Origin of the sequence: Salegentibacter echinorum (assembly GCF_900129445.1) — a bacterium.
Lineage (GTDB): Bacteria > Bacteroidota > Bacteroidia > Flavobacteriales > Flavobacteriaceae > Salegentibacter > Salegentibacter echinorum.
The window spans coordinates 173,015-270,798 of the sequence record NZ_FQVT01000005.1; the positions used below are offsets into that span (position 1 = coordinate 173,015).

Consider the following 97,784-nt stretch of genomic DNA (forward strand, 5'->3'; position numbering starts at 1 on the left):
TGGTTTTAAAGTCTGTCACGACCGCTTTGATATTACTACATAACCATCCCTCAGGCACCTTAAAGCCCAGTGAAGCCGATAAACGCCTCACCCAAAAAATAAAGAAAGCCGGGGAACTTTTTGATATTAAAGTTTTAGATCATTTGATTATTTCCCCGGGTGGGCGGTATTACAGTTTTGCCGATGAAGGCATGCTGTAAAGCCTAATTCGTTTAATCCAAAAGACCTTTGAATTTTCAGAGGTCTTTTTTTATGATTGATTTCAAAAAAATTCCTATCTTTAGTTAGCTGAAATTCAGCTTTTAATTTTACACAGGGATCCTATTTTTGACTTTCGCTGATACCCTGCATTTCAATTATTAACATACCGGAAATTCATTTCCCTAAATTGGCAATCCGCTTTGATGAGCGGTATTGTACGAAATTTTTGCCACGAGTACTCGTGGCGAAAAGGAGTAGCAAGAGGGTAACGGGCAGAGCCGCGTTACATACTCCTTTTCGTTTTTAAGAAGCTGATTACCAGCGACTTAAAATCATTGTAGTTTATTGACCTTCAGCCAATTGCGACAAATGCGCTGCCAACGTCTATTTTTAGGGAAGAATTTGCGACAAATCAGCGAATTATGAACTCATTTAGCGGCATTAGGTTTAAAAAAGAAACGGCCAAACGGTTCCAGGAATTCTCCAAAAAACACTTTAATTCCCACACCGAGGCCCTGGCCACCATGCTCGATTTTTTCTTCTACAACGAGATCTCCCCTCGGGAAAGATTGGGGCCAACCGGCAGGACTATTGAAGCCAATTTAAAGAAACGCATTAATGCCGTAATTGCCATTATGCGGGATATGGAAAAGACCCAAACTAAACCCACCGTGGCAATGATTGCTTCCCTTTTTCAACTAGAGGAACGAAAAAACAAACCGCTCATTGTAGAGAAAAAATTTATAAAGCCTAATAAAAAATAGACTTAATATTATGGAAAAAATAAATTACATCAGACATCTTAATGGCATATTTGAACAGTTTTCAAAAGATCAACGAATTACAGTTGTACACCGGAGCCTGTACTTAGCGATTTTTGAAATTTGGAACCGAAAGTTTTTTCAGGAAGTATTTATGATCAACCGACAACAAGTAATGGGGTTAGCCAAAATACGCTCCAGAACTACTTATCATAAACATTTGAATGAATTGCATAATTTCGGGTATCTAATCTATTTCCCTTCTCATGATATCCTTAAAGGTTCTAAAATTAGAATGTATTATTTTGGAAAAGAGCTTGACCAGGAAATGAACTAGAGTGTCCCAAATATGATTAGGTGGTTGACCATTATATGGTCTCTTTTTAAAACTAATAATAAACAATAAAAACATAAACGGCAGGCATGGCTTTTTTTTAAATATTTTTATTCAAAATTTTTTGATGAAAATTAACCGGTAAGCACTATAAACAGTACGATACAAGCTTATGATTTAAAAAGAAAGTTCTATCACACCGTCCCAAAATTGTACAAGTGCTGTACTGGTAGTGTACTATTATTGTACCAGTTGAGATTGTGGCAATATAAATAAGGTTTCTGCGAAATTCACGGTCTTTTTGAGGAGACTATAATTAAATTCTGAGCCACCCCTCTTTACTATGCTCTTCTCTTCATAAATTAGAGTTGTTTATCGCAAAATTTCATTATTCTTTTCATCCTACATTCTGTCACTAAAGCAATGAAACGCATCTTGAGAAACAGCAATAAAATTAACCAACAGAGTGATTTAAAATAAGACTCTCATTATCCCAAAAAAGATAAATGAATATAGGGTATATTTATCCTGATATGTTGTGCGTCAGCTGAAAAAACAACAAGTTTGACCAAATAAGCAAAATTAGGGTTTTAGCCACCACCCGGTCCCTTTTCTCTTAGAGCTCCGGACAATGGCGTGGTCATAGTCCCCCAAGCGAATCAGCTTTCTCACCCTTTTCGCTTAGGATTACACTCTAGGATCCGAAACCAGATGCAGTACCCATATTTTAATTTCGTCCTGGCTCAATTATAAAACTATAAGAATAAGATTTTGGTTTAATAGTATATTCTTCGTGAACCGGCCGGCCCCAGCTGGTATCACCACCTACGCCCATTTGTTTGTAATCAATATTTAGTCTTACAAAATCTTTAATTTCGATATCGGCACCGTGTTTAGAGCTTACCGGCACCAGGCCAGAAGCAGAAGCTCCTCCCTTTTTGCCGGGACTGTATTCCAGTTGGTCGATATCAAAAGGCCAGGTACTACCATTAAGCAAGTTGTCTATACCGGAAATTTTCAGGTTAAGATTATTAGAATTTAAACTCATCCATCTCACATCGGTTCTATTGCCTGTTTCCTGTGGCCTTGGATATCTGTGGAATGCTTCCTCTACCGGCAACGACCAAATACCTGTTTTTCCGCTTAGTTTTCTATCAGCATAAGTTTCGTGGGGTCCCAACCCGAACCATTTGAACGTCTTCAACTCTTGTGGTAAAATCATAAACATCCCGATTCGGGGAAGCAATGGCGCATCATTTTTCACATTTTTTAAATGATAATCTACTTCTAAACTTCCGGCCTTATTTATTAAAAAGTTGATTTCTATTTCGGCAATCTCATTTTTCGGCAGGTATTTGACGGAATAGGAAATTCCGTTTTCAGTTTTTACCGGTTTTTTAATCAATTTTACGGTGCTGGAATCGGTGGCTACTTTCCAGGGTTTTGCCCATTCCTGCATATTATTCCCTAAATCATTATCGGTAGGTGCCCGCCAAAAATTTGGTTTAACGGGATGTTCGGTAATCAAATTTCCCCCGAATTTCCAGGATTGGATTTCCCCGGTAGCCTGATCGATTTTAAGTTCTGATTCCCCCGCTTTTATGAGAAATGCATCTTTTTCAGCAGAAATTTGCATTTCCCCATCGGTTCCGGAAGCAAACTCTGGGGTCGTGGAATAGTTTAAAACAAACTCCTTAAACCCAATTTCGTGATTTGCAGGAACCAATTTATCTTCAGAATTTGTAAACAGTTTAAACCGAAGCACATAATCTTCATTTTTCCCGGCTATTAAATCAGAAGGGATTTTAAAAGTTTCTTTTTCCCGCGGCGCAATGGAAAAATCAGTTATAGTATCTGTTTCTGTAACTTTTCCATTTTCAAGGATTTCGTAAGTGATATAATGTTTTTCGATATTTTTAAAGAAATATTTATTGAAAACTCTTACTTCATTATCGTCTAAAATAAAATCCACCGGTTGATATACTCTTTTTACTTCATTTAAGTGTGGATGTGGGTTACGATAAGGATCAACCAGGCCATTATTTAAAAAATTACCATCTGTGGGCAAATCGGGGTGATAATCGTAACCATAGGCTAAATAAGGTCTTCCGTCGGGATATTTGTATTCCAGGGCCTGATCTACCCAATCCCAAATAAATCCTCCCTGCAGTACTTTATATTCCTCTATAATATCCCAGTAATCCTGTAAATTCCCAACAGAATTCCCCATCGCATGGGCATATTCTATCATAATTACCGGTTTTTGAGGATCGTTTTTGGCATATTCTTCTAAGTGGGAAGGCGAAGGATACATCGGGTTGTAGATATCGGAATAATATTCATTTTTTGCCGGCTCATACTGTACAGGTCTGGAGTCGTGGGCTTTTAACCATTTATACGTTGCTTCAAGAACCTTTCCGTATCCGGCTTCGTTACCCAAAGACCAAATAATTATTGAAGCGTGGTTCCTATCCCTGTAAAACATTCTTTTTGTTCGCTCTATATGAGCGGGAATCCAGCTTTCTTCATTTCCTATTTGGGTTTCTGCATCAATGGCCAGCGGATGACTTTCTATATTGGCTTCATCTACCACATAAAGGCCATATTTGTCGCAAAGCTCGTACCAGTAGGGAGCGTTGGGGTAGTGGCTGGTCCTTACCGCATTAATATTATTTTTTTTCATCAAGCGAATATCCTTCTCCATAGTTTCCTTACTTACCACGTGCCCGGTATATGGGTCGGTCTCGTGACGATCTACTCCTTTAATATAAACAGGCTTTCCATTAACCAGCAATTGATTTTCCTTTATTTCCACGGAACGGAAACCTATCTTTTTTGAAATAAATGAAGGAGGAATAGTTTTGTTTGGTTGCAATCCAATCTCCAGTGTATAGAGGTTTGGCGTTTCAGCCGACCATTTTGCTACATTTTTAAGTGCTTCGGAAAAAGTTTTCGCTACGGAATCATTTTTTTTGATGTTGATTTCATCAGAATCAGAATACACGGTCTTGCCGTTTGGGTCTTTTAATTTTACTGAAAGTCTTGCTTTCTGATTTTTTTCTGAAGTATTTTTAATAAAGAAATTACCTTCAAATTTACCATCCACATAATTGTTGGTTAAGCCGGCTTTAATTCCAAAATCCTGAATCTTGACTTTAGGAACGCTATAGAGGTACACTTCTCGTTCTATACCGCTAACCCTTAACATATCCTGACTTTCCAAATAACTGGCATCTGTCCATCGCACCATTTGTAATGCCAGCAGGTTCTTTCCATTCTTCACCAAATTGGTAATATCAAATTCTGCCGGGGTTTTTGAACCTTCAGAATAACCTACGAATTCCCCGTTCAAATATACTTCCATGGCTTTTGCCGCCGCAAAGTGAAGGATAATCTGATTGTTTTCAATAAAGTCTGAAGAAATTTCGATGTTTTTACGATAACTGCCCACGGGATTATATTCGTAAGGAATATTGGGCCAGGTTTCTGAAAAAGGATAACGTTCATCAAGATAAATGGGATGACCATATCCCTGGGTTTCCCAGTTCCCGGGTACCTTTATTTTTCCCCATCCTTCCGAATCGATTTCAGGGGCAAAATAATCTTTTGGGCGGTCGTTTAAAGATTTTACCCATTTAAAATCCCACACCCCATTTAGGGAAATAAACCTTTTAGAAAGTTCCTTCTCATTTTTTTCGACTAAATCTTCATTTTCAAAAGCAAAGAAATCGGCTCTTGGTTCAAGTTTGTTGATTTGAAAAACAGTATGGTCTTCATAAGGTTTTTTATCCTGCGCATAAGTGTTTGAAAATATTAGCAGGATTGAGAAGACGTAATATAATTGCTTTTTCATTTTTTAAGGGTATTAATTTTTTGATGTATTAATTTCACTCGTTTGCAAGACGATTTTAAGATGATGGATAAAATAATCGATCTGTTGCCGGTTTATAATTATTGGGGGTTTTAGTTTAAGCACATTGTTGTCTGGCCCATCGGTGCTCAATAACACCCCTCTTTCTTTCATTTTGTTTACCAACAATCCGGCTGCCTGGGGTAATGGGTTTTTTTCATTATCGGTAAGTTCAAAGCCCAGAAACAATCCTTTGCCCCTAACATCACCAATGACAGGGAATTGATTTTGAAGGATTTTAAGCTGTTCTTTTAGATAGCCCCCGGTTCTCCATGCATTCTTCTGTAATTTTTCTTTTTCAATGACTTCCAGGACCTTATTACCAATGGCACAGGAAACAGGATTTCCTCCAAAGGTGTTGAAATATTCCATGCCGTTCGCAAAAGAGTTGGCAATTTCCTGGGTGCAAACCACGGCTGCGAGCGGATGGCCGTTGCCCAGGGGTTTCCCTATCGTTACAATATCTGGAATCACATTATGTTCCTGAAAACCCCAAAAATGGCTGCCAATTCTTCCGCAACCTACCTGGACCTCGTCGGCAATACAAACACCACCGGCTTCCCTGGTGTATTTGTAGGCCAATTTTAAATAATCGTTGGGCAATTCTATCTGCCCACCACAACTTATGATGCTTTCACAAATAAAAGCTGCCGGTTTTCGGCTTTTATCGTTAATCGTTTTTACCGCATCTTCAATATGGGCTGCGTATTCTGGGCCACTTTGATCGCCGCGGTATTTTCCCCTAAACCTATCGGGCAAAGGAACTATTTGGGTGTGTTCCGGGGCGCCTTTTCCGCCTTTTCCATCAAATTTGTACGAGCTTATATCTATGCAGGCGTTGGTATTGCCGTGGTAACCGACTTCTACCGCAATAAAATCTTTTTGGCCGGTATGGGATTTTGCCATCCTAATGGCCAGTTCATTGGCTTCACTCCCTGAATTCACAAAATGTACTACCGAAAGTTCCCTGGGGAAAGTTGCCAATAGCCTTTTGGCAAATTGAAGGATATTTTCGTGAAGGTAGCGGGAATTGGTATTGAGCATCTCCATTTGCTTTTTGCCAGCTTTTACGACTTCCGGGTGCTCGTGCCCCACGTGGGCTACATTGTTCACCATATCTAAGTATTTTCGCCCCTTATCGTCTATAAGGAAAACCCCGTCACCCCGAACGATTTTTAAAGGTTCTCTATAACTTAAGCTAAGGCTTTTGCCTAAATGGACCTTACGTTCTGCAATCAAAGTTTCGTGCTGAGCCTTGTTATCCGGTATTTCAAAGCCTTCAAATAATAAAAGGGGATTCGGAAAAAGTTGGTTGAAAACCTCTTTTTCCTCGTACAAACAATTTGAAACAGGAGGTAGTGTTTGTGGGGAAAGAAGGCTTAATTGAAAGAAAAAAGCATTGTTTTCTTTGATTTTATGAGTTCCCAACAAAGTACCTTTACCTATTTCCTGATCAACTTTTAGGGAAGGTTCTATTATAAGATTGCGGTAAATGGAATAAAACTTCTCATTTTCCGCAAAAGAATGTTCCACAATCAGAAATTTTTCGGTCTCATTCAATTCAATAATTTTCCCGGGAATGAAAGCACGTAGCTTAAATTTTTTAAAATGCCAGAATTGTACTCCTGAAAGTGTATTTTTCCAAAAATCACCTTTTAAAGTTGCAACTCTATTCTCATCATTTATCAATTCCGGTCTTACTTCATTATAACCACCAAAAAGGATTGGTCTATTTTCTTCTTCCCATATATTTTTTATCTTTTTTTCGAACTTTTCGCTGCTTTGATAATCTTTAAAATTGCTAATAACATCTGAAGAAACATCTAAATCCAGGTGTTTAAAAGAGGTCGGGTTTTTGGTTTCAATTAATTCTGAAAAAAGGTGTTTTGCTGACTTACAATTTTCCTTAAATTTTAAAAACTTTTCGTTTTTCTTAAACCCACAACTATTTTTAAATAGGATTGTAGCGTAATTTGGATTTATGTTATACCACCTTTTAATTAAATCCCAGGCTCCGGCGGTACTTACCTGGTGGTATTTATTTTCAGGCTCAGCTTTGGCGTTAATTTGAGATTTGGTAAGACTTATCACCAACCGGGCACCCACAAGCCAGTATAAAAGCTCCAATTCTTCAGCTTGCAAAGAAAAAGACGAATTATAACCTTTAACTACCTCCAAAGCCGCTTCAAGAACCTGTTCTTTCTGCATTATGGAGTATGTTATGCAGATTGCGAGGTCATTAATGGTAGCGGTATAAGTAGCATCCCCAAAATCAATTATGCCGTTTACCTTTTCGGTATAGGGTTTTATAATGATATTATTGTCGTTAATGTCATTATGCACTATACTCTTACGGCAGCGAGCTAATTGGGGTTCAATAGATTCGAATCCATTATAAAAGTGTACTATATATTTTTTCTTTTCTGAAGGGAAGAGGTTTTGATGCTTTTTTGTCCAGAAAGTTTTTGAAATATCCCAATCCAGGGTTTGTTTTTTCGGATAGGAATCATCAAAATTATACAATAGCCTGGTAAGCTGACCTGCTTTTGTTCCTAAGTCAAACAATAGCTCAGAGGTATGAAATTCCAATTCGCTCCAAAGCTTTCCGGGAAGCCAGGTCAATAACCTAACATTGTACACCTTACCTTCAATTTCCAGTTCTTCGGTTAGTTTTCCGTGAGTGCTGGTAATTATTTCCGGCAACAAAAGCGTAGTATCGCCCCCGTTTAAATGAATTAGAAGCTTGTTTTGAAAATGCAGGAATTCCAGGTTGCATTTTTCCGCCGAGGTTATTTTCAGAATATAGTCTCCCGTTTCTGTTTTTACCAAAAAATTAAAATCCAATTCTCCAGGAAGCAACTTAACGGTTCCGGTCTTGTTATAAAGCTTTGCTGCTATTTCTCTAAGCCTATTTTGATCTAAGTAATTATCCATAACTATTCCTCTAAAAGCAGCAGTAAATAATGCGCGGCAGACCAGCTAAAATTATGGGCTTCCAGGCCTTCTCCCGTCACGGGATTGTAATTTTCGCGAATAGCGCTACCTTTTTCGGTTACGCCTTCGGCATTATGGATTAATTTTTTGGTGAGTTTGGTGGCTTCTTCATCAAATCCATAGTTTTTTAATCCTTTAATCCCGAAATAAGATTGGTCTATCCAATTGGGACCCCGCCAATAACCTCCATCTGGCTCAAACTTTTTGGAACTGGCATCTAAGGTTTGTAAAGGTACTTTGGTGTTAAAAGCAGTATTGTCCATCATTGTTTTTACAAGGTTTTTGGCTTCATTTTTTGAAGCGATGCCTGCCCAAAGTGGGATCCAGCCTTCGCTGCCTTTTATGTCTATAAAAGATTTGCCATCTAGGGAAGTGTCGTAAAACCACCCATCTTTCTCGCTATAGAATTGCTCCCGAATTTGCTTTTTTAGCTTGTCAGCTTCGTTTTGGAATTGTGTGGCTTCTTCTTTTTTATGCAGGATATTTGCTAATTTCTTTAAATAAATTTTTTCTGCGTAGAGAAATGAATTGAGGTCCACACTTTCCTGATCCATAGAAAAAGCGTTTTCAGAATTAGTCAGCAATTTTGTGTCATCAAAGCGCACTGCGTTATCCATCCCGCTTTCCCATTTGGCTGCGATCAAACTTCCATCCGTCGAGCCGTATTCGCAAATTCCGTCTTTATCATGATCCCTGAATTCATACCACCAATCGTGTTGTTTTTTGATTTTTGGATATATTTTTTTGATGAATTCCATATCGCTATCTTCCTGAAAAATGGTCCAGACAGCCCAGGCCGAAAGTGGGGGTTTGGTGTTTCGGTAATTGTTCTCTTCAATTAAATTATCGCGGTAAACAACATCCGGGATAAACCCTGTTTCGGTTTGATAATCGTACATCGCCAGCACCTGTTGTTTTGCCAAATCTGGGTCATAATGCGCCACGGCCACGGCATGTTTCCAACTATCCCATGCCCAAAAACCATAAAACCATTTATAATTATAACTGGGGAAAAACCCGTCATATTTTAGTCCGCCAGAAGCACATCGCCAATTGTTTTGCAGGGTAAGTAGCGATTTTTGGGCCAACTGATAATAAGTGGAATCCTCCCATTGTTCTTGCATTTTATCGGTTACTGCCGTGATAATGGCCAGTTTCTCCTTCTGGGTTTCTTCATAAAGCCCATTAAAGTTCTTATGATTTGCAGCTAATTTGGCGAGCTCATCATTATCAAATTCCGTAGCAAAAGAAAAAGAATAGGTGAGCTCGTAGGTTTCACCGCCAGCTATTTTAATCGGTTCTAAGTTCGCCGTATAGGTAGTATCATTTATAGCTGCATCTTTTAAATCGGCAGGAAGTTTCAGCAGCCCATAAAATTCATTAATTTCACTTTTTACCTTTATAAATTCATTACTTTTTGATAGCGAAAATTCCCCGGAAAAGATTTCCCCTTCTATCTCGGGTTTTATAGTAATTGACTTGTTTTGAAGGTTTTCAAATTGAAATTTAAACATTGCCGTTTTGGCCGATACAAAGAACATCTTGTGAGATTCTATCCAGTTTTTAGTTTTTTTCTGAAATTCTAACCCCGATAGGCTGCCACGAAAAGATGTTTTAATTTCTGAATTATCGTTAATTACATCGATACCTTCAAGATGGATGTCAACGAGGGATGGTCCTAACCAGGCTCCATTCTCCTGAGATAGGATTAATGGCCCTGAAAATCCATTTTGAGTAGAAGATGTAGGTATGGAATAACTAAACCAGGAACCTTTATCTGAAAATGTAAGAAAAGATTTGTCTTCCGCAGAATTCGGTATTCCCCGGTAGTCCAATACATTGGATGTTTCTTTATTAGCCGGACGAATATTGTTTTTTTGTGCAAACAAAAAAGTGGCGCCAGAAAATAAGAAAAGACTAGTTAAAAGATATTTATTCATTTTTATAAAAGCTGTTAATCTGAAAGATTCAGAATAGATTACTTAAATAGAAATGAATTAGACGGAAATAAAATAGCGTTTTTAAAATATCACGCCGATGGACAGGTCTAAATTACAAAAAAATGATTAGCGTCCAAGAAATAAATTCAAAATTTTGAATTGCCTTAAAAGAAAAGAACTCTTTCTAATAAACCGGATTTAAAAAAATGTTAAATTAATAATTTAAAAAATTGGTTAGCTCGTTAAAAATATCTTGTTTTGTTTAAATATAACTAAGCTGTGGAATTAAATTTTATTCTCGAAAAACTAAAGAAGAAAGATAAGAAGACCTTTCAACAAGTTTTCGAGGCTTTTTATCCTCGCTTGGTAAACTACTCTTATAAATTCACATACAATCAGGCAGCAAGTGAAGATTTGGTACAGGAATCATTTATTTATATTTGGGAGAATATTCACAACCTGAAAATCGAAAAATCCTTTCAAGCCTATTTATTTACCATGGTTAGAAATCGTAGTCTAAATTATCTCAAAAAGATTAAGGTAACTGACTCTAATCAACTTATTGATATTTCCAACCTCCTTACTGAAAATTTTCAGGAAGAAATTTTTAGCGAATTAGAAAAGCGTCGATTACTTGAAAAGTCTGAAGAAATCCTGAAATGTTTACCGGAAAAAATGCAGGAAATCTTTAAGCTGAAGATAATGCATGGGTTAAGTTATAAGGAGATTTCCGAAGAGATCGGAGTATCTGTAAATACTGTAAAAACACAACTAAAACGAGCCAGGTTAAAAATAGAATCGGCTTTATTAATTCTTTCTTATATCCTTTTTTTCTACTAAAAAGAAAAAAATATCTAAAAATTGTCACCCTATTCAGAAAATAACTTGTCTTTAGTATAAAGGGGAATCATACCTAATTACTAATGGAGTATAGTTTATTAATAAAGAGAATTAAAAAAGGCTTAAATCCGAAGGAAGAAAAGCAGTTCCAGGAATGGTATTCTTCTTCATCGGATCACCGCGAGTATTTTGAAAATTTAAAAATGAATTTACAGAATCCCGGTGACCTTAAAGTAAATACCTCCCGGGCCTGGAAAAAAGTTGATGACAAGACTTTAAAAACTAAAAATAGTTATTGGAAATATGTTGTTGCAGCGATTGTAGTAATAGGCTTCTTGAGTTTTCCTATTTACTTTTTTCTAAATGCCCCGTTGGAGCAGGAACATAGGGTTGTAAATGTAAATGAATTAGACCCTCCGTCTAAAGGTATAGTTTTTCAGGATCAAAATGGGAACGCTGTTACCTTCGGAAAAAATGATTCGGTCGTATCCGGTAAATATTATCAGGCGAATAGAAAACAACTCAAAATTGCAGAAGTTCCCGAAGCTGTTGGCACTAATACTATTACAGTGCCTACCGGAAAACAATTCAATATTGAATTAAGCGATGGTACAAAAGTTACCCTAAACGCTAAGTCTAAACTTGAGTTTCCTACCAGTTTTAAGGAAAGTGAGCATAGAAAGGTAGCTTTGATATACGGGGAAGCCTATTTTGAAGTAACTCCGGCAGCAGAAAATAATGACAAAATATTTGTGGTGGAAAATTCCAACCAAAATATAGAGGTATTGGGAACCTCCTTTAATATTGAAAATTATAAAGAAGCGAAAATTGTAACCACCTTGGTAGAGGGGAAAATTAATCTTTTATACGGAGAGGATAAAATTGCAATGACCCCCGGCCAACAATCTACTGTGAAAGACAATAATTTAGAAGACATAAAAAAAGTTAATATCTATGAGCATATAGCCTGGAAAGACGGTATGTTTTTATTTAAAGATAAATCTTTGGGGGATATCTTTAACGTACTTTCAAGATGGTATAATATTGAGGTGGAATTTGAGCAAAAAGAACTTCAAGAAATGAAATTTAATGGCAGGTTTAAACAACAGCAAAAGCTGAAGAAGATCCTGCATATTATTGAAAATACTAAACGAGCACGATTTGAATTAAATGGAAATAAAATCAAAGTGATGCAATATCAGGAATGAAAAAGGAATGGGGTTTATATCTGGACAATCTAAACCCTCATTCCAATTAACATTAAGTAATTAACTAACTACAAATTTATGAAAACTAAATTTAATGCTAAACTATTGCCTTTACCCAAGGGAGTTTTAATTTTTATTATGAGAGTCTTTATCTTATTTTTTTGTATTAGCAGTTTCGGATTTAATTCGGACGAACTATTCTCTCAAAATGCCAAAATAAAAATTGACAAATCAGAAAGTATAAGTGTGGAAGATGCCTTTCAACTTATTAAATTACAAACAGATTATACATTTATCTATCCCAGCAATCTTTTCAATAAAGCTCCAAAAATTGATTTAAAAGCAGGCATTATTCCTGCGAAAGAGCTTCTAAACCGTTGTCTGTCCCTTGTGAATTATACTTACGAATTCACCGATGAGCAGGTAATTTTACTAAAAGAAAAAAATCTTTTTTTTGATTCGGGGACTAAAACGATTTCGGAACAAGAAATGATTAGCGGAGCAGTGAAAGATTCCAAAGGCATGCCTTTGCCTGCGGTTAATGTATATATTGAAGGAACAAATCGTGGCACACAAACCGATTTTGACGGAAACTATGCTATCGAGGCATCAGCGGGTGAGAATTTAACCTTTCAATACTTAGGTTTTCAGAAACAGGTAATATCTGTAGGAAACCAAACTACAATTGATGTTGTATTAAAAGATGATTTAGAGAGCTTAAACGAAGTGGTTGTTGTGGGGTATGGTACTCAGAAACGAAGTGATGTTACCGGCGCGATTAGTTCGGTTAAAAGTGAAGAAATAAACAAGGTTGTTAGTACCAATCCACTTGATGGCATCCAGGGGAAGGTATCTGGGGTGACAGTTACAAATTCTACGGGTAGTCCTGGATCTGCGCCGGATATTTCTATTCGAGGAATTGGAACCTTCGGAAATAACGAACCGCTTTATATTGTAGATGGTGTTCAGGCCGATCCTTACTTTATCAATACCAATAATATTGAAAGTATTGAAATCCTGAAAGATGCAGCTTCTGGGGCGATTTATGGAACAAGGGCAGCCAATGGAGTGGTAATTATCACTACCAAGAAAGGAAAAGAAGGAAAGCCAAGGATTGAAATTGAATCCTCTCTAAGTGTAAACACCCTTCGGGAAGAAATGGAGCTTTTAGATGCCGATGGTTATGTATCGGTGCATCGTGAAATGTATGAAAATGCAGGGGCAGAACTTCCACAATACATTCAAAACCCACCAAATGTTGATACCGATTGGCTGGGAGAGACACAACGCACTGGGTATCTTGCAACTAATAATATAAGAATTAGCGGAGGCGGAAAGCATGTGAATTATAGCGTTGGAGGTAACTATGCCGATGAGATAGGGCTATTAATTGGTTCTAACTTTAAGAAGAAAGGGATTAATTCCCAGATAAATATGGATAAAGGCAAGTTAAAAGTTTCTTCAAACCTAAACTATAGTGAGACCCATAGGGAAGATCATAAATTTTCAATTCGGGAAACTTACTTTATTTCACCTTTAATTCCGGTATTTGATGAAGAAAGGGAATCTGGCTTTGGTTATAGGACCGGGGATTTGCCCGATCACAGAAACCCTGTTGGAGAAGATCAATTTTTGCAGGGATATACCAAACTAAAATATTTTCTGGGAAATATAAATTTAGATTTCGAAGCTTTTGAGAATTTTCATATAAGAGCCGGGTTTAGTTTATCAGACCTTCAAAATAACACGTATGAGTTCCACCAGCCATTTAGGGTTCGGGATGTACAGGATATTGCTCAAAGGGAATTCGCATTTATTTCAGAGTTTAACTCTGAATTTAGGCGCTTGAACGAAGAATATACGATTCGCTATAATTTTGATGTAAACAAGCAAGCCGTTGGCTTATTGGCCGGTTACCAAAGAATTAAAGAACCATTTAAAAGCACCTATACGCAGGCCGAAGGTTATAAATTAGATGATGAAGGCAATAAAGTCCCGGCCACTATTTTAGACCCAAATTTTAATACGCTCGATGCGTTTAGTGATGGTACATATTCAGCTGAAGGCACAAATGCAGAGTACGCCCTGGTTTCACAATTTGGAAGAATAAATTATGCTTTTGATGATAAGTATTTGATCCAGGCAAGTGTGAGAAGGGATGGTAGTTCAAAATTTGGTAGCAACAATAAATATGGAGTTTTTCCTTCGTTTGCCTTAGGATGGAAAATTACAGAGGAAAAGTTTATGGAAAATCAGGATTTATTCAACTTTCTCAAACTACGGTATAGCTGGGGACAGGCAGGAAATGATAGTGCCTTGGGATACTATGATTATGTAGCTCTAATTTCCCAAGGCAAGAGCCAGAATGATGGCGGGTATGTTTTTGGAAATCCACAAAACTCCTACCTGGGAAGTATAGCCCGGGATCTTCAAAATGATGATTTGCAATGGGAAACCAATACTTCGGCCAATTTTGGGCTGGATTTTGGGGCTTTTGATAATAAACTGCAGGGTTCTGTAAACTATTATAAAAGTACAACCGAGGATTTATTAATAACTAAGGAAGTATCTCCTTCTGCAGGTATCAATAACCCCATTGTGAATGTTGGGGAGTTTGAAAATAAAGGCTTCGAGTTTGAAGTTAATTACCGGAATAGAGACCACGATTTTAAATATTCCGCTGCAGCTACCTTTACCACAATTAATAGTGAAGTTACAAAACTAAGTAATGAAGACCAGGTACTGTATGGAGTTGGTCTTTTGTTTGGTTCAGATCACTTTGCCAACCAAACTAAGATAGGTTATGAGCCAGGTGCATTTTTTCTACCAGAAGCAGATGGAATTTTCCAAAGCGAACAGGAAGTTCAAAACCACAGTGTGGATGGAGAGTTAATTCAACCCGATGCACAACCAGGTGATATTAGGTTTAGGGATCAAAATGCTGATGGAATAATTAACGAAGATGATGAAGTGTACTCGGGAACAGCAATTCCAAAATATGAATATAGTTTAAACCTAACCGGAGAATACAAAAATTTCGATGTAACATTATTCTTTCAGGGAGTAGGTGGAAATAAAGTTTATAATGGAAATAATTTTAGGCTTTTAAGCTTAGATACGGGAAGAAATTATAGAACGGCCGCGCTTGATGCCTGGACGCCTTCCAATACTGATACCAATGTGCCGCGGGCCGTTTTAAACGATCCGAACCGTAATAATCGTGCTTCTACCAGATTTTTAGAAGACGGGGATTACTTACGTCTTAAAACGCTACAACTTGGATATACTCTTTCTCCTGATGTTTTTAAAGAAACATTCTTAGAGCGGGTAAGAGTATTCGTTACGGGACAGAACCTTTTTACTTTTACTGATTATTCTGGTCTTGACCCTGAAGTTGGTGGAGATGTGCTTTCAAAAGGAATAGATATCAACCTATATCCAAAATACAAATCCTTAATCACTGGTGTTCAATTAAGTTTCTAAAAAAATAACAATGAAAAAATATATAATTCAATTAGTTGTACTAGTTAGTATTTCGATAAGTATAAGCTGTTCAAACGAAGAGTTTTTAGATAAACAACCGCCAGATCAATTAACCTCTGAGAATTTTTGGCGTGACGCAGAAGATGCAAAATCTGGTTTAACAGCGGCCTATTCTGAGTTGGAAGCCAGAAGCAATTTCTGGGATGGCTGGCAGGAAGGAAGGCCGATAACCGAATATTTTAGATCAGATTATGTCTTACCTGGTCCCGATGCTTCCAATTACTCACACTGGATGTCTATTTATAATTTCAATTATACCAATGGCCATATCTTTTTAGATGTGCTATGGACCACCAATTATAAAGGGATTAATTTCTCGAACCAGGTAATCCAAAATGTTTCTGAAATGACTGAAGATCAAATCTCGACCAGTGAAAAGGAACAAATATTAGGGGAAGCATATTTTTTACGTGGATACTATCATTTTAAACTATTAAGTTTATATGAAAATATCATAATAAGAAAAGAAATGGTGACTCCTTCCACTTTAGACAGGCCATTGGCTACAAGGCCTGAAGCATGGGATTTTATAATTCAGGATTTTAAAACAGCTGCCGATAAGCTAAACTTTGAAATAGCCTCACAGGATTTTGGTCGTGCAAATAAAGGAGCGGCTCTTGGCTATCTGGGCAAAGTTTATATGTATAAAGCTGGGGACCCGTCCACCAGTAATGGTGAAGAATATCAAAAGGCGACAGCTGCTTTTTCTGAATTAATTGAAAGCGGACAATATGAATTAGTCGATGACTTTAAAAGCTTATTTAACGGTGAAAACGAAAATAACAAAGAATCTATTTTCGAATTACAATTTAAAAGTGCCGATGCTAATTCCGATAATGCAACACGTTTGCATTCTTTTATAGCCGATTGGGCCATAGGTGGCTGGGGAGGTATTCTGGCTGATGACCGATTGGTAACTGAAATGAAAGAAGAAGGCCAGGTTGCGGAAAGCGGATTATATGATAAACGTTTATATGCCACTTTATATTTCGACGATCCTTATTTTAACGATACTTCTGCGAAAAGAATGGAAGGCAGTACCTGGGATAGCTTAATTGAAGAAACCTATGGAGATCCAGATGATAAAGATGATGTAGCATTTTTTAGAAAATGGCTGCCGGAACCCGTAGAGGGCAATGGATATATTGGTCTTAATGTGACCTTATTGAGATATGCAGATATATTATTGATGCAGGCTGAAGCTTTGAATGAAACGGGAAATACAGAAAAAGCGGTTGAGTTAATCAATAAAGTACGTACTGTACATGGAAATATGCCTCCTATTAATCTTAACAGTAAAGATGCTGTATTTAAACAGATAGTACATGAAAGGGTAATGGAGCTTACGTTAGAAAGCACAAGATTTTTTGATTTAAGAAGATGGGGAATGCTCGATGAAGCGATGACTGCCGCAGGCAGAACTGGATTTAATGTCCAGGAACACTCTTATTTACCCATTCCTTTGTCAGAACTACAAACAAATACAGAAATTAATTAATCAGGGAATTTAGATTAGCCAAAGAACGAATTCGATCTAAAACAGGTCGAATTCGTCATTTTTAAACGATTTATAATCTTATACCAATTTAACCATATAATGACGCATTCAAACTCGTTCATTTTCCGATCTATTTCCTTGCTCATAATTTCCATAGCTACGGCTATGCAAACCAATCGCAGCGTTATAGAACGAAAAAGCAACTTCGCTTTCTGTGCGACTTACAAAGTTAAATTGGTATTACTCAAAATAATTATGAGATTGATCGCAATGTTATCCGCCATTATTCATGAATCAACGTAAAAACTAGTGTTTTGGCGGTAGACCCCGACTTATCTCGAAGCCTCGGAACCGTTTTTGAGCATCTAAAATGGTGGAACTCAAAAATGGCTACGAATATCGGAGGGGGTTAACCTATATGATTAAAGAAATTCATGGAAAATTATAAATTAGATTTCTTAATCATTTAAAGACAATCATACTATTCCAAAATAAGCACTAAAAACCACAATAGAATGTGATTTTTAGTGTAAATTTAATCACAAACCGTAAATATTCATTAATTTCCACATTAAAGAATGGATTTTAATGTATTTTTGAATTAAAGAATAATTCAGAGGTTAAATTCCACAATAAAGTATGGATTGAAAAGTTAAATAATGAGTTTATGGAAGCAATACAAAAAATTGGTCAGTTGATTCAGCAACGCCGGGATAACATGCGCATTACTCAGCAACAATTAGCCGATATGGCTGATATCGGAATCAATACGCTTTATAAAATCGAGACCGCACAAGCGAACCCTACCCTGGAGTCCTTACAAAAAATCACAGATGTCCTTGGTATGGAAATTACCATACAAGTAAAAAAACTATAATTAATAAATGAGACAGGCAACTATATGCTATAAAGGAGAAGAAGCAGGTGTTCTACAACAGCTGGATGATGGAAGCTTTACATTCCGCTACCTGGAAACCTGGTTGACCGATCCTCAGAATCCATCCATTAGTCTTACCTTACCTCGATCTCAACCAGAATATCACGCTGAATATTTATTTCCTTTTTTTTACAATATGCTTCCAGAAGGAACAAATAGACAGGTTGTTTGCAAAGCCAATAAGCTGGATTCTAATGATTACTTTGGGATTCTCATAACTACCGCCCGTTATGATACGGTGGGTGCGATTACTGTCAAAAAAAAATAAAGAGTTTAAATGAAAATAGAGAATTGCCCGGGAACCTTTGCAAAAGGATTTAACACCTATAGCAGAACCTGTTTGAAACGTGTTTTTGATGCACGTAAGGTTTCGCACGTGTTGCCTTATGACTCACCAAATTCCAATCGACAAACCGATCGCCTCTTTGAAGACAATCAAAAACGTATCTCCATATCTGGAGTACAGGAAAAATTCTCTGTTCTCTTAGAAAAAAATAAATTGCGTCTTATCAAGGAGGGTGAGCAAGGAACCTATATATTGAAACCGATTCCCAATATAGGCAAGAAGAATAATCAAATGCCTGCCAATGAGCATTTAACTATGCAGATCGCACGCCAGGTTTATAATATTGAAACTGCCGAAAATGCGCTTATCTTTTTTGAAAATAATGCTCCCGCATATATTACTAAGCGTTTTGATGTAAAACAAGACGGTTCAAAGAAAGCTAAAGAAGATTTTGCAACTCTTGCCGGCAAAACTCCTCAAACACATGGCGAACATTATAAATATGAAGGTAATTATCTCGAATTATTCCAGTTGATGAAAAAATTCCTACCAGCTTATCGGGTGGAAACACCTAAATTATTTAAAATCCTGGTATTTAATTATTTGTTTTCCAACGGTGATGCCCACCTGAAAAACTTTGCCATTTTAGAAACACCTATGGGGGATCACCGGTTAAGCCCTGCTTATGACCTACTGAATACACATATCCACGTGGATGATAGTGATTTTGCGCTGGATGAAGGCTTGTTGCCCAAAAATATGGCGCAGACAACTATTGCCCAGCAGTTCAAAATCCTGGCGGAACAAATAGCATTAAAGCCAAAGCAGTTTGATGGGATCATGGCAAGTATGATGGGGCATTCGGAAGAGGTTATCGAACTAACCCAAGCGTCTTTTCTGGAAAAAGCTACCCAACGAAATTATATTCAGGATTATCAATACCGATTGAAACAACTTCAGAAAATAAAGTCCTAGCAGGTATTTAATAATTCTGAAACAAGGAGTGTAAACCTCTATTCTCTTTAAGCAAAAATTTAGCTTTATAGCATAAGTAGCTCACGTCCGTTGTATATGAAAAACGCATTTAGTGATTGAAATGTTCCTCACCTTACGGGTGTACAAGCACCCTCGTTATTTATTGGGATAATTTCTAATAGTTCATTATTTCGTATTTGATTTTTTAAGCTCGATAAAATTCTGTTTAGATTAACCCGGAATATACAGGAGAATGACCTCAATACTATACTGCGACTAAGTTTTACCATCCCGAGGATTCGGGATTGATACTCAAAAATGGGTATAACTAAGTCGGGGTTAACCCGCACCAAGGAGCACTTCTCATCAATAACGTGAATTATGCGGGTTAATACTAAGGGATGTCCACGCCGTTGTATATGCTCTGCGCATTTAGTGAGCGAAATGTTCAACTCATTTTACGGGTGTACAAGCACCCTCGGATTCTATTCGGAAAATTTCTAATAATACATTATTTCGCATTTGTTTTTTAAACTCTAATAAATATTTCTTGGATTAGTCCTATTGCTAAGAGATGCCCACGCGTTAAATATGCTAAGCGCATTTAGTGAGTGAAAAGTTCAAATCACCTTACGGGTGTACAAGCACCCTCATATTTGGATTTAACCTATTATAAGTTCAATACCGGCTTTTTCAGCCTTGTATTTTATTTTGGTCATCAAATCGTAATAACTCCAGTTCCGTAGCACAAACGCTTCCTCTTTGGCTAACTCTATTTTTTCTTCCTGGTTTAATAGAATTAGTGTTCCTGTCTGATGTTTAACACAAAAATTGATAAGCTCCCGGCTATAGACGTGCAACCGATTATCTACATAGTTACGTTCCTTATCACGAAACTTAGCCAAAGCTTTTGTTTTTCGTTTGCGACCATTTCCTGACCTGGCATATTTCACACCCTGCCGTGTTCTTTTACAGGCGCTTTGTATGGCCAACCTCCGGTATAGAAATTCCTCCCTTCTGCCGATGCTAAGCTTGGCCTTACCGATCTTCACTATAATGGGATATTCCAGCGACAAACTCGCTTCTGCAACCACTTCTGGTCGTAGCTTGTGCTTTTCTTTCTTAATTTCAAAGATGGCCAGCATAAAGACCTAACATTACTTTCCATAGGCTCAATGTTTGAGACAGGAAGAATTAAAAAGATGTATACCCTTTCTGAATTATATCCGACCAAAATAGCAAAATCTATAGGTATAAATTACGAAAGATATATGGTAAAATTAAGTCATCCTGATAAATTTACTATGGGTGAAATAGTAAGACTTGCAAAGTTGTTGAACGTAGAACCCGAGATAATAACCAAGGTTATTTATTCAGAAATGGATTAAACTGTCAGTATATTTCAAGTTCTCTCTTCACGTTCTCGAGGACTCACCACTACTCTATTTATTTAAATTCTGGATGAAATGACTATTGACATTTTAGTACTTAAGTTAAATCATTAAAGTTTTATTTATATTCGTATCTCTCTGAAGAACCCTACTTTTTCAATTAACCTAATTTTAAACAATTATTCAAAAAATCACATGGAGGTAATAGAGGCTAAACCACTTGATAATACTAATTTTTCTTATGGATTTCCAATAGACGATGAAAAGTACGGTTCACTAATAAAAAGAGAGAATTATATATCTCAAATTGATAATGCATTAAATAAACATTGCGAATTACTTTTTATAGAAGGTGATGAAGACTCTGGAAAGACTATTTTAAATGCCTTATATACTAAAAAACATGCTTTAAACTGTATTTCCGAGGGTGTAATCTCAAGTCTGTCTAGACTTTGAAAATTTCCAGACATTTATTCTTCAACTAGTTTAACATTTTACCATATTATCTTAATATAAGTTAAAATAACGTTAACTCACATTTTCCATACGTTAACTAATTCTTTGTTTTAATTTCGCTTGTGTCTTTAACTTTGACGCGAACTGTAAACAATTTTTATAATCTCTCTACCTAGATCAAAGAAAAGATTTTCAATTACGGAAACCCATAAAATATATTGATCTCTTTTAAGCAATTTTGTGTCAAATTTTCAATTAAAAGCAACCAGTTTGTTTAATGCTTAGATCTACCGCATACCGCTTTAACACCCCTAACCGTTAAGCTTTAAAAGTATGCACAAAATATAATTAAAACAGTGGAGTTCAGATACCACTATAAAAACGAGGAGTATTTCGAAAAGCCCAAGAGTAGAAAAAACCTAACCAAATAATTATGATTAAAAAATTACTTTTTTCATCACTGCCCCTTTTTATGTTTGTCAACATTTCATTGGCCCAAGCTACATTGGAAGCCATAGAGCCTGATTACCGTAGAAGCTCCCTCCATACTATTCTTCTGGAATCGCAAGACTTTCCTAATAAAGAAACAGTTCTCAAAGCATATTATAATGCTAAATTTCCTGACAATTACAATAACCACAATATTGGAGAAAAAACTTTCAAATACTCAGACTATAAATTAACAGAGCAGGAAAGAATAGATGCAGAAGTTAATAAGACGGGTGCTGGTAAAGCTATTGCATCATTAGGTTCAAATCTTACTGCAGGAATAATGGACTCGCTAGCCGCCGATTATCCCATTATTATTGATAAATATTTAAAGGACAAACAAATAGCAAAAAAGATGGTAGCAAAGTGGTTTAATCGTCAAGAAGACGGAACCTTTGATACCAAATTAATTGCAAAAAGAGGGCAATATGATGCATCCGCACTAAAAGTTTCTGAAGCAAATAATTCTGCAAGGGGTACTAACATGTTATCTGATGCAGGAATGGAATTAATAGACAAAACTTTCCTAACTGTTTCCAGAGTAAATTTCGTTAGTAATGAGATTGTAGCAAAAGCCATTTATCTGGCCGCCCTAGAAGCAGCAAAAGAACTCCCAATGGGCCAAGGATTAGCTAATAAAGCTGCCGAAAAGGTATATAACAAAACTAAGGAAGGTTATTCGGTATGGACCACTACATATTTATATAAACTTAAATGGAATGATTCTATTGAGTCGGCATTCTATAAAGATCTATGGATTGACGAAGAAAATTTTGATGCAGCAAAGAAAACAGCCTTCGATAATAGTGAGCTTTTTGAACTTGAATTTATCGGTGATGAAAAATCTACTAGTTTAGTTACTTTTTCTCTCAAAAAGAGAACGGAGAAACAAATCATTTCCTTATCAACAGTGAGAAATGTTGATGCCGTTTTTGCCAAACTTCAGAAAAAATATGATGTATTTAAACCTATGGTCCCTTTACTTACCGGACGTCCTATAACTGCGAAAATAGGAATGAAAGAAGGTTTAGAAGGTGGTGAAAAATTCGAAGTTTTAGAGGTTGTACAGGATCCTGATACAGGTCTTAGTAGTTATGAACGAGTTGGAACTGTAAAAGTTGACAAAAAGTCAATCTGGGATAATAGATATAATCTAGCCGATGGCGAAGAAGCTTTAGACGAAGACTCCGCATTAGACAGAACCACGTTTAAAGGCGGAAAAAAGTATTTGCCCGGAATGTTAATCAGACAAATAAAGTAACAACTTAATAAACCTTTCGCAAAATTGCGGAAGGTTTATTCTTTCCTCATAAAACTAAACTCACATGAAATTAAATTACCTCTTAATTATTATTTTCATTATTACTCTTTCATCTTGCGGATCCAGTAATAGAAAATTAAACAATGACACTGACCAATGGAGATATGAGATTGAACCAGTAAATGTAGGTACTCAGGGAACTTACTTAGTTAAAGCATGGACTTATGCAAAAAAACCAGAAAAAGCTATTAAACAGGCCAAAAAAAATGCCGTTCATTGTATCATCTTTAGAGGATTTTCAAGCAAAAATAGAGTTTCAGGACAGAAACCTTTAGCGGATTCAAATTCGGAGATTGAACATAAAGCATTCTTTAAAGAATTTTTTAAAGAAGGTGGAAGATATTTAAAATTTGCCACCACTTCTAACGACGGAAGCATTGCACCCGGAGATTTCAGGAAAGTAGGAAAAGAGTATAAAGTTGGTGTAATTGTTTCTGTAAGTGTATCACAACTCAGGAAGGATTTGGAAGATGCTAATATTATTAAAAAACTAAGTGCGGGTTTTTAAATGGATACAGTTAGCAAATTATCCTTGGTCTTTCTATTAATTGGAGTAATAGGTCTAAAATCCTGTAGTTCTACTAAAAGCAACTCGGCTTATTATACCTATGAAACTGAGTGTATAGGTTCAAACCTCAACGGCACGCAAACTGTTAAAGCATGGGGTAAAGGATTAGACAAAAAAACGGCGTTAGAGAATGCGAAGAAAAATGCATTAAACGAAATTATATTCAAAGGTTTGTATAAGGGGGGTAGAGACTGTCAAAAGAAGCCAATTATTTCTGAGGTGAATGCCAAAGTAAAATATGATTATTATTTCGATAGATTCTTTTCCAAAATATATTCAGGTTTCGTTTCAATTTCTAAGAAAGGCAAATTAGAAACTTCGAAATACGAACAAGGTTATCTTACAGCAGTGATTTTATCCATCCAAATTGCAGACCTAAAACAGCAGCTATTTGATGATAATATAATTAAACAACCTTAATAAAAAGATAAATGACTAAAATTCAAAAACACCTCCTCTATTTATCACTTACACTATTTACAATATGTGTCCAATCTCAAGCAAAAAAACCAACTATTATGGTTGTGCCTAGTGATGCATGGTGTATTGATAAGGGATATTCTCTTACTTATGATAATCAAGGAAGCACTATTAAATTACCTGATTATAAAGCAGCTCTGCAGGATAACAGGGAGCTTCTTTTAGTAATCAGCAAAATAAATGAGCTTATGAGTGAAAGAGGCTTTCCCCTTCAAAACTTAGAATCTTCACTAAAAACAATTGAAAGAGAATCTGCGGAAGACGCCATGTTAATGAGCAAAAGTGGATCTGGAATTTCAGAAAGTCCGATTGACAAATTAAAAAAGACAGCAAAGGCAGATATATGGATGCAAATCGATTGGTTTATAAATAAAACTGGACCGAAAAAATCGATCACATTTAATCTACAAGGCTTGGACGCATATACTAATAAACAAATCGCTGGAGCTTCTGGTACAGGCGCTCCATCTTTTAGCGCTGAATTACCTGTTTTACTTGAAGAATCCGTAGTAGCCAATTTAGATAATTTTAATGCGCAACTATCTTCACATTTTGACGATTTATTTGAAAATGGAAGAGAGGTTTCATTGAGAATAAAAAAGTGGGATTCATTTGAAGGCGATTTGGAAACAGAATTTGGAGGAACTGAGCTAAGCTTTATCATTGAAGATTGGGTTTATGATAACACTGTTCAAGGCCGGTTCAGTGTCACGAATCAAACTGAAAACATGATGGTCTTTAGCCAAGTAAGGATTCCATTATATGACAAAAATGACCGTGCAATTGATACAAGAAGGTGGGCTTACAATTTATCAAGGATGCTTAGAAAAGAATACGATATAACCTCAAAAATTATGGTTCAAGGTCTAGGAGAAGCTTCAATTGTAATTGGAGAAAAATAATTTATAAAAAAGAATAATATGAAATATATAGCTGCAGTAGCAATTTTTATTTTCACTTCATTTCATGGATTGATTGCTCAAGTTGACGATTCCCAAAGAATATCCTTAGGCACTTACATTCCCAATTCAAATGGTTTTTCAAATAGTGTTCAAAATTATTTTGGAAATAAGTTAGCCTCGATTGCGTCTGCAAATGGGATGGGCGGTACAAGATCAAGTTCCCAGTTTATAATTACTGGAGCCATAGATATTATTTCTAAAGATATTACTCCTACAACACCACCTATGCACGCCTATACGATTGATGTAACTTTCATAATTGGTGATGGGATTAATGGCGTAAAATACTCGAGCGAAACAAGGACTGTAAAAGGAGTAGGTACGAATGAAACAAAAGCTCTTATTTCGGCCATAAAAGGAGTAAATCCAAGAGATCCTGAGTTCAAACAATTCGTGGCAGAAGCTAAAAATAGTATAATTCAGCATTACAATACAAATTGCGATATTCTGATCAAAAAAGCTCAAACGCTTGCTGCAATGAATAAGTATGATGAGGCTATTTACAGTTTATCTAATGTTCCTGAAGTTAGTCAGGAATGCTATAATAAATCTATGGAAGAACTTCTGCCTATATATCAGGAAAAAATAGATCAGGATTGTCAAATTAAATTCAATGAAGCAAATTTAGTTTGGACCTCCAATCAAAATCTTATAGCAGCTGATAAAGCTGGTAGAATTTTAGCGGGAATTGATCCACAAGCAAATTGTTACAGCCAGGCCATTGCATTAAGCAATAAGATTGGTAAAAAGGTTAAGGAATTAAATGATAGGGACTACGAGTTCATGTTAAAACAGGAGCAAGCCAGAATCGACGATCGTAAAGCTACTGTTCAGGCAATTAGAGCTATTGGAGAGGCCTATGGTAATGGGCAACCGCAGAATGTATCCTATAATGTTAGGGGGTGGTGGTAAATAATATATTTCATATACAGGAATAAAAGAGACCGCACACCACAACTATTTTCACTATATCCTAAATCAGTAAAACCACAAGTAAAGCTACAATAATTCATTGCACTATATGAGATCGTGATTCCACCATTATTTCCGAAATGAGTTCTTGTGGAGCAAACATATCTGCTATTAAATATTAATAATAATTCAAAATATGGACTACGAAAAAATAGAAATAGATTTAAAAGAAGAAGAACAAGATCTCCTTGATGAAATAATTGAACTTCAGAAAAAAATGGACGATGCAGATCCATCAGAAATGAATGGCCAAATGATGTCTGCAATTCAAGAAAAATGTATTGAGACGATTACCATGGCTCTTGGTGTTTCTGATATTTGGGAAAATACTGCCTACTCAAATGGGCTTGCCTATAAAAATGAATATAGAGATTATCAAAAGTGGAAAGATACTCCTATATCTAATAGAAGCGCGAAATACAAGCCTAAACATACACCAGGAAATGAGTTTGAAAAGTTGTTGAAAAAGGAGGTTCCTACTTACAATAGAAAAGATTATACGAGTAATGGTGATGGTTTATCCCAAAAAGATACAACACATCGAAAATGGAAAGAGAGCCACGATGAAGGAGGTATTAATTGTGCTTACACTAATCAGTTTATCCAAAATGGTGAGCCAGATAAGAAAAAAGCTTATGAATGGGAGCATGTCAAATCTGCTAAAGAAGTAAACGATGATAAAGTCTTAAATTATGTACTCAATCAAGAAGAAAAAAGAAATTTTCTAAATTCCGATGAGAACCTAGTTGCAATTAAGGGTGAGTTAAATAATGATAAAAGGGCTACTAAAATAAAGGACCTTGATAATTTTTTAAATTCTCCTTCAAAAAAGGATCCAACTAAAACAGTAAAGGAATATCATGAGATAGATGAAAATAGTTTAAAAAAAGCTATTGAGGCTTCTGAAAAAAAGGAAAATGAAATTTTAAAAAACAAAACTACCTATAGACCTGGAATTAAAGACACAACGAAAATAGCAGCTTCCAATGCAGTAAAAAGTGCGGGCAAGGCCGCTATTGGAAAACTTCTTTCAATAACCGTCGTAGAAGTAATTAGCGAGTATAAAAAAAAGGATGAAATTGATCATCCTCAGAGAATAAAAAATATTGCTTCGTGTATCAAAGAAGAATCCAAAGGTATTTTAAAAGAATTTCAGGATCACTCAATAAGTAGTTTTCTATCAACTTTTTTAGATCAAGTGCTTAAAAGCATTTTCAAAATTGCTAATAATATTTTCAAGTTTGTAAAACTGGCTTTTACCTCTATTTTAAAAGCAGTAAAAATTCTTTTCTCTAAAGAACAGCCTTGGGAGGTACGATTGAATGAAGCTATGAAAATTCTAGGTGTTGCTGTAGCTTCATTAATTGGATTAGCTCTTGAGGAAATCATAGAGAAAGCTATGATTACAAGTTTTCCGTTCACAGCTCCATTCGCAGGTTTCGTATCCCCAGTTCTATCAGGTTTGATTGTAGGTGTTGGTTCCGTTCTATTGCTTCAAGGATTTCAAAAGTATCAAAGTAAAATAGTCTACAATAGGCTGAAAGGCGAAGAGAGTTCAAAACTAGATACTTTATCTCAAATTAATTTAGCCCAAGCAGGTATTAGTGATTCAAAAGCTACTAAAGCTGTAGGTGTCTCATTAACCATTTTTCAAGGCACACTACCAATCATAGAATCTTGTAAACAGCATATCGATTTATCTCTAGAGCAAATAAGAATAACAAAAAATGAAATTTCCGATGATATTAGAATAGCTGAACAAATAAATAATGAAAATGAGGATTTATTAAACCTACTGACAAATGGATAAAAAATGGGGCGGTGCTAATTTTACAAAACCAGAAAATTTAACATTACGAAAAAAATTTCAAAAAACGGAGAGTTTTCAAAAGCCAAAAAACTTTCCGAAACCTAAAAATGCTTCAAATTCTCAAAAATTAACGAATGCTGATAATTCTACAAATCTAATTCATGCTAAAGAAATTATAGATAAAATTAAGTTAGTAGATGAGAGATACGAAACCTCCAATGACAGAGCGAAGTATTTATTAGACCATATAAATAAGGCTCAAAATTCTATCAATCAGGTTGTAAACGGTGAAAAAGGACGCAGTTGGGGGAGCTTAGATAAGAATGCATTGCTCAGTTTAATAATAGATGTAAATAGGGCTTCGTCCAAGTCGGTTTCATCGATAAGCGATTTAATTAAAAACAACAATGAAAACTCAAAGTTGTTAGCTGAAATGATTTCCGCATTAACGGTCTTATCAGGTCTTTCCTTTGAACAAATTAGTGAAACTACTGCAGAACTAGAAGAAATTGCTAGTCACTTGCAAAAAAATACAAACGGAAATAAAGTTCAGGGCATTCAAATAAAAAGGATTATAGTTTCCCAGATTGAGAAGTTTAAAGAGGAAAAAGAACGTACAGAAGAAAATAAAAATAATTTTAATGTAATATTTCAAAAATTACGAGAAAACGAACAACATTTGGAATTGCAGAGGGATAGGATGGCCGAAAACTTTCATTTACAGAGAAACGAGTTAACAAAGAAAGTTGAAGAGATAGAAATTGAAACTATAAATACTATTAAAGTTCAAAGAAACAAAATGAATTTTTTGTCAGTAGTTTCTATAACAAACTTGATTATTGTAGTAGCCTTTATAATTTATTTTTTTTCAGATAAATAACAATTTCAAGGGCTACTAAGGATAGCCGTTGAAATTGTTCTAAAAACATCTCACTCACCATTGAATCTACGAAAAACGCTAACAATAATGCGCTGTGAAAAATTATTTTTTCGTCTCCTACATAATTCAAGGGCTAAGCTGGTAAATTGATTTTTAAAACAACATCAGATTCCACAATGCATACTTTAAGCAAGCAAAAGACACTCGTAAAACAAAAATTTATTTTATTTTTTCCTATCGTGGATTATTTCTTTTAACGAACCACAGTCTCTGTTTAAATTTGAATTATTATTAATTTTAAACGTTTTATTATGGGATTATCAAAAGATTATGAGTATTCACAAGCTGATTTAGACAACCGTGCAAATCAACTAAATCCTGAACATGATGAATATCAGGGGAAGGATTAATTAAAAAAATGTTGCAGTATCTCGCAGTAATTATTACTGCGAGATATTTTCTAACTATGAAATTGAAAACATTAAAACCGTCTTATATTAGAAAAAATGGGATGAGTCTTCCATTTGCTCTATGTTTTATTATTCATTCCAATATCATTGATACTAAAAGAAGAGTAATTTACATATTTCACCTATGTAATATCATCAATTTGAGAACCATTCAACCAGCCAATTTTACAACTGAATACATTCTAAAGAAAATTTTCGAGGAAACTGCTGGAATAAAAATCATCTCCAAGGAGGCCCTCAGAGAATATACAGGAATAACAGACAAAAAAACTTTTAATAAATATTTTGACCACCACCTTTCCAAACTAGCCTTAAAGAAAAACAAAACTTACACATTGGAAGAAACCCATAGAATTCTACTTCCCTGAGTGGGAGATGGAAATAGCTGGGAACGATTAGAAGCCTTTACAAAAAGAGAACTTGCTAATAATTTTTTTAAAGGCAAAGAATCGGAGCTGCAATTTAATATGACCAATGAAATTATAGATCCAATCAGATTTAAAGCCCACGATTATATAAGACCAGCAGACGTATTCAGATTAAGAAAAGAAGAATTGGGTGAATCATTTAAAAGTGAGGAGGATTATTGCCTGGAATTTTTTCTTTATTTATTTCTTCTTTCCAGGTGCGTTTAGTCATAATCCCATTTAGCTTTTTATAGTTAAATTTATTTAAGGTACTCAGCAATTAACAGTATTCATTTCCATACACCCCAAATCATATTTAGAACGGCAAAAGTCCTCACCGTTGCAACGGCATAGACAAATAAAACCTCCATTTTTAGAACAAAAACAAAAGTCTCTGCAAAGGCTTACAACGGTGTTGCAACGGCCGCAACGGTTATACAACGGCTAATATTAAAGAAAAGGTGGATTTTGCCAACGGAAAATAAATCACCGTTGTAACGGTGATGCAACGGTAAAGATTATAGCCGTTGCAGAGCTAATTGAACTGCTTATACTAGAGCAAATTTATTTAATAGTATTAAAATTTTAACTAACTTTCCGCTCTAGGATCTTACCTACCTTGATCCAACTTAACAACCAAATTCTACCATTTAGATTACATGGCAAAAGCAGATATCGATTTTGAAAAAGAACTCTGGGACGCGGCCAACGAACTTAGGGGTGCTGTTTCAGAAAACAACTATAAAAACTACATTCTTCCCCTGGTTTTCCTAAAACACCTTAGCGAACGCTACGAGGTGATAAAGGAGGAATTAAAGGGTTTAATGAACGATCCTTCTTCCGATTATCACACTACCGATGCCGAAGAAATAAATTATGTGCTGGAAGACGGGGACGAATACCGTTCCCGCAACACTTTTAAAATCCCGGAAAAAGCTTCCTGGCAGTATTTAAAAGACAATGCCGAGCAGGATGATATCAAGGTAAAAGTAGATGATGCTTTTGATGTGATCCAGGACTTGTTAACCGAATACAACCCGCAGCTTCAAAACTTATTGCCGCGAATTTTTGTGCGTAGTGAATTGTCGCCGAAGCAAACCGGCGGAATCATAAACCTCCTCTCCCACCCTAAATTTTCTGAAAAGGAAAATCCGGAAAGTGATATTTTAGGCCGAATTTATGAATATTATATCGGCCGATTTGCAATGGCCGAAGGTTCGGGCGCGGGGCAATTTTTTACGCCGGGCAGTATCGTGCGTTTGTTGGTGGAACTTTTGGAACCTTATAAAGGCAGAATCTTTGACCCGGCCTGCGGAAGCGGGGGAATGTTTGTACAGAGTTTAAAATTCCTACAGGAACACGGCGGCAATAAAAGTGATATCGCCATCTACGGACAGGAAATGACCGCGCAAACTTTAAGGTTGTGCCTCATGAACCTGATGCTGCGGAATCTTTCTTTCGACATTAAACTCGGAAATTCCCTCTTGGATGATAAATTCCCGGAACTAAAAGCCGATTATATCATTGCCAATCCGCCATTTAATGTGAGCAACTGGCATCCGGAAGATTTGCCCGATGGTGATCCCCGCTTATTTGGGCCTCGGGAAGAATTCACCACCGATGGCAGCGCAAATTATATGTGGATGCAAACCTTTTGGCACCACCTAAGCGAAACCGGAACCGCCGGGATCGTAATGGCGAACGGGGCGATGACTTCCAATAACAGAGGAGAAAAAAATGTACGCCAATATATGGTAGATAATTCTATGGTTGATGCCATCGTTCGCCTGCCCGATAAATTGTTCCTAACCACCGGAATCCCGGCCTGCCTTTTTATTTTAAGTAAGAATCGCGACGGAACCGACGGTACCCACCGCGAGCGAAACGATGAAATACTATTTATAGACGCTTCCAAAATGGGCAAAATGGCCAGCCGAAAATTACGTGTATTTAACGATGAAGATATCCAAAGGATATCAAACACTTATCACAAATGGCGTAACGTCTCCCCTCCTTCGAAGGGGCCGGGGGAGGAATTTAAGGACCTAGAAGGCTTCTGTAAAGCTGCCAAAATAGAAGACGTAATAAAACAAGATTATAAACTCACTCCCGGAATTTATGTAGGCACCGAAGCCGAAGAAGATGACGGAATTCCTTTTGAAGAAAAAATGGAGAGCTTAAAAGCCGAATTGCTGGCACAGTTTGAAAAGGGTGAAGAATTAAAAGAAAAAATAAAGGGTAACTTTAGTAAGATTTTTTAAGGATGCAAGAGGAAAATAAAGTTATTGAATATAAAAGCCTGGCAAAGGTAACAAAAGGGAGTTCGGGGTTGAAAGAACTTGCAATCACTTGTGTTTGTCTTGCAAATACCCAGGGAGGGAATATAATCATAGGTGTAGAGGATAAGAGTAAAATGCCTCCAAGCGACCAAAAGATTCCTGATTCAATAATGAATACCACTGTTTCTCGTCTTCGTAATTTGTGCTTTAATGTAAGTATTTCTTTAAATGACAAAGAAGTCCACGAAAACGGAGGTGAATTTTTTTCTATTGCAATACATCCTACACTAAAATCTATTGCTACAACATCTGAGGGTAAGATATTTATCAGAATTGGAGATCAATGTCAACCGGCGCGAGGGGAAGATATAGTTAGACTTGCCAGTGAAAAGGATGCCTTCCAATGGGAACTTCAAATTCGAAACGTCAAAGTGTCTGAAATTCCTGAAGGTTCTTTGCTATGGTTGGGGGATGAGATTAGAAATTCAGACCGGGTGAAACCATTTGTAAAAGAAATGTCCGATATTGAAATTGCCGAACATTATAATCTTGTAATCGATGGAAAACTTACCAACCTTGGAATTCTCTGGTTAGGGGATTTCAAACAAAGAAGCCGAATAGTTTATCCACTTACGGTCCAATATATCGTGTACGATGAATTAGAGAAAAAAGTGAGGAAGGTGGATTGGACTGATAACACCAAAAATCCGAAGGATCTTCTGCTCGATATAGAAAAAGAAGCAATAGAGTTGGGTTATTTTGATGAATTTCCACAAGGTTTTTTTAGAAATAAAATCAGGCATTATGATGGTCGACTTATTCGGGAGTTACTAATAAATGCAATTGCTCATAAAAGTTATACTATTTCAGGTGATATTTTTATTCGTGTATATCCGAATAGATTAGAAATCACCAATCCAGGGGGACTTCCTTTGGGGATCACCAAAGACAATATACTTCACACTACAAATCGCCGTAATCCTCATTTGATTCGCATTCTGCACGATCTTAAGTTAATGGAAGGAGAAGGAAGCGGTTATGACCTAATTTATGAAATTACCGGTCGCGACTCTAAACCTTACCCTGAAGTGATTTCAGATTTTAATTCCACTACGGTTTCACAATCTTCAAAAATTTTAGATGAAGAAGCTGTTTTGCTAATGGATTTCATAGCCAAATCCTACCCACTTTCCCAAAAGGAATTGATAGCTTTAGGTATAGTTGCCAGACACAAAAAAGTCTTAACGACTCAATTAACACGAGAACTTCAACTTAACGATGAAGAGAGAGTAAGATCTTATATAGGAAAACTGTTGGAAAAAGGAATATTGATAAGTAGAGGAATAAAAAAAGGTACGGAATACCTTATAAATCCAAAACTTCTAAAAAACTCTAAGATCAATATTAAACCTACTTTGAAAGTCATCGAACCTCACAGACTCAAAGCACTAATAATTGAAGATTTAGAAAGATATCCTAGAAGTGAGGCCAATGAAATAAGAAAGCGCTTAGAAGAAGTTCCTATTGAAGATATAAGAAAAATTATTTATAAAATGGTGAGAAAAGGAGAGTTAGAGCATACAAAGGACAAAACCTACAGAAAATACTGGTTGGCAAAAAAAAATAGAAACAACATAGAGAATTAAAATAGAAGTGGTTAAACCCTTTAAAACAGGTGATTAAAGAAATAGATGTTCTAAAAGACCAACAATAGAGCTCAGATAATAAGATAGAGTTTTAATGGAGACCATTTTTTCAATCTGATATTCAAAATAGAATAAAATAGGGTTAAAGATTAGAAATTTATGCCGGAAAACTGGAAAACATATAAACTTGGAGAAATCGCTGATATTCAGAATGGTTTTGCTTTTAAATCTAAAGAACTGGGGGAAACTGGAATTCCCGTTATTAAAATTAAGAATATAGTTCCTCCAAATGTAACCTTAGAAGGAGCAGGATATTATACTGGTGAACTTACAGCCAAACTGAAAAAATACATTCTAAGAAAGAATGATTTCCTCATATCTATGACCGGGTCAACGGTTAATGTTATGAGTTCGGCTGTTGGTAAAATGGGAAGGTATAGACTTGATGAAATATCACTGTTAAATCAAAGAGCAGGGAAAATTTATATTACAGATAAGGAAAAAGCCGATTTTGAATATTTATGTCATCTCCTCAATAGATATGAAATACATTACAATTTAGCCTTAAATGCAACCGGAAGTGCAAATCAGGCAAATATTTCCCCAGCCCAAATAAAAAACATCGATCTAAAACTTCCTCCCTTAGAAGAACAAAAATCCATCGCCTCCATCCTCTCTGCTTTGGATGATAAAATCGAACTTAATCTCCAGATGAACAAAACCCTGGAAGAAATGGCTATGGCTTTATACAAACATTGGTTTGTTGATTTTGGGCCTTTTCAGCGTGGGCAATTTGTAGATTCTGAATTAGGGAAAATTCCGAAGGGTTGGGAAGTAAAAACCTTGAAAGATTTAGGTAATATTTTTTATGGAAAAATGTCAAAAAAGAATCTAAAACAAACGAAAGGTATCCCTATCTATTCTGGATACAGAAACGTAGGGTTTTATCCTATATCCAATTGTAAAAAGGGTAAAGTAATAGTTGTAGCACGTGGTGTTGGAGGCACTGGTGATGTGAAAATAACTACGGAAGAATGTTTTTTAACCAATTTATCGATTTGTATCGAGAATAATCTGGAACTAATCGACGACTTAATACTTTTTTTCTCGCTAAAAAGAAAAGGTTTGGATTTTTTGAGAACTGGATCAGCGCAACCTCAAATTACCATTAAAGACTTAAATGATGTCTTACTTCAAATTCCACCAAAAGAAACTCAAAGGCAATTTTTAAATTTATTTAAACCTCTTTTATTAAACCAAGATTCCAATTATCAAGAAAACCAAACTCTAACATCCTTACGCCACACCCTACTCCCAAAACTCATCAACGGGGAAGTCCGGGTAAAGGATACGGAAAAAACTTTATCTAAAGTCTTATGATAGAAATTACGGTTCAAAATGCGGCAATTGAATATCTAAAAGACCTGGGCTACCGGCACCGGAAGGGAAATTCCTTAGACCGGGACCTTAAAAAGGTAGTCCTGGAAAAGGAGTTGAGGGATTTCCTGGTATCCACCTATCCCGATGTTCCGGCTACCGCCATCAATGAAGCCCTGGCCAGTTTCACCCAACATTCGGGGATGGATTTAGACCACCGCAACCGTGATTTTCACCGTAAACTAACCCAGGGAATTTCGGTTTCCTGGAAAGATAAAAACGGCAAGGAACTGGCCAAACATATCTACCCCATCAATTACCGCGACCCGGAGCAAAACCAATTTATCTGTTCCGATGAAGTAAAAGTCATCGGCAAAAACAGTCGGCGGGCAGATTTGGTGATCTTTATAAACGGCCTTCCGCTTATCGTTTTTGAATTCAAAAATATGTTCGATGCCGAGGTTGGCGTAGATAACGCCCACCGGCAAATTGGCCATTACCTGCAGGATATTCCGCAGCTATTCGATTTTAATGCGATAACTATTATTTCAGACGGAATGCAAAGCCTGCACGGAATGTATAGTTCTTCCCTAAAATGGTTTGCCCCCTGGAAAAGTTTGAGGGGCGATGATATAAAACAGGAAACCGAGCTTCAGTTGGAAACCTTGCTCAACGGACTTTTCCCAAAAGCCACCCTTTTAAACTACATTCAAAATTTTATTTTCCACGAAGACCACAATGGAAAAATCCTCAAAAAAGGCGCGAAATATCATCAGTATTGGAGCATTCAAAAAGCGGTGGAAAGTGCGGTAGAAAATATTAAACCTAAGGGTGATGGTCGGCTGGGCGTAATTTGGCATACGCAAGGCTCGGGAAAAAGTATTTCGATGGCCATCCTAACCGGGATTTTGCGCCAAATGCCCGAAATGAAAAATCCTACAATCGTGATCCAGGTAGATCGGTCAGACCTCGACCAGCAGTTATATGAAAATTTTGTATTGGCCAAAGATTTGGTGGGCGATGTACACCACGCCCGCACTACTGAAGAATTAAGAAGTTTATTGAGTACAGATGGTGGCGGGGTGGTTTTTACGACCATTGAGAAATTCCGTTTAAAAGATCTGGAAACAGGAAAAGAAACCGCGCACCCCGTACTTTCAGAAAGATACAACCTTATCGTTATGGCCGATGAAGCACACCGTACCCAATACGGCTTTCACGATGGTGGCTTTGCTCAAAATATAAGACGCGCGTTGCCCAATGCTTCCTTTATCGGGTTTACCGGTACGCCCTTAGATAGCAAAGATGCCGATACACAATTGGTGTTTGGCCCTACCCTGCACAGCTATGATATAGAACAGGCGGTGAAAGATGGCGCCACGGTGCCTATTTATTACGAGCCAAAGATGGTTCCGCTAAATATTAAAGCGGCTTATTCTGCCCAGCTGGACGAAATTGAAGACGATGAAGACAATCCTTCAAAGGCGGTTTGGGCTGCCGTAGAAGATGCGGCAGGAGCACAGAGCCGGGTAGAAAAAGTGGCCGGGGATATCCTGGAGCATTTCCTGGCAAGAACGGCTACGCTGGAAGGAAAGGCGATGGTGGTTTGTATGAGCAGGCGTAATTGCGTAAAAATGTATGATGCCTTAACTGCTTTGGATGGCTGCCCTGAAATCGCGGTGATTATGACCGGAAATATCAGTAATGATCCGCCGGAATGGAATAAGCACATTCGCACCAAAGAGGCTATGGAAGCTATTAAAAAACGCTTCCGCAATCCCAAAGACCCATTAAAAATAGTCATAGTACGCGATATGTGGCTTACCGGATTTGATGCGCCAATTATCCATACGATGTATGTTGATAAGATTATGAAAGGCCATAATTTGATGCAGGCCATCGCCAGGGTAAACCGTGTGTTTGAAGACAAACCCAGCGGACTGGTAGTTGACTTTATAGGAATTTCCGGTTACCTGGCAGAAGCTACCAAAAAATATACTTCAGGAGGAGGAAAAGGAAAACCGGCAGTAGATATTGAACTTGCCGTAAACTTATGTTTCGAGCAACTCGAAACGGTAAAAGAGCTGATGGGCGGTTTTAGTATGGAGGAAATCGTCCAGCTGGATGACCGCGAAAAGTTGCAGTGGTCAAAGAAAGTAATTAATGATTTGTTACAGTCTGATCCCGTGACCGACAACTTCCTGCGGGAAGAAAGAAAACTATCGGAATTAGTATCAATGACCAGTTCAGATAAACGTATATGGGAAATTCAGGATGAGGTGGCGATTATCCAGAAAATAAGGAAAACCATCAGAAAGATTAAGTTTCCGCCCAGGCCGCAACGGGAAAAGAATGAGCGAATCAAAGACCTTATCAGTAAATCGCTGGAATCCCAGGAAATTGTTGATCTGGCGAAAATGTATGATCTTGATAAGATAGATATCTCCATTATCGATGATCGCTTTCAGGCTACCGTAAAAGAAAAAGGGGATGAAAATGTAAAAATCGAGCTTCTGCGACGAATTATCAATGATGAGCTAAAAGTAAGAATGCCCAAAAACATTAAAAAAGCCAGGAGACTTCGCGACGAGCTTGAAAAAGTATTGGGCAACTATCATAAAAACAGCCTGGATTCCATAGCAGCGATTAAGCATCTCCTGGATATAGCCGATGAGTTTCAGCAGGACGATATAAGGACAAAGCAACTCGGTTTAACCGAAGATGAACTGGCCTTTTACGATTTGCTTTCAGCCAATGAGAAAATTTTGAATAAAGCCGGTCCCATTCAGGATTTAGTTCATAAAGTAGTGAGTTCTGTAAAGAAAAACCTGCAACTGGATTGGACGAAGAAAGAAGATGCTAGGGCAGCAATACGCCTGGCGGTTAAAAAAGAGCTTAGAGGAAAAGTACCTTTTTCAGAATTGGATAATTTACTAAAAGAAGTGATTGAGCAAGCCGAGGGGCAGTATAAAGATTGGCCTGTGGAGGCTTAGAAATAAATTAATTCTATCTTGAGAAGTATTAGGAATAAATATTATTTTTGAAAATTAAAATTAACTTAAAAGTGAATAAAAATTTTACAATTAACTTATAAGTGAATATATTTGCACATATAAAACCTATAGCAAGATATAGTAAGGTAAGTTATTATTCTCTTGTGCTTAATGATAATAGTCTATCCCTGTTTGAAGAATTTGTGGCAGTTCAAACGGAATCAAACAAGAGTAAGCTTAATCATATCCTTTCTTGGATTAAAATTATAGGAATTAAATATGGTGCACAAATCCATCATTTTAGATCTGAAGCAAAAATTGCAGATACTTCTGCATTACCGCCTAAAGGAGTTAAACGAGAACCGGCATACATTGAAAAAGGAAAGAAATCCAGTAATATGCTTAGGTTATACACTTTCAGGCTTAATGAAAACGTTGTATTTTTATTCAATGGAGACCTTAAAACATCCCGTTATGCTCAAGATTGTCCAAATGTATCACCCCACTTCCATTTGGCAAATAAATTAACCGCTGCAATACAAGATGCATTAGAAGAGAAAGAAATCCGATGGATTGATGACTTCACACAAATTGAATTTGAACAAGATTTTAAACTAGAGCTTTGATTATGACTTTTCCTAAGAATAATATTATTGATAACTGGTTAGAAGAGAACGGTGATCCGGAAATAGAAAAGTTGACAGAACGTAATCTGGCAATTTCTAATAAAGTCCAGGTCATTTTAAACCAAAGAGGTATTAAGCAAAAAGAGTTTGCTGCAATGTTGAATAAAAAACCTTCCGAGGTTTCTAAATGGTTATCTGGCCTGCATAATCTAACCTTAAAAAGTATTATCAAAATGGAAGTTGCTTTAGATATAGACCTAATAAGCATTGAACCGGTAACAGAGTATAAATATGTGTATTTAGGATCTGTAAAGGGTGATGGTTTGGAAGAAGATATTAATAATTATGAGGAAAACTCAGAATATCAAGATGCAATATAATGAGTAAGAACGCTCCTATAATTCCGGAGGAAATCGAGCTTTTCCATGTAGAGATTTTAAATAGTAAGATCAAAGAAGGGAAAAAACCTCAGAATCCATCTTACGATATTGATGTAGCTCATGAAACTGCTCATAATTTAAAAGATGAAAGGATTAGAATAAAACTATTAATAAATTTATCTGATCAGCAAAAAAAAGAAGACGGAAATCAGTTGGACTTGGAAATAGATTTTCATTTCAAAATACAAAATTTGAAAAATTTCTATGATATTATAGAAGATAATACGCCGCGCTTTTCCGGAAACTTAATCGCTACTTTATTAGGTATTAGTTTTTCAACGGCTAGAGGAATGCTTTATGAGCGCCTGGCCAGTACAAATTTTCAGGGTGTGATACTTCCAGTAATTTCACCAATAAAAATGTTAGGTACTAAGCGTAACGGAGAATAACAATAATTTCCAAACGATTATAGGACTGCACATTTTACCAGCAGATTATTTTCTAAATTATAGTGAAAGAATTTAAAATATAATATTTGGGGAATACAATCCCTAAAAATCATTATATTTGGGGAATACAATCCCTGAATATGATTAACAGAGTATTAGAAAGTAACATCAAAAACCGATTTGGAACAGGTAAAGCGATTTTCTTAATTGGTCCCAGACAAGTTGGCAAAACTACACTTTTTAATAAATTATTGAAAGGGGAAGAATATCTTTTCTTAAATGGAGATGATCCAACCGTTAGAAAACTCCTATCAAACCCCAACTTAGAACAACTCAAAAATATAATTGGGAGTCATAATACCGTTTTTATAGATGAAGCCCAGCGTATAGATAATATTGGGCTTACACTTAAGTTGATCACAGATCAATTAAAATCAGTTCAACTACTGGTTAGCGGCTCATCTGCCTTCGAATTAAACAATCAAACTCAAGAGCCTCTAACTGGCCGAAAATGGGAATACCAGTTGTATCCTATTTCCTGGGGAGAGTTTGAATCTAATGTAGGATTTCTTAAAGCAGAACAGCAATTGGAACTAAGAGTAATATACGGGATGTACCCTGATGTGATTAATAATTTCGGAGAAGAAAAGGATATTTTAAAGCAATTAACCGATAGCTATTTATATAAAGATATTCTGAGTTATGGCGGAATTCGTAAACCAGAGGTTTTAGAAAAATTACTGCGGGCTCTTGCTTTTCAAATTGGCAGTGAAGTTAGTTATAACGAATTAGCTCAATTACTGGGTATCGATAAAAAAACCGTAGCAACTTATATAGATCTTCTTTGCCAGGCGTTTGTAATATTTAAACTTACAAGCTTCAGTAAGAATTTACGGAATGAAATAAAAACCAATCAAAAAATATACTTTTATGATACCGGTGTTAGAAATATGATAGTTGGCGATTTAAGTCCAATGAATGATAGGCAGGATAAAGGTAACTTATGGGAAAATTTTTTAATTTCTGAGCGTCTAAAATACCGGGCTTACAATAACTCTTTAGCTAAAGGATATTTTTGGAGAACTGTACAGCAACAGGAAATTGATTATATTGAAGAGGAAGCGGGAAAATTGAAAGGTTTTGAAATTAAATGGAATCCAAAAAATAAGGTGAAAATTCCAAAGACTTTTCTAGAAGCTTACGATGCCAAGGTAAATATCATTAACAGAGATAATTTTAGGGAGTTTTTGAAGTAAAACTTTGATGTAAAGTAACATTCACTCGCTTTATCTTGTAGTACTGTCAGGTTTCTTAAACCAGGCCTTAGTAATCTTTACCGCCCAATTGTTTATTTTAATGCAATTTGGTATAGATTACTATAAAATCCAGGCTCATGAATAGTTAAACTTTAGTTAAAGGTGTCTAATTCGGGAGCACTCCAAAATGGTCTATGCGAAAGGCTCTAAAAACGCAGGCTAAGCCAAATTTAAAGTACTCCCACCTCGAGTACCACCAGGCTAAGCCGACTTTAACGAGTCGGCTTTTTTATTTTAGGTACAACCTTCAAGTGTTTTTTCAAATCATTCTCAAAAGCTGTGGCTAGATGAAAGTTGCGGTCTATCTAAAAATTATAACTCCTGTTCAAATAGCAATGATTAAAATTAACCAGGATATCATAACAGCAATTTAGTTAAGAAAGAAGGTAATATAAGTACAAACTACATAAAAGGTAGATCTGGCGCTTTTTTGAAAAACCGATACCGCGATTCCTGAATAAAACCGGTGTTGTAGTATAGACCGGATTTTTTGTTGAATTCTCAACCCTCTGGGCAGGATTCAGCAATTAAATTCAGAACTATCACTCTTACTCCCACCTTGCTCCTCATAAATTCAAGGCGTTTACCGAAGAACCCCTTACTCCTTTCCCATAGTTAATACCGCGCACCTCAGACAGTTCCCGGTAGGTTTTTATCTTTTTTAACATTATTTGAATATATAATTTTTAATTTAGAAATAACTATGGCTATAAGATTAGAACCTATATTAACCGAGGGCATTGCTCAAGTTTCATATTTTATATGTGACGATAGTTCAGGCTGTGCGGCAGTAATTGACCCGCGTCCCGATGCCGATATTTACCTTCAAAAGGGAAGAAAATATGGTGTAAGTATTACCCATGTTTTTGAAACCCACATTCATGCCGATTTCCTGAGCGGTGCGCGGGAATTAGTAGCCCGCTGCAAAGGAAGTGCTAAGCTGTATGTAAGCGTTGAGGGTGGTGCTTCCTATGATTTTGAGCATCAACCTATTCGCGATGGGGATGAGTTCGAATTTGGTGAAATCAAATTACAGGCAAAACATACGCCCGGCCATACTCCTGAACATTTATCCTATTTAGTATCTAGCACAGAAGAGGAAAAAGCCTGGGGTGTATTAACCGGGGATTCTTTGTTCGTAGATTCTATAGGACGGCCAGATTTACTGGGCGATGAAAAGACGGAAGAACTAACCAGGGCTCTTTACAACACCATGCGTAATTTTTTCTGTAAACTTGGAGATGAGATCATTATTTACCCCTGCCATGCAGCAGGTTCAGCTTGTGGTCCCAATATAGGTGACCGTATGCATAGTACGATAGGATATGAAAAGAAACATAATCCGTTTATGCAAATGGAGGATTACGATGAATTTAAAAAAGCTATTCAGGATAATGCGCCTCCTGTACCCTCTCATTATCCAAAAATGAAAAAACTCAACACTCAGGGACCGGAAATATTTGGTCATACCCCGCAGGTGCGTTCCTTAAATGTAGAACAGTTTGAAGAGGAAATGAATAATAAAGACACTGTGCTAATAGACACCCGGGATATGCTGGCTTTTGGCGGGGGTCATATAGAGGGCGCACTTAATATTGGACAACGCTCCATATTATCGGTGTGGACCGGATGGCTAATAGATACTAACGCTCCCATTTTACTGGTTATGCCGCAAGACACAAATTTGGAACGAGTGGTGACTTTACTATGGCACACGGGACATACCAATATAAGAGGCTACCTGGGAGGGAGTATGCGCAACTGGCAGGAATCTGGCAAGCCAATTAAAAAATTACCCCAACTTAGCGTGCAGGAACTCAATCAAAAGAAAGAACAATATAAACCACTTGATGTACGTAAGAAAAAAGAATGGGAAGAAGGCAATATTCCAGGTGCAACGCATATTTTTCTGGGAGAACTATTAGATAAGATCAACACATTAGAGAAAGAAGAAACCTATGCCGTGTACTGTGCCAGCGGTTATAGAGCTAGCATTGCAGCCAGTATTTTACAAAAAAACGGATTTAAAAAAATTCATAGTATTCCAGGCAGTTTTAAGGCGTGGAAAGCTGCTGATTTACCTATTGAAAATAAAAATAATTAAAAAATAAATTATGAACCAGAACCAGGATATTAAGAACGTTAATAATGAAATTTCGGTGGCAACTTTTGACCCCGATGAAAACAGTTTTAAAATCTTTGCTGAAAAAGATTTTAAATCGGTTATTAATTTGCAGACCGATGATGAAGACCAAAATGTTTCTTCTAAGCAAGAGAAGGAACTGGCAAAAACCAACAATCTAGAATATCGTCAATTCCAGGTATCCAAAGACAACCTTTCTGAAGCTATGGTAGATGATTTCCGAAAAGAACTTGAAAACCTACCCAAACCCATAGTAGTTCATTGTAAATCTGGCAAACGCTCGGGAGCATTCGTTATGATGCATATTGGGTGTCAAAAAAACATGTCTGGAGAAGATGTGATTAAAGAAGCTGAAAATATGGGATTTGAATGTGATGTACCAGAATTAGCAAAATTCCTTAAAAAATATGTAAACGAACATTAATAGCAATTAGAATAACAGCTCTCAAATATACCAGGAAAGGAGTATTCAATCTGCGGTACTTTTGGCCTCACGTACCTCCGGCTATTTCTCATTTCCGTGGCTTGCAAGGCTTAAAACCCTCTACCCTCTCGTTTACCTGGAGAATATGACCCAAAATCATGTTTTGCATTGGGTTTGTATAGCCTAGCTTAATAGGGAAGATGCAAGAGAACCAAATTAATCAATTGAAATTAAATCGCTATCTTTTATTTTGATCTGAAAAAGATGCTTAAAAATTTTCGGCAATCTAGAGATGTACAAAATAGCATCATCAGCAAAATAAAACTGAACATACATTAATTTATGAACATATCGGTAGCGCAATTTCAACCCAAAGACGGAGATAAAAAATACAACCTATCCATAATTTATAAACTCGCAAAAAAAGCTAAATCTGAAGGAGCCGATCTAATTAGTTTTCACGAAATGTCGATTACCGCTTATACCTACACTAGGGATTTAAGCAAAAAAGAAATAACCGATTTAGCAGAGGAAGTGCCTAATGGAAAAAGCACACAGGAACTAATTGCCATTTCCAAAGAGTTGGACATCCCGATTTTAGCAGGCCTGGTAGAAAAATCTAGAGACAAAATATTCAACACCTATATCTGTGTTACAAGGGATGGGGTAATTGCGAAACACCGGAAATTGCATCCTTTTATTAATAAGTATATGTCTGCCGGTAATGAATATTGCGTTTTTGATCTCTTGGGTTGGAAGTGCGGAATTTTGATCTGCTATGATAATAATGTAATAGAAAATGTAAGAGCGACAAGCCTCCTGGGAGCCGAATTGATTTTCGCACCCCATGTTACAGGCTGCACGCCTTCTGCTATGCCTCACAGAGACTATGTGGCAGACAAGTATTGGCAAAATCGTGAAAACGACCCTGTTTCATTACGAATGGAATTTGACGGTCCTAAAGGTAGGCGTTGGTTAATGCGTTGGTTGCCTGCAAGAGCTTACGATAACGGGGTTTATTATGCCTTTACGAACCCGATAGGCTATGACGGAGAACAACTCAAAAATGGGAATTCAATGATAATTGATCCTTATGGAGAGGTTCTTTCTGAAATAAAATCTTTTGAAAATCAAATAACAACTTCAAAAATCACAAAAGAAAAAATTGAGCTTTCAGGGGGGTATAGGTACAAAAAGGCCCGCAGACCGGAACTTTATAAAGATATAATTGGTCAAAATCACGAATCGGACACGAGCCCGGTATGGTTGAAGAAGGAAAAAGCCAAAGATTGAGCAAATGCTAATGCATAATTGAGTAAACGAGTGATAACTTAAAGGCTGCCAACTAACTTTTGCTTATAGATTATCGGTTGTGCAAGTAGTCGCAGGACTTAAACAGGAGGACTAAAAATTAAGAGGTCTTAGCGCCACTAACGATAACATGATTTGGTCTTTAAATGCCAGGCCAATGCCGGGGATTCAGTTTAAGACGAATCGCCCCGTGATGATATTTCCTTATGATGGGATTGCACTAGAGGCCTCCTGGAATGAATATTTAATGGGCAACGATAGGTTTGTTGCAGATACCAGGCTACATTATAAATATCTTAAATTAATTTATACGAGTCCCCGGGAAGATATAGCCTTAAAATTTGGGTTTCACCACGCAGCACAATGGGCCGGGGACTCCCCAACAAATGGTTCGCAACCAAACAATTTTAAAAGTTATATTAAAATGTTTTTTGGAGGAGGCTTCGCTAATCAGTTGGGGATGTATGAATTTAGTTTTCAGAGGTCCTTAAAAGACAATTGGGACCTCAATCTTACTTATAATTATATGTTTGAGACTTTGCAGGGTGGACAACTCTCCAATCTTCCGGATGGTCGCTACTCGGTATTTTTAGATTCCAGGACGGACCGCAGGCTGGTGAATGGAGTTTTATATGAATTTTACTATACCCGAAACCAAAATATACTCGCTAACTCTAATTTCCAAAATGAAGATTATTTTAATCACGCTATATATCAATCTGGCTGGACCAACCAAAGACGAATTATAGGACTACCTTTCTTCGATTATGACGAGAAGCAAGATGCTGTAATTGGTAATAAGTTTGTAGCACATCACATTGGGCTTTCAGGACAATTTTTTAATTATTTTGAAACTTATCCCTATCAATTATTATTGAGCTATATCTATAAAGACGGCCGCCACGGAACATATTATACTCCATCTCGTGAGGTTTTCGCAGGCATGTTTAGTTTGGGAATTTGACGTAATTTTATTGATGTAGATGCACAAATTGGAATAGAGGTTAATAATGTTGCAAATCCTATTTATGGAGTTGGCCTGCAGGTAAGAAAGCAATTTTAGCACTTATTTCTTCCTAAAGCTTAAATAGTTTACCACTTTCCCCCTGTCCCCTATTCAAACTGAAATTCATAAAAATATGCAAGTAAGGTCCTGGCTATAACTCTATAATAAATCAAATTGTCCCGCTGAGCATTAATCGAAGTACAGCTATGGAAATTATGAGCAAATAGAGCATAAAATAAACGAGTTTGAGTGCATCATTACCTGGTTAAATTTTACTAGATTAAATGCGTGAGTTAACAATTAGTTTCAATAAATGAAAAACCTTCATAAACTTTAATTTTTATGAAGGTTTTGCTGAATTTATCTTCCAGCTATCCTTAAAATAAACTACCCGGGGGGAAGCCCACGAGGTATTATAGATAGTAGGAGTATTATTTTGATTTCGAGACAAGCTTCGTAGCATTATAATCTCAATTATCGAGTAATCAAATACGGGTAATAAGTTAGGATTAGATTAAGAGAATCACATTATTCCTGCACCAATTTTTGCGTGGCAACGCGCCAAACCGATTTATACGGGGCTTTTTGGGTATTCCCTTTTTCTTCCGGATGGTAGGTCGTGGCCTCAAAAAAATAGTTTCCTTTTTCTGAAAAATCTACCTCAACAATTCCTGCTACATTGCTTTTTAAATCTTCGGTCTTTCCGGAAGGATAAAAAATTGTCACTGTAACCCCCTCCTTTAATTTTCCTTTAAAATATGTCTTGAGTTGTTTTTTCCCTGGTTGCTTACTTTCAAAATCCTCTAGCAATATAAGCTCTGGACTTTCTGCCGTAACGACTGATGTTTCCTTTTTACTCCCTACAATTACCTGTGCAAATGCATTAAACTGGTAATCGGTCCCGTCACCGGGATCTTCAGCTATATGGCTTATCTCCAGACGGTGTATTCCTTGCTCTTTAGGTGTAAAATTAGCTCGATAAACGTCATCACCGGTTTCGGTTTTTAGCTGAATTCTTTCTCCGGTAGGCTTTACGAGCCAGAGTTGAAAATCTGCTACATTAGAGTACCAATCGGCTACTTTTTCTAAGCTTCTGTCCTCAAATTCGCTATAATAAACCCGAACTTCATGATTTTTACCAATTTCCCCCGCTTTTCCGGTATCTATTACCAAAGCATGAGCCTGAACAAATGTTATATTTAAAAGCATTAGCGCAAAGGCCAACAGAAATGATTTTATATTTTTCATATTTATTAATTTTATCGCGAAGGAATTTAAAAAGTTTATTCCTTCTATTTATAACTTGGAAATTTTAAGGCTTTAAACCTTTTATTTTTACTTTTCTTCCACCAAACAATAAAACCGGTGATAGGGAGACTTGCCGAAATTAGACAGACTAAAAACGCAATGATCTTTGTCCAAATACCTCCTATAGCACCTACGTGCAAATCGTAATTCAGTTTCATAAGTTGGTCGCCTCCATTCAGTTCAGGAAACCTGGGTTCCTCTTTAAGCGTTTCCAAAGAATTTTGATTATAAGAAGTATTAATAGACTGCCATCTCGTTTCAAAACTCGGATTAATCCCCACGTTCCAAACCCCAGTTTCCCCCCTGGGGAACTGTATGTTTATACTATTATCATTGGGATCGATTCCGCTTTGCATTACATTCTGGAACAGTATATCCTCCTCGGGTAAATTGGTAGTACTAACCGCGGTAGTGTCTGAAATAAGTGATTTAGTATTCCTGTTTTCTCCTCCCGAAGCAGCCCAGTAAGCCGCGTCTGAAAACCATTGCATTCCATACACCATTCCGGTAAGCCCAAGCACTAAAGCAATTAAAAGTGAATAAAAACCCAACACGTTATGAAGGTCATAATTCAATCTTTTAAATTTTGCAGTCCATTTAATTTTAAAACTAGCCTCTTTGGTTCTTTTGTTCCATCGTTTTGGCCACCATAACACCAGGCCTGTAAGCAAGGCAATAACGAAGATAAGGGTACCATAAGCAACAATAGGTTTCCCAATACTTCTGGGTAACCACAATTGATAATGCCCTATGATCATGCTTCTCCAAAAATCGTCGTTAAGCTTACGGTTATGTAGCACTTCTCCCGTATAAGGATTAACATAAACCTCCTGGTAATTGGTCCTATTGGCATAATATGGAACTAAAGCACTTTTCCCTGCTCCCCTATAAACAACCGAGTAAACCGAAGGAAAACTGTACTCTTCCATTACCGCGTTCTTAAGTCTGGAAGGAGGCAAAAACTCATCGGTTTCATTATATTCAATATTTTGAAAAGGCTCCGTAACATTCTTAATTTCCTGTTCAAAAGTTAATATTGCTGCGGTAAGACTTACAATTACGACCACTATACCCGAAATTAACCCTAGCCAAAGATGAAGCCACGCCGAGATACGGTAAAAATAGGAGCGTGGTTTTTTTCGTTTTTTCTTCTTCTTTTTTCTCGGTTTGGCGGGAGAAGTAGCTTCCATAATATTCTTATTAATTTAAATGTGACTGTCCTAAAAGTAAGATTCAGCGTCCTTACGAACGAAGTGAAGTAACCTGCTTATTGATTTCCAATAAGTTGTAAATTGCTTCGTTCCCTGCAATGACAACTCAAAGTACTTTTTAGACAGTCACATATGGCTATTCAAATTATTTTGCAGAGTCTAGTTTGCTTATTGCGGTTATGTTTCCGCCCTGTACTTCCAGGCCTTGTGAAGCGGCAGCAGTAGCGATATCTATATTATAAACAAAACTGCTTTCTCTAGTAGTGACTCCTATGTTTACAATCCCATCTTCCCCTACATAATTATTTGTAGTTATACTGGTGATGTTTTCAGCATCTGGCATCCCACTAATCCAATCAAAAGTTTTGTTATACACATTAATTACCGCCAGGGAATTTCCTGTGGCATAGGCAGATGTTTTTTCTTTATTCATAAACACTACAAAATTTCCGTTTCCGGCATAGACATGATCGGTCACATAATATCCTCCAGAGGCTTCTTCCAGATCAAATAAATAGGTTTCATCAAATGCTGTTGTTCCATTTTTAATACGGGTTACCGCAGAAGGTTTTGTAGAGCTAAAATCTCCGTTGCTTACCGCTACTGCCGAAGAAAATGCGTAAGCATCTCCGGTTTCATCTACACTAAGTCCATTGGTAAAGTATCGGCCAATAAAACTGGTACGGTCATCTTCAATAATAGTCTCCAATTCCATCTCTGGATAAGAATAAACGGCCACCCAGGATTGATCTGGATAAGAAGTTCCAAAGCTATCATTACAACAAGCTTTTACGGTAAAGAAGGGTGCATATACCTTATCTCCTACCTGGGTAAGCCAGCTAAAAAAAGCCTGTTCTCCTTCTGGCGCAAGCGCTGCCGTATTAATTTGTCCCTCGTCAACAAACTGGCTGGTTTCTGTATCCAAACGGTACCAACTGGCCACGGGAGCATCAGCATTTCTTGAAATTTTCATTAGTAATACGTCCTCATTTACAGGAGCAAAGGCCTGTACGGTTTCCGATTGGAAATCTGAAAGCATTTGAAGTGTACCTTCTCCCCCAAGCTCATAAGTAGTGACCGCCCCGGGATTTCCCTGTCCATAAAGAAGACTAAAAAACTTATTATTATTGGTCACATAGTAGCGATAGGTCCCATCTTGCTCAATACCGTTTCCGGCAGTGCTAATGCTTCCTTCTGAAAGATTATTAGCTGTTAATAAATAATCGGCTACCCCTTCTGAAGCAACCGGAGTGGCTGCAATCACATACCTGGCCTGGGCTTCGTTTTCCCCTCCCCCATTATCGACATTTGTGTCATCATCAGAGCTACATCCTACTACCGCCAGGGAAAGTGCTAAAATTACGAGATTGAATAAATTGATTTTTTTCATTGGTTTATATTTAAAGTATTAATTTGAATAATATGGTTTTTGTCATTCTCTTGTGCGTTGTGTCTGTTTTGAGTTCAGCAACAAACTGGTTTCATTGGTCTTTAATTTTAAAGTAATCAAGAACCTAGACCCGGGACTATGCTTCCTAAAAGATCCTTTTATTTCCAAACAAGCCCCGGTTAATTTAATCCCTGGCTATCGCCAGTGATTAAAAGGAGTATCTAATTTTACCGGTAAAACTTCTACCGGGTTTTTGTAGGCTAAAATTGTCGTATAGTTTTTTATCAAAAATATTCCTGCATTCTACGGTAAGCTGAAAATTGCTTTCTTCGCCAAAATTGTAGGTAATATTCATATCGTGAGATACCTGCTCTGGCACATCGAGTTTTGTATTTCCAAGGCTTGGCCAGTACAAATAAAAGGCGTGTACATATAACAGGTTGTACCCAACACTTACCGGATGGGATTTATTTAAAGGACTTTTAAAATTATAGGAGGCATCTGCATTTCCGTAGAAATAAGGAATATTGGGAATGCGATCCCTATACACCACGCTCTCGCTTGTTTGTCCCCCTACATATTTAGTATTATTTCTAAGGTTTTGATAAGTAAGGTTGGCCCCGGCAGAAAGTTTATCCTTAAAAGAATAGCGCACTTCGGTTTCTACTCCTAAATTGGTCACATCGGCCAGGTTGTCCATCACCTGAAGCACCTGATTTTGATTTAATATCGGGCGAATAAAATCCCTGGAATCCCTATAAAAACCATTGGCGCTTAAGTTAATCTGATGAAGGTTATTAAAGTTAAACCAGTAACTGGCACCAAGATTATAATTATAACTGCTCTCTGGTTTCAGGCTTGTGTTACCTTCAAATAATATCCCCCCATCGCCGTATAATTCATTAGGTTCGGGAAGCCGGTAGCTTTTTTCGAAAGAAGCTTTTACCTGAAGATCTTCGGTTAAGAAATAAGTCTCCGCAAAGCCATAACCAAAATCATTAAAACGGTCTTTTTTATGCCGGTAAGCTACATCACCATAATTTCCCGTGGGATTATAAGCTTCTTCAAAGATATTTACCTGGTTGTAGTTCTTTACAAAACCCGTTATGCTCCAATCTTCTTTATCAAATTTATAACCCAGTCCCAGAACATTTTTATTGGACTTTTGAGGTTGTTCATAAAGATCATTTTCAGTATTCAAAAGATTCTTACGTTCCCTATCAAAGGTGTTTAGTACATTACTAAGGGAAATAGCGTGCTCCTCGTTTATCTTGTAGTCGAAACTGGCCGTAACCACCCCGTTATTATTCTGAAATTCGGCGTGGGTATAAGTACGCTCCCCGCCCGGACCGTCATAATCCACATAACTTCCAAACCAGTTATACCTGCGATGAACCGTATCAATAATCTTTTCTTTTCCTAAATTATAATTAGCGTTAAGGTTTACATCCAGGCCTTCCACCAATAAGTTTTTCTTTTGATATTTAAAACTGGGCATAATAGTGTTTCCGCGTGTATGACGCTCGCCGTAAACACTCACCTGCCGCGCTCCGGTTTGTATTTCCCTGTAATTTTGTCCCAGGGTAATTCCAAATAACAATCTATCTGCATAGGGTTTATTTACCACCCCAATATTCCCTATAAATGTTTCATTATGGTACTCATCATTAAAGCGCTTCACCTCCTCATTAGGGAAATATTCCCCGGTTTGCAGGTCTGCAACATCTACATTTACCTTATAATCATTGTCTGAATAATTCTGAAAAGCATTCAATTGAACCGTAAAACCCGATTTGTTGACGAACACTGCGTTTAGATTAGAGCGATGAGTATTGAAAGAACCATAGGAATAAGAAACATCAAGATGGTTTTTATCATAAGTATTAGTCACAATATTTACAGCGCCGCCCAGGGCATCTGCTCCCAGGCCTACAGGAACCACGCCTTTGTAAACCTCAATCCGCTCGGCAAGATTAATGGGAATATTATTGAGCTGAAAAGAGGAACCAAAGTTTTCCATAGGAATACCATCGATAAAAATTTTCACCTGGTTTCCCCGGAAACCATTCATAGAAAGGTTCATTCGGGAACCTACTCCCCCATCTTCCCTAATTCTTATTCCCGAAACGCGATCTAGCGCATGGCCAATATCTAAAGTAGTATTGTGCAATTTCTTCGCATCGATCACGTCTATATTATAAGCGAGGGCTTCAATTTGTTGAATTTTGGATTTAGCCGAAATATTAACCGTTTCAAGATTGGTTGCTAATTCTTCCAATTGTATTGTAAAACCGGTATGGTTTTCGGCCTCTAGATCGAGACTAGTATTTTTTGTTTTATAACCCAGGAATGAAGTTTCCAATTCTAATTGGCCGCGGAAGTCACCTTTTATGAGAAAATGACCGGCTTCGTTGGTGACCGCACCGGTATTATAATCCTTTACAATTACCGTAGCACCAAAAACAGGGTTTCCGTTTTGATCTTTTACTACTCCTGAAATCTCATTCGAAGCCTGAGCAAAGATTGAAATCCTAAAACATAGAAGCCCAAGAATAACCAGCAATTTCCTATATTGCATTACTTTTTAATTTTACCGTTAGAAAGTGATTACTGGAGTCATACAGTTGCCGCTGTATGGCTCCTTTTTTTTTAGAAAAAACCTTTCTTTTATTAAGACTTATTCTAAATTAAAAACAAAAGTAAAACTTTTTTTGAATCAGAGAAGATAATCGTACGATTATTTCCCGCTCAATTTTTAATTTTTGAAAAATAGTGACATTTAACTTGTAGCGGTGTTTCTGGTGTTCCCCCCATTTGATTATTTCAAATAAAACTTTTTACGTGAGGACTAACTCTCAAACCTAATTAAGTAAGAACGTCTATCTTTTCAAAAAGTACAGTATAGTTCGTGGATAAGTGTTTACATATTCAACTGCCAGAATCTAAGTTTAACAACTTCTATTCCTTACAGTTTTCTTTCATTTGAAATGGAACCCTAAATGTTATGATTGTCAATTTATTTTTTTGCTTTCTTCTCTCCGTTTTTTTATTCCGCTACCCCGTCCAGCTTTATCGTTCCCTTAACAGTATTATTTTTCTGAAATTGTATCTTAATGAGAAAATAAAATCGAAAAAATTATGGCACATACAGTCGCAGATGAGTTAGTAAAAATGTTGGTGAATGCCGGGGTAAAACGTGTTTATGCGGTTACCGGTGATAGTTTGAACCCGGTAAATGATGCCGTTCGCAGGGATGGCAGATTGCAATGGATTCACGTTCGCCACGAAGAAGCAGGTGCTTATGCCGCTTCCATGGATGCCGAACTAGATGGAATTGGCTGCTGTATGGGCAGTAGCGGACCCGGGCATGTGCATTTGGTAAACGGACTCTACGACGCCAACCGCGCCGGAAATCCCGTGATCGCCATCGCCACCACGGTTGAGACTAATAAACTGGGCACCGATAATTTTCAGGAGACCAATGTGACTAAGCTTTTTGATGACTGTAGTAAATATTGCTTTATGGCCAACACCCCGCAGCAGGCCATTCACGGCATACAATCGGCTATCCAGTCGGCGATTCAGCAAAAAGGAGTTGGCGTGGTAGGATTGCCCGGCGATGTTTCTTCAGCCGAAACCCAGACCATTACCACTTCTCATAAAAATTACTACAGCAATGCGAAAGTGCTTCCCCGGGAAGAGCAGCTGGAAGAACTTGCCGAGGTCATCAATAACAATGAAAAAGTGATGCTTTTTTGCGGTCACGGCTGTAAAGACGCACAAAATGAAGTACGGGCGCTTTGTAAGAAACTAAATGCGCCAATGGGCTTTAGCTTCCGCGGGAAAATTTTCTTCGATAAAACAGATAATCCATACCGGGTAGGGTTAAACGGCTTGTTGGGTATGAAATCTGGCTTTAAAGCGATGCACGATGCAGATGTATTGCTTTTGCTAGGCACCGATTTTCCGTATTCTGATTTCCTGCCGGAGAAAAATACCATTGTACAAATCGATTTAAAGCCCGAGCGTATTGGCCGGCGAGCAAAGGTAGATTACGGTTACCACGGAAGCATAAAAGATACGCTACAGGCGCTGTTTCCGAAGGTAAATGAAAAGAAATCTAAGGTTTTCCTCGAGGAAATGCAGCAGCTACACCGTGAGAATGAAAAAGATTATGAGAGCTATGTACAGGGAAAAAGTGAGAATAAAAAAATCCACCCTGAATATGTGGCCTCTTTAATTGACCAACTGGCCACCAATGATGCTATTTTCACGGTAGATACCGGGATGTCTGCCGTGTGGGCGGCACGCTATCTAAAAGGAAAGACTAATCGCTATCTCACCGGTTCTTTTAACCACGGGTCTATGGCAAACGCAATGCCCATGGCAATTGGTGCGGGACTGGGACACCCCGATAGGCAGGTGATTGCTTTATGTGGGGACGGTGGGCTTACCATGCTTTTGGGAGATCTAATGACGATTAGCCAATATCAAATTCCTGCGAAAATTGTGATTTTTAACAATAGGGCATTGGGTATGGTAAAACTGGAAATGGAAGTAGCCGGATATCCAGATTGGCAAACCGATATGCACAACCCCGATTTTAAAAAACTGGCCGAATCTATGAATATCAAAGCCTGGGAAGCCAAAGAGTCTAACGAAGTACAGGGAGCTTTAGCAGCTGCTTTTGCTCACAAAGGACCTGCGCTTATTAATATATACACCGATCCTGAAGCTTTGGCCATGCCACCAAAAATAGAATTTGAGCAGCTAAAAGGTTTTGCTGAAAGCATGGGGAAACTTATGCTTAACGGAAGATCTGCCGAGGTGATAGACGCCGCAAAATCTAATTACAAATATTTACGGGAGTTGTTTTAATAATTATAAGCTCACATCAAGTTAGGGTAAGCATGTTACGTTGATCTTGGCGAATTGTGTCATGCTGAGCCTGTCGAAGCAACTGTTAACCCAAAGTTCTGTTCTCTGTTAAACCAGGGTCATGCTAATAGCCTGTCGAAGTCGCTTTGTAAATCATAAAGACAAACTGAGCACTTCGATAGACTCAGTATAGGCCTGCCGAAGTTCTGTTCTTTTAACCTTCAGCGATGTTAAATTTTTTGAATAGCTAAGCGTGGTTGAGTTAATCAGAAAACAAACTTTATAGTAATTAAGTGCTTCGACAAGCTATTAGTCTGACGTTCTGGTCCTACCAGCCCGGGCTGGATTTATCGAATAACCCGGCAGAACCTTTACTTCCCTTTAAACAATCCCTTTTCCTTGATCATTTTAGCGGTATTTTCAGGGAGCATGGATTCCCAATTTGGTTTGCCTTCTTTAATCATTTGGTGAACTAACCTGGAGTGAATATCTAAAGTTTCAGGATCGTAATCTGCAATATCCACAACCCGGCCATTGTCTTTAAAATACTGATAAAGTTCCTGCATCCTGGGATGTACTTTTAGGTTTTCACTGGTAATAATCTCGCCGGTTTCTTCATCTTTAGAAGGATACAGGTAAATCTTTAAGCTTTTAAAAAACAGCTTCCCAAAAGCTTCTAAAATTCCACCGCTAAGATGTCTATAATATCGCTCGTCAAAAATATCTTTTAAGGTGCTTACCCCCATGGTCAAGCCCATACGCTCCTTGGTGTGTTGAGAAAAATACTCTACCACGGTATAATACTCCTGAAAATTGGAAATCATTACCGTTTGTCCCAAGGAACCAAGCAAATCGGCGCGATCTAAAAAATCCTGTTCGTCTATCTCCCCTTCTCCTTTTAAATTAGATAAGGTGATTTCAAAAATAACAACTGCCTTTTCTTTATCAACCTTTCGTTCATTTAGAAACAGCTTTAGTGATTTTTTATACATCGCCATATTCACCCGGGTTACCGGTCTAAAACTGCCTCGCAAGGTTAAAATATTGCGTTTGTAAAGAATACTGGCAGGTAGTACATTATTTCCATTTGGTGCAAACATTACCGCCTGGGTGATTCCTTTTTTCACCAACTCGAGACTCATTAACCTATTATCTACCTGGGTAAACGCGGGGCCCGTAAAGTTAATCGCATCAATTTCAATTTTATCGGTACTTAGGTGATCGTATAATTGTTTGAGCAAATATTTAGGATCGTCATGATGATAAAATGCCCCGTAGATAAGATTGGCACCCATAGTCCCCAAACTTATCTGTTGGTGACCGGCATTATTCTCGTGAAATTGCACGTGTAATATGATCTCACTGTAATCTTCTTTGGGTTTTGTTTGAAATCTTATACCCAACCAACCGTGACCTTTATACTTTTTTGCCCAATCTATTGTTGCCACAGTATTGGCATAACTAAAAAATAATTTATTGGGATGTTTAAGCCGGGAGATTCGTTCTTCAATAAGCCCCGTTTCATAGCGCATCATGGTAGTTAACCTGGCTTCGGTCACATAACGGCCGTCATCTTCAATTCCATAAATGGCATCACTAAAATCTTTATCGTAAGCACTTAGGGTTTTTGCAACCGTACCAGAGGCGTTTCCGGCTCTAAAAAAATGCCGAACAGTTTCCTGGCCGGCACCTATTTCTGCGAAAGTTCCGTAGATATTTTCATTCAAATTAAGCCGAATCGCTTTATTTTGAATAGAGGTTACTTCCTCAAAATTCTTTTCTCCTTCTACTGTAACAGACATACTGCTCTTTTTTGTGAAGCATAAAGTTATAAAACTTAGCTTGCTTTTTAAGGAAATTTATTGAAACATTAATAACTTTAGAGAACGGTCAAAAACCTTAAGATCATTACTCCCAAAAACCCTTAAAAATATAGCCTCACCAATTTAAGCTTTATCCACCGCTACTTTATAAGAAGGATCTTCCAGGATATTTACTTCAATAATTGCATCGGCATTTTGAAGCAGGTTGCGGCAATCTTCGCTTAAATATCTAAGATGCAAAGTTTTGCCTTGTTTGCTATAGCGCTGGGTAAGCTTGTTGAGCGCTTCAATTCCAGACATATCCACCACCCTACTTTCAGAAAAATCGATAATAACTTCTTCAGGGTCATTTAGAACATCAAACTTTTCATTAAAAGCCTGCACCGAACCAAAAAACAGCGGACCATAGATCTCGTAATGTTTAATCCCATCATCATCAATTCGCTTTCTGGCCCTAATACGCTTGGCGTTGTCCCAGGCAAAAACCAGGGCAGAGATAATTACCCCTATCAATACTGCTAAGGCGAGATTGTGAAGAACTACCGTAACTAAAGTCACCAAAACCATCACTAAAATATCAGATTTTGGCATTCTTCTAAAGGTTTTTAAGCTGGCCCACTCAAAGGTGCCTACGGCAACCATAATCATTACCCCGGTAAGGGCGGCCATAGGCAATTTTTCGATAAGATCTGCCCCAAACATGATAAATACCAGCAACATTACAGCAGCCACAATTCCCGAAAGCCTGGCCCGGGCGCCAGAAGATACATTAATTAAACTTTGTCCCAACATAGCGCATCCCCCCATTCCAGAGAAAAACCCTGAAAGCACATTGGCAGTTCCCTGCGCTACACATTCTTTATTACCACTACCACGGGTTTCGGTAATTTCATCAACAATATTTAAGGTAAGCAGGCTTTCAATAAGTCCTACCCCGGCCATAATCCCCGCATAGGGTAGAATAAGCATAAAATTATCTAAAGTAAAAGGCACCATTGGAATATGAAAAGGAGGAAATCCGCCACTAATGGAAGCGATATCCCCAACGGTTTTAGTTTCCAGGCCAAGCCCCAGCACGAGTCCAAAAACCACTAAGATCGCTGCCAGGGAAGACGGAATAATTTTGGTAAGTTTTGGCAATAACCAAATGATAAGAATAGCAATTACCACCAGGCTTAGAAAAGTGTACATTGGCGCTCCCGTCATCCACTCCAGTTCCCCGTTTTCATTGGACGCTTTAAATTGAACCAATTGTGAGGTGAAAATAATTATGGCGAGTCCGTTAACAAAACCAAAGATCACCGAATGCGGCACCAGCCGTATAAGCTTCCCAAGTTTTAGTACACCGGCGAGTACTTGAATTAGCCCTGCTAAAATAACGGTAGCAAAAACATATTCTGGTCCATGAGAGACCGAAAGTGCTACAATCACCACCGCCACGGCACCGGTAGCCCCGGAAATCATTCCCGGCCTTCCTCCAAGAATAGCAGTAACCAATCCCATCACAAAAGCAGCATATAATCCCGTTAATGGCGATAACTCGGCGATAATAGCAAAAGCTACCGCCTCTGGAATTAACGCCAGGGCCACTGTAAGACCAGCGAGAATTTCGTTTTTATAATTTACCTTTTGTGAAAAATCAAACAGGTTAAAAATCTTTTTCATTCAACTATTTATTAATGAGGTTTGGGAGAGTTTTTTAATTGCCTTAAACGGCTTAAGTATTAAATTTTAGCAATTTAGGGCAGGGTAATTGGAGCTGATTGTATGCGTTTTACTCGTTCCATAAGCGCCGGCAAAATTAGTTATTTTTTTTTAATAGAAAAGTCCGGGGCTGGTTATATGATAATTTTTACGGAAATAACAATTTGAAGAACACTGATTGTCAATTTAATAATCAATATTTTCCGGTAAAGCTAACAAACCTCTACCTGAAAGGTCGGTTGTAAGAAAAAAAACTAACGCATCCTGCATTTAAATTCTTGTCTCTTAAATCTTATTTCTATTCCCCTGACTCTTGTTTCTTTTGTCTTTCCTCTCTGTTCTCTTGTCTTTTTCCTTTTTCCTGAATTTTACAGTTTAATTATTATCGATTCCCCGTATCTTTGTAATCAAAATTTTATCAAAAATGGCACATAAAGCAGGATTTGTAAATATAATTGGTAACCCCAACGTAGGGAAATCTACCTTAATGAATGCTTTTGTTGGTGAAAGGCTTTCCATCATCACTTCCAAAGCTCAAACGACGCGACACAGGATTTTAGGCATTGTAAACGGTGAAGATTTCCAGGCAATTTTAAGTGACACCCCGGGTATTATTAAGCCGGCTTATGAGTTGCAGGAATCTATGATGGGCTTTGTGAAATCTGCTTTTGAAGATGCCGATGTATTGGTTTATATGGTAGAAATTGGCGAAAAGGAACTTAAAGATGAAGCTTTTTTTAATAAAATAATCAATGCTGAAATCCCTGTTCTTTTATTGCTGAATAAAATTGATAAATCCAACCAGGAGGAACTGGAAGCGCAGGTACAACTATGGCAGGAAAAAGTGCCTAATGCTGAAATTTTTCCGGTTTCGGCCCTGGAAGGTTTTAATGTTGCTGAAGTTTTTAAACGTATCATCGAGCTTTTACCAGAGTCGCCGGCCTTTTATCCCAAAGACACCTTAACCGACAAGCCAGAACGCTTTTTTGTGAATGAGATTATTAGGGAGAAAATCCTGATGCATTATAAAAAGGAAATTCCATATTCCGTAGAAATAGATACCCAGGAGTTTTTTGAAGAGGAAAAGATCATTAAAATGCGCAGTGTGATCATGGTAGAACGGGATACACAAAAAGGCATTATTATAGGCCATAAAGGTGGCGCTTTAAAAAGGGTTGGCGTGGAAGCGCGAAAAGATCTTGAAAAATTCTTCGGAAAACAGGTGCACTTAGAACTCTACGTAAAAGTGAACAAAAACTGGCGTAGCGATCGAAACCAGCTTAAACGTTTTGGATATAATGAGTAAAATTTTCAGAAATCATTGAAGGCTTTTTAATTTGTATAACGCTTAAAATATTTAGCCACTAAGACAAGAAAACACCAGGATATACAAAGATGCTCCTGGAGTTTTGGAGTGTTTGTGGCCTTTTTATTTTCAACAAATTATGTATTGGTGTGCTTTGCGACAGGTTTAAGACTTTTAGCGAGTGGAATCCTACATCCTAAAAATCCAGTATTTACAAATAAAAACCACCTGTTATTTTAAATAGATTAGCCACAACCAAATTTGAGCTTTTCTTTATTAAAAAGTCGTATATTTAGTTTATAATGACCTATCAAGTAAAAATACTGAACCCAAAAGCTGAAAAGTTACTAAGGAATCTTGCAGAATTAGAACTTATTTCTATTTCTGAAACTCCTACTGATCCTTTTCTTTCGGCTGTAAACCGCTTTAGGGATAAGGCAGCTTCCAAGCCACCAACTTTAGAGGAAATAACCCGAGAAGTTGAAGAGGTTAGATCTGAACGATATGAAAAAAACCAACCATAGAATAATCCTGGACACAAATCTTTGGATAAGTTTTCTGTTGACGAGGGATTTTTCTAAAATGGACATCTTACTTAAAAACAAGGAAATCAAACTATTGTTCAGTCAGGAATTATTAGATGAGTTTATTGAAGTTGCTAAACGACCTAAATTCGAAAAATATTTTTCAATACCTGATCTTCAACTCTTAATGAAAGAAATAAAATCTAAAGCAGTTTTTATAAATGTTAAAAAATCGGTGCAAATTTGTCGTGACCCTAAAGATAATTTTCTTCTTTCGCTCGCTATTGCTGGAAAAGCGACTCATCTTCTAACTGGCGACAAAGACCTTTTAATTTTAGAAGAATTAGAATATACCAAAATCCAAACGATAAAAACTTACTTTGAGGAGTTTTAAATATATTTTTAAAGTTAAACTGTGTTTTTAAGTCCTGAATTCACTATTTTAGGAAGACTTTTTCGTTATTTTTTTCCAAATAAAAAATCCAGGAGTTCTCAGAAAACTTCGATTTTTAATATGAGGTCTAAAACCCAATTTTTTACACTAATTTTGCAACCTGATTTAAGAATAAAATTTTATGGGCAATATTGTAGCCGTTGTAGGAAGACCAAATGTAGGTAAATCTACTTTTTTTAACCGTTTAATCCAGCGCCGGGAAGCCATTGTAGATTCCGTAAGTGGAGTAACCCGTGATAGAAATTATGGGAAATCTGACTGGAATGGGCGTAGTTTCTCGCTTATTGACACCGGTGGCTATGTAAAAGGCAGCGACGATATTTTTGAAGCCGAAATAGATAAACAGGTAGAACTTGCAGTAGATGAAGCCGATGCCATTATTTTTATGGTAGATGTAGAAAGTGGCGTAACCCCAATGGACGAGGAAGTGGCTGTTTTACTTAGAAAAGTTGACAAACCTGTACTTTTAGCTGTAAACAAAGTAGATAACAACAAGCGCCTGGAGAATGCTGTAGAATTTTATTCACTTGGTTTGGGAGAGTATTTTCCTATTGCCAGCACCAATGGCAGCGGAACCGGAGATTTATTAGATGCGCTTATAGAAAAACTCCCCGAGCAGAAAGCGGAAGAAGAAACAGAATTACCAAGATTTGCCGTTGTAGGTCGTCCAAACGCCGGGAAATCCTCTTTTATAAATGCGCTTATTGGGGAAGAACGTTATATCGTTACCGATGTTGCGGGAACCACCCGCGATGCGATGGACACCAAATACAATCGGTTTGGGTTTGAGTTTAACCTGGTGGATACTGCGGGGATTAGAAGAAAATCGAAGGTTAAGGAAGACCTGGAGTTTTACTCGGTAATGCGTTCCGTTCGCGCTATAGAGAACAGCGATGTTTGCTTGCTTATTCTAGATGCTACCCGTGGTTTTGACGGGCAGGTGCAAAATATTTTCTGGTTGGCCCAGCGAAACCGAAAAGGTATCGTTATTTTGGTAAATAAATGGGATTTGGTAGAAGATAAGCAAACCAATACCATGCGCGACTATAAAGCAATGATAGAAAGGGAGATAGAGCCTTTCACCGATGTACCTATTATTTTTATGTCGGTTTTAACTAGGCAGCGCATTTTTAAAGCGATAGAAACTGCAGTAAAGGTTTTTGAAAACCGTAGCACAAAAATAAAAACGCGCGAACTCAATGATATTATGCTACCCATTATTGAGCAAAACCCGCCCCCGGCTTACAAAGGCAAATATGTAAAGATAAAATTCTGTATGCAATTGCCCACGCCACAACCGCAGTTTGCATTCTTCTGTAACCTACCACAATACGTAAGAGATCCTTATAAACGTTATATAGAAAATAAGTTAAGAAAAGAATTCGACCTTTCGGGGGTACCAATTTCGGTGTATTTTAGGAAGAAATAAACAGGGGTCACACTGAGTTTGTTGAAGCACCTGTTTACAACAATGCTTGTTTTTTTTCGAAGTTACTCCGCCTGACGTGAGACTTTCACCCATACGTCACGCTGAGCTTGTCGAAGCGCTCATTTACCAAAAAGTTTGTTCTTTTTTATCCGAATCACACTTGGCTTTTACAAAAACGTAACATCCCGAAAGGTTCAAAGACCAGGACTTCGACAAGCTCAGTCTGACGGAATAGTTCACCAAACCCGAATTCATCAGACCTGTGCTAAACTTATAGATACGCACAGTTTAATAAGGTTAGAGTTACTACAAAAGTCACGCTGAGCCTGTCGAAGCGCTTAGTTACTACAAAATTTGTTCTTTAGCTAACCGGGAGACCTATTGCTTATGAAACGCCGATAAAAATTAATCATATTTTTTAAAATAACTTCTTCATTAAAACCATAAAACAATCAATTTCAATAACTTAGAAACATGAAACCTTTCTATGTCTATATTGTTCAGTGTAAAGATGACTCCTTTTATATAGGCGTTACTTCAAATTTACGTAAAAGGATTGATGAGCATAACGACGGACTTTATAAATCTGCATATACTTATAAAAGAAAACCTGTTGTTTTAGAATGGTTTGAACAGTTTACTGATTCTTTTTTCGGCTTTTCACTTTGAGAAGCAGCTAAAAGGTTGGAGCCGAAAGAAAAAAAAGCCTTAATCGAAGAAAACTGGGAAAAGCTAATCGAATATTCGAAAAATTATACCGAGAACGGTAAGCCTTCGGTATAATAAAATTGGTTACTATCACGCTGAGCCTGACGAAATGCTTAACATTATATGGGGTAATTAATTACCAAGGCTTCGACAAGCCTGTGCTGAGTTTCGAAGTGTTCAGCTTGACGTAAATGCTCGCCAATCAGTCACGCTGAGCCTGTCGAAGCGCTTAGTTACCTAAGTTTGTTCTTACCATATAATCCAATCAACTTTAGCTCGTCCAAAAACTTAACACCTTGGGAAATTTAAAAACCAGGACCTCGACAAGCCGGTGCTGAGTTTATCGAAGTGCTCAGCCTGACGAAATGGTTCACCAAAACAGACTTCGACAGGCTCAGTCTGACGGAATGATTTACGAAGCCAAACTTCAACAAATCACAACTAAAACCTAATCCCTGGATGTTGTTTTTGAAGCTCGCTAATTTCTTGTTCCAATTTCTTTAAAAACTTAAGATGTGCAGCAGAGTCAGGGTTAAAAGGACGGTGCGATAAGCCTTTCTGAATGGTTTCGATCTTGCTTAACAGCTGCATCGCTTCTTGAGAGAACCAGGTTTCTACAAAGCGGCTCCAAATATAATCTATCGCTGTGGCAGAAGGATGCAACATATCCCCGGTATAAAAACGATAATCCCGTAACTCATCTATCATCAATTCGTAAGCGGGAAAATAAACCCCCTTAATCCCTAAAGGGAGAATTGACTCTCTACTTTCTAATAAGTTGTGAATCGCAGTAATTAAATGCGCCTTGCTACGTTGATTTTCTACAAATCCGTCTTTAAGATGTCGCACCGGGGAAACTGTAAAAATCACTGTAATTTCCGGATTAATTTCTTTCAGAGATAAAATAATATTATTCAATGAAACTTCTATATCCTCGACTGACTGTAATTCTTTTTTAAAAAATTTCTGCGGAATTTTATGGCAGTTAGCAACCATGTGCCCGGTTTCCACATGAAAATAACTCCAGGCCGTGCCCAGCGTGATAATTAAATGTGTGGTCTCCTGAAGAAAACTCCCGGCATCTTCCAATCTTGTGTTTAAATCCTTCAGAAATATCCGTTTTTCTGAATGGCTTAAGGAAGAATGCGCATCAAAACAATGCCATTGTTCATTAGACCAAAAAATATCACTTTCGGTATAAACCCGATTTTCAGCTATATTTTTAAAGAATTTTGAAATCGCCGCCGGATGAAATAAAATCCCGAAAGGATTTTGTAAATGTGAGAATTTATAATAATCCAGTTTTTTTCCCATATTTTCCACAAAACAGGATCCCACAAGAAAAACCCGGGAATCGTAAGTGATTTTCGGGGTTGCCTTTGGGATTGGGATGCTGGTTCTAAAATCCATAAATCATAATTGTGGACAATCCTTAGATTAATCCTTTTTATATTACCTAAACACCTTAAGTTTTCACTTTTCTAATTTTTCGTTTACGGTTTACGTAAATAGTGAGAATTAGAAAGCAAGTTTGGCTTCAAAATAATCATTTTCAGGATGCTTGTTATTTGCTATAACCAATATTGCCCTGCATTGCTATATGCTAAATTTTTTCAGCAATTTTGATTTTCCTTCCCTTAGATACCAATCATTAAAAACCAATTCTAATTCATTTATTTCAAAACTTCCAAAACAAGAGTTCCTATTGCGTTCAAGAATTTCTAAAAGCTCATTTTTATCTTGAAGTTTTCTTCTAAATCTAACAACTGTGGAATGAGCGGTTTGAATAGTATATCTTTTGTCAATAGATTGTTCTAAATTTGAATTTTTAAAATTTGTTCTCAGGCTATTTCTAAGATTGTTTAAAATATCATATTCCGGAAAACCCTGAATCATTATTCCGGCTTCAGAAGCTGTAATTCCTTTAAACTTTATTCCAAATCTTTCAATTTCCTTTAAACTTTCCTGAACCAATTCGATGTAACCGGGAATAGAAACCTGATCTAGTTGAAAACCTTCATAACATGGAATAATAGCCATTACTGTGATATGAATATCTGAATTTGGATAATAATATTGTGATGGTTCAACTTGTTTTAATTCATCCAGGAACAATTGAATTTTTTCATTTATATTTTCGGGAGGCCTTATCAATAAAGCTATTCCGAATCTTCTATCATTTACAGAGTCAATCAATAAATCAGTTTGATAAGCTCCATTTTTTATTTTTCTGGTTGAACTTCTATAAAGTTCATTATATCGTTCAGTAAGATTCATTTTTTATTTCCCTCTACCTTTCAAAGCGATGCCACACCATAAATCCTAAAAACCCTGCAGATATATTTCGGTAATAATTTAGAATGTCAAATTATTTCACAAAAGTAATCGCAGCTTGCAATGCATTTTCGATTCCGGCTGGATTTTTTCCACCGGCAGTGGCGAAAAACGGTTGGCCGCCGCCTCCACCCTTAATGTGTTTGCCCAGCTCTTTTACAATTTTCCCGGCGTGAAGTTCTTTCTCGGCCACCAGTTCTTTTGAGATGTAACAACTTAACAGCGCCTTTCCTTTTTGTTCGGTTCCAAATAGCAGAAAGAGGTTATCATACTCATTTCCCAGCTGGAAAGCGAGATCTTTTATACCTGCGGCATCCAAATCTACTTTTTTAGCAAGAAAATTCACCCCGTTTATTACTGAAATTTCAGACTTCAATTCGTTTTTAAGGTTTTTGGCTTTATCTTTTAACAAGGCTTCCACCTGCTTTTTTAAACCTGTATTTTCCTCCTGAAGATTATTTACCGCTTTTACAGGATCTTTGGCGTTTTTAAGTTCGGCTTTAATTTCTTGCAAAACTTTATCCTGTTTTGCAAAATAGGCTTTTGCGGCCTGGCCGGTAATTGCCTCAATTCTCCTAATGCCTGAAGCTACCGCAGCTTCAGCCGTGATTTTAAAATACCAGATGTCTGCAGTATTAGCAACGTGGGTTCCGCCGCATAATTCCATAGAACTTCCATAGCGAATTGTACGAACAGTATCTCCATACTTTTCACCAAATAATGCCGTTGCGCCCTGCTCCAAAGCTTCTTTAAATGGAACTTCGCGCTGCTCCTCAAGAGGCAGCTGCTCATTAATACGCTCATTCACCAGGTTCTCTATTTCCAACAATTCCTCCTGACTAAGCTTGCTAAAATGAGAAAAATCGAAACGTAAATAATCGCCTTTAACAAGAGATCCTTTTTGCTCTACATGATCGCCTAACACCATTCTAAGTGCCTGGTGCAGCAAATGTGTAGCGGTATGATTTGCCGCTGCAGCAGCTCGCTTTTTAGTATTTACCACGACTTTAAACGGCGCTTTCATATCTTTTGGAAGTGATTTTGCAAAATGTACAATCAGGTTATTCTCCTTTTTTGTATCGGTGATTTCAATTTTATGTCCATCAGCCTCTTCCAAATATCCTTTGTCGCCAACCTGTCCTCCACCTTCCGGATAAAAAGGGGATTGCGTAAAAACCAACTGATACAATGCGCCTTTTTTAGTTTCTACTTTTCGGTATCGTGCTATGTTTACTTCGGCTTCCAAATGATCATATCCAATAAAAGCTTCCTGTTTTAAAGGATTAACTTCTTCCCAGTCCCCGGCAGTTACCTGGGTCGCAGCGCGGGAGCGGTCTTTTTGCTCCTTCAGTTGGGTTTCAAATTCTTTTTCATCAAGATCAAATCCCCGTTCTCTTAAAATAAGAGCGGTTAGATCTATGGGAAATCCGAAGGTATCGTAAAGTTCAAAAGCTTTTTTTCCCGAAACCGTTTTATTGTTAGTTTCAGCAATAATATTTTCCAGTAAAACGAGTCCCTGCTCCAAAGTTCTTAAGAAAGATTGTTCCTCTTCCTTAATCACATTTTCACAAAGGTTTTTTTGAGATTTCAGCTCAGGAAATGCCCCGCCCATTTGTTCACTTAAAACCGAAACCAGTTTATAAATAAAGGCCTCTTTGGTGTCTAAAAAGGTAAAACCATAGCGAATGGCCCGTCTTAAAATTCGTCTAATTACATACCCGGCGCCGGTATTGGAAGGTAATTGTCCCTCGGCAATAGAAAAAGCTACTGCCCGCACGTGATCTGCAATTACACGAATGGCAATATCTGTTTTTTCAGATTTTCCGTAGGTATTTTTAGTGATTTTTTCAAGCTCGGTAATTAGTGGCGTAAAAACATCGGTATCATAATTAGATTGTTTTCCTTGCAGCACCATGCAAAGGCGCTCAAAGCCCATTCCCGTATCAATATGTTTGGCCGGCAAATCTACCAGGGAGCCTTCGGCTTTGCGGTTGTATTGCATAAATACCAAATTCCAGATCTCCACTACCTGGGGATGATCTTCATTCACCAGTTCTTTACCCGGTTTTTTGGCTTTTTCAGCTTTAGAACGAATATCAATATGAATTTCAGAACACGGTCCACACGGTCCCTGCTCGCCCATTTCCCAGAAATTATCTTTTTTATCGCCATACACGATTCGCTCTTCGGGAACAATGGCTTTCCAAAGCTCCAGGGCTTCGGTATCTAAACCAAGCTTATCCTCCTTGCTGCCTTCGAACACAGAAACATAAAGATCTTCCGGAGCGATTTTAAAAACTTCAGTTAGTAATTCCCAGGCCCAGTTTATGGCTTCTTTTTTAAAATAACCCACTGAAGAATTGTCAGGATCGCCAAAACTCCAATTTCCCAACATTTCGAACATGGTATGGTGGTAAGTATCCATCCCTACCTCTTCCAGGTCATTGTGTTTTCCACTTACCCGCAAACATTTTTGGCTGTCGGTGAGCCGTGAAGCAGAAGCTTTGCTGTTCCCTAAAAAGTATTCTTTAAACTGCACCATCCCGGCATTGGTAAACATTAAAGTAGGGTCGTCTTTAAGCACCATTGGCGCCGAGGGTACTATTTTATGGGATTTTGATTCAAAAAATTCTAAAAACTTACTTCTTACTTCCTGAGATTTCATCTATTTATATTTTTGGTTCCAAAACCGGCAAACGGATAAAATTTAGTATTTTTTCCGGTGTTTTGCACATGCTCTGGGGGCATTAAGCTGTTGGGTTCACCTCTCTGCTTAATCTAAAAATTTTTAATTTATGTTGGGGGCGCAACAATTTCATATCTTTGTACGTTCATTAACTTGAATTTAGCACAATAATTGCTACGTTATGTTGGCAAAAATAGCATAAATTTGACTCATGTCGAAGGTTAAATATTATTACGATAGCGAAACCGGTTCCTATAGAAAAATAGAGCGTCGCAAGCGCAGGCGCGTTGGGATTGTGCTGTTGAGTATTTTGGGTTCTTTCCTGGCCGGCTTTATCTTATTGGTGATTTATTTAAACATTCCTCAAATTGAAACTCCGCAGGAGAAAGCTTTAAAACGCGAATTGCACAATATGGAGTTGCAATATGGTTTGCTGAATAAAAAAATGGATCAAATTCAAAATGTTTTAGCCAATGTTGAAGACCGGGACAACAACATCTACCGGGTTTATTTTGAAGCAAATCCCATTCCCGAAGAGCAAAGAAAAGCAGGATTTGGCGGGATAAACCGCTATAAAGATTTGGAAGGTTTTGATAATTCAAAATTAATTATTCAAACCAGTAAACGAATGGACATTCTTTCTAAACAGTTGGTGGTGCAGTCTAAGTCTTTAGACGAAATTGCTGCCCTGGCTAAGGAAAAGGAAAGTCTTTTAGCGGCTATTCCGGCAATTCAACCGGTAAAAAACGAAAATTTGAATAGGATCGCTTCGGGCTATGGTTGGCGTACAGATCCTTTTACCAAAGTAAGGAAATTTCATAAGGGGATGGATTTCTCGGCTCCACGCGGCACCCCGGTTTACGCCACCGGAGATGGCAGGGTAGCCAGGGCCGACAATAGATCTACGGGATATGGAAACCATATAAGAATAGAACACGATTATGGTTATACTACCTTATACGGCCATCTATCAAAATATAATGTTAGAAGGGGACAACGCGTTAAACGCGGAGATATAATAGGTTATGTGGGCAGTACAGGAAGATCTCAGGGACCACACCTACACTATGAGATTTTTAAAGATAATAAACGAATAAATCCCATTAATTTCTATTATGGGCACCTTTCCCCGGCAGAATTTGACAAGGTGCTGGAGAAAGCACAACAGGAAAATCAATCTTTAGACTGATATAAATTTAAACTGGCAACATGCATTTAAACCTTCCGGAGAAGAGATATTATGGTATTGGGGAAGTAGCCGAAGCCTTTAAGGTAAACACCTCCCTTATTCGATTTTGGGAAAAAGAATTTGATGTCATTAAGCCGAAAAAAAATGCCAAAGGAAACCGAAAATTTACTCCAGAAGATATTAAAAACCTCGAGCTTATTTATCACCTGGTAAAAGAACGCGGATTTACCCTGGAAGGGGCAAAAACGCATCTAAAAGAAGAAAAACAAAAAACCCTTACCAATTTTGAAATTATCAGGAAATTGGAGGGCGTAAAAGCTAAACTTAACAATCTAAAAAATCAATTGTAATATGAAAAAATGGTTAATCCCAATAGGAATTATTGTACTACTCTTTATATTAATTGGCTCGCCATACAACACTTTGGTGGATAAGGAGCAAAATGCTGAAAAAGCCTGGAATAATGTAGAGAGCTCTTATCAACGACGAAGTGACCTTATTCCTAATTTGGTAAGTACCGTAAAAGGTTCTGCCGATTTTGAACGTGGAACTTTAACAGATGTAATCGAAGCCCGGGCCAAAGCCACTTCGGTAAACGTTGATGCCGGGAACCTAGATCCCCAGCAAATTCAGCAGTTCCAGGAAGCCCAGGGAGGGTTGTCATCGGCTTTATCCAGATTATTGGTTTCGGTAGAACGTTATCCCGATATTAAATCTAACCAGAATTTCCAGCAACTGCAATCGCAGCTGGAAGGCACAGAAAACCGAATTAATGTTGAAAGAAACCGTTTTAACGAAGCAGTTGCCACTTATGAAAAGACAAGACGAAAATTCCCCAGCAATATTGCTGCTGCCCTTTTTGGTTTTGATAAAATTGAAGGCTTTGAAGCCGAACAAGGTGCAGAAAACGCCCCAGATGTTGAATTTGATTTTTAAGCCATGAGTAAAGTAGAAGAGTTTTTAAGCAAAAATGACGAAGAGGCGATTATTGAGGCCATTAGAAAAGCAGAGCAAAACACTTCTGGTGAGATAAGAGTGCATTTAGAAAAAACCACCGGTGAGCTAGATATTTTTGATCGTGCTATGGAGGTTTTCCATCATTTAAAGATGGACAATACCAAGCATGAAAATGGCGTGCTTATTTATGTTGCCGTAGAAGACAAAAATTTTGTGATTTACGGTGATAAAGGCATTAACGATGTGGTACCAGATAATTTCTGGGAAAGTACAAAGGACGCCATTGTAGCAGAATTTAAAAAAGGAGATTTCAAACAAGGTTTGGTAAACGGCATTTTAACTGCAGGCCAGCAACTGAAAAAGCACTTCCCCTGGAGTGCAGATACCAGGGACGAACTCTCCAACGAAATTTCAAGAGGATAAATGTCACAATACAATCAGGAACCTGGCGTTAAGCACGTGAGGTTTTCCCCGATTAAAAGCGGGACAAAAAATCATTTTTTTAATCAGAAAAACCCCGATGATACTATTCTTTCGGGTGAGACTTTATGGCGCGAAGCATTTAATAAAAGACTTCGCCTATTATTAGCTTGTTTTTTATTGTTTTCAGGCTTTATTTATGCCCAGCGTGACATCCCTCCAAAGCCTTCCGAAGAAACCAGCGTTTACGATGGCGCTGATATTCTGTCTTCTTCGGAAAGAAATCGATTAGAACAGAAGCTGATTAATTATGCCGATACTACTTCTACCCAAATTGTTATTGCGACCATAGAATCCCTTAATGGCGAGTATGAAGGCGTCTATGCCGCCGAATGGGCCCAGGAATGGGGTGTGGGACAAAGCGAAAAAGACAACGGACTCTTAATCCTGGTTGCTGAAAGTGATCGCAAAATATGGATTACCACCGGTTACGGACTCGAAGAATACCTTACCGATGCTCGTAGCAAGCAAATTATAGAACAAATTATCCTGCCAGAATTTAGAAATGGCAGCTATTACAACGGTCTGGACGCCGGTACAACTGCGATTTTCCAGGTTTTAGCCGGTAATTTTCAAGGCACACCACAATCCCGAAATGAAGGACAAGGTATCCCTCTACAAGGAATTATCATGCTCATATTTTTTGTGGTGATTATCATCTCATTCATCAAACGTAAAGGCGGCGGTGGCCGTAACGGTGGTAGAAGAAGTGCCGGCGATACCTTTTTGGATGCCATTATTCTAAGCTCTTTGGGGCGCGGTGGCTTTGGCGGAGGAAGCTCCGGTGGAGGCTTTGGCGGCGGTGGCGGCTTTGGAGGCGGCTTCGGTGGCGGCGGCTTTGGCGGCGGCGGCGCCGGGGGAAGCTGGTGATTTCAGTTGAGTGTTTTTTAGTTGGCAGTTACGTCATCACGCGGACGAAGGAGCGCGGCAATCTCTTTCTGTTTGGGGTTCATTGTTTGTGTTTTTGAATCAGAAATATTGTAAATTGTATAATGTAGATTGTAATTCTGAAGTTTGATATAATCAGGGTTTCCAAATCATCATATTAACATATCAATACCAACTCTTCCGTCTTTTCTGCCGAAAATAGCAGAAAACCCACCTTCCCTTTCAATGGAAGGAGCAAACGACGTACTGAATACTGTGACTGCCTACTAATTCTCCACAGTCATTGCGAGCGACGCAGGAGCGTGGCAATCTCTGGTTTTGTTTATGGTTTGTAGTTTTGAACCAGGAATATTGTAAATTATATAATGTAGATTGTAATTCTGGAATTTTATTACTAATCACGATTCTCGAATTAACGAATCAACGCACCTCCACATCAACACATCACCGCATCAACTCATTAAGAAAAAACCCTTGTGCCTCCTTCCGCTCTCGCAGAAGAAGCTCATTCTAACCACATAAATAAATTTATAAGCCCGATCCACTGACTATTAAGAACAGGAGTGAATTTTAGATTTGCTGAAGGAAATATAGGTTTGGGTTTTGGAATGCCTTGAACATGAAATTTTGAACCTTGAACTTTCTAACCTGCCCACTGAATACTGAGACTGCCAACTGATAAGAATCACGAACCAACGAATCATCACATCAGCAAATCAACCTATTACCACATCAACATATTACCTTCTCCCCCTCTTCTTATTCGGGTCTTTTCCGCCAAACTTGCTGAGTTTATAGGTAAAACTAAGCATAAAATATTGTTCTAAAACCAGCTCTTGCGTATCCTGAATAAAGTCGTCACCGGTAAATCTTTGGGTTGCGATGTTTTGATCTAACAAGTCGAAAACTTTTATTTTTAATATTCCGTTTTCTCCAAAAAGCTCATAACCTAAACTCGCGTTCCACAGGTAAAAAGAATCCTGAAATCCGGGAGCTGCATTTCCAATATTCCTATAAGCGATATCGCTTCCAATAATAAATTTCTCCGGCCAATAAGACGTGATTGCTAAAGAGACATTTTGATTATTATATTTTTCTTCTCTTTTATTAAAACTGTATTCGGCATCAACAAATCCTATACTATAAAATGGCTCTATGGTTACCAAATCTCTAAAATTATAAGTTAGGCCAATGTTTGGGGTTAGGTTTAAAGATTTGGAATTATATTCCTCTCCGTTCGTGAAACCTACATTCTTACTATAATTCCCGTGGAGCCCACCCTGAATTTTAATAGAGCTTTCATTCTCTAGTTTAAAAGTTTTATCGGTTCTACCACCTCCAGAAATATTATAGGCGCCATCAAGGTTGGTATAAGTTGTAGTCCTAACAAGGTCTTCATCTACCGTAGTTCTTGCCACTACCTTATCATCGGTAAAATTTGCACTTAAATAAGCATAAAATCCAGAGCGGGTTTTAAAATCGAAATTATTAAAGTTTACGTAAACTCGGTGATCCAGGGTTGGTTTAAGATCTGGGTTTCCAACTACAATATTCAAAGGATTAATCGTGTTAATTACCGGTTGCAACTGGCGTAAAGATGGGGTGTTCCAGGAGTTTCTATAATTAATGAATATAGATTTTCCCTGGCCCATCCTATACCTGGCGAAAGCACTGGCGAAAAAATTATCGTAAGTATTATCTATTTCTGAATTGGTAAAAAGGTCTTCGTTCTTTAAGCGAATACTTTGGAAACCACCCGAGAGGTTAGCCCGTAGCTTCTCTCCATTGTAAGCCAAGCCTACACTTGGCCTGTGATTAAAAGATTCCGATTTAAAATCGCTACTCAATGCTTCGTCCAAAAGCTCATACTCGCCATCGCCGTCGGCCTCATAAACCAACCGTTCGTTACGGCCGTCTTCCTTTTCAAATCTATAACTAAGGTCCAGCATCAGTTTTTCGGTTAAAGGAAACCTGGCATTGGCAGATACTCCATAGTTATCTTCCTTATTATCTTCGGTAATCAATTGATCCTGAATATCGGTTCGGGTTAGGTTACCCTGGTCATCGTAAACTTCCCTTTCAGAAAAGAAATTATTATCCTGCTTTCGGGTATTATTTTGATTATTGAAATACAAACTATAATAACCTCCTTTCTCGCCAAACTTTCTGGAAAAGCTTAAACGGTTTGAAAAATTGGTGCTTTTTACTTCAGAATAATTATCAGTTAAAGCTGTGTTTATTGGGGTATCGTCTGCTTCAAAAGATTCTGTATAAGCTTTATTGGAGGATCTACCACTATTGGCCACAAAATTTGGACTTACGGAAATCCTGGTTAAGGTATCTGGCTGAATTTCAAAACCCATACTAAAACGATGATTGTCATTCAACCGGGTACCGCTGGATTCAGAAACATTAAAATACCTTCTATCTGGTAGAATATTTTCACGCTCGGTAATACTTTCCGTACGGTTATCGGCCCGGTTGTAAAAGTAATTGGTAGAGAGTTCGGTTTCCTGCGGCCATTCATTAACAAAACTGAATCCAATATTATTAGATTTGGTTATTCCGTTACCAGATCCAAAACTATTGCCGTTAATGCTAAAGCCATTTCTACCCCTGGAGATAGAATAAGCGTTTCGGCCCATGGCATCATAAACCTCATCGAAAGTAAAGCCTGAAGAGTTAATGTTATTGGAACTTCCTAAAACACTTATGCGCAAATCGTTTTTAAAATAGTTTCCAATACCACTAAGTTCATACCTATCATCGGTTCCCCCACCGGCGGTAAGCCTGGAGAAAAAACCGCGGTTTTTATCTTCGTCAATGGTAATATTGATAGTTTTATTTTCGGCATCACCTTCTTTGCCTGTAAATTCTTCCGATTTGGTTTTACTATCAACCACCTGCAGTTTATTGATTAATTCCTTTGGAAGGTTTTTCGTGGCAATTTTAGGATCATCGCCAAAGAAATCCTTTCCGTTTACTTTAATTTTTTGCACCGGCGTGCCATTTACGGTAATACTTCCATCGGTTGCCACCTCAACTCCCGGCAGTTCCTTTAGTAATTCCTCTAAATTCGCATCTTTTCTAGTTTTAAAAGAAGCCGCATTAAATTCTAAAGTATCCTTCTTTATGGTCACGGGAGCGCGGGAGGAAGTAATAGTTATTTCATCTAAAGTATTATCGGCAATTTCCATTTTTAGGGTTCCCAGGTCCTGCTGTTCCTGAATTTTAATTTCCTGTTGGTGCGTTTGCATCCCGGCATAAGAGATAAGCAAATTAACTTTTTCAAGGGCTGTTTTTCCTGAAAGCTGAAAGTTTCCGGAATCATCTGAAATCGTGTAAGTAACCAATGTGCTATCTGAAGGTTTTTCTACGTAGATGGTTGCAGATTCCAGGGGAGTCCCCTGCGGATTAACAACTTTTCCATTTATTTCAAAACTCTGGGCAGTTAAACTTGTTGCTATTAACAACAAGGCAAGCGAAAAGAAAATCCTCATATTGCGCACGTATTTAGATTGAAAAATGAAGACCGGAAAGTGATCTCCTTAACTAGGTTAGTAGTTAGACCACAGAATTGTTACAAAGTTTAATCAGAAAATTATTTTTTTCGAAATATTTCTTCACAGGTGGTTTTGGAAGGAAGCGCTTCGAAAAGCTCGCGCGAAGTATTGATAAACCTTCAACTGGGAGTGGGCGCCTGGAGAAACTCAGGGGGACACAACCAGACAGGCTTAGTTTACACAAACCAATTTGACCAGGAAAGAAATTCAGAAAAAACTAGTTCTTTAACCTGTTCGGAAAAGTGAGAAGCTCTTAAATCTCGTCCTAGCTAAATATATAGCCAAAAACGGATTTTGTCATTCTTTCGTTGCAGCGAATTCCTTCTAGAATTCAGAATTAAAAAGCTTAAAAATCAGAAAAAATACTTTTTCGCAGTGGATTAATTCTCCAATATTCAAAATCTAAAAATAGATGGCGAAGCAACCAGTTCCTCAAAAATTGGCTCCCATCCTTAAAAATAATTTTTCCAGGAAGGTTCTCTGTTCCCGGGCCGCGTTCTTTCTGGAAGCTCTTTTTTCACGATGATAATAAACAAGACTATCACAATTAATAACTTCTCTACCCTTTTGCGTTAACACGTAATTATCATTAATAGCGTCAATAAATTCGGCCGTTTCCAAACTGGCAATTACTTCCGTTTTCCAGGGGGCAAACTCCTGATTTTTTAAAATTCCATCGTTATCGTAAATTTCATATAAAACATTATCCATCTTATACATATAAGAAGTTGAAAACGAATCTAAATTAGCTTGCGTCATAATCAGTAGGGTATTGTGATTAATATTTTCTTCAATTTAATAAATTATTCACAAAATCCTAACTTAAATTTAAAAGACATTATCCAAAGCTTGTCAACATAAAATATCTTAACACTATTGTGTCAATAATCAATAACCTCATCTTGAGGGTATGAAGTATGCTTCCGGAAAAAAGTTCTTTTTATCTCAAGGCAAGCCTCGGGGAATTAAACAGCAAAATATGGTTGAAGGATATTAAAACACTAAAGCTCAAAAACCACATACTTATTTAAGAAGCTCTCATTTATAACAAAGATTAAAGCGATTTCTTTACTATTTAAAACCACGAGAAGGGAATTTGTTAATAGAGAAGTATTATTTCCAGCGAAAAGAAGGACTCAGTAGTCCTTATTTGATACCGAACCACAAACAGACCTTAAACAACATCCTGAATTTTAGTACTAAGTGTCCACCCGAGATCGGGCAGGATTAATTTTAGTCGTTTTGTTCCTACCTCTTTGATAATGGCTTTTTTATTTGCCATTTTTCCGGTTTTAATTTCAATCTCTTCTCCCGGTTTAAAGGCACCGACCTCAAACTCTTCGTATGCATCATTACTAAGCCAGGATTTAATAGTTTCTATTTCGTCTTCCCTTACTACAGCCGGCTTTCCTAACCAAAACATATAATTTAAAATTCCGGGAGCTTCAAAAACCTTGTTCCTCTCTGCCGCATCCAACCGAACAAACAAATAAGGTTTAAACAAGGGAGTAATCACTTTTTTTTTTCGGTCACTCCATTGTCTTATTTCGGTAATCACAGGACAAAATACCTCTATTCCGAGTTTTTCCAGGATCTTGGCCGATTTAATTTCATGTTGTGGCTTACTTCGTAGTACGTACCAGGGCATAGTGTTTATTTGATATTATAAACTTCCTTAGTAGGGTTGGGAAAGCAAATAATCTAAGAAAAACGAATTTAAGCTTTTTTACTGTGAAATGAAATTCTCTCGGATTTTTGTAAGAGATTTTTTTTCCCTTCACCCGTTATGTTAAGCTGAACCCGTCGAAGCACATTTTCATGCATTTTTTGTAAATCTGATCACTTTTATAAACTCGGAATGTCTATAAAAAAGCTTAATTGTAATTATTTGGCTTCTGGGAGAATAAAAAATCCAATTTCAACCCAATAGAGGTATAAACACCAAGGCTTCGCCAAGCTCTGCCTGACGTTAAATAGCACAGCTGTCACCTCGAACATTTCAATTTATTCAATGAAGGCTTATGGAAATACACTCCTAAAATCTTGTCGAGGTGTCTCCTTTAGCCTGACGAAGGGCAACAATCTACTTTAAAAAATGCGGGAAATCGGTAATAATACCATCTACGTTCATTTCTTTAAGTCGCTCAATTTCTTCCCGCGTATTAACCGTCCATGGAATGAATTTTATATTTCTCTCGTGACATTTCTTTATAAGTTCTGAAGAAGCCAGACTAAAATGCGGACTATAAATTTCGGGTACAAAACCTATTTTAGCTATGTTTTCTTCAAAAGTAACATTCTTATCCCCGGTAAGAAATCCAACGGGAACATTGGGATATCTCTCCCGTACCCGCTGAATTTGACGCACATCGAATGATTGAATATAAAAACGTTCATGGACATTTTTGTTTTGTAGCACATCCATAACCAGCCGAACAAATTTACGCGGTGCCGGTTGATAGGTACCGTCTTTCCTGGGGTTCGATTTAATTTCTACATTATAAATCACTTCCGGTATATTATTGCTTTCAGTATATCTTTCCACGGCCTCAATAAGATCTGCCAACAAGGGAATGTGAGCTTTCATCTTTTTTTGCTTCGGAAACCGCTTATTCCCCTTAGTTCCTACATCAAATTCTTTAATGCTGTCATAATCCATTTGATACAGCAAATATTTCTGTGCATCCTCTTCCCTTATTTCATCGCCATTGGGCAATAACGAAAAACCTCTATTAATAAAAGGATCGTGTGCAACCACTACTTTGTCATCTTTTGAAACCTGAACATCCAACTCCAGGACGTTGGCGCCATCATCAATCGCTCTTATCATAGCCGGAATTGTATTTTCTGGCATTTCACCCCTCGCACCACGATGTCCCTCAACCATAAAGGAGGGGAATTTTTGTGTAACTACCTCCCCTGGAGATAAGGTTTTACAGCTAACAAAAAAGCAAATAAATGTGAGTAACAAATAGGGTTTAAGAATATTCATATCAGGAAAATTTAAAACTATAAATGTAGCCAATTTCCCCGGTTTTATTAGAAATGTTTGGACGGTTATCGGGTGTGTGTTATCCGCTATCAGTTCCGAGTTCTCGGTTTTGAGTTATCAGTTTTAGCTGGATCGATTAGCCAGTGTTAATTAATTAGTTGTGGGATTTTATTTAGTGTTTGGGGTTTGTTGTTCTGCAAACTGAAAACTGAGACTGCCTACTGGTTACGTGTTGCGGGTTGGGTTGAGTTGAAAAATCATTTTGAAAGTTGCTGAATTTTGGTTGGTTATTGTCATTGCAAGCGACGCAGGAGGGGGGCAATCTCTGGTTTTGTTTGTTATTTTGGGTTATTGCTTGTTGTTCTGCAAACTGAAAACTGCAACTGCAAACTGGTTACGAGTTGCAGGTTGCAGATTAGGTTGTTCTCACCACGTCATCGCCGAGGACGAAAGACGTGGCGATCTGTTGAATTTTGGTGTTTGGTGTTTTGAACCAGAAATATTGCAAATTGTACAATGTAGTATTGTAATACTGAAATCTTATTACTAATCACGATTTCCGGATTAATGAATTTCCACATCAACAACCAACCCTTCCGTCTTTTCTGCTGAAAATAGCAAAAATTCCACCTTCCCTTCAAAGGAAGGAGCTACATTCCAACCACACTTATAACTTAATAAGCGTATGGTAAACCTTATATTCACTTGCTAATCATGACTCCCGAATTAACCATTCACGAATCACATCGCTACATCATCGCATTAACGCATCACCACATTACCACATCAGCATATTAATTTTTTTTCCGCCACTGAAAACTGCCACTGTCTACTGGTTACTGAACACTGAATCATTTGAATAACAATGTCTTTAGAAAAAATTGCTTGCTATAAAAAGCTTGGTTACATTTGTGTAAAACACCACACAATATGAAAAGCGATAACTTCCAGGCCCCCGATTATTACAATATTGATGAACTTTTAAGTGATGAGCATAAATTAGTGCGCAATGCAGCGCGGGATTGGGTAAAACGTGATGTCTCCCCAATTATTGAAGATGCTGCACAAAAAGCAGAATTCCCTAAATCAATCATCAATGGTCTGGCAGAAATTGGTGCTTTTGGTCCCTATATCCCGGAGGAATACGGTGGCGCGGGACTCGATCAAATCTCCTATGGTTTGATTATGCAGGAGATTGAACGTGGCGATAGTGGCGTGCGATCTACAGCCTCGGTACAATCTTCCCTGGTAATGTATCCCATTTTTAAATATGGTACCGAAGAACAAAAGAAAAAATTCCTTCCAAAACTGGCCAGCGGGGAAATGATGGGCTGCTTTGGTTTAACCGAACCCGATTATGGTTCGAACCCCGCCGGAATGGTCACCAATTTTAAAGATAAAGGAGACCACTTTTTACTGAACGGTGCAAAAATGTGGATCTCAAATTCCCCTTTTGCCGATATCGCTATCGTTTGGGCCAAAAATGAGGAAGGCAGAATCCACGGACTTATCTTAGAACGTGGAATGGAGGGTTTTTCTACTCCCGAAACACATAATAAATGGTCACTACGCGCCAGCGCCACAGGGGAGCTTATTTTTGACAATGTAAAGGTGCCCAAAGAAAATTTAATGCCGAATAAAAGTGGTTTGGGAGCTCCGTTAGGATGTCTGGATTCCGCCAGATTCGGAATTGCATGGGGCGCAATTGGTGCTGCGATGGACTGTTATGATACGGCTCTAAGATATGCAAAAGAACGGATTCAGTTTAAAAAACCGATCGCAGGAACCCAGTTGCAGCAAAAGAAATTAGCTGAAATGATCACCGAGATCACTAAAGCCCAATTAATGGCGTGGAGACTTGGCGTTTTGCGAAATGAAGGTAAAGCTACTTCGGCACAAATATCCATGGCAAAGCGAAATAATGTAGATATGGCGTTAAAAATTGCCCGGGAAGCCCGCCAGGTTTTAGGCGGAATGGGCATTACCGGCGAATACAGTATCATGCGACACATGATGAATCTGGAAAGTGTAATCACCTACGAAGGTACCCACGATATACACCTCCTCATCACCGGCATGGACATTACCGGTATTCCGGCGTTTTAGCTGTCACTTCTCGGTTGTGCGTTATGAATTGTTAGTTGTGGGTTTCGTAGTCAGCTTCCTCATGGCTGTCATTGCGAGCGACATAGGAGCGCGGCAATCACTTGTTTGTTATGGAAACAGTTTGGTGTTTTCCTACTGAATACTGCGACTCCCTACTGGTTATGGGTTGTCGGTTCTCCATTGTCAGTTAAGCCTGTGACCTTCAAACTTTAAACCTTGAACCTTGAACCTTGAACCTTGAATTCTAAAGAAGATCAAAACAAGGGCAACGTTTACAGCGTTTGCCTTTTTTATACTTCTCACAACATGTTTTCTTTAAAGGCTTCCCGGGATCTTTTGCGACCACCCCATCCAGCTGCAAGTAATCTTTCGATTTTTTGGAGTAGAAAATTAGAATATTATATGAGAAACCGATCACTATTTTAGTTTTAATAAAGATAAAAATATAAGTAAAGCTATACATATTTTTTATCGTCAAAATTATTTTTTAGAGGCAAACCCGGGGGAATTAAATCCCTGGCTATCGCACCCGCGATTAACATCAGTTTTTAAGTTTAAAGATTATTACACTCTAAAAAATTGCGTATTAGTGGCAATCAATCCTACACTTCCGGGCTAATTGCGGAAACGCTTCGACGGGCTCAGGGGGACATTAATTGACAGGTTGTACTAAGTTAGCCTGAAGTACTCAACTTATGTTAGAATAACTGAAAAATTTTAGCGAACAAATCCCGTTTTCAGCTTTAATTAAATCTTTAAATTTCATGAATTATTAACAGAAGCTTACTTTTGCAAAAAGTGAAGTTGAGGTTATGATAAATGAAATAGAGCGGGAGCTTCAGCCTACAATTACTGGATTGCAAGAACACAATCTCTACCAACAAATACAAACGCCAGAAGATTTGCAAATTTTTATGCAGCACCAGGTATTTGCTGTGTGGGATTTTATGTCGCTCCTCAAGGCTTTACAAAAAAAACTAACAAAAACAAGTACGCCCTGGGTACCGGTTGGTGATCCTGAAATTAGATATCTCTTGAACGGAATAGTACTTAGCGAAGAATCTGATATGGATTGCTTCGGAAAGCGTCAAAGTCATTTTGAAATGTACCTAAATGCCATGGAACAGATTGGCGCCAATACCGAAGAGATTAAAAATTTCCTGCTTCAGGTAACCCACGGCACCGATATTTTCCTTCTTATCGCGGCTCTCAAACTTCCTCATAACATCAAAATATTCTTAAGAAATACTTTTGAAACTATTACCGAAGGAAGAACCCATAAAATTGCGGCCGCATTTACATTTGGCAGGGAAGGTCCTAATGCCCGCGCCTTGCTTGCCGCTGTAGATAGGATTCAGAAAAAATTTCCAAAGAAAGATTTTAAATTAACCCGATATATTTTTGAAAGACGCATACAGTTAATGCAGCAGGAACAGGGACCTATGGCTTTTAAAATCCTGGAACAGCTTTGTAGAAATGACGAGCAGAAATGGGATGAAGTAAGGGAAACTGCCAAAGATTGTCTGGAAACGCGACTTGTTCTATGGAATGGAATTGAAGAAAAAATCTTAGAAAATAAAAACTCCAGCAATCTAAAGCTTATATAAAAAACCATCGTCCCGATAGCTATAGGGGATTAAAACCTGGCAAGGTTTGTAATCCCTTAAGCTAGAATATGAAGATTAGGGTGCTTCTGGAGCCAATTTCACTTCCAGGCCGTCCAGTTCTTCGGTGATTGGGATTTGGCAGCTTAAGCGGCTGTTATCTTCCACAAAAAACGCCTGATCTAACATATCTTCCTCTTCAATACTTTGTTCTGGCAATAAGTGTTCAAAATTCATAATATAGCATTGGCAGGAAGCACACATTGCCATTCCGCCGCAAATTCCTATAGTTCCTTCGGGAGCAAGCTCATAAGAGCGCACCACTTCCATCAGGTTCATATTCATATCTGTTGGGGCATCTACCACGTGGGCCTCCCCTTCCCGGTCTATAATGGTTATTTTAATATCAGACATATATAATTGTAAAAAATCTCACAGTTTCTATAATTATACAAACTGTGAGATTTATAGTTTTAATTAATACTTTTTACTACTTCCCTTTTCGCCTCTTTTTTACTACCGTCAAACCCGTTAATTCCACTAACCGTGGTGTATTTCATCACATATTTTTTATCGGGAAAGATACGCTGGTAAGCACTTTGGCACATAATCGCAGCTTCGTGGAATCCGCAGAGTATCAGTTTTAATTTACCGGGGTAGGTATTTACATCACCAATGGCATAAACACCGGGAATATTGGTTTGATAATCGTAAGCATTATCAACTTTAATGGCATTTTTTTCAATCTCAAGGCCCCAATCTGCAATTGGACCTAATTTTGGAGAAAGCCCGAAAAGCGGAATAAAGTAATCGGTATCTTTTATTTCTTTCTCGGTAGGCTGGTCTTTATGAGTAATCACCACGCGTTCCAGGGCGTCTTCTCCCTGTAAATCGGTAATTTCGGCATTGGTAATTAAGTTAATTTTCCCAATTTTAGAAAGTTCTTCTACTTTCTCTACGGAATCTAAAGCTCCTCTAAAGTCTTTTCTACGATGCACCAGGGAAACCTCTTCGGCTACATTGGCTAAATAGATAGCCCAGTCTAAAGCTGAATCCCCACCACCGGCGATCACTACTTTCTTATCACGATAAACTTCAGGATCCCTAATAATATAGGCTACACCTTTATCCTCATAATCTTTAATATTACCAATAGGGGGTTTTCTGGGTTCAAAACTGCCCAGGCCGCCGGCAATAACTACTACCGGTGCGTGGTGCTTTGTGCCCTTATTGGTAGTCACAATAAAACTACCGTCTTCCTGCTTATCTATGGTTTGCGCTCGTTCCCCCAGGGTAAATTTTGGCTCAAAAGGTTTTATTTGCTCCATCAAATTGGTCACAAGATCACCCGCCAAGACTTCCGGAAATCCCGGAATATCATAAATAGGCTTTTTGGGATAAATCTCTGCACATTGCCCACCCGGCTCGGGGAGTGCATCAATAAGATGACATTTTAATTTTAATAATCCGGCTTCAAAAACGGCAAAAAGGCCTGTTGGTCCCGCGCCAATAATTAATATATCGGTCTTGATCATTCCTCGCTAATTTGTTTACTTATCAATATTTATCACGCTCTCTATTTGGGGAACGTACTTTTTTATGGTCATCTCTACTCCAGATTTTAGAGTCATTTGATTAACCGTACAGTCCACACAAGCGCCTTCTAACTGCACCTTCACCAGCCTATCGTTTTCTATAGCAACAAGAGAAATATTCCCCCCGTCACTTTCTAAAAAAGGACGAATCTCGTCCAGGGCTTTTTCTACGTTTAACTTTACTTCTTCGCTTGTCATAAATTACTTTTTAACAGCGCTGCAACCAGCCATAGTGGTAATCTTAATAGCCTCTGTTGGCGGCAGGCTTTGATTTCTGTTTACGGTTTCCTGAACCATATTTCGGGTAAGTTCCTTAAATGCATTTTCCAATGGCGTATCTGTTTGCAAGGCCGCAGGACGACCAATATCTCCAGACTCTCTTAAACTTTGCACTAATGGGATTTCTCCTAAAAAAGGTGCCTGAATGTCTTCAGCTAAATTTTTAGCACCTTCTTGTCCGAAAATATAATATTTATTATCCGGAAGCTCTTCTGGTGTAAAATAGGCCATATTCTCGGCAATTCCCAATACAGGCACATTGATACTTTCCTGACGGAACATAGATACTCCCTTTTTGGCATCTGTAAGCGCTACTTTTTGAGGCGTACTCACCACTACCGCCCCGGTGATAGGAAGTGACTGCATAATAGACAGGTGAATATCACCAGTACCCGGAGGCAGGTCTAATAGCAAAAAGTCCAGTTCGCCCCAGGCGGCATCAAAGATCATTTGGTTTAAAGCTTTGGCTGCCATGGGTCCACGCCAAACTACCGCCTGACTTGGCTTTGTAAAAAAGCCGATAGACAGTACTTTAACACCATAATTCTCAATAGGTTTCATTTTAGATTTTCCATCTATGTTTACCGACAAAGGCTTTTCTGCTTCAACATCAAACATTGTTGGGATAGAAGGTCCGTAGATATCGGCATCCAAAATACCTACTTTAAAACCCATTTTAGACAAAGTCACTGCAAGATTGGCTGTTACCGTAGATTTGCCAACGCCACCTTTTCCAGAAGCTACAGCAATAATATTTGAAATTCCGGGGATAGATTTTCCTTTTATTTCGGGCTTTTTCTCTCCGGCCTGTACTTTTATATTCACTTTTACCTTGGCTTTCTGGTGCACCTCTTCATGGATGGCTTTCATTACATCAACTTCAGCCCTTTTTTTAATATGTAACGCCGGCGTTTGTAAGACTAAATCTACCACCACCTCATCACCAAAGGTCATGATATTTTGAACTGCTCCACTCTCCACCATATTTTTGCCTTCCCCTGCGACACTAATGGTTTCAAGGGATTTTAATATTTCTTTCCTATCTAACTTCATTTAAAAACTTTTTATAGCCCTCTACAGATTAGGGAATTTAACTCAACGCAGTGAAAATCAACTTTACATGCGTTAGCTTATATAGATTCATTCTAAATGCAAATATAAGTGTAAAAGCTAAGAAAACGAAGTAATTACCCGGATTTGATTGGTAAAGATTTAGAGGTTCAAAGTTGAAAGTTTAAGGCTGCAAAAAACAAGTAAGCTTCCCGCCTTAACTCTTTCCAGGATCCCAAAAATATTCTCTAAAATCCTGCACTTTTAAATCCTTTACCGGTACTCCTTCTTCTTCTAACATGCTCTGCATGGCATTATTATCACCAAAATGACTTTTTCCTGTTAGTAGCCCATTTCGGTTTACCACTCTATGCGCAGGAACATCTGCCATTAATTTAGAAGAATTTAGAGCATACCCAACCATCCTGGCGCTTTTTGTAGCGCCCACGCATTTTGCGATTGCTCCAAAAGAAGTTACTTTACCTTTAGGTATTTTTCGTACCACGGTATAGACCCGCTCAAAAAAGTTCTGCTCCATCTAATTTTAAGTATAGTAGATCCTAAGAAGGGTTACAATAATAAGTACCAGCATTAAAATTGCCATAAAGTAATTGGAGTATTTAGCAATGGCTTCAGCTTGTTTTTCAATACGAATAAAAGAAATCACGTAGAAATATAATGTTGTAAATGTTCCCAGGGAGGCTGCTAATACAAAAACAATAACCCTAATCCAATGATAATTCATCCCCGTGCCAATATTTAAAGCTCCGGCCACAGCAACAAAGTAAGGAATAGGAAAAACGTTTAAAGCAGCGATGAGCATTCCTTTAAAAATACTATTGGAATTTGTTTTTTGGGAATGGTGTTGCAAACCTTTCCTGTTTTTCGCCTGAATAAAAAAATAAACTCCCAGAATAATGAAGATCACCAGGGCGGTTCGCAGCAAAATATTTTGAACAAATTCATTTCTAAAGATGTATTTCGCCAATAAAACAGCTATTGTTGCCTGGACAATCACAACTATTGTCGCCCCAATGGCTACATACAATCCGTTTTTCTTCCCTTTTTCCACACAGGTCTTTGCCACGGTCATATTTACCAAACCCGGTGGCACTACTCCTATAAGAGCTGCAAAAAAAGTAATTAGAAAAAGCTTAGTTTCTTCCAAAAAAGACCTATTTTATCTTAAATTGAATATAAGTAATTGGTTTTCCCTGCTCAAGATACTGTTTTTCGTAGAAAGTTTGTATTTCGGTTACCGCTTTTGGTGAATATTCATTTTTATAAATATTGTGATGGGCATAAACAATCTCGTGACCGGCACCATGCAGTAAGCCTAAAGTATAGCCGTGCATAAATTCGCTATCGGTTTTTAGGTTTACCACCCCATTAGGTTTTAGAATATGATTGTATTTTTTTAGAAATTCACTATTTGTCAAGCGGTGTTTAGTGCGTTTATATTTTATTTGCGGATCTGGAAAAGTGATCCAAATTTCATCTACCTCCCCTTGTGCAAAAACAGTATCAATCAACTCTATTTGGGTTCTCAAAAAAGCAACATTGTCCAGCTCTTCTTCTATAGCTGTTTTAGCGCCCCGCCAAAATCTTGCGCCCTTAATATCTATTCCTATAAAGTTTTTTTCTGAATCCTGTTTGGAAAGGCCAATGGTGTATTCCCCTTTTCCGCAGCCAAGTTCTAAAACAATAGGGTTTTCATTTTTAAAAAAGTCTTGGCGCCAGTTTCCTTTTAACTCAAATTGATCTTTTTCCAGCTCTTCCCGCGAAGGTTGAAGCACATTTCTAAAAGTCTCATTTTCTCTGAATCGTCTTAATTTATTCTTACTTCCCACGTTTTAATGTATAATTTTGGGTAAAATTAAATAAAATAGCGCACAGGCTCGTCATAATAATTTTGATAATTGAAACCAGCATGATACTCAACGTAAAAAATAGGCAACTCACAACTTGTCCCGACTAATTCAATTAGATAGGGAGATGATTATATCCTTTGAAAAAATCCCGCAGTGGTTAAAACTATAACAGATGAAGAGAACCAGGATTTTAGTAGCTGTTTTAAATTGGGGACTAGGCCACGCAACCCGTTGTATCCCAATTATAAAAGCCCTGGAGAAAAATAATTTTGAAGTTTTTATCGCTTCCAATGGGGATGCCTTGCGCCTACTCAAAACAGAATTTAAGCACCTGGAAAGTATTACACTCCCTGCTTACAACATCTTCTATAGTAGAAAGCCACAATTTTTAAAATGGAAATTACTTGCGCAAAGTCCGCATATTTTAAAAACCATAAGCAAGGAAAAGAAGCTCGTGGAAGAATTGGTTCAGAAATATAAGTTTAACGGGATAATTTCTGATAATCGCTGGGGTTGCAGGCATCCAGATGTAAAAAGCGTGTTTATCACCCACCAACATCGGGTTTTAAGCGGAAACACTACTTATTTCAGCAGTAAAATTCAGCAGAAATATATCGCCAAATTTGACGAATGCTGGATACCCGATATTCCCGGAAAACGAAATTTAAGCGGAATTATGGGACATTCTACAACAACCGCCGATAATGTAAAATATATTGGTGTGCTTAGTCGGTTTCAAAATAAAACCCTGGAGATTAAGTACGATCTTGCCGTGATTTTATCGGGCCCCGAACCACAACGAACGTTATTGGAAAACGCACTCTTAAAAAATCTGAAAAAATGCGACAAAAAAATAATTCTTGTGAGGGGAAAAATAAACGGCGATATACTTGTTGCTGAAAACAAACAAATTCAGGTTGAAAATTACCTAAACAGTATGGCCCTTGAAAAGGTGATACTACAGAGTGATATTATTATTTGCCGTTCCGGTTACTCCAGCCTTATGGACCTTACGAAATTAGAAAAGAAAGCTTTTTTAATCCCCACCCCGGGACAGTTTGAGCAGGAGTATCTAGCAAAGCGTTGTAGAGAACTGGGAATAGCTCCTTATTGCCAACAAAAAGATTTTAAGTATGCTAAACTGAAAGAATTAGCCAATTATTCGGGGTTTCAGGATTTAAAATCAGAAGTCGATTTTAGCAGCCACCTCGCTCTTTTTAAGCGTAAATGAAAATTCACTGCCAACGCCAAATTCACTTTTTACAGAGACTTTCTCATCGTGAGCTTCCAGAATATGTTTAACAATGGAAAGGCCAAGCCCAGAACCTCCTTCTTTTCTTGAACCACTTTTATCTACCCGAAAAAACCGTTCAAAAACCCGTGGCAAATTCTCTCTTTCTATACCTTCACCATTATCGGAAACCCTTAACAGCACCTTTTCTTTATTTAAATCTTCAATAGAAACCTCTGTAGTTCCGTCGTTATGACCATATTTAATAGAATTGACGATTAAATTAGTAACCGCCTGTTGAATCCTTTCCCTATCGGCATTTACAAGAATTGGAGATTTATAATCTTCAGAAAAAATTAAATTAATATTTTTTTTGGCAGCTTTCATCTCTAAAAGATCAAAGGAATTCTGGATTAATTCCACAAAATTAAAATCTTCCTTTTGCAAGTGAAGGTCGCCCGTCTCCAACTTGGTAATCATATCCAGGTCTTTTACAATATAGACCAGCCGTTCCACTCCCTTATTGGCACGTTGCAGGTATTTTTTTCTTACCGTTTTATCTTTCATCGCCCCGTCCAATAAAGTTAAAATATAACCCTGCACCGTAAAAAGTGGCGTTTTAAGCTCATGAGACACATTACCCATAAACTCTTTTCGGTATATTTCCCTATCTTTTAAGCTTTCGATCTCCAGTTTTTTATCTTTTGTAAATTTTTCTACCTCTCTACTTAACGTGGCCATATCTGTAGTCACCTGGCTTGGAAACAGGGTAGTTGCATCTAAAAGCGAAACACTATCATAAATCTTTTTGATTCGTTTATAGATAAAATTCTCAACCCGGTATTGAATTATAAAAAATGAAATAAAATAGGTTAAAAGTATAAAAGCAATAAAAGGCCCCGGAACAAATTGGCCGGTAAAATAGGCAAAGCAAGCTAATACCACCCCCTGAAAAATTGTGATATAGAGCGCCGTCTTTACCGCAAATTTGTAGGAACGTTTAAATTTCTTAGCCATTAAACAACAAATTTATAACCTACGCCTTTTACGGTTTTAAAGCGCTCATCTCCAATTTTCTCCCGCAACTTCCTAATATGAACATCTATAGTACGACCGCCAACAATCACCTCTGCACCCCATACCTGCTCCAAAATATCTTCTCGTTTAAATACTTTTCCCGGTTTGGAAGCTAGTAAGGATAACAATTCAAACTCCTTTCGTGGCAACGCCAGTTCTTCTCCTTCCTTAATCACCTTATATTCCTCCCGGTTTATAATGAGATCTTTTATTTTAACCACATTAGATGTTTCTGTGTCATCTTTAAACCTTCTAAGCAAAGCCTTTACTTTACTTACCAGGACTTTTGGCTTAATGGGCTTGGTAATATAATCGTCGGCACCGGCATCAAATCCGGCCATTTGGGAGTAATCTTCGCCCCTGGCAGTGAGAAAGGTAATAATGGTATCTTCTAAAGCAGGGATTTGTCTTATTTGTTCGCAGGCTTCAATGCCATCCATCTCTGGCATCATCACATCTAACATAATTAATTGCGGCTTTATTTTTTTTGCGAGTTTCACCGCATCTTTCCCATTATTGGCGGTAATCACCTGATAACCTTTCCCTGTTAGATTATACCCAACAATTTCCAGGATATCTGGTTCATCATCTACCAGTAAAATTTTAATGTCCTTCTTTTTCATTTTAAGTTGATTTATTAAAGCTTTCTGAGGTATTTATAATATGTGAACATCAAAATAGTTGATAAAACACATCTCAAATAAACTCCACTACGGCTTCAAATATGGGATAAAAATAATTATAAATTTAAACTTTCCGCACTACAAATTGCTTGATAACCTTAAGCTAACATTATAATCATAAACACATAATTCCAGCTTAACAGCAGTTTTACACTGCCGTCGTTAATTTGCTCCAAAGAATTAAAGAAAACAATGAAAAACTATTTACTCACCCTGTCTATACTATTATTAAGCATAGTTTTACAGGCCCAGGAAGAAACTACGGGAGCCATCGTCGGGAAATTAAGCGATAAGGAGATGCAAGGTGAGCCTCTTCCCTTTGCTAATATAATAATTAAGGAAACCAACGAGGGCACCACTTCAGATTTTGATGGCTTTTACGCTTTAAAAAATCTTGAACCAGGCACATATACTGTAGCATTTAGTTTTATAGGTTACAAAACTTTAGAAATACCGAGTGTAGAAGTAGTTCCAGGAAAGGTTACTGAAGTAAACACGAAACTTGGGGCAAGTGCAGCTTCCCTGAATGAGGTGGTTATTTCTACCATTTCCAGAAAAGACTCTGAAGTAGCTTTGCTTATAGCGCAGAAGAAAGCAATTCAAATTAAAGAAAGTATTGGCGCACAAGAGCTGGCGAAAATAGGCGTCACAGACGCTGCTACCGCAACCACAAAATTATCTGGAGTAACCAGTAGTGAAGCTTCCGGGGATATTTTTGTAAGAGGTCTTGGCGACAGGTATCTACACACCACTATGAACGGTCTTCCTATTCCTTCTGATGATGTGGAACGAAAGAATATTGATTTAGGTCTTTTTCCAACGCGGGTAATTAAAAGTGTGGGCATAAGCAAAACTTACTCTCCCTCCTACTCTGCAGACCAAGCCTCTGGAAATGTTAATATCGAATCCAGGTCTCTTCTAGGTTCCCGGGAATTAAGTGCAGGTGTAAGAACTGGAATAAACACAAATGTCTTCCAGGATGATGTAGTAAATAATTTTAAAGCATCACCTAATGCCAATATGATTTCCTTTGGATTCTACTCTAAAGACATGCCCACCCAGAATGCCGTTACACAACAAAGTTGGGACACTCAAACCGTAGATTTTCCTTTAAATTATCGTTACGCTTTAAATGGCGGTACAAAAATTGGTGAAAAATTTGAATTTTTCTTTTCCGGAGCGCAAACCGTAGCCCATAAGTACCGTAAGGGTTTATTCCAAAATTATAATACCAATACGCTGGAAGATTATTATACCGATGCCACCCGGTTTTCGAAAACCATCAACACCACTGGTCTTTTAGATTTGGAATATGAATTTAATAACAACCACTCCCTTCGCGTCTTAAGCCTTTTTATTAACAAAACAGCAGATATTGTTTATGAAGCAGGAAGAAATGGGGAGGGTTTTACCCAGGATGAAACCGATGAGGCCGAAAATCTAAATCAGTTTGTAAGAGATCAAAATTTACGTCATACCAGGCTATCGGTAAACCAACTTCTTGGCGACCACCAGTTAGGAGAAAAAAACCATCTTACCTGGGGAGTAGGTGCAAATTTTATCGATGCCAACGAACCCAACCGTATAAGGAATGAAATTAATTTTAATGAGGAACAGGTTAGTCTTGGCAGACAGGGGAATTATCAAAACAGGAAGAGCACCCAAACTATATATGATAAAGAAATTAGTGCTCGTTTAAATGATGAACTTGAAATTATTAAGAAAGATTCCATTAGCCTGGTTTTAAACTTTGGAGGAAACTACAGAAATAAAGACAGAGATTTTGCTTCACAGTTTTTTGGCCTGGATGAGCCCAATGGCACCGTTTTAAACGCCGGTTCCATAGATAACCTAAATAGCATCCTTAACCAGGAAAATGTTGAGAATGGCAGCTTAAGAAATAATGAGCAAAGAGAAGATACCTACACCGGGAATTTAGAATCTACTGCCGGGTACATCTCGGCTAACTATACCGTAAATAAGTTTAATTTTAATGTTGGCGCCAGGTACCAAAAAGATGATATAAGCGTACACTACAACGTTAGTAACACTTTTCCCAGAGAGGATATTATAGCGAAATCTTATGATAACATCTATCCCTCTTTAAATATCCGTTATGCTTTAAATGACAATAATAATCTTAGGCTTGCTGCAAGTAAGACCATCACCCTGCCAGAATTTAAAGAAATATCTCCCTTTCCATATGTAGATCCAAGAGCACAAACTACTCAGGGCAACCCTGAACTAATGGCCAGCAACACCTACAATTTGGATATTAAATGGGAATTATTTCCATCAAATTCTCAACTTATCTCCTTAACAGGATTTTATAAGCAAATTAAAGATCCTATTCAGAAAACCCAGGTAACGGGCTCTTCAGGATATTTCAGATTTTTTAATACTTCTGAAAAAGCGGAAGTATATGGTCTTGAATTCGATGCCGATCTAAACATTTTAAATCCAGAAGAAGGCCATAGCCTGGATTTTGGCCTTAATGCAACAAAAATGTGGCACGAGCAAGACCTTAAAGATGTATATAATGAGGACGGAGCCCTGGTAAGAACTTTTAAATACAAAAACAAGACTACCAGCGAATTACAGGGTGCCTCTGATTGGATTTTTAATGCCGCTCTAAACTTTAAAACCAATTGGGAACGCGCTTTTTCAGCAAACGTATCGGCAAATTATGCCACGGGTAAAATTTTCGCTCTAGGCTCTACGAATAATGTTAAGGATTATGAGAATTACTATAACGACGAGATCATTGAAAAAGGTTTTGTTTCGTTAAATACGGTGCTCGTTCAGGAGCTAAATGATAATTGGAACTTACGGTTTACAGGAAAAAACCTACTTAACCCCGAAATAGAAAGAACACAGAATATAAAACCCATAGGTGGCCCGGAAAGAACCGAAACAGTCTTTTCCTATACCCGTGGTATGATATTAAACTTAGGAGTAAGTTTTAAATTTTAAAAAATTAACAATTAATCTTTAACTATTATTAATCAATTCAATTTTAAATCATGAAGAAACTAAATTCAAATTTAACAATGTTATTTTCTCTACTCTTACTTGCTGTTTTTACAAGCTGTAGCAATGATGACGATGTACTAAATCCAAATCCAGAACCGCCGGTTGGAGAGGAAAGCAAATTGGAAGGATCTTTAGCAGAAGATAGGACACTAGATCCTTCTGTTGAATATCAATTAACAGGATACTATAGCGTAGCAGAAGGCGCTACTTTAACTATTCCTGCAGGTACTATTATTAACACTGCTACCGGAACAGATGTATTTATTGCCGTACAACAAGGCGGTAAGATAGATATTCAGGGTACTGCAGATGCACCTGTAAGAATGAAACCCTCAGGAGAAGGTGTTTGGGGTGGTCTTATTCTTTTAGGAAGAGCAGAAACTACAGCTGGTGCAGATGCCAAGGCTGAAGTTAATGACCTTATTTACGGGGGTAGCGATAGTGAAGATAATTCAGGATCTATTAATTACCTAATCATCGAAAACTCAGGAGCTCAAATTAGTGCCGATTCTCAATACAATGGTCTTAGCTTATACGCAGTAGGTTCTGGTACAACTATTGAAAATGTCGCCTTATTAAACGGGGAAGATGATGGTGTGGAGTTCTTTGGAGGCAGCGTAAGTGCTTCAAATATTTATGTAGAAAATCTTCAGGATGATGCCATTGACTGGACTGAAGGATGGAATGGAACTCTTAGTAATACTTATGTGAAACACACACGTAATGATTTTTCTACTGCTCTTGAAGCTGATGGCAATGACGTGCAACCTACCATTACTAATTTCACAGCAGTCTCAGAAACAGGAGGTACTGCCCTGCAGTTTAAAGCTAATTCGGGAGCTATCATTACAGGGCTTTCTTTATCTGGATACGACACAAGCATTGAATTAGCCGATAAAGACCAGGGGGATTTTGCTAACATTCAAATTGAAGGTATAGATTCTAATCCTAATAAAGCTTATGAAACTGAAGCAACTGTAGATGTAGCCATTTTTAGCTGGGTACAATAGTTAGCAAACTACATTATTCTCAAGTACTTTTTGATTTAGCCCAAAAGGAGGCTGCCCTCATCGGCAGCCTTTTTTAATAAAATATTAAGAGTTAATGCACAATATTTCTGGCAGGATTTTTGAAATTTTATTGTAGTTTTGTAAAAACCTCGAAAAGAAAGCATGAAGCAATTCTACTTTTATAGTTTCATATTGGCTATTTTCCTCACATTTTCCGCACCAAATGCGGCTTATGCGCAGGATACTACCAGCACGGGGAATAAAATAGAAATCCCTATAGATGGATTATCCATCTATCCAAACCCCGTAACAAACGGCAAGGTTTATATTCGCACTTCAAAAAATAAAGAAAAAGAGGTTCAAATTTATAATGTATTGGGCAAACCCGTGCAACGTACCAGGATTAGAGGTAGAGAACTGGATGTTTCTTCACTTAGTGCAGGTATCTACATTTTAAAAATCAAAGAGGAAGAAGCCAGCGCCACCCGAAAGTTGGTTGTTAGATAATATCTTCTATCAAGTTTTAGTTTCTCTTTAATTTCCGCATTAAAATCATTTTTCAGAATGCTATCAGAAAGAATTTTTAAAATTTCTAACGAACAGGAATTTAAAGAAATTTCTCTACAGGTTTTTGCTTTCCAATATTCCAATAATGAGGTTTACCGTGAGTTCTGCGATCTTTTAAAACAAACTCCCAACAATACTTCCAGAATTGAAGAAATTCCTTTTCTTCCAATAGAGTTTTTTAAAAAACGAAAAATAGTTTGTGGGCATCAGAAACCGGAGATCACTTTTACCAGTAGTGGTACCAGCGGCAACCAAACCAGCAAGCATTTGGTATCCAATTTAAAAATTTATGAAGATAGTTTTTTAAAAGCTTTTGAAGAATTTTATGGAAACCCAGAAGAAATTGTAATTTTAGCCTTACTTCCGGCTTATCTGGAGCGCCAGGGTTCTTCCTTAATCTATATGGCCGATAGCTTTATAAAGAAAAGCAAACATCCCGAAAGTGGTTTTTATTTAAACAATCTTGAAGAGCTTCAGCAAAAATTAAAAACCCTGGATAAAAACGGTAAAAAAATATTACTTCTGGGCGTTTCTTTTGCGCTACTGGATCTGGTAGAAAACTACGATTTCAACCTACAAAATACCGTAGTTATGGAAACCGGCGGGATGAAAGGCAGGCGCAAAGAAATGATTAGGGAGGAGTTACACAAGATTCTTGCCGCAGGTTTTGGGGTAAAGCATATTCATAGTGAATATGGTATGACCGAGTTGCTCTCACAGGCTTATTCCAAAAGCAATGGAATCTTTGAATGCCCGGCCTGGATGCGACTTTTAATACGAGACCCCGAAGACCCCCTGAGCCTACTACCAAAAGGAAAAACCGGCGGAATTAATGTGATTGACCTGGCCAATCTTAACTCTTGTTCATTTATTGCTACCCAGGATTTGGGTAAAAAAATAAGTGCTAACCAGTTTGAAATTTTAGGAAGATTTGATAACAGTGATATTCGCGGTTGTAACCTTCTCGTGCTGTAGCTATAAACACTTGCCAACAAAAGCCTAAAAATCAAATTTTTATAGTTAAAAATATCTAAAGATTGTAATTTTTAGAACTTCTCACGACCTATTTAATGCAAGGAAATATTAGATGATGATGAATCCTTGCGAGCTAAGTGAATTTTTTTCATATTAGATTGGTTAGTTAGTTGCAAGCCCCGTAAACTCCCCGTTTACGGGGCTTTGTATTTTAATCCAAACCTTAAAGCAAAAAGAATTATCAGTTAACAAATTTTCTTACTAAATTAGTTTTTTAGCCGTCATTAATGCTTATAGTTTAGCACTGCCTTTATAATATCTTAGTTTATCATTCAGAGCGCAGCGAAGAACTTGACCCAAAGCTAAAGAGATTCCTCTCCCGTATTCTCGGGAAGGAATGACAGCTCATTACAACAGAAAAAGCTTGATTAAACTACAGCTAGATTAATGAATTTTCGGGCTAAACAGCTCTTAAAATATAAGTGTTCTTTTTACCTTTATTCAGGATTACATATTTTCCGTTTATCAGATCCTTTTCGGTAATACTATAATCTTCTTTTACTTTTTCTTTATTTACAGATACCGAATTCTCTTTAAGAGCTCTTCTGGCCTCTCCGTTAGATTTTAAAAAATTAGTCTTAGCCGAAAGAGCTGCAATCATATCCAATCCCTTATCGAGCTCGGTTTTGGAAATTTCAGCTTGTGGCACACCTTCAAAAACATCTAAAAAAGTAGCCTCATCCAGTGCTTTTAAATCGGCAGCGGTACTTTTTCCAAAGAGTACTTCAGAAGCTTTTACCGCGTTATCAAAATCTTCGCGGGAGTGAACCATCACCGTAATTTCTTCAGCTAAAGTTTTTTGCAACAAGCGTAAGTGTGGCGCTTCGTGATGTTCTTTTACCAGGGCTTCAATCTTTTCCTTATCTAAAAAGGTAAAGATCTTTATATATTTTTCAGCATCAAGATCACTGGTGTTTACCCAATATTGGTAGAATTTATAAGGTGAAGTGCGCTCTTTATCCAACCAAATATTACCACCCTCGGTCTTTCCAAATTTGGTGCCGTCGGCTTTGGTGATAAGCGGGCAGGTAAGCCCAAATCCTTTTCCATTTGCAATGCGCCGAATCATCTCGGTACCGGTGGTTATATTGCCCCACTGGTCGCTTCCGCCCATTTGTAGTGTACAATCTTTCTCATTAAATAAATGAAGAAAATCGTAGCCCTGTACTAATTGGTAAGTAAATTCTGTAAAAGAGAGGCCTTCCGCAGCATCAGGAGAAAAGCGCTTTTTTACCGAATCTTTAGACATCATATAATTTACAGTAATATGCTTACCTACATCCCTAATAAACTCGAGAAAACTGAAATTTTTCATCCAGTCGTAATTATTCACCATAACCGCGGCATTATCCTCTTCCTTGCCAAAATCTAAAAAATTAGAAAGCTGATTTTTAATCGCCTGCTGATTGTGTTTTAATGTTTCTTCATCCAACAAATTACGCTCGGCAGATTTCCCCGATGGATCTCCAATCATTCCTGTAGCGCCACCAACCAAAGCATAAGGTTTATGTCCCGCCAATTGAAAATGCCTAAGCATCATCACGCTAACCAGGTGTCCAATATGCAGGGAATCGGCCGTTGGGTCTATGCCCACATAAGCTGAACGCATTTTTTCCTTTAAATGTTCTTCGGTTCCCGGCATTGCATCGTGCAACATGCCACGCCAGGTAAGTTCTTCTACAAAATTTGTATTCATAAGTCCAAAAATTTTACTCGATAATCGAGATTAAATGCTCCGCCCCCAACGGTTCCAGGGATGACACGAAATTAAAATAATCTCTTATATAAAACCTCGTAAGTTTGTCCCGAGGCGGTTTATTCAAAAATAGGCGTAAAGATACCACAAATGCTTATTTTTCCTAAGTCGTTTTGATATATTTACCAAATGATTTTAGTTACAGGAGGCACCGGACTGGTTGGATCGCATTTATTGCTGAATTTACTGAAAGCCGGCAAAAACGTACGGGCAATTCACAGGAAAACCAGCGACCTTAATAAGGTACAACAGGTGTTTTCATATTATATAGAAAAGGAAGAAGCAAGCAAATTATTTAATAAAATTGAATGGTTTGAAGCCAATATTCTTAATATTCCTGCACTTACCAAAGCCTTTAAAGATGTTACTACTGTTTATCACTGCGCTGCGATGGTTTCTTTTAACCCAGGTGACGACAAACAACTAAGAAAGGTTAATATTGAAGGTACTGCTAATGTGGCAAATTTATGTATTGGCAAAAAAATTGAGAAATTCTGCTATGTGAGTAGCGTGGCCGCCCTGGGAAGTAGCCTGAACAATAATTTGATTACCGAGAAAAATTATTGGAATCCTGAAGAAGACCATAGCGATTATGCTATCTCTAAATATGGAGCCGAAATTGAAGTATGGCGTGCCTCGCAAGAGGGTGTTCCTACTATAATTGTAAACCCCGGGATAATCATTGGCCCCGGATTTTGGCACGAAGGTTCGGGACAAATATTCACAAAAATTGATAAAGGCTTAAATTATCATTTTCCAAAAATAGCAGGATTTGTAGGCGTTGAAGATGTAGTAAAAGCGATGCGACAGCTTATGGAGTCTCCAATTTTTAATGAATCTTATATTCTAGTTTCGGATAATAAAAGTTTTAAAGAAATTTTGGATAGCACTGCTACCGCTTTAGAGAAACCAATCCCCGAAAAACAACTTACAACGTGGATACTCTGGATAGGATGGTTTTTTCAAAAAATTGGCGGATTTTTCGGTTTTAAACGACAAATCTCTAAACATACCGTTAACTCGCTTTTTTCGGATTCTAAATATGCCAACGAAAAAATTAAAACTGCAATTGATTTTGAATTCGAACCAATTTCAGCAGTAATTAAAAATACTGCTTCACAGTACAAGCAAGATCAAGCTGGGTGAATGGTAATGTGATGATCTGTTAATTCGGTGATGTGGTGATGTCACTTGAGGACTTGAAGATGTGTTAATTTGATAGTTTGAACAAACAACAAAAGATCGCCACGTCCTTCGTCCTCGCGATGACCCGGTAAGAACATCCCAACCCGCAACTCGTAACCAGTTAGCAATCGCAGTATTCAATAGACAAAACGAGAAACACCAAATATGTTACAACAAAAGATTGCCGCGCTCCTACGTCGCTATCATTGACGTATTTATGTAACCAACTGTTTTTCAGAAAGTTCATATCCGAGTTTTCTTGCTATTTTCAAGATATTTCGTTGTTTTTGTTCGA

General features: G+C 37.7%; 75 protein-coding genes and 1 pseudogene (1 of these 76 cut by a window edge). 49 read left to right on the forward strand and 27 right to left on the reverse strand.

Features of this window, described 5'->3' with window-relative positions:
- From BUA71_RS10300 to BUA71_RS10310, 3 genes are all read left to right on the forward strand, one after another.
- Positions 1–200: the final stretch of a JAB domain-containing protein gene (locus BUA71_RS10300; protein ID WP_072879409.1), read on the forward strand. 250 nt of this gene lie to the left of the window's left edge; the window shows 200 of its 450 coding nt (coding positions 251–450); its start codon lies off the left edge, out of view; the stop codon is at positions 198–200.
- A 423-nt stretch (positions 201–623) separates the two neighbouring features.
- Positions 624–965, forward strand: a complete 342-nt coding sequence (locus BUA71_RS10305) for a BfmA/BtgA family mobilization protein (protein WP_072879411.1) — start codon at positions 624–626, stop codon at positions 963–965.
- A 10-nt stretch (positions 966–975) separates the two neighbouring features.
- Positions 976–1,299 carry a hypothetical protein gene (locus BUA71_RS10310; RefSeq protein ID WP_072879413.1) on the forward strand — a complete coding sequence of 108 codons (324 nt, stop codon included), beginning with the start codon at positions 976–978 and terminating at the stop codon, positions 1,297–1,299.
- 724 nt (positions 1,300–2,023) lie between these two features.
- Here the strand turns inward: BUA71_RS10310 and BUA71_RS10315 are convergent.
- From BUA71_RS10315 to BUA71_RS10325, 3 genes are read right to left on the reverse strand one after another with little or no spacing between them, the layout of a single operon-like run.
- On the reverse strand, positions 2,024–5,149 hold the full coding sequence (locus BUA71_RS10315; protein WP_072879415.1) for a glycoside hydrolase family 2 TIM barrel-domain containing protein: 3,126 nt from the start codon (positions 5,147–5,149) through the stop codon (positions 2,024–2,026).
- A 12-nt stretch (positions 5,150–5,161) separates the two neighbouring features.
- The gene (locus BUA71_RS10320) at positions 5,162–8,140 is read right to left on the reverse strand and encodes an aminotransferase class III-fold pyridoxal phosphate-dependent enzyme (protein WP_072879417.1); all 2,979 of its coding nucleotides are present in this window, start codon (positions 8,138–8,140) and stop codon (positions 5,162–5,164) included.
- A gap of 2 nt (positions 8,141–8,142) precedes the next feature.
- The gene (locus BUA71_RS10325; protein ID WP_072879419.1) at positions 8,143–10,140 is read right to left on the reverse strand and encodes an MGH1-like glycoside hydrolase domain-containing protein; all 1,998 of its coding nucleotides are present in this window, start codon (positions 10,138–10,140) and stop codon (positions 8,143–8,145) included.
- 279 nt (positions 10,141–10,419) lie between these two features.
- Between BUA71_RS10325 and BUA71_RS10330 the strand changes: the two genes are divergently transcribed.
- The 7 genes from BUA71_RS10330 (at position 10,420) to BUA71_RS10360 (ending at position 19,427) form a co-directional block, all read left to right on the forward strand.
- On the forward strand, positions 10,420–10,980 hold the full coding sequence (locus tag BUA71_RS10330) for an RNA polymerase sigma factor (protein ID WP_072879421.1): 561 nt from the start codon (positions 10,420–10,422) through the stop codon (positions 10,978–10,980).
- 83 nt (positions 10,981–11,063) lie between these two features.
- Complete coding sequence (locus BUA71_RS10335; protein WP_072879423.1) at positions 11,064–12,188, forward strand: FecR family protein; 1,125 nt, start codon at positions 11,064–11,066, stop codon at positions 12,186–12,188.
- Positions 12,189–12,266: 78 nt separating this feature from the next.
- The gene (locus tag BUA71_RS10340) at positions 12,267–15,671 is read left to right on the forward strand and encodes a SusC/RagA family TonB-linked outer membrane protein (RefSeq protein WP_072879425.1); all 3,405 of its coding nucleotides are present in this window, start codon (positions 12,267–12,269) and stop codon (positions 15,669–15,671) included.
- A 10-nt stretch (positions 15,672–15,681) separates the two neighbouring features.
- Positions 15,682–17,229 carry a RagB/SusD family nutrient uptake outer membrane protein gene (locus BUA71_RS10345; protein ID WP_072879427.1) on the forward strand — a complete coding sequence of 516 codons (1,548 nt, stop codon included), beginning with the start codon at positions 15,682–15,684 and terminating at the stop codon, positions 17,227–17,229.
- A 667-nt stretch (positions 17,230–17,896) separates the two neighbouring features.
- Complete coding sequence (locus BUA71_RS10350; RefSeq protein WP_072879429.1) at positions 17,897–18,106, forward strand: helix-turn-helix domain-containing protein; 210 nt, start codon at positions 17,897–17,899, stop codon at positions 18,104–18,106.
- A 7-nt stretch (positions 18,107–18,113) separates the two neighbouring features.
- Positions 18,114–18,434, forward strand: a complete 321-nt coding sequence (locus BUA71_RS10355) for a HipA N-terminal domain-containing protein (RefSeq protein ID WP_072879439.1) — start codon at positions 18,114–18,116, stop codon at positions 18,432–18,434.
- Between the two features lie 9 nt (positions 18,435–18,443).
- Positions 18,444–19,427 carry a HipA domain-containing protein gene (locus BUA71_RS10360; RefSeq protein WP_072879442.1) on the forward strand — a complete coding sequence of 328 codons (984 nt, stop codon included), beginning with the start codon at positions 18,444–18,446 and terminating at the stop codon, positions 19,425–19,427.
- A gap of 662 nt (positions 19,428–20,089) precedes the next feature.
- On the opposite strand, the pseudogene BUA71_RS10365 reads toward BUA71_RS10360, so the two are convergent.
- Positions 20,090–20,578 (reverse strand): annotated as a pseudogene (locus tag BUA71_RS10365) (hypothetical protein); the annotation flags it as partial.
- Between the two features lie 435 nt (positions 20,579–21,013).
- Between BUA71_RS10365 and BUA71_RS10375 the strand changes: the two are divergent.
- From BUA71_RS10375 to BUA71_RS10480, 20 genes are all read left to right on the forward strand, one after another.
- Positions 21,014–21,274: a hypothetical protein gene (locus tag BUA71_RS10375; RefSeq protein ID WP_072879446.1), complete on the forward strand. Its 261-nt coding sequence runs from the start codon at positions 21,014–21,016 to the stop codon at positions 21,272–21,274.
- A gap of 433 nt (positions 21,275–21,707) precedes the next feature.
- Positions 21,708–23,024, forward strand: a complete 1,317-nt coding sequence (locus tag BUA71_RS10380; RefSeq protein ID WP_072879448.1) for a hypothetical protein — start codon at positions 21,708–21,710, stop codon at positions 23,022–23,024.
- Positions 23,025–23,088: 64 nt separating this feature from the next.
- Positions 23,089–23,592, forward strand: a complete 504-nt coding sequence (locus BUA71_RS10385) for a hypothetical protein (protein WP_072879450.1) — start codon at positions 23,089–23,091, stop codon at positions 23,590–23,592.
- A complete protein-coding gene (locus tag BUA71_RS10390) occupies positions 23,593–24,072 on the forward strand; it encodes a hypothetical protein (protein WP_083572076.1) in 480 nt (159 codons plus the stop codon).
- Between the two features lie 11 nt (positions 24,073–24,083).
- Positions 24,084–25,034 carry a DUF6175 family protein gene (locus tag BUA71_RS10395; protein WP_072879452.1) on the forward strand — a complete coding sequence of 317 codons (951 nt, stop codon included), beginning with the start codon at positions 24,084–24,086 and terminating at the stop codon, positions 25,032–25,034.
- A gap of 18 nt (positions 25,035–25,052) precedes the next feature.
- Complete coding sequence (locus tag BUA71_RS10400) at positions 25,053–26,006, forward strand: hypothetical protein (protein WP_072879454.1); 954 nt, start codon at positions 25,053–25,055, stop codon at positions 26,004–26,006.
- A gap of 196 nt (positions 26,007–26,202) precedes the next feature.
- A complete protein-coding gene (locus tag BUA71_RS10405; RefSeq protein ID WP_072879456.1) occupies positions 26,203–27,876 on the forward strand; it encodes a hypothetical protein in 1,674 nt (557 codons plus the stop codon).
- Positions 27,869–28,756 (forward strand): hypothetical protein, encoded by an 888-nt coding sequence (locus tag BUA71_RS10410; RefSeq protein WP_072879458.1) that lies wholly within the window; start codon positions 27,869–27,871, stop codon positions 28,754–28,756. Before BUA71_RS10405 ends, BUA71_RS10410 begins: the two co-directional genes overlap by 8 nt.
- Before the next feature lie 1,536 nt (positions 28,757–30,292).
- Positions 30,293–31,894, forward strand: a complete 1,602-nt coding sequence (locus BUA71_RS10425; protein ID WP_072879463.1) for a type I restriction-modification system subunit M — start codon at positions 30,293–30,295, stop codon at positions 31,892–31,894.
- A 2-nt stretch (positions 31,895–31,896) separates the two neighbouring features.
- A complete protein-coding gene (locus BUA71_RS10430; protein ID WP_072879465.1) occupies positions 31,897–33,558 on the forward strand; it encodes an ATP-binding protein in 1,662 nt (553 codons plus the stop codon).
- Positions 33,559–33,717: 159 nt separating this feature from the next.
- On the forward strand, positions 33,718–34,938 hold the full coding sequence (locus BUA71_RS10435) for a restriction endonuclease subunit S (RefSeq protein ID WP_072879467.1): 1,221 nt from the start codon (positions 33,718–33,720) through the stop codon (positions 34,936–34,938).
- Positions 34,935–37,928 carry a type I restriction endonuclease subunit R gene (locus BUA71_RS10440; RefSeq protein ID WP_072879469.1) on the forward strand — a complete coding sequence of 998 codons (2,994 nt, stop codon included), beginning with the start codon at positions 34,935–34,937 and terminating at the stop codon, positions 37,926–37,928. Before BUA71_RS10435 ends, BUA71_RS10440 begins: the two co-directional genes overlap by 4 nt.
- A 101-nt stretch (positions 37,929–38,029) precedes the next feature.
- Positions 38,030–38,554, forward strand: coding sequence for a hypothetical protein (locus BUA71_RS10445; RefSeq protein ID WP_072879471.1), 525 nt, complete (start codon positions 38,030–38,032; stop codon positions 38,552–38,554).
- Between the two features lie 2 nt (positions 38,555–38,556).
- Entirely contained in the window at positions 38,557–38,934 is a 378-nt protein-coding gene (locus BUA71_RS10450; protein WP_072879473.1) for a helix-turn-helix domain-containing protein, read from the forward strand.
- The gene (locus tag BUA71_RS10455) at positions 38,934–39,383 is read left to right on the forward strand and encodes a hypothetical protein (RefSeq protein WP_072879475.1); all 450 of its coding nucleotides are present in this window, start codon (positions 38,934–38,936) and stop codon (positions 39,381–39,383) included. The genes BUA71_RS10450 and BUA71_RS10455 overlap by 1 nt, the downstream gene beginning before the upstream one ends.
- Positions 39,384–39,523: 140 nt before the next feature.
- A complete protein-coding gene (locus BUA71_RS10460; protein ID WP_072879477.1) occupies positions 39,524–40,639 on the forward strand; it encodes an ATP-binding protein in 1,116 nt (371 codons plus the stop codon).
- Between the two features lie 763 nt (positions 40,640–41,402).
- Positions 41,403–42,803 (forward strand): MBL fold metallo-hydrolase, encoded by a 1,401-nt coding sequence (locus tag BUA71_RS10465; RefSeq protein ID WP_072879479.1) that lies wholly within the window; start codon positions 41,403–41,405, stop codon positions 42,801–42,803.
- A gap of 10 nt (positions 42,804–42,813) precedes the next feature.
- Positions 42,814–43,266 carry a protein tyrosine phosphatase family protein gene (locus BUA71_RS10470; protein ID WP_072879481.1) on the forward strand — a complete coding sequence of 151 codons (453 nt, stop codon included), beginning with the start codon at positions 42,814–42,816 and terminating at the stop codon, positions 43,264–43,266.
- A gap of 342 nt (positions 43,267–43,608) precedes the next feature.
- Positions 43,609–44,559 carry a nitrilase family protein gene (locus BUA71_RS10475; RefSeq protein WP_072879483.1) on the forward strand — a complete coding sequence of 317 codons (951 nt, stop codon included), beginning with the start codon at positions 43,609–43,611 and terminating at the stop codon, positions 44,557–44,559.
- Between the two features lie 148 nt (positions 44,560–44,707).
- On the forward strand, positions 44,708–45,541 hold the full coding sequence (locus tag BUA71_RS10480) for a capsule assembly Wzi family protein (RefSeq protein ID WP_072879485.1): 834 nt from the start codon (positions 44,708–44,710) through the stop codon (positions 45,539–45,541).
- A gap of 570 nt (positions 45,542–46,111) precedes the next feature.
- On the opposite strand, the gene BUA71_RS10485 is transcribed toward BUA71_RS10480, so the two are convergent.
- From BUA71_RS10485 to BUA71_RS10500, 4 genes are all read right to left on the reverse strand, one after another.
- Positions 46,112–46,831: a hypothetical protein gene (locus BUA71_RS10485; RefSeq protein WP_072879487.1), complete on the reverse strand. Its 720-nt coding sequence runs from the start codon at positions 46,829–46,831 to the stop codon at positions 46,112–46,114.
- A 44-nt stretch (positions 46,832–46,875) separates the two neighbouring features.
- Positions 46,876–48,081, reverse strand: a complete 1,206-nt coding sequence (locus tag BUA71_RS10490; protein ID WP_072879489.1) for a PepSY-associated TM helix domain-containing protein — start codon at positions 48,079–48,081, stop codon at positions 46,876–46,878.
- Positions 48,082–48,247: 166 nt separating this feature from the next.
- Positions 48,248–49,492, reverse strand: coding sequence for a DUF4374 domain-containing protein (locus tag BUA71_RS10495; protein WP_072879490.1), 1,245 nt, complete (start codon positions 49,490–49,492; stop codon positions 48,248–48,250).
- 208 nt (positions 49,493–49,700) lie between these two features.
- A complete protein-coding gene (locus tag BUA71_RS10500; protein WP_072879491.1) occupies positions 49,701–52,070 on the reverse strand; it encodes a TonB-dependent receptor in 2,370 nt (789 codons plus the stop codon).
- Between the two features lie 560 nt (positions 52,071–52,630).
- Here BUA71_RS10500 and BUA71_RS10505 point away from each other — a divergent pair.
- Entirely contained in the window at positions 52,631–54,370 is a 1,740-nt protein-coding gene (locus tag BUA71_RS10505) for a thiamine pyrophosphate-dependent enzyme (protein WP_072879492.1), read from the forward strand.
- 371 nt (positions 54,371–54,741) lie between these two features.
- Here BUA71_RS10505 and BUA71_RS10510 read toward each other — a convergent pair whose 3' ends face one another.
- Together BUA71_RS10510 and BUA71_RS10515 are read right to left on the reverse strand one after the other, a co-directional pair.
- Complete coding sequence (locus tag BUA71_RS10510) at positions 54,742–56,172, reverse strand: nicotinate-nucleotide adenylyltransferase (protein WP_072879493.1); 1,431 nt, start codon at positions 56,170–56,172, stop codon at positions 54,742–54,744.
- A gap of 144 nt (positions 56,173–56,316) precedes the next feature.
- Entirely contained in the window at positions 56,317–57,858 is a 1,542-nt protein-coding gene (locus tag BUA71_RS10515; protein ID WP_072879494.1) for a SulP family inorganic anion transporter, read from the reverse strand.
- A 463-nt stretch (positions 57,859–58,321) separates the two neighbouring features.
- On the opposite strand from BUA71_RS10515, the gene era reads away from it, so the two are divergent.
- The 5 genes from era (at position 58,322) to BUA71_RS17825 (ending at position 62,279) form a co-directional block, all read left to right on the forward strand.
- Positions 58,322–59,203, forward strand: a complete 882-nt coding sequence (gene era / locus BUA71_RS10520; RefSeq protein ID WP_072879495.1) for a GTPase Era — start codon at positions 58,322–58,324, stop codon at positions 59,201–59,203.
- Positions 59,204–59,505: 302 nt separating this feature from the next.
- Entirely contained in the window at positions 59,506–59,727 is a 222-nt protein-coding gene (locus BUA71_RS10525; protein WP_217653614.1) for a hypothetical protein, read from the forward strand.
- Entirely contained in the window at positions 59,708–60,121 is a 414-nt protein-coding gene (locus BUA71_RS10530; protein WP_072879497.1) for a putative toxin-antitoxin system toxin component, PIN family, read from the forward strand. The genes BUA71_RS10525 and BUA71_RS10530 overlap by 20 nt, the downstream gene beginning before the upstream one ends.
- Positions 60,122–60,302: 181 nt before the next feature.
- Positions 60,303–61,610: a ribosome biogenesis GTPase Der gene (gene der / locus BUA71_RS10535; RefSeq protein ID WP_072879498.1), complete on the forward strand. Its 1,308-nt coding sequence runs from the start codon at positions 60,303–60,305 to the stop codon at positions 61,608–61,610.
- A gap of 474 nt (positions 61,611–62,084) precedes the next feature.
- Positions 62,085–62,279, forward strand: a complete 195-nt coding sequence (locus BUA71_RS17825) for a GIY-YIG nuclease family protein (RefSeq protein WP_245812570.1) — start codon at positions 62,085–62,087, stop codon at positions 62,277–62,279.
- Positions 62,280–62,759: 480 nt separating this feature from the next.
- On the opposite strand, the gene BUA71_RS10545 is transcribed toward BUA71_RS17825, so the two are convergent.
- From BUA71_RS10545 to alaS, 3 genes are all read right to left on the reverse strand, one after another.
- Positions 62,760–63,728: a GSCFA domain-containing protein gene (locus BUA71_RS10545; protein WP_072879499.1), complete on the reverse strand. Its 969-nt coding sequence runs from the start codon at positions 63,726–63,728 to the stop codon at positions 62,760–62,762.
- Between the two features lie 186 nt (positions 63,729–63,914).
- Complete coding sequence (locus tag BUA71_RS10550; RefSeq protein ID WP_072879500.1) at positions 63,915–64,595, reverse strand: 2'-5' RNA ligase family protein; 681 nt, start codon at positions 64,593–64,595, stop codon at positions 63,915–63,917.
- Positions 64,596–64,686: 91 nt separating this feature from the next.
- Positions 64,687–67,317 (reverse strand): alanine--tRNA ligase, encoded by a 2,631-nt coding sequence (gene alaS / locus BUA71_RS10555; protein ID WP_072879501.1) that lies wholly within the window; start codon positions 67,315–67,317, stop codon positions 64,687–64,689.
- Positions 67,318–67,549: 232 nt separating this feature from the next.
- On the opposite strand from alaS, the gene BUA71_RS10560 reads away from it, so the two are divergent.
- The 5 genes from BUA71_RS10560 to BUA71_RS10580 are packed head-to-tail and all read left to right on the forward strand — an operon-like array spanning position 67,550 to position 70,834.
- On the forward strand, positions 67,550–68,527 hold the full coding sequence (locus BUA71_RS10560; protein WP_072879503.1) for a M23 family metallopeptidase: 978 nt from the start codon (positions 67,550–67,552) through the stop codon (positions 68,525–68,527).
- A 20-nt stretch (positions 68,528–68,547) separates the two neighbouring features.
- Positions 68,548–68,877, forward strand: coding sequence for a MerR family transcriptional regulator (locus tag BUA71_RS10565; protein WP_072879505.1), 330 nt, complete (start codon positions 68,548–68,550; stop codon positions 68,875–68,877).
- Between the two features lies 1 nt (position 68,878).
- On the forward strand, positions 68,879–69,463 hold the full coding sequence (locus tag BUA71_RS10570) for a LemA family protein (RefSeq protein WP_072879507.1): 585 nt from the start codon (positions 68,879–68,881) through the stop codon (positions 69,461–69,463).
- Positions 69,464–69,466: 3 nt separating this feature from the next.
- Positions 69,467–69,907, forward strand: coding sequence for a TPM domain-containing protein (locus BUA71_RS10575; protein WP_072879509.1), 441 nt, complete (start codon positions 69,467–69,469; stop codon positions 69,905–69,907).
- A complete protein-coding gene (locus BUA71_RS10580; RefSeq protein WP_083572077.1) occupies positions 69,908–70,834 on the forward strand; it encodes a TPM domain-containing protein in 927 nt (308 codons plus the stop codon).
- A 758-nt stretch (positions 70,835–71,592) separates the two neighbouring features.
- Here BUA71_RS10580 and BUA71_RS10585 read toward each other — a convergent pair.
- From BUA71_RS10585 to BUA71_RS10605, 4 genes are all read right to left on the reverse strand, one after another.
- Positions 71,593–74,352 carry a TonB-dependent receptor gene (locus BUA71_RS10585; RefSeq protein WP_072879511.1) on the reverse strand — a complete coding sequence of 920 codons (2,760 nt, stop codon included), beginning with the start codon at positions 74,350–74,352 and terminating at the stop codon, positions 71,593–71,595.
- Between the two features lie 495 nt (positions 74,353–74,847).
- Positions 74,848–75,174 (reverse strand): hypothetical protein, encoded by a 327-nt coding sequence (locus tag BUA71_RS10595; RefSeq protein WP_072879515.1) that lies wholly within the window; start codon positions 75,172–75,174, stop codon positions 74,848–74,850.
- Positions 75,175–75,589: 415 nt separating this feature from the next.
- The gene (locus BUA71_RS10600; protein WP_072879517.1) at positions 75,590–76,063 is read right to left on the reverse strand and encodes a UpxY family transcription antiterminator; all 474 of its coding nucleotides are present in this window, start codon (positions 76,061–76,063) and stop codon (positions 75,590–75,592) included.
- A 435-nt stretch (positions 76,064–76,498) separates the two neighbouring features.
- Positions 76,499–77,407, reverse strand: a complete 909-nt coding sequence (locus tag BUA71_RS10605; protein ID WP_072879519.1) for a glycerophosphodiester phosphodiesterase family protein — start codon at positions 77,405–77,407, stop codon at positions 76,499–76,501.
- Between the two features lie 930 nt (positions 77,408–78,337).
- Between BUA71_RS10605 and BUA71_RS10615 the strand changes: the two genes are divergently transcribed.
- Both BUA71_RS10615 and BUA71_RS10625 read left to right on the forward strand, forming a co-directional pair.
- A complete protein-coding gene (locus tag BUA71_RS10615; RefSeq protein ID WP_072879523.1) occupies positions 78,338–79,513 on the forward strand; it encodes an acyl-CoA dehydrogenase family protein in 1,176 nt (391 codons plus the stop codon).
- 812 nt (positions 79,514–80,325) lie between these two features.
- A complete protein-coding gene (locus tag BUA71_RS10625) occupies positions 80,326–81,120 on the forward strand; it encodes a DUF3050 domain-containing protein (RefSeq protein WP_072879538.1) in 795 nt (264 codons plus the stop codon).
- Positions 81,121–81,195: 75 nt separating this feature from the next.
- On the opposite strand, the gene BUA71_RS10630 is transcribed toward BUA71_RS10625, so the two are convergent.
- From BUA71_RS10630 to trmB, 7 genes are all read right to left on the reverse strand, one after another.
- The gene (locus tag BUA71_RS10630; protein WP_072879540.1) at positions 81,196–81,531 is read right to left on the reverse strand and encodes a 2Fe-2S iron-sulfur cluster-binding protein; all 336 of its coding nucleotides are present in this window, start codon (positions 81,529–81,531) and stop codon (positions 81,196–81,198) included.
- 59 nt (positions 81,532–81,590) lie between these two features.
- Positions 81,591–82,652 (reverse strand): NAD(P)/FAD-dependent oxidoreductase, encoded by a 1,062-nt coding sequence (locus tag BUA71_RS10635; RefSeq protein WP_072879542.1) that lies wholly within the window; start codon positions 82,650–82,652, stop codon positions 81,591–81,593.
- 15 nt (positions 82,653–82,667) lie between these two features.
- On the reverse strand, positions 82,668–82,910 hold the full coding sequence (locus BUA71_RS10640; RefSeq protein WP_072879544.1) for a NifU family protein: 243 nt from the start codon (positions 82,908–82,910) through the stop codon (positions 82,668–82,670).
- Between the two features lie 3 nt (positions 82,911–82,913).
- Positions 82,914–84,044 carry an Mrp/NBP35 family ATP-binding protein gene (locus tag BUA71_RS10645; RefSeq protein WP_072879546.1) on the reverse strand — a complete coding sequence of 377 codons (1,131 nt, stop codon included), beginning with the start codon at positions 84,042–84,044 and terminating at the stop codon, positions 82,914–82,916.
- A gap of 214 nt (positions 84,045–84,258) precedes the next feature.
- The gene (locus BUA71_RS10650; protein WP_072879548.1) at positions 84,259–84,579 is read right to left on the reverse strand and encodes an MGMT family protein; all 321 of its coding nucleotides are present in this window, start codon (positions 84,577–84,579) and stop codon (positions 84,259–84,261) included.
- 6 nt (positions 84,580–84,585) lie between these two features.
- Positions 84,586–85,209 carry a LysE family translocator gene (locus BUA71_RS10655; RefSeq protein WP_072879550.1) on the reverse strand — a complete coding sequence of 208 codons (624 nt, stop codon included), beginning with the start codon at positions 85,207–85,209 and terminating at the stop codon, positions 84,586–84,588.
- A 7-nt stretch (positions 85,210–85,216) separates the two neighbouring features.
- On the reverse strand, positions 85,217–85,891 hold the full coding sequence (gene trmB / locus BUA71_RS10660; RefSeq protein WP_072879552.1) for a tRNA (guanosine(46)-N7)-methyltransferase TrmB: 675 nt from the start codon (positions 85,889–85,891) through the stop codon (positions 85,217–85,219).
- A gap of 193 nt (positions 85,892–86,084) precedes the next feature.
- Between trmB and BUA71_RS10665 the strand changes: the two genes are divergently transcribed.
- Positions 86,085–87,143 carry a glycosyltransferase gene (locus tag BUA71_RS10665; protein WP_072879554.1) on the forward strand — a complete coding sequence of 353 codons (1,059 nt, stop codon included), beginning with the start codon at positions 86,085–86,087 and terminating at the stop codon, positions 87,141–87,143.
- Here the strand turns inward: BUA71_RS10665 and BUA71_RS10670 are convergent.
- Positions 87,096–88,160: a sensor histidine kinase gene (locus BUA71_RS10670; RefSeq protein WP_072879556.1), complete on the reverse strand. Its 1,065-nt coding sequence runs from the start codon at positions 88,158–88,160 to the stop codon at positions 87,096–87,098. The two genes, BUA71_RS10665 and BUA71_RS10670, sit on opposite strands and share 48 nt — an antisense overlap.
- Complete coding sequence (locus BUA71_RS10675; protein ID WP_072879558.1) at positions 88,160–88,843, reverse strand: response regulator transcription factor; 684 nt, start codon at positions 88,841–88,843, stop codon at positions 88,160–88,162. The genes BUA71_RS10670 and BUA71_RS10675 overlap by 1 nt, the downstream gene beginning before the upstream one ends.
- Positions 88,844–89,095: 252 nt before the next feature.
- Here BUA71_RS10675 and BUA71_RS10680 point away from each other — a divergent pair, with 252 nt between their 5' ends.
- The 4 genes from BUA71_RS10680 to BUA71_RS10695 all read left to right on the forward strand — a co-directional run bounded on the left by BUA71_RS10680 (position 89,096) and on the right by BUA71_RS10695 (position 94,488).
- Complete coding sequence (locus tag BUA71_RS10680; RefSeq protein WP_072879560.1) at positions 89,096–91,876, forward strand: TonB-dependent receptor; 2,781 nt, start codon at positions 89,096–89,098, stop codon at positions 91,874–91,876.
- Positions 91,877–91,926: 50 nt separating this feature from the next.
- Positions 91,927–92,946 (forward strand): hypothetical protein, encoded by a 1,020-nt coding sequence (locus BUA71_RS10685; protein WP_072879562.1) that lies wholly within the window; start codon positions 91,927–91,929, stop codon positions 92,944–92,946.
- A 162-nt stretch (positions 92,947–93,108) separates the two neighbouring features.
- Positions 93,109–93,453 (forward strand): T9SS type A sorting domain-containing protein, encoded by a 345-nt coding sequence (locus BUA71_RS10690; RefSeq protein WP_072879564.1) that lies wholly within the window; start codon positions 93,109–93,111, stop codon positions 93,451–93,453.
- A 57-nt stretch (positions 93,454–93,510) separates the two neighbouring features.
- The gene (locus tag BUA71_RS10695) at positions 93,511–94,488 is read left to right on the forward strand and encodes a LuxE/PaaK family acyltransferase (RefSeq protein ID WP_072879566.1); all 978 of its coding nucleotides are present in this window, start codon (positions 93,511–93,513) and stop codon (positions 94,486–94,488) included.
- A gap of 460 nt (positions 94,489–94,948) precedes the next feature.
- Here BUA71_RS10695 and tyrS read toward each other — a convergent pair whose 3' ends face one another.
- On the reverse strand, positions 94,949–96,244 hold the full coding sequence (tyrS, locus tag BUA71_RS10700) for a tyrosine--tRNA ligase (RefSeq protein ID WP_072879568.1): 1,296 nt from the start codon (positions 96,242–96,244) through the stop codon (positions 94,949–94,951).
- 189 nt (positions 96,245–96,433) lie between these two features.
- On the opposite strand from tyrS, the gene BUA71_RS10705 reads away from it, so the two are divergent.
- A complete protein-coding gene (locus tag BUA71_RS10705) occupies positions 96,434–97,450 on the forward strand; it encodes an NAD-dependent epimerase/dehydratase family protein (protein ID WP_072879570.1) in 1,017 nt (338 codons plus the stop codon).
- The last annotated feature ends 334 nt before the right edge of the window (positions 97,451–97,784 follow it).

Excerpts from the sequence above, each read along its gene's own strand:
- BUA71_RS10305 (WP_072879411.1), top strand. The coding sequence starts at position 624 with ATGAACTCATTTAGCGGCATTAGGTTTAAAAAAGAAACGGCCAAACGG.
- BUA71_RS10310 (WP_072879413.1), top strand. The coding sequence starts at position 976 with ATGGAAAAAATAAATTACATCAGACATCTTAATGGCATATTTGAACAG.
- BUA71_RS10315 (WP_072879415.1), bottom strand. The coding sequence starts at position 5,149 with ATGAAAAAGCAATTATATTACGTCTTCTCAATCCTGCTAATATTTTCA.
- BUA71_RS10320 (WP_072879417.1), bottom strand. The coding sequence starts at position 8,140 with ATGGATAATTACTTAGATCAAAATAGGCTTAGAGAAATAGCAGCAAAG.
- BUA71_RS10325 (WP_072879419.1), bottom strand. The coding sequence starts at position 10,140 with ATGAATAAATATCTTTTAACTAGTCTTTTCTTATTTTCTGGCGCCACT.
- BUA71_RS10335 (WP_072879423.1), top strand. The coding sequence starts at position 11,064 with ATGGAGTATAGTTTATTAATAAAGAGAATTAAAAAAGGCTTAAATCCG.
- BUA71_RS10340 (WP_072879425.1), top strand. The coding sequence starts at position 12,267 with ATGAAAACTAAATTTAATGCTAAACTATTGCCTTTACCCAAGGGAGTT.
- BUA71_RS10345 (WP_072879427.1), top strand. The coding sequence starts at position 15,682 with ATGAAAAAATATATAATTCAATTAGTTGTACTAGTTAGTATTTCGATA.
- BUA71_RS10350 (WP_072879429.1), top strand. The coding sequence starts at position 17,897 with ATGGAAGCAATACAAAAAATTGGTCAGTTGATTCAGCAACGCCGGGAT.
- BUA71_RS10355 (WP_072879439.1), top strand. The coding sequence starts at position 18,114 with ATGAGACAGGCAACTATATGCTATAAAGGAGAAGAAGCAGGTGTTCTA.
- BUA71_RS10360 (WP_072879442.1), top strand. The coding sequence starts at position 18,444 with ATGAAAATAGAGAATTGCCCGGGAACCTTTGCAAAAGGATTTAACACC.
- BUA71_RS10375 (WP_072879446.1), top strand. The coding sequence starts at position 21,014 with ATGGAGGTAATAGAGGCTAAACCACTTGATAATACTAATTTTTCTTAT.
- BUA71_RS10380 (WP_072879448.1), top strand. The coding sequence starts at position 21,708 with ATGATTAAAAAATTACTTTTTTCATCACTGCCCCTTTTTATGTTTGTC.
- BUA71_RS10385 (WP_072879450.1), top strand. The coding sequence starts at position 23,089 with ATGAAATTAAATTACCTCTTAATTATTATTTTCATTATTACTCTTTCA.
- BUA71_RS10390 (WP_083572076.1), top strand. The coding sequence starts at position 23,593 with ATGGATACAGTTAGCAAATTATCCTTGGTCTTTCTATTAATTGGAGTA.
- BUA71_RS10395 (WP_072879452.1), top strand. The coding sequence starts at position 24,084 with ATGACTAAAATTCAAAAACACCTCCTCTATTTATCACTTACACTATTT.
- BUA71_RS10400 (WP_072879454.1), top strand. The coding sequence starts at position 25,053 with ATGAAATATATAGCTGCAGTAGCAATTTTTATTTTCACTTCATTTCAT.
- BUA71_RS10405 (WP_072879456.1), top strand. The coding sequence starts at position 26,203 with ATGGACTACGAAAAAATAGAAATAGATTTAAAAGAAGAAGAACAAGAT.
- BUA71_RS10410 (WP_072879458.1), top strand. The coding sequence starts at position 27,869 with ATGGATAAAAAATGGGGCGGTGCTAATTTTACAAAACCAGAAAATTTA.
- BUA71_RS10425 (WP_072879463.1), top strand. The coding sequence starts at position 30,293 with ATGGCAAAAGCAGATATCGATTTTGAAAAAGAACTCTGGGACGCGGCC.
- BUA71_RS10430 (WP_072879465.1), top strand. The coding sequence starts at position 31,897 with ATGCAAGAGGAAAATAAAGTTATTGAATATAAAAGCCTGGCAAAGGTA.
- BUA71_RS10435 (WP_072879467.1), top strand. The coding sequence starts at position 33,718 with ATGCCGGAAAACTGGAAAACATATAAACTTGGAGAAATCGCTGATATT.
- BUA71_RS10440 (WP_072879469.1), top strand. The coding sequence starts at position 34,935 with ATGATAGAAATTACGGTTCAAAATGCGGCAATTGAATATCTAAAAGAC.
- BUA71_RS10450 (WP_072879473.1), top strand. The coding sequence starts at position 38,557 with ATGACTTTTCCTAAGAATAATATTATTGATAACTGGTTAGAAGAGAAC.
- BUA71_RS10455 (WP_072879475.1), top strand. The coding sequence starts at position 38,934 with ATGAGTAAGAACGCTCCTATAATTCCGGAGGAAATCGAGCTTTTCCAT.
- BUA71_RS10460 (WP_072879477.1), top strand. The coding sequence starts at position 39,524 with ATGATTAACAGAGTATTAGAAAGTAACATCAAAAACCGATTTGGAACA.
- BUA71_RS10465 (WP_072879479.1), top strand. The coding sequence starts at position 41,403 with ATGGCTATAAGATTAGAACCTATATTAACCGAGGGCATTGCTCAAGTT.
- BUA71_RS10470 (WP_072879481.1), top strand. The coding sequence starts at position 42,814 with ATGAACCAGAACCAGGATATTAAGAACGTTAATAATGAAATTTCGGTG.
- BUA71_RS10475 (WP_072879483.1), top strand. The coding sequence starts at position 43,609 with ATGAACATATCGGTAGCGCAATTTCAACCCAAAGACGGAGATAAAAAA.
- BUA71_RS10480 (WP_072879485.1), top strand. The coding sequence starts at position 44,708 with ATGATTTGGTCTTTAAATGCCAGGCCAATGCCGGGGATTCAGTTTAAG.
- BUA71_RS10485 (WP_072879487.1), bottom strand. The coding sequence starts at position 46,831 with ATGAAAAATATAAAATCATTTCTGTTGGCCTTTGCGCTAATGCTTTTA.
- BUA71_RS10490 (WP_072879489.1), bottom strand. The coding sequence starts at position 48,081 with ATGGAAGCTACTTCTCCCGCCAAACCGAGAAAAAAGAAGAAGAAAAAA.
- BUA71_RS10495 (WP_072879490.1), bottom strand. The coding sequence starts at position 49,492 with ATGAAAAAAATCAATTTATTCAATCTCGTAATTTTAGCACTTTCCCTG.
- BUA71_RS10500 (WP_072879491.1), bottom strand. The coding sequence starts at position 52,070 with ATGCAATATAGGAAATTGCTGGTTATTCTTGGGCTTCTATGTTTTAGG.
- BUA71_RS10505 (WP_072879492.1), top strand. The coding sequence starts at position 52,631 with ATGGCACATACAGTCGCAGATGAGTTAGTAAAAATGTTGGTGAATGCC.
- BUA71_RS10510 (WP_072879493.1), bottom strand. The coding sequence starts at position 56,172 with ATGTCTGTTACAGTAGAAGGAGAAAAGAATTTTGAGGAAGTAACCTCT.
- BUA71_RS10515 (WP_072879494.1), bottom strand. The coding sequence starts at position 57,858 with ATGAAAAAGATTTTTAACCTGTTTGATTTTTCACAAAAGGTAAATTAT.
- era (WP_072879495.1), top strand. The coding sequence starts at position 58,322 with ATGGCACATAAAGCAGGATTTGTAAATATAATTGGTAACCCCAACGTA.
- BUA71_RS10525 (WP_217653614.1), top strand. The coding sequence starts at position 59,506 with ATGACCTATCAAGTAAAAATACTGAACCCAAAAGCTGAAAAGTTACTA.
- BUA71_RS10530 (WP_072879497.1), top strand. The coding sequence starts at position 59,708 with ATGAAAAAAACCAACCATAGAATAATCCTGGACACAAATCTTTGGATA.
- der (WP_072879498.1), top strand. The coding sequence starts at position 60,303 with ATGGGCAATATTGTAGCCGTTGTAGGAAGACCAAATGTAGGTAAATCT.
- BUA71_RS17825 (WP_245812570.1), top strand. The coding sequence starts at position 62,085 with ATGAAACCTTTCTATGTCTATATTGTTCAGTGTAAAGATGACTCCTTT.
- BUA71_RS10545 (WP_072879499.1), bottom strand. The coding sequence starts at position 63,728 with ATGGATTTTAGAACCAGCATCCCAATCCCAAAGGCAACCCCGAAAATC.
- BUA71_RS10550 (WP_072879500.1), bottom strand. The coding sequence starts at position 64,595 with ATGAATCTTACTGAACGATATAATGAACTTTATAGAAGTTCAACCAGA.
- alaS (WP_072879501.1), bottom strand. The coding sequence starts at position 67,317 with ATGAAATCTCAGGAAGTAAGAAGTAAGTTTTTAGAATTTTTTGAATCA.
- BUA71_RS10560 (WP_072879503.1), top strand. The coding sequence starts at position 67,550 with ATGTCGAAGGTTAAATATTATTACGATAGCGAAACCGGTTCCTATAGA.
- BUA71_RS10565 (WP_072879505.1), top strand. The coding sequence starts at position 68,548 with ATGCATTTAAACCTTCCGGAGAAGAGATATTATGGTATTGGGGAAGTA.
- BUA71_RS10570 (WP_072879507.1), top strand. The coding sequence starts at position 68,879 with ATGAAAAAATGGTTAATCCCAATAGGAATTATTGTACTACTCTTTATA.
- BUA71_RS10575 (WP_072879509.1), top strand. The coding sequence starts at position 69,467 with ATGAGTAAAGTAGAAGAGTTTTTAAGCAAAAATGACGAAGAGGCGATT.
- BUA71_RS10580 (WP_083572077.1), top strand. The coding sequence starts at position 69,908 with ATGTCACAATACAATCAGGAACCTGGCGTTAAGCACGTGAGGTTTTCC.
- BUA71_RS10585 (WP_072879511.1), bottom strand. The coding sequence starts at position 74,352 with ATGAGGATTTTCTTTTCGCTTGCCTTGTTGTTAATAGCAACAAGTTTA.
- BUA71_RS10595 (WP_072879515.1), bottom strand. The coding sequence starts at position 75,174 with ATGACGCAAGCTAATTTAGATTCGTTTTCAACTTCTTATATGTATAAG.
- BUA71_RS10600 (WP_072879517.1), bottom strand. The coding sequence starts at position 76,063 with ATGCCCTGGTACGTACTACGAAGTAAGCCACAACATGAAATTAAATCG.
- BUA71_RS10605 (WP_072879519.1), bottom strand. The coding sequence starts at position 77,407 with ATGAATATTCTTAAACCCTATTTGTTACTCACATTTATTTGCTTTTTT.
- BUA71_RS10615 (WP_072879523.1), top strand. The coding sequence starts at position 78,338 with ATGAAAAGCGATAACTTCCAGGCCCCCGATTATTACAATATTGATGAA.
- BUA71_RS10625 (WP_072879538.1), top strand. The coding sequence starts at position 80,326 with ATGATAAATGAAATAGAGCGGGAGCTTCAGCCTACAATTACTGGATTG.
- BUA71_RS10630 (WP_072879540.1), bottom strand. The coding sequence starts at position 81,531 with ATGTCTGATATTAAAATAACCATTATAGACCGGGAAGGGGAGGCCCAC.
- BUA71_RS10635 (WP_072879542.1), bottom strand. The coding sequence starts at position 82,652 with ATGATCAAGACCGATATATTAATTATTGGCGCGGGACCAACAGGCCTT.
- BUA71_RS10640 (WP_072879544.1), bottom strand. The coding sequence starts at position 82,910 with ATGACAAGCGAAGAAGTAAAGTTAAACGTAGAAAAAGCCCTGGACGAG.
- BUA71_RS10645 (WP_072879546.1), bottom strand. The coding sequence starts at position 84,044 with ATGAAGTTAGATAGGAAAGAAATATTAAAATCCCTTGAAACCATTAGT.
- BUA71_RS10650 (WP_072879548.1), bottom strand. The coding sequence starts at position 84,579 with ATGGAGCAGAACTTTTTTGAGCGGGTCTATACCGTGGTACGAAAAATA.
- BUA71_RS10665 (WP_072879554.1), top strand. The coding sequence starts at position 86,085 with ATGAAGAGAACCAGGATTTTAGTAGCTGTTTTAAATTGGGGACTAGGC.
- BUA71_RS10670 (WP_072879556.1), bottom strand. The coding sequence starts at position 88,160 with ATGGCTAAGAAATTTAAACGTTCCTACAAATTTGCGGTAAAGACGGCG.
- BUA71_RS10675 (WP_072879558.1), bottom strand. The coding sequence starts at position 88,843 with ATGAAAAAGAAGGACATTAAAATTTTACTGGTAGATGATGAACCAGAT.
- BUA71_RS10680 (WP_072879560.1), top strand. The coding sequence starts at position 89,096 with ATGAAAAACTATTTACTCACCCTGTCTATACTATTATTAAGCATAGTT.
- BUA71_RS10685 (WP_072879562.1), top strand. The coding sequence starts at position 91,927 with ATGAAGAAACTAAATTCAAATTTAACAATGTTATTTTCTCTACTCTTA.
- BUA71_RS10690 (WP_072879564.1), top strand. The coding sequence starts at position 93,109 with ATGAAGCAATTCTACTTTTATAGTTTCATATTGGCTATTTTCCTCACA.
- BUA71_RS10695 (WP_072879566.1), top strand. The coding sequence starts at position 93,511 with ATGCTATCAGAAAGAATTTTTAAAATTTCTAACGAACAGGAATTTAAA.
- tyrS (WP_072879568.1), bottom strand. The coding sequence starts at position 96,244 with ATGAATACAAATTTTGTAGAAGAACTTACCTGGCGTGGCATGTTGCAC.
- BUA71_RS10705 (WP_072879570.1), top strand. The coding sequence starts at position 96,434 with ATGATTTTAGTTACAGGAGGCACCGGACTGGTTGGATCGCATTTATTG.